This is a genomic window from Pusillimonas sp. T2 (assembly GCF_002236805.1).
In the GTDB taxonomy this organism is placed as follows: Bacteria; Pseudomonadota; Gammaproteobacteria; order Burkholderiales; family Burkholderiaceae_B; genus Neopusillimonas.
This window is the reverse complement of sequence record NZ_NIQA01000007.1, coordinates 1-113,454: the sequence shown is the minus strand read 5'-3', so window position 1 is coordinate 113,454 and position 113,454 is coordinate 1. Positions and strand designations below refer to the sequence as shown.

General features: G+C 59.0%; 107 protein-coding genes and 2 pseudogenes (1 of these 109 only partly in view). 30 read left to right on the top strand and 79 right to left on the bottom strand.

The window, feature by feature from the left end:
* The 6 genes and pseudogenes from PuT2_RS11865 to PuT2_RS11840 form a co-directional block, all read left to right on the top strand.
* Window positions 1–1,169: the 3' portion of a DUF3422 family protein gene (locus PuT2_RS11865; RefSeq protein ID WP_023435206.1), read on the top strand. 166 nt of this gene lie to the left of the window's left edge; the window shows 1,169 of its 1,335 coding nt (coding positions 167–1,335); the start codon falls outside the window, past its left edge; it ends in the stop codon at window positions 1,167–1,169.
* A gap of 58 nt (window positions 1,170–1,227) precedes the next feature.
* Complete coding sequence (fghA, locus tag PuT2_RS11860; protein WP_023103887.1) at window positions 1,228–2,058, top strand: S-formylglutathione hydrolase; 831 nt, start codon at window positions 1,228–1,230, stop codon at window positions 2,056–2,058.
* Between the two features lie 18 nt (window positions 2,059–2,076).
* Window positions 2,077–3,384, top strand: coding sequence for an NAD(P)/FAD-dependent oxidoreductase (locus PuT2_RS11855; protein WP_023103888.1), 1,308 nt, complete (start codon window positions 2,077–2,079; stop codon window positions 3,382–3,384).
* A 51-nt stretch (window positions 3,385–3,435) separates the two neighbouring features.
* Window positions 3,436–4,750 (top strand): annotated as a pseudogene (locus PuT2_RS11850) (replication-associated recombination protein A).
* 56 nt (window positions 4,751–4,806) lie between these two features.
* Window positions 4,807–6,672, top strand: coding sequence for a Na+/H+ antiporter NhaA (nhaA, locus tag PuT2_RS11845; protein WP_029885974.1), 1,866 nt, complete (start codon window positions 4,807–4,809; stop codon window positions 6,670–6,672).
* 25 nt (window positions 6,673–6,697) lie between these two features.
* A complete protein-coding gene (locus PuT2_RS11840; protein ID WP_093971214.1) occupies window positions 6,698–9,349 on the top strand; it encodes an excinuclease ABC subunit UvrA in 2,652 nt (883 codons plus the stop codon).
* Window positions 9,350–9,429: 80 nt separating this feature from the next.
* Here PuT2_RS11840 and mobH read toward each other — a convergent pair whose 3' ends face one another.
* Entirely contained in the window at window positions 9,430–11,268 is a 1,839-nt protein-coding gene (gene mobH / locus PuT2_RS11835) for a MobH family relaxase (RefSeq protein ID WP_019726349.1), read from the bottom strand.
* Window positions 11,269–11,585: 317 nt separating this feature from the next.
* Between mobH and PuT2_RS11825 the strand changes: the two genes are divergently transcribed.
* The 3 genes from PuT2_RS11825 to PuT2_RS11815 all read left to right on the top strand — a co-directional run bounded on the left by PuT2_RS11825 (window position 11,586) and on the right by PuT2_RS11815 (window position 13,301).
* The gene (locus tag PuT2_RS11825) at window positions 11,586–12,212 is read left to right on the top strand and encodes a hypothetical protein (RefSeq protein WP_009459635.1); all 627 of its coding nucleotides are present in this window, start codon (window positions 11,586–11,588) and stop codon (window positions 12,210–12,212) included.
* A 12-nt stretch (window positions 12,213–12,224) separates the two neighbouring features.
* Window positions 12,225–12,857, top strand: a complete 633-nt coding sequence (locus PuT2_RS11820) for an RES family NAD+ phosphorylase (RefSeq protein ID WP_009459636.1) — start codon at window positions 12,225–12,227, stop codon at window positions 12,855–12,857.
* An 84-nt stretch (window positions 12,858–12,941) separates the two neighbouring features.
* Window positions 12,942–13,301: a DUF3742 family protein gene (locus PuT2_RS11815; RefSeq protein ID WP_029885970.1), complete on the top strand. Its 360-nt coding sequence runs from the start codon at window positions 12,942–12,944 to the stop codon at window positions 13,299–13,301.
* A 4-nt stretch (window positions 13,302–13,305) separates the two neighbouring features.
* On the opposite strand, the gene PuT2_RS11810 is transcribed toward PuT2_RS11815, so the two are convergent.
* From PuT2_RS11810 to PuT2_RS11525, 57 genes and pseudogenes are all read right to left on the bottom strand, one after another.
* A complete protein-coding gene (locus PuT2_RS11810; protein WP_029885969.1) occupies window positions 13,306–13,659 on the bottom strand; it encodes a hypothetical protein in 354 nt (117 codons plus the stop codon).
* A 91-nt stretch (window positions 13,660–13,750) separates the two neighbouring features.
* Entirely contained in the window at window positions 13,751–15,274 is a 1,524-nt protein-coding gene (locus PuT2_RS11805; RefSeq protein WP_029885968.1) for a conjugal transfer protein TraG N-terminal domain-containing protein, read from the bottom strand.
* 15 nt (window positions 15,275–15,289) lie between these two features.
* Window positions 15,290–15,646, bottom strand: coding sequence for a hypothetical protein (locus tag PuT2_RS11800; protein WP_029885967.1), 357 nt, complete (start codon window positions 15,644–15,646; stop codon window positions 15,290–15,292).
* The gene (locus PuT2_RS11795) at window positions 15,643–17,037 is read right to left on the bottom strand and encodes an integrating conjugative element protein (protein ID WP_029885966.1); all 1,395 of its coding nucleotides are present in this window, start codon (window positions 17,035–17,037) and stop codon (window positions 15,643–15,645) included. Before PuT2_RS11795 ends, PuT2_RS11800 begins: the two co-directional genes overlap by 4 nt.
* 9 nt (window positions 17,038–17,046) lie before the next feature.
* Window positions 17,047–17,994 carry a TIGR03756 family integrating conjugative element protein gene (locus tag PuT2_RS11790; protein WP_029885965.1) on the bottom strand — a complete coding sequence of 316 codons (948 nt, stop codon included), beginning with the start codon at window positions 17,992–17,994 and terminating at the stop codon, window positions 17,047–17,049.
* Complete coding sequence (locus PuT2_RS11785; RefSeq protein ID WP_029885964.1) at window positions 17,991–18,437, bottom strand: TIGR03757 family integrating conjugative element protein; 447 nt, start codon at window positions 18,435–18,437, stop codon at window positions 17,991–17,993. The genes PuT2_RS11790 and PuT2_RS11785 overlap by 4 nt, the downstream gene beginning before the upstream one ends.
* Before the next feature lie 161 nt (window positions 18,438–18,598).
* Window positions 18,599–19,093, bottom strand: a complete 495-nt coding sequence (gene radC, locus PuT2_RS11780) for a DNA repair protein RadC (protein WP_024007868.1) — start codon at window positions 19,091–19,093, stop codon at window positions 18,599–18,601.
* 178 nt (window positions 19,094–19,271) lie between these two features.
* Window positions 19,272–20,036 (bottom strand): DsbA family protein, encoded by a 765-nt coding sequence (locus tag PuT2_RS11775; RefSeq protein WP_029885963.1) that lies wholly within the window; start codon window positions 20,034–20,036, stop codon window positions 19,272–19,274.
* 13 nt (window positions 20,037–20,049) lie between these two features.
* Window positions 20,050–22,917, bottom strand: a complete 2,868-nt coding sequence (locus tag PuT2_RS11770) for a conjugative transfer ATPase (RefSeq protein WP_029885962.1) — start codon at window positions 22,915–22,917, stop codon at window positions 20,050–20,052.
* On the bottom strand, window positions 22,917–23,357 hold the full coding sequence (locus tag PuT2_RS11765) for a TIGR03751 family conjugal transfer lipoprotein (protein WP_029885961.1): 441 nt from the start codon (window positions 23,355–23,357) through the stop codon (window positions 22,917–22,919). The genes PuT2_RS11770 and PuT2_RS11765 overlap by 1 nt, the downstream gene beginning before the upstream one ends.
* Window positions 23,338–24,768 (bottom strand): TIGR03752 family integrating conjugative element protein, encoded by a 1,431-nt coding sequence (locus tag PuT2_RS11760; protein WP_023464783.1) that lies wholly within the window; start codon window positions 24,766–24,768, stop codon window positions 23,338–23,340. The genes PuT2_RS11765 and PuT2_RS11760 overlap by 20 nt, the downstream gene beginning before the upstream one ends.
* Complete coding sequence (locus tag PuT2_RS11755; RefSeq protein ID WP_033972374.1) at window positions 24,758–25,684, bottom strand: TIGR03749 family integrating conjugative element protein; 927 nt, start codon at window positions 25,682–25,684, stop codon at window positions 24,758–24,760. Before PuT2_RS11755 ends, PuT2_RS11760 begins: the two co-directional genes overlap by 11 nt.
* On the bottom strand, window positions 25,681–26,370 hold the full coding sequence (locus PuT2_RS11750; RefSeq protein WP_009459666.1) for a PFL_4703 family integrating conjugative element protein: 690 nt from the start codon (window positions 26,368–26,370) through the stop codon (window positions 25,681–25,683). The genes PuT2_RS11755 and PuT2_RS11750 overlap by 4 nt, the downstream gene beginning before the upstream one ends.
* A complete protein-coding gene (locus tag PuT2_RS11745; RefSeq protein WP_009459668.1) occupies window positions 26,367–26,765 on the bottom strand; it encodes a TIGR03750 family conjugal transfer protein in 399 nt (132 codons plus the stop codon). Before PuT2_RS11745 ends, PuT2_RS11750 begins: the two co-directional genes overlap by 4 nt.
* An 11-nt stretch (window positions 26,766–26,776) precedes the next feature.
* Complete coding sequence (locus PuT2_RS11740; RefSeq protein WP_093971213.1) at window positions 26,777–27,136, bottom strand: TIGR03745 family integrating conjugative element membrane protein; 360 nt, start codon at window positions 27,134–27,136, stop codon at window positions 26,777–26,779.
* Between the two features lie 16 nt (window positions 27,137–27,152).
* Window positions 27,153–27,386, bottom strand: coding sequence for a TIGR03758 family integrating conjugative element protein (locus PuT2_RS11735; RefSeq protein ID WP_009459672.1), 234 nt, complete (start codon window positions 27,384–27,386; stop codon window positions 27,153–27,155).
* Complete coding sequence (locus PuT2_RS11730; protein WP_093971212.1) at window positions 27,383–27,766, bottom strand: RAQPRD family integrative conjugative element protein; 384 nt, start codon at window positions 27,764–27,766, stop codon at window positions 27,383–27,385. The genes PuT2_RS11735 and PuT2_RS11730 overlap by 4 nt, the downstream gene beginning before the upstream one ends.
* 98 nt (window positions 27,767–27,864) lie before the next feature.
* On the bottom strand, window positions 27,865–28,614 hold the full coding sequence (locus PuT2_RS11725; protein ID WP_033972371.1) for a TIGR03747 family integrating conjugative element membrane protein: 750 nt from the start codon (window positions 28,612–28,614) through the stop codon (window positions 27,865–27,867).
* A complete protein-coding gene (gene traD / locus PuT2_RS11720) occupies window positions 28,611–30,800 on the bottom strand; it encodes a type IV conjugative transfer system coupling protein TraD (RefSeq protein WP_033972370.1) in 2,190 nt (729 codons plus the stop codon). Before traD ends, PuT2_RS11725 begins: the two co-directional genes overlap by 4 nt.
* A 4-nt stretch (window positions 30,801–30,804) precedes the next feature.
* Window positions 30,805–31,344 carry an integrating conjugative element protein gene (locus PuT2_RS11715; RefSeq protein WP_029886384.1) on the bottom strand — a complete coding sequence of 180 codons (540 nt, stop codon included), beginning with the start codon at window positions 31,342–31,344 and terminating at the stop codon, window positions 30,805–30,807.
* Entirely contained in the window at window positions 31,341–31,943 is a 603-nt protein-coding gene (locus tag PuT2_RS11710; RefSeq protein WP_029886383.1) for a transglycosylase SLT domain-containing protein, read from the bottom strand. The genes PuT2_RS11715 and PuT2_RS11710 overlap by 4 nt, the downstream gene beginning before the upstream one ends.
* Window positions 31,925–32,650 carry a TIGR03759 family integrating conjugative element protein gene (locus PuT2_RS11705; protein WP_009459680.1) on the bottom strand — a complete coding sequence of 242 codons (726 nt, stop codon included), beginning with the start codon at window positions 32,648–32,650 and terminating at the stop codon, window positions 31,925–31,927. Before PuT2_RS11705 ends, PuT2_RS11710 begins: the two co-directional genes overlap by 19 nt.
* 14 nt (window positions 32,651–32,664) lie before the next feature.
* Entirely contained in the window at window positions 32,665–33,306 is a 642-nt protein-coding gene (locus tag PuT2_RS11700) for a hypothetical protein (protein ID WP_029886382.1), read from the bottom strand.
* Window positions 33,303–33,902 (bottom strand): PilL N-terminal domain-containing protein, encoded by a 600-nt coding sequence (locus PuT2_RS11695; RefSeq protein WP_029886381.1) that lies wholly within the window; start codon window positions 33,900–33,902, stop codon window positions 33,303–33,305. The genes PuT2_RS11700 and PuT2_RS11695 overlap by 4 nt, the downstream gene beginning before the upstream one ends.
* A 147-nt stretch (window positions 33,903–34,049) precedes the next feature.
* The gene (locus PuT2_RS11690; RefSeq protein WP_009459683.1) at window positions 34,050–34,256 is read right to left on the bottom strand and encodes a hypothetical protein; all 207 of its coding nucleotides are present in this window, start codon (window positions 34,254–34,256) and stop codon (window positions 34,050–34,052) included.
* Between the two features lie 115 nt (window positions 34,257–34,371).
* Window positions 34,372–36,651, bottom strand: coding sequence for a helicase-related protein (locus tag PuT2_RS11685; RefSeq protein ID WP_033972367.1), 2,280 nt, complete (start codon window positions 36,649–36,651; stop codon window positions 34,372–34,374).
* A gap of 135 nt (window positions 36,652–36,786) precedes the next feature.
* Complete coding sequence (locus tag PuT2_RS11680; RefSeq protein WP_009459685.1) at window positions 36,787–37,092, bottom strand: hypothetical protein; 306 nt, start codon at window positions 37,090–37,092, stop codon at window positions 36,787–36,789.
* An 89-nt stretch (window positions 37,093–37,181) separates the two neighbouring features.
* Window positions 37,182–37,502 (bottom strand): hypothetical protein, encoded by a 321-nt coding sequence (locus PuT2_RS11675; protein WP_033972366.1) that lies wholly within the window; start codon window positions 37,500–37,502, stop codon window positions 37,182–37,184.
* A gap of 49 nt (window positions 37,503–37,551) precedes the next feature.
* Window positions 37,552–38,730 (bottom strand): DUF6094 domain-containing protein, encoded by a 1,179-nt coding sequence (locus PuT2_RS11670; protein WP_371039864.1) that lies wholly within the window; start codon window positions 38,728–38,730, stop codon window positions 37,552–37,554.
* Window positions 38,727–39,374: a hypothetical protein gene (locus PuT2_RS11665; RefSeq protein ID WP_033972364.1), complete on the bottom strand. Its 648-nt coding sequence runs from the start codon at window positions 39,372–39,374 to the stop codon at window positions 38,727–38,729. Before PuT2_RS11665 ends, PuT2_RS11670 begins: the two co-directional genes overlap by 4 nt.
* A gap of 76 nt (window positions 39,375–39,450) precedes the next feature.
* On the bottom strand, window positions 39,451–39,711 hold the full coding sequence (locus tag PuT2_RS11660; RefSeq protein ID WP_033972363.1) for a hypothetical protein: 261 nt from the start codon (window positions 39,709–39,711) through the stop codon (window positions 39,451–39,453).
* 16 nt (window positions 39,712–39,727) lie between these two features.
* Complete coding sequence (locus tag PuT2_RS11655; RefSeq protein WP_033972362.1) at window positions 39,728–40,135, bottom strand: hypothetical protein; 408 nt, start codon at window positions 40,133–40,135, stop codon at window positions 39,728–39,730.
* 105 nt (window positions 40,136–40,240) lie between these two features.
* The gene (locus tag PuT2_RS11650; protein ID WP_033972400.1) at window positions 40,241–40,582 is read right to left on the bottom strand and encodes a hypothetical protein; all 342 of its coding nucleotides are present in this window, start codon (window positions 40,580–40,582) and stop codon (window positions 40,241–40,243) included.
* 95 nt (window positions 40,583–40,677) lie between these two features.
* On the bottom strand, window positions 40,678–41,367 hold the full coding sequence (locus PuT2_RS11645; RefSeq protein ID WP_033972360.1) for a DUF3275 family protein: 690 nt from the start codon (window positions 41,365–41,367) through the stop codon (window positions 40,678–40,680).
* Between the two features lie 57 nt (window positions 41,368–41,424).
* A complete protein-coding gene (locus PuT2_RS11640) occupies window positions 41,425–42,327 on the bottom strand; it encodes a DUF3577 domain-containing protein (protein WP_033972358.1) in 903 nt (300 codons plus the stop codon).
* Window positions 42,328–42,695: 368 nt separating this feature from the next.
* Window positions 42,696–43,049 (bottom strand): DUF3085 domain-containing protein, encoded by a 354-nt coding sequence (locus tag PuT2_RS11630; RefSeq protein WP_009459699.1) that lies wholly within the window; start codon window positions 43,047–43,049, stop codon window positions 42,696–42,698.
* Window positions 43,050–43,174: 125 nt separating this feature from the next.
* On the bottom strand, window positions 43,175–43,987 hold the full coding sequence (locus tag PuT2_RS11625; RefSeq protein ID WP_033972355.1) for a hypothetical protein: 813 nt from the start codon (window positions 43,985–43,987) through the stop codon (window positions 43,175–43,177).
* A gap of 288 nt (window positions 43,988–44,275) precedes the next feature.
* Window positions 44,276–44,554 carry a hypothetical protein gene (locus PuT2_RS11620; protein WP_033972353.1) on the bottom strand — a complete coding sequence of 93 codons (279 nt, stop codon included), beginning with the start codon at window positions 44,552–44,554 and terminating at the stop codon, window positions 44,276–44,278.
* Window positions 44,555–44,651: 97 nt separating this feature from the next.
* A complete protein-coding gene (locus tag PuT2_RS11615) occupies window positions 44,652–45,389 on the bottom strand; it encodes an ABC transporter substrate-binding protein (protein WP_093971211.1) in 738 nt (245 codons plus the stop codon).
* 80 nt (window positions 45,390–45,469) lie between these two features.
* Window positions 45,470–46,101, bottom strand: a pseudogene (locus PuT2_RS11610) (hypothetical protein).
* Window positions 46,102–46,273: 172 nt separating this feature from the next.
* The gene (locus PuT2_RS11605; RefSeq protein ID WP_023103928.1) at window positions 46,274–46,666 is read right to left on the bottom strand and encodes a hypothetical protein; all 393 of its coding nucleotides are present in this window, start codon (window positions 46,664–46,666) and stop codon (window positions 46,274–46,276) included.
* 21 nt (window positions 46,667–46,687) lie between these two features.
* Window positions 46,688–46,900, bottom strand: coding sequence for a hypothetical protein (locus PuT2_RS11600; protein WP_003290186.1), 213 nt, complete (start codon window positions 46,898–46,900; stop codon window positions 46,688–46,690).
* Window positions 46,901–47,230: 330 nt separating this feature from the next.
* Entirely contained in the window at window positions 47,231–47,788 is a 558-nt protein-coding gene (locus PuT2_RS11595; protein WP_023103929.1) for a hypothetical protein, read from the bottom strand.
* Between the two features lie 242 nt (window positions 47,789–48,030).
* Complete coding sequence (locus PuT2_RS11590) at window positions 48,031–49,638, bottom strand: DNA cytosine methyltransferase (RefSeq protein WP_033972351.1); 1,608 nt, start codon at window positions 49,636–49,638, stop codon at window positions 48,031–48,033.
* 519 nt (window positions 49,639–50,157) lie between these two features.
* Window positions 50,158–52,170, bottom strand: a complete 2,013-nt coding sequence (locus tag PuT2_RS11585; RefSeq protein WP_033972349.1) for a DNA topoisomerase III — start codon at window positions 52,168–52,170, stop codon at window positions 50,158–50,160.
* 280 nt (window positions 52,171–52,450) lie between these two features.
* Window positions 52,451–52,891, bottom strand: coding sequence for a single-stranded DNA-binding protein (locus tag PuT2_RS11580; protein ID WP_024008204.1), 441 nt, complete (start codon window positions 52,889–52,891; stop codon window positions 52,451–52,453).
* Window positions 52,892–52,963: 72 nt separating this feature from the next.
* Window positions 52,964–53,491, bottom strand: coding sequence for a DUF3158 family protein (locus PuT2_RS11575; RefSeq protein ID WP_009459718.1), 528 nt, complete (start codon window positions 53,489–53,491; stop codon window positions 52,964–52,966).
* Window positions 53,488–54,267 carry a PFL_4669 family integrating conjugative element protein gene (locus tag PuT2_RS11570; RefSeq protein WP_033972347.1) on the bottom strand — a complete coding sequence of 260 codons (780 nt, stop codon included), beginning with the start codon at window positions 54,265–54,267 and terminating at the stop codon, window positions 53,488–53,490. Before PuT2_RS11570 ends, PuT2_RS11575 begins: the two co-directional genes overlap by 4 nt.
* Before the next feature lie 318 nt (window positions 54,268–54,585).
* Window positions 54,586–55,812, bottom strand: coding sequence for an STY4528 family pathogenicity island replication protein (locus PuT2_RS11565; protein ID WP_033972345.1), 1,227 nt, complete (start codon window positions 55,810–55,812; stop codon window positions 54,586–54,588).
* 3 nt (window positions 55,813–55,815) lie between these two features.
* Window positions 55,816–56,376 carry a DUF2857 domain-containing protein gene (locus PuT2_RS11560; RefSeq protein ID WP_033972344.1) on the bottom strand — a complete coding sequence of 187 codons (561 nt, stop codon included), beginning with the start codon at window positions 56,374–56,376 and terminating at the stop codon, window positions 55,816–55,818.
* A 15-nt stretch (window positions 56,377–56,391) separates the two neighbouring features.
* Window positions 56,392–58,056, bottom strand: coding sequence for a ParB family protein (locus PuT2_RS11555; protein ID WP_033972343.1), 1,665 nt, complete (start codon window positions 58,054–58,056; stop codon window positions 56,392–56,394).
* Window positions 58,049–58,297, bottom strand: a complete 249-nt coding sequence (locus PuT2_RS11550) for a hypothetical protein (RefSeq protein ID WP_019726333.1) — start codon at window positions 58,295–58,297, stop codon at window positions 58,049–58,051. Before PuT2_RS11550 ends, PuT2_RS11555 begins: the two co-directional genes overlap by 8 nt.
* On the bottom strand, window positions 58,281–59,156 hold the full coding sequence (locus PuT2_RS11545; RefSeq protein ID WP_033972342.1) for a ParA family protein: 876 nt from the start codon (window positions 59,154–59,156) through the stop codon (window positions 58,281–58,283). The genes PuT2_RS11550 and PuT2_RS11545 overlap by 17 nt, the downstream gene beginning before the upstream one ends.
* 42 nt (window positions 59,157–59,198) lie before the next feature.
* On the bottom strand, window positions 59,199–59,411 hold the full coding sequence (locus tag PuT2_RS11540; RefSeq protein ID WP_009459729.1) for an AlpA family transcriptional regulator: 213 nt from the start codon (window positions 59,409–59,411) through the stop codon (window positions 59,199–59,201).
* 118 nt (window positions 59,412–59,529) lie between these two features.
* Window positions 59,530–60,282 carry a hypothetical protein gene (locus PuT2_RS11535; RefSeq protein WP_033972340.1) on the bottom strand — a complete coding sequence of 251 codons (753 nt, stop codon included), beginning with the start codon at window positions 60,280–60,282 and terminating at the stop codon, window positions 59,530–59,532.
* 757 nt (window positions 60,283–61,039) lie between these two features.
* Window positions 61,040–61,987 carry a 3'-5' exonuclease gene (locus PuT2_RS11530; RefSeq protein ID WP_093971210.1) on the bottom strand — a complete coding sequence of 316 codons (948 nt, stop codon included), beginning with the start codon at window positions 61,985–61,987 and terminating at the stop codon, window positions 61,040–61,042.
* Between the two features lie 18 nt (window positions 61,988–62,005).
* Entirely contained in the window at window positions 62,006–63,805 is a 1,800-nt protein-coding gene (locus tag PuT2_RS11525) for a hypothetical protein (RefSeq protein ID WP_093971209.1), read from the bottom strand.
* 121 nt (window positions 63,806–63,926) lie between these two features.
* Between PuT2_RS11525 and PuT2_RS11520 the strand changes: the two genes are divergently transcribed.
* On the top strand, window positions 63,927–66,128 hold the full coding sequence (locus PuT2_RS11520) for a DEAD/DEAH box helicase (RefSeq protein ID WP_143516159.1): 2,202 nt from the start codon (window positions 63,927–63,929) through the stop codon (window positions 66,126–66,128).
* A 17-nt stretch (window positions 66,129–66,145) separates the two neighbouring features.
* Complete coding sequence (locus tag PuT2_RS11515) at window positions 66,146–67,384, top strand: hypothetical protein (RefSeq protein ID WP_093971207.1); 1,239 nt, start codon at window positions 66,146–66,148, stop codon at window positions 67,382–67,384.
* A gap of 96 nt (window positions 67,385–67,480) precedes the next feature.
* Here the strand turns inward: PuT2_RS11515 and PuT2_RS11510 are convergent, their stop codons facing one another.
* From PuT2_RS11510 to PuT2_RS11470, 9 genes are all read right to left on the bottom strand, one after another.
* Window positions 67,481–68,167, bottom strand: a complete 687-nt coding sequence (locus tag PuT2_RS11510; protein WP_093971206.1) for an EAL domain-containing protein — start codon at window positions 68,165–68,167, stop codon at window positions 67,481–67,483.
* Window positions 68,168–68,178: 11 nt separating this feature from the next.
* Window positions 68,179–70,998, bottom strand: coding sequence for a TraM recognition domain-containing protein (locus PuT2_RS11505; RefSeq protein ID WP_093971205.1), 2,820 nt, complete (start codon window positions 70,996–70,998; stop codon window positions 68,179–68,181).
* A 15-nt stretch (window positions 70,999–71,013) separates the two neighbouring features.
* Window positions 71,014–71,526 carry a hypothetical protein gene (locus tag PuT2_RS11500; protein ID WP_093971204.1) on the bottom strand — a complete coding sequence of 171 codons (513 nt, stop codon included), beginning with the start codon at window positions 71,524–71,526 and terminating at the stop codon, window positions 71,014–71,016.
* Window positions 71,523–72,731, bottom strand: a complete 1,209-nt coding sequence (locus PuT2_RS11495) for a hypothetical protein (RefSeq protein ID WP_093971203.1) — start codon at window positions 72,729–72,731, stop codon at window positions 71,523–71,525. Before PuT2_RS11495 ends, PuT2_RS11500 begins: the two co-directional genes overlap by 4 nt.
* Window positions 72,732–72,748: 17 nt before the next feature.
* On the bottom strand, window positions 72,749–73,873 hold the full coding sequence (locus PuT2_RS11490; RefSeq protein WP_143516157.1) for a hypothetical protein: 1,125 nt from the start codon (window positions 73,871–73,873) through the stop codon (window positions 72,749–72,751).
* A gap of 308 nt (window positions 73,874–74,181) precedes the next feature.
* Window positions 74,182–74,730, bottom strand: coding sequence for a lytic transglycosylase domain-containing protein (locus tag PuT2_RS11485; protein WP_093971201.1), 549 nt, complete (start codon window positions 74,728–74,730; stop codon window positions 74,182–74,184).
* A complete protein-coding gene (locus PuT2_RS11480) occupies window positions 74,727–75,179 on the bottom strand; it encodes a hypothetical protein (RefSeq protein ID WP_143516155.1) in 453 nt (150 codons plus the stop codon). Before PuT2_RS11480 ends, PuT2_RS11485 begins: the two co-directional genes overlap by 4 nt.
* 68 nt (window positions 75,180–75,247) lie before the next feature.
* Window positions 75,248–75,664 carry a hypothetical protein gene (locus tag PuT2_RS11475; RefSeq protein ID WP_143516154.1) on the bottom strand — a complete coding sequence of 139 codons (417 nt, stop codon included), beginning with the start codon at window positions 75,662–75,664 and terminating at the stop codon, window positions 75,248–75,250.
* Between the two features lie 115 nt (window positions 75,665–75,779).
* Complete coding sequence (locus tag PuT2_RS11470; protein WP_093971198.1) at window positions 75,780–77,666, bottom strand: DNA primase; 1,887 nt, start codon at window positions 77,664–77,666, stop codon at window positions 75,780–75,782.
* A gap of 108 nt (window positions 77,667–77,774) precedes the next feature.
* Between PuT2_RS11470 and PuT2_RS11465 the strand changes: the two genes are divergently transcribed.
* The 11 genes from PuT2_RS11465 to PuT2_RS11410 all read left to right on the top strand — a co-directional run bounded on the left by PuT2_RS11465 (window position 77,775) and on the right by PuT2_RS11410 (window position 96,371).
* Window positions 77,775–79,253: a hypothetical protein gene (locus tag PuT2_RS11465; protein WP_143516152.1), complete on the top strand. Its 1,479-nt coding sequence runs from the start codon at window positions 77,775–77,777 to the stop codon at window positions 79,251–79,253.
* A 72-nt stretch (window positions 79,254–79,325) separates the two neighbouring features.
* Complete coding sequence (locus tag PuT2_RS11460) at window positions 79,326–80,279, top strand: hypothetical protein (protein WP_093971196.1); 954 nt, start codon at window positions 79,326–79,328, stop codon at window positions 80,277–80,279.
* An 87-nt stretch (window positions 80,280–80,366) separates the two neighbouring features.
* A complete protein-coding gene (locus tag PuT2_RS11455; RefSeq protein WP_093971195.1) occupies window positions 80,367–86,699 on the top strand; it encodes a strawberry notch-like NTP hydrolase domain-containing protein in 6,333 nt (2,110 codons plus the stop codon).
* Window positions 86,700–86,710: 11 nt separating this feature from the next.
* Window positions 86,711–88,660 carry a DNA topoisomerase gene (locus PuT2_RS11450; RefSeq protein ID WP_093971194.1) on the top strand — a complete coding sequence of 650 codons (1,950 nt, stop codon included), beginning with the start codon at window positions 86,711–86,713 and terminating at the stop codon, window positions 88,658–88,660.
* Window positions 88,661–88,931: 271 nt separating this feature from the next.
* On the top strand, window positions 88,932–89,690 hold the full coding sequence (locus PuT2_RS11440) for a hypothetical protein (RefSeq protein ID WP_143516150.1): 759 nt from the start codon (window positions 88,932–88,934) through the stop codon (window positions 89,688–89,690).
* Window positions 89,687–90,412 carry a hypothetical protein gene (locus PuT2_RS11435; protein WP_143516148.1) on the top strand — a complete coding sequence of 242 codons (726 nt, stop codon included), beginning with the start codon at window positions 89,687–89,689 and terminating at the stop codon, window positions 90,410–90,412. Before PuT2_RS11440 ends, PuT2_RS11435 begins: the two co-directional genes overlap by 4 nt.
* Window positions 90,409–91,668 (top strand): hypothetical protein, encoded by a 1,260-nt coding sequence (locus tag PuT2_RS11430; protein WP_093971190.1) that lies wholly within the window; start codon window positions 90,409–90,411, stop codon window positions 91,666–91,668. The genes PuT2_RS11435 and PuT2_RS11430 overlap by 4 nt, the downstream gene beginning before the upstream one ends.
* Before the next feature lie 12 nt (window positions 91,669–91,680).
* Window positions 91,681–92,175 carry a hypothetical protein gene (locus tag PuT2_RS11425; RefSeq protein WP_093971189.1) on the top strand — a complete coding sequence of 165 codons (495 nt, stop codon included), beginning with the start codon at window positions 91,681–91,683 and terminating at the stop codon, window positions 92,173–92,175.
* A 12-nt stretch (window positions 92,176–92,187) separates the two neighbouring features.
* Window positions 92,188–93,510 (top strand): hypothetical protein, encoded by a 1,323-nt coding sequence (locus tag PuT2_RS11420; RefSeq protein WP_093971188.1) that lies wholly within the window; start codon window positions 92,188–92,190, stop codon window positions 93,508–93,510.
* 18 nt (window positions 93,511–93,528) lie between these two features.
* Window positions 93,529–95,793 (top strand): DotA/TraY family protein, encoded by a 2,265-nt coding sequence (locus PuT2_RS11415; RefSeq protein WP_093971187.1) that lies wholly within the window; start codon window positions 93,529–93,531, stop codon window positions 95,791–95,793.
* Window positions 95,794–95,933: 140 nt separating this feature from the next.
* The gene (locus tag PuT2_RS11410) at window positions 95,934–96,371 is read left to right on the top strand and encodes a hypothetical protein (RefSeq protein WP_093971186.1); all 438 of its coding nucleotides are present in this window, start codon (window positions 95,934–95,936) and stop codon (window positions 96,369–96,371) included.
* 600 nt (window positions 96,372–96,971) lie between these two features.
* On the opposite strand, the gene PuT2_RS11405 is transcribed toward PuT2_RS11410, so the two are convergent.
* The 4 genes from PuT2_RS11405 to PuT2_RS11390 all read right to left on the bottom strand — a co-directional run bounded on the left by PuT2_RS11405 (window position 96,972) and on the right by PuT2_RS11390 (window position 99,271).
* Window positions 96,972–97,790, bottom strand: coding sequence for a thioredoxin fold domain-containing protein (locus tag PuT2_RS11405; RefSeq protein WP_093971185.1), 819 nt, complete (start codon window positions 97,788–97,790; stop codon window positions 96,972–96,974).
* 68 nt (window positions 97,791–97,858) lie between these two features.
* Window positions 97,859–98,344, bottom strand: coding sequence for a hypothetical protein (locus tag PuT2_RS11400; protein WP_093971184.1), 486 nt, complete (start codon window positions 98,342–98,344; stop codon window positions 97,859–97,861).
* A gap of 349 nt (window positions 98,345–98,693) precedes the next feature.
* Entirely contained in the window at window positions 98,694–98,984 is a 291-nt protein-coding gene (locus PuT2_RS11395; protein WP_216820816.1) for an addiction module antidote protein, read from the bottom strand.
* Between the two features lie 53 nt (window positions 98,985–99,037).
* A complete protein-coding gene (locus tag PuT2_RS11390) occupies window positions 99,038–99,271 on the bottom strand; it encodes a type II toxin-antitoxin system RelE/ParE family toxin (RefSeq protein ID WP_256387481.1) in 234 nt (77 codons plus the stop codon).
* 867 nt (window positions 99,272–100,138) lie between these two features.
* Between PuT2_RS11390 and PuT2_RS11385 the strand changes: the two genes are divergently transcribed.
* The 4 genes from PuT2_RS11385 (at window position 100,139) to PuT2_RS15705 (ending at window position 104,357) form a co-directional block, all read left to right on the top strand.
* A complete protein-coding gene (locus tag PuT2_RS11385; protein ID WP_093971181.1) occupies window positions 100,139–101,362 on the top strand; it encodes a hypothetical protein in 1,224 nt (407 codons plus the stop codon).
* A 102-nt stretch (window positions 101,363–101,464) separates the two neighbouring features.
* Window positions 101,465–103,231, top strand: coding sequence for a UvrD-helicase domain-containing protein (locus PuT2_RS11380; protein WP_093971180.1), 1,767 nt, complete (start codon window positions 101,465–101,467; stop codon window positions 103,229–103,231).
* Between the two features lie 11 nt (window positions 103,232–103,242).
* Complete coding sequence (locus PuT2_RS15710) at window positions 103,243–103,749, top strand: hypothetical protein (protein WP_143516147.1); 507 nt, start codon at window positions 103,243–103,245, stop codon at window positions 103,747–103,749.
* A 2-nt stretch (window positions 103,750–103,751) separates the two neighbouring features.
* On the top strand, window positions 103,752–104,357 hold the full coding sequence (locus tag PuT2_RS15705; RefSeq protein ID WP_143516145.1) for a hypothetical protein: 606 nt from the start codon (window positions 103,752–103,754) through the stop codon (window positions 104,355–104,357).
* Here PuT2_RS15705 and PuT2_RS11375 read toward each other — a convergent pair.
* The 8 genes from PuT2_RS11375 to PuT2_RS11340 all read right to left on the bottom strand — a co-directional run bounded on the left by PuT2_RS11375 (window position 104,315) and on the right by PuT2_RS11340 (window position 108,971).
* Window positions 104,315–104,911 carry a hypothetical protein gene (locus PuT2_RS11375; RefSeq protein WP_143516143.1) on the bottom strand — a complete coding sequence of 199 codons (597 nt, stop codon included), beginning with the start codon at window positions 104,909–104,911 and terminating at the stop codon, window positions 104,315–104,317. The genes PuT2_RS15705 and PuT2_RS11375 overlap by 43 nt on opposite strands.
* Before the next feature lie 154 nt (window positions 104,912–105,065).
* Window positions 105,066–105,329, bottom strand: a complete 264-nt coding sequence (locus PuT2_RS11370) for a hypothetical protein (RefSeq protein ID WP_093971178.1) — start codon at window positions 105,327–105,329, stop codon at window positions 105,066–105,068.
* A gap of 105 nt (window positions 105,330–105,434) precedes the next feature.
* A complete protein-coding gene (locus PuT2_RS11365; protein ID WP_143516141.1) occupies window positions 105,435–105,770 on the bottom strand; it encodes a hypothetical protein in 336 nt (111 codons plus the stop codon).
* Between the two features lie 23 nt (window positions 105,771–105,793).
* Window positions 105,794–106,504, bottom strand: coding sequence for a hypothetical protein (locus tag PuT2_RS11360; protein WP_093971176.1), 711 nt, complete (start codon window positions 106,502–106,504; stop codon window positions 105,794–105,796).
* 82 nt (window positions 106,505–106,586) lie between these two features.
* Window positions 106,587–107,039 carry a hypothetical protein gene (locus tag PuT2_RS11355; RefSeq protein ID WP_093971175.1) on the bottom strand — a complete coding sequence of 151 codons (453 nt, stop codon included), beginning with the start codon at window positions 107,037–107,039 and terminating at the stop codon, window positions 106,587–106,589.
* A gap of 26 nt (window positions 107,040–107,065) precedes the next feature.
* Window positions 107,066–107,695 carry a SprT-like domain-containing protein gene (locus PuT2_RS11350; protein WP_158214037.1) on the bottom strand — a complete coding sequence of 210 codons (630 nt, stop codon included), beginning with the start codon at window positions 107,693–107,695 and terminating at the stop codon, window positions 107,066–107,068.
* A 1-nt stretch (window position 107,696) separates the two neighbouring features.
* Window positions 107,697–108,074, bottom strand: coding sequence for a hypothetical protein (locus PuT2_RS11345; RefSeq protein ID WP_093971173.1), 378 nt, complete (start codon window positions 108,072–108,074; stop codon window positions 107,697–107,699).
* Window positions 108,075–108,149: 75 nt separating this feature from the next.
* Entirely contained in the window at window positions 108,150–108,971 is an 822-nt protein-coding gene (locus PuT2_RS11340; RefSeq protein ID WP_093971172.1) for a hypothetical protein, read from the bottom strand.
* A 629-nt stretch (window positions 108,972–109,600) separates the two neighbouring features.
* On the opposite strand from PuT2_RS11340, the gene PuT2_RS11330 reads away from it, so the two are divergent.
* From PuT2_RS11330 to PuT2_RS11315, 4 genes are all read left to right on the top strand, one after another.
* A complete protein-coding gene (locus tag PuT2_RS11330) occupies window positions 109,601–110,212 on the top strand; it encodes a hypothetical protein (RefSeq protein WP_143516139.1) in 612 nt (203 codons plus the stop codon).
* 86 nt (window positions 110,213–110,298) lie between these two features.
* Window positions 110,299–111,291, top strand: coding sequence for a hypothetical protein (locus PuT2_RS11325; RefSeq protein WP_093971170.1), 993 nt, complete (start codon window positions 110,299–110,301; stop codon window positions 111,289–111,291).
* A gap of 841 nt (window positions 111,292–112,132) precedes the next feature.
* Window positions 112,133–112,621: a transposase gene (locus PuT2_RS11320; RefSeq protein ID WP_093971169.1), complete on the top strand. Its 489-nt coding sequence runs from the start codon at window positions 112,133–112,135 to the stop codon at window positions 112,619–112,621.
* The coding region (locus tag PuT2_RS11315; RefSeq protein ID WP_254046998.1) for an IS3 family transposase at window positions 112,618–113,454 on the top strand (837 nt) is incomplete at its 3' end. The genes PuT2_RS11320 and PuT2_RS11315, both read left to right, overlap by 4 nt.

Here is a 113,454-nt window from a genome sequence, read left to right as displayed (position 1 = left end):
TTACCGAAGGCGATCAGGCCAGGGATCAGATGGCGATGAGTGAGTTGTCTCATCGCTTCGGCGTTGCCGAACCCGACCATGCTACGCCGCTTCACGGCGTGACATGGGATGAAGGAGACCTGCACTGCGAAAAGCACACCGAGTTCTCGACGTATCTATGGTGCGCTTCGCTGGATTCCGAGACGGGAGAGCCGTGCGGCGAAAATCCGTTCAAGCATGGATTTGTTCCTCCCGGCCCGGTCGTATCCGGCATCCGTTTGAGACTTCTTCCGTGGACGCCGGAAACGGAGAAGGAGGTCGATCGCTTCGATCCTGCCAGCCTGTGCTACTCGCTGGTGGAGAACGGCTCTGCCGCCATCCTGACCGACTTTCGACAGGATGAGGATGGCCTGACGCAGATGCTCGTCCTGGCCCGCGATTTGACCCCGGCGCGGGCGGGTGCGCTGGCTCAACGTCTGCTGGAGATCGAGACTTACCGCACCTTGGCGTTGCTGTCCTTGCCGTTGACGCGGTCGATGACGTCGGAGCTGCGGCGCATGGAGTCGCGCCTTGCGGCGATCACCGACGAGATGTGTACGAGCTTGGTGGAACGGCGCGACAGCGACGTGCTGCTGTCCGAATTGACCGCCCTGGCTGCCGAGCTGGAAGCTGGCGTTGCGGCGAATCTCTATCGCTTCGGCGCCAGCCGTGCCTACTACGAGATCGTCGAGGAAAGGCTGGCAGCGCTTTCGGAAGAAGCCGTATCCGGGTACTTCACCTGGGCGGATTTCCTGCAGCGTCGCATCGCTCCCGCCATGCGGACATGCCAATCCGTAAAGGAGCGCCAGACCAAGCTCTCCGACAAGCTGACCCGGGCCATCGCGTTGCTGCGTTCCTGGATCGACGTCGAGCTTGAACGCCAGAACCGCGATCTGCTTGCGTCGATGAACAACCGGGCCAAGATGCAATTGCGCCTTCAGCAAACCGTCGAAGGCCTGTCGGTCGCGGCAATTTCTTATTACGTCGTGAGTCTTCTCGGCTATTTACTCAAGGGCATTCCGATGGTTCACGACAGCGTGGCGCCGGTGATGGCGGTTCTGGTGCCTGCGGTGATGCTGACGATCTGGTGGATCGTGCGCAGGATCAGACACGCCCACGGTGACACGGCAGCGGAAGAGAAATCTTCCTGAAGAGCTGCCGTCCTGGTGCGCGAGAGCTGCGCCGTTCCTTTGAACATAGGAGAACACCATGGAACGCATCGAACATCACGCCAGCTTTGATGGTTGGCAGGACGTTTATCAGCATGAATCCACGACGCTCGGTTGCACGATGAAGGTCGGCGTCTATCTGCCTCCGCAGGCACAGCACAGCAAGGTGCCGGTGCTGTACTGGCTTTCAGGCCTCACCTGCACCGAGCAGAACTTCATCACCAAGTCCGCCGTCCAGCGCTACGCAGCCGAACATGGCATTGCCGTCGTCGCGCCCGATACCAGCGCACGCGGCGAAGGCGTTGCCGACGATCCCGCCTATGACCTCGGACAGGGGGCGGGTTTCTACGTCAACGCCACGCAGGAACCCTGGGCTGCGAATCATCGGATGTATGACTACGTGGTGCAGGAACTACCGGCGCTGATCGAGGCCCACTTTCCCGTGACGGCGGAGCGGAGCATCAGCGGCCATTCCATGGGCGGGCATGGCGCCCTGGTCATCGCCCTGCGCAACCCGGGCCGTTATCGAAGCGTCTCGGCCTTCTCGCCCATCGTCGCGCCCACCCAGGTTCCCTGGGGACACAAGGCCTTCGAGGCGTACCTGGGCAGCGACCGGGAGGCGTGGAAGCAGTACGACACCGTGGAGCTGATTCGCACCGTGCAGGAGCGTCTGCCGCTGCTGGTGGATCAGGGCTTGGGCGACGAGTTCCTGGAGAGTCAGCTTCAGCCCGATCTGCTGCGCAAAGCCTGCGACGAGACGGGGCACCCGCTCACGTTGAATCTGCGCCCTGGCTACGACCACAGCTACTACTTCATTGCCAGTTTCATTGGCGAGCATATGGCATACCACGCATCGGCGCTGAAACGCTGAGAGAGATGAGATCAGGTTATGACAAAGACCTCCAAAAACCGACATCACGTCGTCATTATCGGAGCGGGCTTCGGCGGGATCGAGGTTGCCAACGAGCTTGCTGGTGCCGAGGTCGATGTGACGATCATCGATCGGCGCAATCATCACCTGTTCCAACCCTTGCTTTACCAGGTTGCAGGGGCGTCACTTTCGACATCCGAGATCGCATGGCCTATTCGCTATCTCTTCCGCAATCGCCCGGAAGTGAACACCTTGATGGCGGAAGTGGAAGGCATCGACCAGGACGCGCGTCAGGTCATTCTCAACAATGGCTCACGCCAAACCTACGACACGCTCGTACTCGCGACAGGCGCTACCCATGCCTATTTCGGACACGACGAATGGGGGGCTTTTGCGCCGGGGTTGAAGACGCTGGAAGATGCCACGGCCATTCGGGGCCGAATCCTCGCGGCTTTCGAGGAGGCCGAGCTCACGAGCGATCCTCAGCAGCGTGCCGCGCTGCAGACGTTCGTCATCATCGGTGGTGGTCCCACCGGGGTTGAATTGGCCGGGACCATCGCCGAGCTTGCACGAGACACGCTGGCGCGTGACTTCCGCTCTATTGACCCGAGCACGTCCCGGGTTGTACTGATCGAGGCGGGCCCGCGTCTGTTGTCGGTCTTTCCAGAGGATCTTTCGGCCTATACGCGCCAGGCACTCGAAAAGCTCGGGGTCGAGGTCGTGCTGGGTACGCCGGTCACCGAATGCTCGGCCGACGGCGTGGTGTATGGCGGCAAGCCCCTTTCGGCCAAGACCATCGTCTGGGCCGCAGGGGTCAAGGCGTCTCCCGCGGCTCGCTGGTTGGGTGCTGCGTCTGATCGTGCGGGTCGAGTGGTCGTTGGTCCCGACCTGACGGTGGCTGGTCGCCCGGAGGTCTTCGCCATCGGCGATACCGCCTCGTGCACTATGGCCGACGGGAAGCCCGTACCGGGCATCGCCCCGGCCGCCAAACAGCAAGGGAAGTACGTCGCCAACCTCATTGGACGGCGTTTGAAAGGCAAGTCCGCTGACGGGCCTTTCATATACCGGCATCAGGGGAACCTGGCCACCATCGGCCGCAGCCTGGCCGTGATTGACATGGGGCGGGTTAAGCTGCGTGGTGCCTTTGCGTGGTGGATCTGGAAGCTCGCGCATATCTACTTTCTGATCGGTACGCGAAATCGTCTCAGCGTCGCTTTGAGCTGGGTATGGAACCACAGCATCGGCTACCGCGGCTCTCGCATCATCATGCATGCGATTGCCGACAAAGAGCCCACAGCGTTGGATAAATCCGGCTCTCTGGATTGAGGTGCCCACCTTATCGGAACGTCAACTATCAGAAATGCCAGGGAGAGCAACTTGACCGATCTATTCACGACAAAGCCCAAGCCTCCCTTGGCCGAACTCCTGCGGCCCAAGACGCTGGATGAATTCGTCGGGCAACGGCACTTGCTCGGCCCCGGCAAGCCGCTGCGTCTCGCGTTCGAGGCGGGCAAGTTGCACTCGTTCATCCTCTGGGGGCCGCCAGGCGTGGGCAAGACCACCCTGGGGCGCCTGGCCGCCAGTGCGACCGACAGCCGATTCATCGCCATCTCGGCCGTGCTGGCCGGGGTGAAGGACATCCGGCAAGCCATCGACGAGGCCCAGGCTGAACTGGACAACCATGGTCGATCGACGGTGCTTTTCGTCGATGAGATCCATCGCTTCAACAAGGCGCAGCAGGATGCCCTGCTGCCCCATGTCGAGTCGGGGCTCCTGACCCTGGTGGGGGGGGACGACCGAGCATCCGGGGTTGGCGGTCAATTCCGCACTGCTCTCGCGCGCGCAGGTCTATACCCTCGAACCGCTGTCCAGCGACGAACTGAACCAGCTCTACGAACGCGCACTGCCGCATCTCCAGGGCGTCAAGTTGGACGCGGACGCGCTGGACCTGCTAAAGGGCTTTGCCGATGGCGATGGCAGGCGCTTCCTCAATCTGCTTGAGCAGGTGACGAATGCGGCGTCGGGCGCGGGCAAGACCGTGGTCGATGGCGAGTTCGCCAATCTGTCCACGAGTCCATCGCTGCGCAGGTTCGACAAGGGCGGTGACGAGTTCTACTGGCAGCTCTCAGCCTTCCACAAGTCGCTACGGGGCTCCGACCCCGATGCGGCCCTGTATTGGCTGGCCCGCATCCTCGACGGCAGCGGCGACGTGAGCCAGGTGACCCGCCGCATGGTGGTGATGGCCAGCGAAGACATCGGCAATGCCGACCCGCAGGCGCTGCAACTGGCACTCAATGCCGCGCTGGCCTACGACAGGCTGGGCTCACCCGAAGGCGAGATACCGCTGGCCCAGGCGGTGACTTACCTCGCTCTGGCCCCCAAGTCGAATGCCGCCTATGCCGCCTGGGATCAGGCCAAGGCATTCGTCAAGCGCAGCGGCTCCCAGGCTGTGCCGCTCCATCTTCGCAATGCGCCGACGAAGCTGATGAAGCAGATGGGCTATCGCGAAGGCTACCGCTACGCGCATGATGAGCCCAACGGCTATGCCGCTGGGCAAACCTATTTTCCCGAGGGCGTGGCGCGGCCGGGCTGGTACCAGCCAACGGACAGGGGCGTCGAGCGAAGGCTGGGAGAAAGGCTCACTTGGCTGCGCTCGCTCGATGACGCGACGCCGCTAAGCCCGTACACTTGACCGATATCCCCCCCGAAATCGGCCCATCGCTACCTCACGAACTACAGAATAAGAACATGCCAGACGCTTCTCTCGGTGAATCCTCTGCGAATATCAGACGGAGTCGAGTTGCCCGCTATCTACGCACTGAGTCCGGGGCGGCGGTGCTGCTGGTGATCGTCACGGTTGTGGCGCTGGCGTGGGCGAACTCGCCGCTATCCGATGCCTATTTCGGGTTGTGGCACCTGGACGTCGGGTTCAACTTTGGGCCATTGGGCCTGCACATGGATCTGCATCACTGGGTCAACGACGGCCTGATGGTCGTCTTCTTCTTCCTGATCGGCCTGGAGGTGCGTCAGGAGTTCGCCCACGGATCGCTCCGGGATCGCAGCCGTGCCGGTCTCGCCCTGATCGCGGGTGTCGCGGGTGTCGTGCTTCCCGCTCTGGTGTACGTCCTGCTCGTGGGGCTGGCCGGAGGTCAGGGCCTGCACGGGTGGGGTGCGGTGGTCGGCACCGATACGGCGTTCATGCTGGGCACCCTGGCGATCGTCGGTCCGCGGCTGTCCGGTCAGTTGCGTGTGTTCCTGCTCACCCTGACCGTGGTCGATGACTTCCTCGCCGTGTCCATCATCGGCATCGTCTATAGCGAGGAGATCCGGGTCGTCCCGTTGTTGATCGCCCTCGCCAGTCTCGTTGCGCTGTGGTGGCTGGGGCGCACCCGCCAGTGGCGGGCAATGCCGTATGTGCTGATCGTGATCGTGCTGTGGCTCGCAACCCTGTACTCCGGCATCCATGCCTCCCTCGCCGGGATGGCCGCGGGGCTGCTGATCCCCGCCTATGCGACGCAACGTCACGGGGTCGTTGCGGCAAGACAACTGTTCCGCGACTTCTGGCAGTCGCCGAGTGCCGCATCGGCCCGCGCGGTGGACTGCGGGCTGTCCCGGGGTATCTCGGTGAACGAGCGATTGCACGAGTTCCTGCGGTTGCCGACGGCGCTGCTGATCGTGCCGATCTTCGCCTTGGCGAACGCCGGGGTGGACCTGCGTGGCGGGCTGCTCGCTGAGGCCTTCGGCTCGCCCGTGACCTGGGGCGTCATCGCGGGGCTCGTGCTCGGCAAGCTCCTGGGCATCGGGCTCACCACGCTCGTCGCCGTCCGTCTCGGCCTGGGCCGGCTGCCCGAGGGCGTCGGGGTGGGGAGCGTGTTCGGTGGGGCGGCGCTGTCCGGGATCGGCTTCACCGTGTCGCTGCTGATCATCGGGCTCGCGTTCGGCACGACCTCCGACCTGGGCCGCCAGGCGACGGTCGGCGTGCTCGTGTCGATGATGCTCGCCACGTTGCTCGGGTGGCTCATCTTCAAGGTTGCCGCTCGCAGGTGGGGTGAGGAGACCGCCGATCTGCCGATGGTGCTTGAGCCGCCGGTCGATCCCGAGGTCGATCACATTCGCGGGCCAGAGGACGCGCAGCTCACGCTGGTGGAGTACGTGGACTTCGAGTGCGAGTACTGTGCGCACGCTACCGGTTCTTGGGAGGATCTGCGCGCCCACTTCGGGGACGACCTGCGGTATGTGGTGCGCCACTTGCCGCACCACCCGCATGGGCCGATCGCCGCGCGTGCGTCCGAGGCGGCATCGAATCAGGGGATGTTCTGGCCGTGGCTGGACTTCGTGTTCACCCGTCAGCACGCGCTGGAGCGCGAGGATCTGATCGGCTACGCCGCAGAGCTTGGGCTCGACGTCGATCGGTTCATCGCGGATCTCGACAGCCCTGCGGTGATCGAGCGTGTCGAGCGCGACCTCGCCAGTGCGGTCGCCAGCGGTGCGCACGCCACGCCGACGTTCTTCGTCGAGGGTCGCCGCCTGCGCGGCAGCTACGACGCCCGCTCTGTCACCGCAGCGCTCGAAGCTAGCCGCCGCGGCACCCGAACTCAGGAAGTCCCGTCCTGAGCGGGACGAACTACCGGATAAAAACATGCCAAACAATTCTTTCGGTGAATCCTCTTGTACCGCTGCCGCCAGCGGCATGGTGGAAGTGCGCGGCGCGCGCGAGCACAACCTCAAGGACGTGGATGTCGCCATCCCGCGTAACGCGCTGGTGGTGTTCTCGGGTGTCTCCGGCTCCGGGAAGTCCTCGCTGGCCTTTGGCACCATCTATGCCGAGGCCCAGCGGCGCTACTTCGAGTCGGTGGCCCCCTATGCGCGGCGACTGATCGACCAGGCCGGCGTACCGGACGTCGATGCGATCGACGGCCTACCGCCGGCGGTGGCGCTGCAACAGCAGCGGGGCTCCAGCAACGCGCGTTCCTCTGTGGGCAGTGTGACCACCTTGTCCAGCCTGGTGCGGATGATGTATTCGCGCGCTGGCGCCTACCCAGCCAACCAGCCCATGCTGTACGCCGAGGATTTTTCGCCCAACACGCCGCAGGGAGCGTGCCCGACCTGCCACGGCCTGGGCCATGTGTACGAGGTGACCGAGGCCAACATGGTGCCCGATCCCTCCCTGAGCATCCGCGAGCGGGCGATCGCCTCCTGGCCCCCCGCCTGGCAAGGCCAGAACCTGCGCGACATCCTGGTCAGCATGGGCTACGACGTTGACCGACCGTGGAAGGACCTGCCGAAGAAGGATCGCGACTGGATTCTGTTCACCGAGGAAACACCGACAGTGCCGGTGTACGCCGGCTTCACGCCCGCCGAGACCCGCACGGCGCTCAAGCGCAAGATGGAGCCGAGCTACATGGGCACCTTCACCGGCGCCCGGCGGTATGTGCTGCACACCTTTGCCAATACCCAAAGCGCACTGATGAGAAAGCGCGTGTCCCGGTTCATGGAGGGCAAGCCGTGCCCCACCTGCCACGGCAAGCGGCTCAAGCCCGAGGCGCTGTCGGTCACCTTCGCCGGCGTGGACATCGGCGCGTTCATGCAGATGCCGCTGGACCAGTTGGCGGCCTTGCTCGAACCCATTGCCCAGGGCGATTTCCGCGCCCATGCAGCGGGGGCGGCTACGGACAAGGAAGCGACCCGACGCGACCGTGCCGAACGCGCGGCCTCCGGCCGTGCCGTCCATGCGGTATCGCCCGACGTGCGCCGCACCTCCGCGCTGTCGGAAGAAAAGCGCCTCGCCGCGCAGCGCCTGGCCGGCGGTGTGATGGCGCGCCTGCGTCAACTGCGTGGGCTGGGCCTGGGTTACCTGACGCTGGACCGGGCCACGCCGACGCTTTCGGCCGGCGAGTTGCAGCGCCTGCGGCTGGCCACGCAATTGAGTTCCCTGCTGTTCGGTGTTGTGTACGTGCTCGACGAGCCCTCGGCGGGGTTGCACCCCTCCGACAGCCAGGCGCTGTACGACGCGCTCGACCGGCTGCGTGACGCGGGCAACTCGGTGTTCGTGGTCGAGCACGACCTGGACCTGATGCGCCGCGCGCAATGGCTGGTGGATGTGGGGCCGGATGCCGGGGAGCGTGGCGGCCGCGTGCTCTACAGCGGCGAGCCGGACGGCCTGCGCAAGATTGCCGAATCGCGCACCGCCCGCTATCTGTTCGACGAAATCGCCGCGCCGGGAAGCCGGGCACGCGAAGCGACCGGCTGGCTGGAGCTGCAGGGCATCCATCGTCACAACCTGCATGGCGTGGACGCACGCATTCCGCTGGGCGTGCTGACGGCCGTCACCGGCATCTCCGGCTCGGGCAAGTCCAGCCTCGTCGCGCAGGCGCTGCCGGAGCTGGTGCTACTGCACCTGGGCCACGAGCCCGAGGACGACGCGGCCGAAAGCGCCACCAGCGAAGGGCCGGCAGTGATCGAAGCGACTGGCGGTCATCTGGCGGGCGACGTGGACGCCATACAGCGCCTGGTGCAGGTGGACCAGAAGCCGATCGGGCGCACGCCCCGGTCCAACCTGGCCACCTACACCGGCCTGTTCGACCACGTGCGCAAGCTGTTCGCCGCCACGCCCGATGCGCGACGCCGCCGCTATGACGCCGGGCGCTTCTCGTTCAACGTGGCTAAGGGGCGTTGCGAGACCTGCGAGGGCGAGGGCTTCGTCAGTGTGGAGTTGCTGTTCATGCCCAGCGTGTACGCCCCGTGTCCGACGTGCCATGGCGCACGCTACAACGAGGCCACGCTGAAGGTGCAATGGAACGGGCGCAACATCGCCGAGGTGCTGCAGATGACCGTGGACGAAGCCAGCGAATTCTTTGCGGGTGAAGACGCCGTGGCCCGGCCCCTGCAATTGCTGCGCGATATCGGATTGGGCTATCTGCGCCTGGGGCAACCGGCCACGGAACTTTCCGGTGGCGAGGCGCAGCGCATCAAGCTGGCGACCGAGCTTCAGCGCAGCCAGCGCGGCCGAAGCCTGTACGTGCTCGACGAGCCAACCACCGGGCTGCATGCGTCCGATGCCGACCGGCTGCTGGTGCAGTTGCAGCGCCTGGTCGATGCCGGCAACACCGTGGTGATGATCGAGCACGATATGCGCGCGGTGGCTCAGGCCGATTGGGTGATCGACGTGGGGCCTGGTGCAGGCGCTGCCGGCGGCAGCATCGTGGTGGCGGGCTCCCCTCAGCAGGTGGCCCGAACGTCTGGCAGCCGAACCGCTCCGTTCCTTGCGCAGGAGTTGGCGCGGGCCGAGTAGCTCAGTTCGCCAAATGTTGCCAGCTTTCGCGGGGTATTGATCGTCGCCAAACGACGGTGGCGATCAATGCCCGAATCGCGTCATCCTTCCTGAGTCAGAGCAAGATAGGGATTGTTGGGCGGTATTTCGGGGAATGCCAAGGACCCATCTTCAAGGAGGTAGCCATGCAGTCGGCGGGACTTCCTCGGGCCCGTGACTTCACAGGTCCAAATGTTCAGGCCATTGGGGTGCTTGCGATGTAGCTGCAGCTTCTCGAAGCGCTTCTGCACCCACTGCCAATCCTGTTGATTCTCCTGCTTGGCGAGCGCGGCCACTTCGGGATGCTCCTGCGCATAGCGTTGGAACACACCCGGGCTGACCAGGTAGGCCGTGTCATTCACCGTATGCACGAGCGCCTTCGCGTCGTTGATGATGAGCCGTCGTGAGGTGATTCCCTGCTTCAGCCAAACCATGAACTGTTCCGTGGATGGCTTCGTTGCCGATGACCCAGGCGTAGGCGCGGGTACAGGTGATGGAATGGACGTCGCGGCTGTTGCTGGCGCGGGAGGGTGGAGGAACTCTTCGGCATCCTGTCCAACGCCGGCCGACTCACCTAAGCCCACCATCGCGAGCAAGTCCTCCATGACGTCGGGCACGGGCTGGGCCGCGGGCGGTGAAACGATGGTGGTGCTGTCGTCCTCCCAAATTGGAGGCTCTTGACCTCCCTGCGCTGGGTTCACCGAGACGGTTGGCACGGGAGCCGACATGCTGGCGTCGTTTTCTGCGGGCGTCGCGTCGATCTCTACCGTGCCTGCGAAAGGTGCTGGTCGCTCGCCAGACTCCCAGATCAGCGCGGGAGCGAGACGCAACAGGGTGAACGAATGGGACCAGCCGGTCGTGCTGGTGACGGTCGCGCGCCAGACCGCTTTGCCGTCCGAGGTGGGCTGGAGCATGCCGTGGTCCTGCAGCACGTTGAACACGGCGGTGTTGTTCGCAGGAATGCCATCGATCCCCTGAGACAGGAGGTGTGCGCGCAGTTTGTCCGAGACCGTCTTGCTCACCAGCCACAAACCATCCTCGGTGAGCCAGCCATCGGAGGCTTCCGGCTGGTTCAGCTTCAACTGTTCCTTGAGCAGGTAGCGCAACCCGTCCAGCAGCTTGCGTTGCAGTGCGTGCTTAGGCGCGGCCATGGCGCGCGCCGGATCGCCGCCCAGCTCCTGGGCCACCGACGCCCGGTCTGCTTGCACGACGAGTTCCCCCAGTACACCGGCATGTTCGTACTGACCGGCCAGCACATAGAGCAGCGGTGCCCAGAGAGCCGGATAGTCGCTGAGCCAGTCCAGGACGTGGCGGTCGAGCAGTTGGCGATAGAGCAAGCCTGTTGCGGCGCTGTGCAGGCGGTATTCGCGGTCGTCACGGTAGCGAAATCGGTACGCCTGGTGCAGCGGGCCATGCCACGGATGCCAAGTACTGCCGTCGGCCAGTTCGACGTGTAGATCGACGGCGATCTTGCCAATATCGTGGAGCAGCGCAGCATAGGCGACGGCGGCGGTCCAGGCTTCGGACTGCGCCGCCTGGTCTTCGGGACTGGCACCGATGGGCAGCAGATGGGACTGCCGCAGTTTCAGGCTGTAGGCCACGATCTCCAGGCCGTGGTCGAGCATGCCGCCCGGATAGGCATGGTGATGCGCTTCGGAGGCCGGAAAGGCTTGGACCAGTTCGGCGTAGCGTTCCAGGGGCGTGCGGTACAGGGTGACGAATTGCCGGTGTGAGAGCGACGTGCGCTGCCAGATGTGCTCCAGCAGCTTCTGCCGGCGTGGGGTGGCCAGCAGCGATGCGGCCGACTCAGGACGCAGCAGCCCTTTCGGGAGGTCGGTGACGGGTGATGGCGTCGGTGCGGCAGCGACCGGGGGCCGTTTTCGCTGGAACAGGGAGAGCATGTGAGGTGTCCTAATGACGGGCCGACCGGGAGGCCTTTTGGCCTTTTCGAGGTAGGGCCTTTCCCCTTGCACCCCATTCCCTTGCCATTTCGACCCTTTGGCCTTTAACCGTTTCGGTATAGCGGGGCCTGGATCGCGGCTCCACCGTCAATGTGGAACCCGCTCGAATGCATTGGACGGCGACCAGGCGCTGGCCTCGGTCTATGCTGCGAAGGCGCTGCTTCCGCCGGGTAGGTTGCTTTCTAGGCGTCAAAGTTGACAAACGCGACAAAGGCGACTAGAGTGAAACCTGTCTCAAACCTACTTGGGAGATGACCATGCCCACTGCCATTGAATTCATTGCCGACCGTCTGCCGCGCGTCACGGTGGAAGATGTACGCCGCTTCGCGGATACCGTCGAAATCCGGGATGCCACGGCTTTCGCGGCCGAGTTGCAGGCGTTCGTCCACGAGCGCGTGGAAGCGGTAACACTGCCCGCCAACTTGCAGGGGGAGACCGTTGGGCAGGCCCTTGCACGCAAGGCGGCCGCGCTGCGCGCCGACACGCGCTGGGCACCGAATGAAACCGACGTCCAGCGAGGCCGTGCGGTGCTACTGGAAACCTTCAACCAGCCGCACAACCTGCCGCCCGCGGAGTTCGCCAAGCTGGCGGACAAGTCGCGCCAGCAGATCTACAAGGACATCCTCGCGCGTCGGCTGCTGGCGCTGAACGTGGGGCCGCGCGGTCAGAAGCTGCCCGACTGGCAGCTCGACCCGGTAAAGCAGCAGTTGACCCAAACCGTGCTTCAGGAGGTCGAGGGTATCGATCACTGGACGATCTACCGCGCACTGTCCGAACCGCTCGAAGGCTTGGGCGGTCGCTCGCCGGTGGATGCGGTGACGCATGGCACGATCGACGCCGTGGCCGAGGCCGTGTTTAACGTGCTGGGCGTTCAGGTGCATTGAAGCGAGACTGCCATGAACCACGAGCTGCCTTCTTTTCTGATCGATGCCGGTGAACTGCTCCAGCATGTGAGCCGCGTCGTCTATCGGGGCAGCCCGCTGTACTATGGTCGCAGCAGCACCAATCGCTACGACGACCCGGCCCGAGCCTACGGCGTGCTCTACCTGGGGCGCGACCTGCCCACGGCGTTGATGGAGTCGGTGTTTCACAAGCATCAGTGGCTTGATGACGCGAAGCGCTCGATCGCATTGAAAGAAGTCCAGGGCAGGATGGTGCGCGCTGTAGGGGTGGTGGCCGACGTGCTTCTGGCCGATCTCACGGCACCGAGCGTCATGGCGGGCTACTTTGGCCTGAACCTGGAGCAGTTGGCCAGCCGCGACTACACGCACACGCAGCAGGTGTCCGCTCAGGTGCATGCGATGGTCGGCGACGACGGCCAACCTCTGTTCGACGGAGTGCTCTATCCGTCGCGCAACAACTATCCCGCCAAGAGCATCGCCCTGTTCGAGCGTGCGGGAGCGAAGGTCAGCGTCATCGAGGACATCGATCTGGTTGACCATGTGGATTGGCCGCGTTTCGTTGCCACCTACCGCATCGGCGTGGAACCCGACCCGGGCCCGGTGGAACCGGATGACGAAGCGTCCTGAAGCAGAAAGAGAACATATTGAAGCCCCAATCTGAATGACGTGGAGCACACCGGAATAGGCATCCCTCAGTAGCAGGAGACGACCATGAATACCACAACCCGCACCAGCACTGCAGAACGTCTCGGCCGCGCCTTTGGCCGCGGATGGCGCGCCTATGCTCGCGGCGAACGGCGGGCGTCGAACTGGCTGGTATCCAAGGGACTGCCGCGAGCTGGCGCCGCCGCGATTGTGTGGATAGTCAAGCTGGCCGCGCTCGGAGTGTTGCTCTACAGCACCTTCTGGCTGGCTCTGCTGCTGGTGTTGGTCATGGTGGTTGCCTGGATGGCCCGCAATGCCGACCTGGGCGATGAATTGCCCGAGCCAGAGTGGCGAAACGGACCAGCAGGGTTTGGCCTATACACCTACGACGGTTTTCGCATTGATCCTCATGTCGAGGACGATTAATTCGTCACAGAGCTGTGTTCTGGAGGTGCCGATAAATCTGCTCGCGTACTTCGGTGTCTGCCACTCCCCAGGTTTTCACCTGCTTTCGGATAGCGCGTGGAAGGTTGAGCAGAACCTCGTGGAGATCGGTATCGGACAGGGATTTGCCGGTCGCATCCAACACTGTGTCATGAAGGTTTGCCATGCACGCTTCAAGGTCATGTGCTTGATCATCAGCCGCAGCAAAATCTGCTGAGCCGTCTAGATGAATTGGGCCAGTGATGAAATCGACCCCTTGCAGCCGAAGCACGGCTTCGAGCACCGACTTTCCCTCGCCGCTCGGCACGATGGATGGGTAGCGAAGAGTGTTGGTGGTCATCGTGTGAAATCCTGGCGTTGCAGTTGGTCAGGATCGCTGCATCTTTCCCTACGATAAGCCTACTACGCCGCGGGGGTTGTCGGCGCAAAGATCACTTTTTCCCCACTGCATTGATCGCAATACTTCCACCCTTGCCGCCAGCGGCCTTGGCATCTCCGGTGGCCCCGGCGAGGCCTTGCAGCACGTTGCCGGCACGAACGCCCGCCCAAGCCAAGGCCATGATCCAGAATGTAGGCAGCACGATGAACATCGTGCCCATGACGAACATCAGGAGCAGGTCGCCAAAGGCATTGTTCAACCCCACCAGCGGATCGAAGTTAGTGTGTGGCCGGTTCCAGCCGAAGCCCCACCCATAGAGCGCATCGAGGATGGTGCTGTCGATCCAGCGTGCGAGTTGGAACCAGAAATCGGTGAAGAACAGCGCGAACTGCACGACGCTGACGGTGACGACCGTCTTCAGGTCATAGGTTCCGACGACCAGTACGAGCGGGATGCAGATGACCAGTGCCATCTTGAGCAAGGCAAGCACCATGGGCAGCGCTTGGCGCACCACGTCCATGGCGGGAAATGCGGCAAGTGCCCCGACCGCCATTCCTACATCCCCCGTGGCCCGCGTCACGATGTTCGGCAGGGTCTTGTCGATCTGGCCGCCGTAGTCGGTATAGACCGAACCCTGGGTGAGCTTCTGCTGTCGCGGTGACGCGATGGTACGGACCACCGAATCGTCCACCTCGGTACGGCTCAGGAACCCGGCCCAGCCCGCCAAGCGATTCAACAGGCTGGGGTCCACCTGGCTCAGCAGCCGTGCCCGCAGGCCGTTGCTGCCATCGGCCCACCACTGCCTGCAGGTCGGGTAGCCGCCGCCACTGGCCACCTGCGCAAGCCCTGCGTCGCGGGTGTCGTCATAGGGCCATGACTCGCGCGCCGTGCTGGAACGGTAGCTGTCGTAGTAGCCGCCGGTATCCGTGAAAAACCTCGAACCGATCCAGGTCACGTCGTTCATTTGAGCTTCGTCCAGCTCCGGCCGCGCCATGAACAATTTAGCGCGTGCAGGTCCGTAGCAGTCGTGTGTGAAATCGGCCACTTCCTGAGCCAGAACCGGGTCATTGATGCGGGTAGCGTCGATCTCCATGCGCATCTGTCGCAGGTCTGTCCCGCACGGGATTGCCGCCACCGAGGCGCTGGTGACGGCGCGCGAGAGCGCGTGCATGAAGGCCCACCAGACCGGCACCTTGGCACTCTGGTTGTTGATGGTGCTGAAGGACTGGGACCAGCCGGTATCCGTGGGCTGCGGCACGTTGACCTGGCACTGGGCCGAGCGCGAGCTGTCGTACTGAATTGTGTTGAGGTCCACGTCGATGAAGGGGATGCCGGCGAACATCACCACCACGATGGCGACGAACACCCGGTTCTCGATGCGTGCGGCCGAGAGCACGCCCTTGTTGCCTTCGTCGGCACCTTCCGCACGGGCCTTAAGCCATTCCTGCACGATGATCGCCACGAAGGGCAGTGCGAATACCCCGCTGGATACCAGTACCGCCCAGATGCCGTTGTTGACGATCCAGGACACCAAGGTCAGGTAGTACTCCAGGTAGTCGGTTGTGAAAAGCGTCATGGCTCGGACTTCCCCTCAGCCCTGCATCAACAGGCTGGCTTCAAGCGCCACGATGGCAACGACGCCGGCGATCTCGCTGCGTACCAGGCGGCGCCGCGCTTGCGCGTCGTCCTCACGCGCAAGCAGCCGGCGACGCATCCAGACCCAGCCGTAGGCCGTCGCGCCATACAGGCACAGCCGCCAGACCAGGAAGTAGCCCGCTGCTGCCGCCAGCCAACGCTCCCAGCCCGCGACGCTTCCGACGAGGTAGATGCCAACGATGTTGGCACCCACGGCGACGGCCGCGAGTACCACCGTCCACAGCAGCGCCTTCGCTGCGCGCCGGTTGAACAGCCAGCGCGGGCGCAGCCAGGCCGCACGCATCAGGCTCATGGCCGGCCTCCCGGATTGCCCTTCTGCAACTGATCGAGGCGGTCAGGCACCGGATCGCCTTCGTAGATGCCACGCGAGCCCGCCGCGCGCGTGCCGTGGCGCTGGATGATCGCCATGGGCGAGTTGTTCGCCAGCTCCCGGCGCAGCTCCAGCTCGGTCTTGAGGTTGCGAATCTCGCGATCGAGCGTGTCGCTCTCGTGGTTCACCGCCTCCACGGCGAGCTGGTTGGCCGCCACGTTGGGTTCCTTCTTGCCGGTCAGCAGCGTGCGTTGCAGCAGTAGCGCCTTCTCCAGCACCGACGCCAGCGCAACCTCGGACGCCAGGCGCTGCGACAGCAGGTGCTGGTCCGGTTCGTCGCGCAGTGCCTCGACCACGCCGCGCGTGATGGGCAGCGACGCGCTGCCGGCCTCCCGCAGGTTTTCGGGCGTCGTGTTCTTCGCCTTGGAGACCAGGTCCTGGAGCGCCTGCAGCTTGGCGTCGTACTCCTCCTGGATCAGGGGCGTCAGCCCGACGCCGGGCACCGTCTCCGTCTTGGTGCAGGCGTCGCAGGTGCGCTGCTCCTTCTCGCCGAGCACCCGTGTTGCCCACTCGATGGCCGCCTGCGGCGTGGTCCAGGTTTGGCACGACAGGCTCGTGCAACTGGCCGGAGCGATTGCCGACGTGTCGGTCACCCCGCGGCCATTGACCAGGTTGTAGCCCGCGCGGGTGACGTCACCGACCACCTTGATCGCGGGCTGACCGGAGCCGCCGGCATTGCTTCCCCCGACCCAGGGCACGCCATCGTTGCCACGGCGCGTCTCGGCCTGCTCGATGGCCGAGACGGCATCCGTGCTCGAAACAGCGTCACGCAGTGCCAACCCCTCTGCCATCTGGCTCCAGCCGAGTTGGCCGCCAGCCGTTTCGGCCATCTTTTCGGCCATGGCGCGGCACGTCAGCTTCGAGCGGTCGAAATCCAGCCGCGCTTGCAGAACGCCGTTGGTGAGCAGGTTGTAGAGGCCTGGATCTGCACGCTGGATGATCAACGCCGGCAGGGACGCCACAGCACTCGTAGCACTCTGGATCACCGAGGACATGATCTGCTGAAAGCCATTGGTGACACCGTTGAGTTGATTCTTCAACGTGGTCTGAATGCTCATGTCGCCGCAGATCAGATTGCTGTTCCAGCCGACACCCACGCCGAGCGAGCGCATGCCGGCTGCGCGGCCCATCGAAACGGCGCTGCCGCCGCCGATGGAGTACATGACGTCATCGCCGATGACGTTGCCGCTGGTCTGGTAGCCTAGTTGGCCCCAGGCCACGCCGCTTGCCAGAACCAACGCGCCGGTAATCGCCAAACAGATCATCTTGCCACGAGCCGGTGGGGAGAACTGCATAGAGTCGGAACGCTTCATCGCGACACCTCAAAGGAAATCAACGCTGCCAAGGAACACCTGTCCACGGCGTTCGCAGCAGGCATACGGCCGCCACAGCGCCCAGGCGTAGTCGCCTTGCTGGGCCTGGGTCAGGAAGCCGGTGCGTGGGAAAACCGTGCAGGACGAGGACAGGACGGGCGTGAGTTCCTGCCACTTGCCAGTCGAGGCATCACCCTCCATCAGCGCGCCGGCGGGCCAGTAGCCATCGCGGGCGTTGGCAAGCAGCGGCTGGTACACGTGCAACTGCCCCCGGCGAGTGACGATATCTCCCGCACGCTGGGCCACCACGGCCCCCGATTTGTGGTCGTCGGTCTGGTGCAGGAAGCCGCCGCGGGGATACACGTTGCCCCAAAGGCTCATCGTGGTGCGTGCGCCGACCTCGCGCATGCCGGGAATCAATGCCTCCGGGTAGGCCATCTCGGGCACGTTGTAGCGCCAGGCAAGCGTGTCCAAGGTGCTGAGCAGATACGGCATGAATGCCGTTCCCGCGCCCTCGCAGAAGTAGCCCGAGGACGAAACAAACTGGTTGAACACCTCGACGCCGGGATGGCCGATCACCTCGGCGTTCTTGAATTTCGCGAGATTGTTTTCGTGATCCTCGTTCGTCGTTCCATCGCCGCCCGCTTGGGCGGACGGATTGGCCGTACTCATCGCCCGGACTTCAACCCACGGGTTCTCGCCCGTGTTGCTGTAGCTGGAGACGACCGCATCGGGGATGTAGTGGCGCACCTTGACAGAGGTGCGCACCGTGCATCCTCCCCAGGTGCAGTAGAGCCAGTAGCAGATACCCACCACCCGGTACTCCAAGCAATCGGGCGAGGCCACCGAGGCAACGATGGCGGTGGTGTTCAAGGCGTAGCTACCCGTGGCGCTGAGCAGCATCAAGGAAGCCACGCCGGCCCGCATGCGGCGCATCAGGTCGAATGGTCGCGTCATGGCTGGGTCCTCCGACGCTGCTCGATGCGCGCGACAGCGCGGGCCACATCCGGCTCGCCATAGACCACGTAGCGCTGATCCACCACGACAGCCGGGATGCTGGTGATGCCCAGGCTCCATGCGTCGGTGACGCCCTGGTATGCGGAAGCGATGCGGCGCTGTAGGTCGGCGCCGCCTTGGTTCAGCCGACGCTTGACGGTGGCCGCCGCCTGTTCGGGGGCGGCGGGCAGTTCCGCAGAAAGCTCCGCTTCAATCCGGCGGGCTTCGTCTAGCACGATCAGCCGCTCGCCGCCCATGGTCTTGACCGGGTGGTGGCTGTCGGTGACGACCAGTACGTCGGCTGCGAAGGTGACGGGGCTGAACACGGCCAGGGACGCCGGCAGCGCCACGACGAGACCAAGGGTTCGCCAGCCCGACGCGAACGTGGAAAAGGATGCCGGCATGTCGCGTGCCCCGAAAGTTGATCAGGGCCATAGTCAAACGCGAACCCGATGCCACCCCAACAAACAATGCGCATCGCGGGCTGCCCGCATACCTGCTTGTCCCGCGCCATAAAAAAACGGAGGCCGAAGCCTCCGCGAGGATCAATGAAGCAATGCGACCGTTACAGCAGGCCTGACTCCGCAAAGGAGAACGGGGAACCTTGGCCTACGATGATGTGATCCAGTACCCGTACATCGATGAGCGCCAGCGCGGCCTGCAGTTGCTGGGTCAGCACACGATCCGCGCTCGACGGCTCGGAGATGCCCGAGGGGTGCTGGTGCGCGAAGATCACCGCGGCGGCGTTCAACTCCAGCACACGCTGTACGACGACACGTGGATAAACAGAAGTCGAGTTGATCGTGCCCCTGAACAATGGCTCGTAGGCCAGCACCTGGTGCATGCTATCCAGGAACACAGCGGCAAATATCTCGTTGGGTTCAGCGACCAGTTTCACGCGCAGATAGTCCCGCACGGCGGCCGGCCGGCTGAGGCATGGTCCAGCTTTGAAGATCCGTTTTTCCAGCAGCACGATGGCCTGCTGGATGATCCAGTCTTCGTGTTGGGCAGCTACGGCGGAAAGCGACTCCACACAGGAGTCATTGATGGCGAAAGACATGGCGAACCTCCAGACGGTGAGATCGGAGGGCGCGCGCCCCCGAGGGCAAGCCCTCCTGGGGATGAGAATGAAAAGATGCATCCATCACCGCGATTGGGGTGACCGTTCGCGGCCAGGATGCAAGGCGAACGAGTCGCGGTCAGCGCAGAGGACTGCGCCGTAGCCTTGAAGACCGGGGCTACCTGGGCATGTCGCCGACGACGTCGGCAGGCATTTCGGATGTGGGTGTGCTGGTCGGACCGTCAGCCGCCAGCATGTCCATGGCTGACAGCAAGGCATCGCCCTCGATCGGCCCCTGCAGCAGGATGGCCTGGCCCGTTTGGCGATCGAGCAGGCGCAGCGACGGCGTGGCGGTTACGCCGCTCTTGGTGGCTTCCGCAGCCTGGGCGCGGATAGCCGCACTGGGCCTTTCGCTTGCCATGCACTGCTCGACGGCTGGCGTCGATTCGGGGTAGCGCAAGCCATCGGGCAAGCCCTGGCCGTCGCTGCGCGTGTGGGCATAGACCCATTCGATCGCCTGCCAGAACGCGACATGCCCACCTGCTTCGGCAGCGCATTCCACTAGGCGTGCCTCGGCTGACGCGGCCGGCTCGTGCTCGGCCAGCGGCTGGTGGTGCCATTGCAGCGCCACGTCGGTGTTGTTGCCGATCCACCGCTTGAGCTGCGGGAAATATTCCCGGCAGAACGGGCACTCCAGGTCGGCATAGAGCGTCAGCGTGAAACGGCCTTTGGGGTTGCCCATTAGCCAGGGCGGCCCGGCCACCGGTGCCATGCTGACCGGCGTGGGCGGCTGCGGCGGGGATTCGCCGGGCGACCTCGACACAAGCCAGATCAGCAGCAGCGCGACCAGCACAGCAGCCAATGCCCAAGGCCAGCGGGGTCGCCCGTTGCGGCGGCGGAACGCCTGGACCTGCATCGGAATGGAAGGACGTTTCTGTTCCATGGCGTTCTCCGTCTTACGACAGTTCCAAGGCCGGCGACTCGATGCCGCGCGCCTGGTCGATCTTCTCGGCCACCTTGAAGGCCGCTTCCAGTTCGGTGCAGCCGTAGTGCTGCATGAGCTGGTAGCGCTCGGCCTTCTCTTCGGGTTCGGTCTGCGCCAACGCCAAGTACAGGCTGGGCGGCACGGCGCGGAACAGCACTTCCATGCTCTTGGAAAGGATGACGCCCTCGGTGAACTTGCCCGCTTCTTTGCGCGCCGAGAGCATCAGCGCTTTCTGCGCGGGCGAGAGTTCGCGGAAGCGTGCAATCTTCTCGACCTCATCGGGCGGCATCGACAGGCAGATCCACCACTCAATCATGTTGAGCATGGGCTCCGCGGCACGCGGCAGATCGTCGATATTTTGTGTAGCCAGCCAGAACCAGGCCCCTAGCTTGCGCCACATTTTTGTAATTTTTACAACGTAGGGCGCAAGCAGCGGGTTCTTCGTGATGATGTGGCCTTCGTCGGTCACATTGATGATCGGACGGCCCAGGTACTGGTCGCGCTCGGCGATGTTGTTCACCGTGCTGATCAGGCTGATGTAGGCGATGGAGAGCTGCGCGTTGTAGCCCTCCCGGGCATAGGTCGCGAGATCCACCAGCGTGATGTCGGCCTCGGGCCACGGCGTGCCATCGCGATCGAACATCTCGCCGTCCGTGCCTTGGCAGAACATGTCCATCGCGTCCGCCATCTCCAGCAGCCGCACGCGCCGCATCTCGGGCAGCGTCGGGTCCTGGCCGCGCGTGCGCAGCGCGTTGCGCACGTCGCGCGTGAGCACCGTGCGTTTCTCGGCCACGCAGTGCTCGGCGGCATCGAGGATGCACTGGCGGATCAGCGAGCGATCGGCCCGCGTCATCCGGGCTTCTTCCTTGTCCTCGCCGCCTGTGATCATCAGCCGTGCCGTGATCTCCAGTTCACCCAGCACGTCGCGCTGCTCGTCCTCCTCCATGACCGAGGAATCGGCTGGCAATTCTTCATCCAGTGCATCGGCATCCAGCGTCTGCACGTTGCCGGGCGTTTCGATCAGCCGGCGAGCGTCGGCGAACGGCGCTAGGCTGATGCCCGAGCCAGGAGCCAGCTTGACCCGGTTCACGGTCAGACCCAGGCGCTTTGCGAAGTCGCTGAACAAGCCGAAGCTGTTGCCGGCCTCCACGATGAACAGCCGCGGCCGGTAGATGGCCGTGACCTGGTTCAAGAGGTTGTTGAGCGTTGCGCTCTTGCCCGAGCCGGTGGGGCCGAACAGGAACAGATGGGCGTTCATCTGCCTGTCCAAGCGGTTCAGTGGATCAAACGTGATCGGCCCGCCGCCGCGGTTGAAGAACGTGTTGCCCGGATGACCCGTACCCTGGCTGCGACCCCACGCCGGCGAGAGATTCGCCACATGCTGGGCGAACATCAGTTGGGTGAACCAGTTCCGTCGATCTTGCGCAGGGTTGTAGCAGCACGGTAGCCAGCGCAGGTAGCTGTTGAGCGGCGCGACTTCATCGTCCTCGCGCACAGGCTGCAACCCCGCGTTGAGCATCACGTTGGCGAGGTCCAGACCGCGCCTGTCAAGTTCGGCTTCATCGCGTCCGCGCAGATAGAAGGCCAGCGTGCCGCGGTAGAGCTTGTGCGCGCTGCCGATGAGCGAGCGTGCCTCCTGCACATCCTTGAGCGTTTGTTCCGATGCCAGTGTTTCGCCGACAGCCTTCTTCGCCAGGTGATTCAGGTGCGATTCGAGGATGTCCTGGGGCGTCGCCACCATGGTCAGACACATCGTAGTGTCTTCGGGCATCTGATCGAAAAGCGTGTTGATAGCGTCCCCCTTGCGGGTTTCGCCGGTCAGGTGCCCCGTACCGGGCGGCATGCGTAGCCGGTCGGTGACCAGTACGCGATGCGGCATACCGTCGAAGTACCAGGTGCCGTGCTCGGCATCGGAGCGAGGCTGACCGAAGAATAGCCGTTGACTGAAGTCCCGACCACTCGCCAGCTCGATTTCACCTTCCTCCACCTCGTCGGGATAGCGGGCCAGCGCATAGAAGCGCTCTCGCTCCTCTGCGCCGGGCCCGAGCATCGTGGGGCGTGGGTTGAACCAACGCAGCAGCCAGTCGTGAACATCGGCCGCGACCATGCGCCGGGCCTGGATGCCGGCGTTCGCCAAGCCGCCGCAGAGGCGATCGCAGACGATGTTCAGCATTTGCTCGGGTGTCTGGCCGCGGCGGTTCGCCTGCCCGGCGGCCCGGCGATAGACCACCATGCGCACGCGCCGCGTCTGGCCGCGCCAGCGCAACCGCGTGACCACCGTATCCTCGAACAGTCCGCCGGGCTTGGCCACCGCGCGCAGGTGGTGGCCAAAGAAGCGGAGGTAGAACTCGGTGAAGGCCGTGCTGCGGGCGCGCGGCTGCACGTAGTCGCGTAGCGTCTGCATGTACTGGTCGAAGCTGGGCTCGTCCTGTGCATAGAGCTGGAGCACCCACGGGTTCTCATCCAGCTCATCGAACGAGTCCTGGAGCGCGTTTTCGAGCGCATCGCGGGCATGAGCGAGCCAGCCCGGCTCCCGACCTTCGGTGCCTAGCGGGACCAGTTCGTAGAAGGCCGCGACCGATTGCCCGTCCTCCAGCAGCATGGACTTCGACGGCGGCAGGAACTCCACCCACGGCAGCAGCTCCGCGAATGACTGCGCAACGTCGTACATCGCCTGCTCGTCCGCCACGGTCGCCGGCCTGCGGCCCTGGACCGTCGCTCCGGGTTCGGCAATGCCGGCCTGGCGCAACGCCTCGACGTGGCGCTGCCAGCCGTCCGGCTGCTCGTCATTGCCACCATCGGATGCAGCCAGCTTCGGCCAGGGGAGTTTCCAGCGCATCAGTAGTCCTCCACGCGCTCGCCCGGCATGGCGTACTGCACTCGCTGGTACAGGGGAAAGACCGTCGTGTAGCCCGGAACCGGCACGGGATCGGTGCCCGCCAGGTGCGGGTACACATACATGACAAGATCGGGGTTCGGCAGGCGGTGGAACTGGCGATAGACCTCGTTGCGCGCCGTGCGCGTGTAGCGCATCTGCTCGGTGGGCGCGGCCTCCACGTCGGCCTCGGTCAGCGGCCGGCGCAGGCTCTGGCGTGCATCGAGCAATTGCCTGCGCGCCACCTGGCCGGCGCCACCACCCCCGTCACCGGCGTTCTGCTGCCAGATGTCCATCATCGTGCTGTCGCCGTGGGGGAGCAGCTTTTCCTTGCTGGTGGCACAGCCGCCGAGCACCGCGACGGCGAGGGCCAGCGCCAGGGCCTTATTCAAGTTCGAGAGCATGGCTTTCTCCTGCGCGGTGATCGACCTTGCGGCCTTCGGGATCGAAGTCGATGGCGAGCGGCTTTTCGAGGTGGACGGCGACCTTCGCGCCGGGCTGGACATAGACAGCGGCGAACGCCTGGCCGTACAGCTTGTTCACCCAGTCGGCCATGTCGCGCACGCCACCGGCCAGGATGCGGCCCACGGCTTCATTGCCCGAGATACCGACGCTGCCGATGGAGCCGTCGGCGCCGACGTAGGACATCTGGCCGCTGTCGCTGTCGATCAGCGAGGCGACGCCGGCACCGGCGGCGGTAATCAGGGCTTGCGAGCCAAGGTACTGCTGGGCGTTGCTGCGCCGCTCCCCGCTGACGCAGGGAATGCCGTATGGGTCGCTGATCCAGCCCAGGCCTCCACTTTGAGAGTTCTGCTGCTGGTTGTTTTGCTGGTTGCCGTCGCGGTCTTCGGGGATGGTGCGGATCGTGCCGTCGTGGAAGACGAAGGTGATGCTGCGTACCTGGCCGCGCACGCACGAGAGCGTCCAGTCGCCCGATGCGGTGCCGCTGAACACGGCACCGGCCACGTCGGGAATGTCGATGCCATTGGCGGTCAGGTTGTCCTGTCCGACCAACACCTTGAAGGGGTACGGATCGTTGACGGTTCCGTCGATCGGCACGCGGCCGATCAGCGCCGTCATCGCCACCGACCCCATCAGTGTCGAATTGGTCGGTACGGTATAGACCGCCTTGGCGCTCTTCACGCCTGCGGCGCGTGCGCCCGCGTTCGCCACGGTTTCGGCCGTGGTTTCCAACGTGCTCTGCGCGGGGCCGAAGCTCGTCGGGAAGCTCATGCCGCTACCCGTGCCACGACTGCTGTTGCGCCCCTCGGCTTTCCTCGCATCGTCGGGTTCGACCCAGCGCACGCCGCCTTCCATGCCGGCCTCGTCGCCGTCACGCAGCCCCAGACCCACCGGCAGGTCGGCATGGCCGCCGCCACGTCCGCCGATACTGTCCAGGCGCCGTTGCAGGTCGGCCAGCAGTCCTTCGGTCTGCTGGCGCGCGCTGGCTGCCTGCTCTTGGTCGCGACGCAGGTTGGTGCGCTCGGAGTCGAGGGCCGAATTGATGCGCTGGTCAATGGAGTTCTCGCGCTGGCGCAGTCGCTGGTTTTCTTCGCGCTGGGATTTGTTGTCCGAGAGCGCGGTCTGAAGCTCGGTGCGCAACTGCTTCACTTGGGCAACGAGCGTCGCCACGGTGTCGCGCGGGGTATCGCCCTCGATGCCCAGCGCCTTCATTTCCGCTGGCGTGAGCTTGGCGCCGGCATCCGCGGTCGGTGGTGCCGAAGTGCTGCCTCCCGAGAACAGCCGGATGGCGACGAACAGCACCAGCACGGCAACCGGGATCATCAGCCACTTCAGGAGTCCATTACTGCGCATGGCGGACCTCCTTGCGGTCGGTGCCATCCTGGGAACCGGCTTCCGGTTGCGGGAGATGCACGGCCGGGTCGAAGCGGTTGACCGCTGGTAGCAGCGATTGCGCAAGGCCACGCCCGCGCGTCACCAGGTACAGGACGGTCGTGTCCTCGGGCGTCCCGCGCGGGCCAAGCGCCTCGTGTTGGAAGGTGGCGGTGAGGAAATCGCCTTGCAGCACGCGCGGGTCCAGGGTGATCCAGCCGCTGCTGCTGTTGGTCAGGCGCACGGCGGTCACCCACTGGTCTTCCAGACGCCATGACGCGAGCGCGACCGCGCGCACGGGCAGCGTCGGCATCAGCGTGCCGAGGTCGAGGCCACTGCGCAGGTTCACCCGCATGACGCTCGGCAGCGGCTCCACGGTGCGTAGCGGCGCGTAGAGGTTCTGTGCGGCGAAGCGCGTCAGGACAACCGACACCGGGGTCTCGCGTCGCGCCGCTCGCGCGCCGGCCTGGTCCTGGGCGCGCGCCGGAGCTTCGTTGTCATCGCCGGGCTGATCGCCATAGCGCGCCGGGGTGCTGTTGCCCTCGACGATGCGCACTGGTTCCAGCTCGGCTTCGCCGTCCTTGGCTGGCTCCGCCGCAATGTCCAGCAGGATCAGCGCGCCCGTGTCGGCGTCCTGCAATTGCAGCCGCGTGGGCTCGATCGGCTCGCTAGCACGCAGGTACACCGCGCCGCCCGCGCTCTGCACCCGTAGGCGCTCGCCGACGCCCGCAGGTACGCCCACGCGGACGTTGCGGTCGATGAACACGATGCGCTCGTGGCCGACCTTCAGCGGCACCGCCAACGGCATACGTTCCCAGCGCAGGATCTCCACCGCCTGGACAGCAGGAGCCGCGGCCACGGCCAACAGCCCCAGCAGCGTGAGTACAGGATGCTTCATGGGGTTTCTCCTTGGGGCGCTTGCGGAGACAGGCCACCAGACGCCGGGCGCGTCGGCTCCGGCGTGCTGATGCGCTGGGGCGCGCCCTCATAGCAGTCGAGCGCCAGGCCGAACGGGTTGCGGGCAGGATCGACGTCCACCCGCGTGACCTTCACGGGATAGCGCACCAGAGCGCGCTTGACTTGCTCGGCGCCGTAGTACTCGTCGGCGGTGATGTCCAGCGTCACTACCCAGTCGCGGTCGGAAACCACGCGTACGCGGGCCGTGGGGTCGTCGCCGTAGCCGCGGCCGGGGATTTCGTAGATGCCGCGCACGCGCTGGCGCAACTCGCCCGTGCTGCGGCGGTAGTCGTAGTCCGCGCGCAGGAAGGCCTGGCAGGATGGGGTGAGGTACGGCGAGAGCGTGTGGAGGTTGCGCGCGTAGTCCTCTTCGCCATTCGTCGGCCAGCGGTTGAGCGTCTGGAACACGTAGAACGTGAACGCATAGACCGATTCGGGCGGCACTTCCCACCACTTCCTGGTACTGCCGGAGCGCAGGTCAGGCGGAACGTGGATGGTCAGATCGCGGGGAGCGCTCCACCAGCCGCCACCCATGACCAGGGCGACGATGATCAGGGCGCCAGCACCCAGGCGAAGCGTCTTGATGTGCGCCTGCAGGTGGGTGATCTCGTTCTTGAAGCGGCTCATCGTGCGCTCCTTCGGGTGGTCCAGAAGCCGGAGCGCGAGATCAGCACATGGCCGCCTACCCAGCCCGCCATCAGCGGATGGCGTGTGGCAATGCGCCATTGCAGTTGCCGATACAGCCAGGTGTCGGGACGCCCGCGCTTGAGGCGGCGAAGAATGCCGCCGCCGATGAACACGCCGAAGGCCACGCCCAGGACGACGAACGTGGGTGCTAGCGCGATCGTGCGGAACACCCACGACAGCGGTGCGCCGACCAGCAGACCGGCGGCGCCGGACAGGCCGCAGCAGATCCACAGCTCGTCGGCGGTGAGACCGCGCACCACAACGGGATGTCGATTGAGCCGGTGCGGAAGGAACGTGACCGTCCCGTCCGCACGGACGTGCTGCTGCTCGGACATACCGGCCTCGCTTACAGGATGCCGGTGGCTTCGGTGAGCAGCCAGATGCCGATCACGAGCAGGACGGCGCCGATGGCGACCGTGAGGCCGAACTGGCCCCACGTCTTGTGGCCTGTGTGGATTTCCGCGTAGGTCCCGTAGGCGTGGTAGCACACGCCGATGAACATGGACGCCACCACCAGCAGAGCCACGAGCATGATGATGTCGTAGCCGTAGTTGCGGATCGTTTCCATGATGCCGTTGCCTGTGCCGCGGGTCGGGTTCTCCAACTGCGGCAGACCCTGCGCGAACGACAGCGCGGGCAGCGCTGCGGTGCCCAGGGCCACGGTGGCGCGCTGGGCAAGACGGGAAGTGAGGATGCGGTTTTGCATGGTCATGCCTTTCAGGTCAGGAGAGGAGGAAGAAAGTCAGGACGAGGTACATCGCGACGAATCGGATGCAGACGCCGAGGAACTGGCGCTGGTTGAGGCGGCTTTCGGACCACCCCACGTAGGCCGTTCGCATGGCCCAGACGCCCCAGACGAGCAGGACCGCGAACACGACGCCGACCAGGACGGTCGCCATCGCTGAAGGCGCGATGCCGCTGTTGGCTTGAAATGCCGAGACCTGGGCGCCGTTCATGGCTTGCCCTCCGTGGTCGTCGGCGGTGATGGCGGGACGATCCGCTCCGTGCGGTAGTCGCCGATCAGTTCGGAGGCGTCGCGCGGCTGGGCGCGCGACGGTGTGAGATGGGCCTGGATGCCGGCGCGCACGCGCGCCAGGTCAGCCAGCAGCCTCGGGTAATCGAAGTGGTAGCGCTCGCCCGGCTGGATGGGGGCATGCGTAGCGCTGTCGGCGACGGTGCGCTCCAGCGCGTCGAGCTGGCGCAGCGCTGCGACCAACTCCTGACGCTGCGCCGGGGACTCGGCCAACGCCATCGAGGACTGACCCAGTACAAGGGCCGTCACGAGAAAAGTGGGCACGCCGCGAAGCGCGGCGCGCAGCCAGATCGGAGCCAACATCGCGCCATTCCTGTGTGATCAGCAATGGCTCGATCGTGGAGATCGGGGCTGTTTCAGGCCGCAAACAATAGGAACCTGCAGATGACCGGATTGATCTGCTAGAGGTACTTCTTGAAGCTGCCCGCAGTCAGGCTCACGGCCAGTCCCAGCAAGGCGGCGCTCGGCAACAGGATCAGCAATGGATGCACCGAGATCGGCAGCGCCAGGTACGTGATCCACGGCAGCACGGCCAGCGGCATGAGGCTGGCTTTCGCACGGTGGTAGATGAACCCGGATTCGCGGCCCGCGCCGAACCTGCGCACGTCGCGTCGCACCAGACCGTCAATCAGACCGACGAAAGCGGCCGTGAAGATCAGTGGCAACGTGAGCACCAGGACCAGCAGGCGCACCAGGAAGGTCAGCGTCGTGAAGGCTGCGGCGATGAGGTAGCTCTCGGCCCAGACATAGACTTGGCTGATGTAGTAGCGGAAGTTGCGCGTCTGCTCGTGGCTGGGCGCGCGGACGCGCTCGGCGGTCTGGCTCATGCGCGCCAGCAGCCCCGAGCGAACGAACACCCATTCGTAGCCTGTATCCACCAACTCGTGCGCCGTGCGCCCTGGCTCCTGCACGACCACGCTGCGCGTGAAGTGGCTGGACAGGTGCCCAAGCTCGTACTGCAACATCTGCTGGGAATGGCGCCAGCCCTGATCCTTCCAGAACAGGTGCATGCCGACGCACTCCACCACGATCGAGAACAGCAGCGAGCCAATCAATACCCCGAGCAGGCGAAATGGCAAGGTGATGGTGCCGACGATCAGACCCTGGCGCTGGTTCTGCTCCCGCTGCGCGGTCGAGGCGGCGTCCTTCATGGCGCGGCCTCGTCGGTACTGTGGTCGGTGTCGGTGGCCACCGCAGCAGGCTCGGCTGGAGCAGCATCGTCCAGCAGGTCATCGGGCAAGGCCGCATCCTGCAAGGCAGGGGAGCTAGTGAAATCCCACCACTGCGTGGCCTCGCTGTAGCTCTGGCGCATGTATCCGGCCAGTTGCTGCAGATCCGCCGGCATCACTTCATCCGGGTCTGGTGTCGGCAGCGGCATGCGAACCTTCCAAAGCTGGCCGCCTTGCAGCAGCGCGAAGCACTGGCCTTTTGGCAGGCCGACTACGTGCGATGGCTCGATCATCGGCACGCTGGACATGCTGATGCGGTCCTGGGTGTTCGACGTGAAATCCGTCGCGCCACGGATGTCCGAGCTGTCGGTCGCCCCTGAGACGATGGTGGTGGTATAGACCTCGACCTTCGGCAACTGCCGCGTCAGCAGTTCGGCGGTGGCCGTCTCGCGCACGCGCAGCATGAACAGGTTGTTGAAGTTGCCGATCACCTGGCCAGCTTTCGCGCGGTTGCCGATACGGGCCTCGATGTCCGAGAGGGTCTGCGTGTACGCGGTGACTTGCAGCCCGGCGCCGCCGCCTTTGTTGATAAGCGGCACGAATTCGTCACCCATGAGTTCATTGAATTCATCCGCATGGACGTTGATCGGCACGCGCGCGCCAGCCGAAGCGTCAGGCAGGCCATCGTCGATCCCGTGCTTGTAGATATGACCCGCGACCGAAACCAGGTCGGAGAACATGGAGTTGCCGACCGCTGCGGCAACCTCGGCGTCGGACAGCGCGTCCAGTCCCACATAGACGATGGCGCGCTTCCTGATGACTTGCATCCAATCGAAGATCGGGCGCGGGTCGGTCAGGTCGGAGTAGTTCGGGGCCAGGAGTTGGGCGATCTTGCCGCTGGTGAGCTTTTCCAGCAGCGGCAGCAACGATGCGACGATCTTGTCGAAGTAGGTCTTGTCGTACCGAACTGCCGAGCGCAGGCCGTCGAGCACCGGGTCGTAGTTGCGCGCCTGGGAGAGGTACTGCTCCAGCGCGACCACGCGCTTCTCGCGCCCGATCATGTTGCGCGGGATGTTCTTCTCGTTGAGCTTGGCCTCGATCTGGACGATCACCTCCCAGGCCTTGGGCTCGGTCTTGGCGAAGTAGTGCTGGGCGTACTCGATAAACAGTGCGTCGATGTTGATGACGTGCCGCTGGATCAGCATGTAGTCCGGGCGCTGCCCCAGTTCCACCAAAGCGCGGGCAATGATGTTGACGAAGCGCCACGCGAACTCCCGGAAGGCCGCGCTGTTGCCTTCACCGGAGAGTTGCCCTGCGATACGGGTGGCGACTTCCGAGATGCGACCGAAGCGTCCTACCGCGTTGTAGCGGGCGCTGATTTCCGGCCAACCGAGATGGAAGATGTAGAACTCGCCTTCACGGCCTGTGCGCTGGGCTTCGACGTACATCCGCTTCAGGAGATCCGCGTCGCCCTTGGGATCGATAACGATCACGACCTCGTGCTCGCCGGCAGCGTTCTTGCGACGGATGTCCTGAGTCACAAACAGCTCGGCCAGCCGCGTCTTGCCCACGCGCGTCGTGCCCAGCACCAGCGAATGTCCGACGCGCTCACCCAGCGGCAGGCTGACGTCCACCTCGTCGGGTTCGATGCCATGCAGCCGCGGCAGGCCACCTACAGGTGGCAGCGGGCGCACAGGGTTGAAAGGAACGTCCCAGCCCGTGAGAGCGGAGAGCCGGGACAGCGGGAACGGCGCGAATTCCAGCCGTTCCTCCAGCCGACGCGCCAGGCGATAGGCCGGTGTCGGCTCCGCGTAGCGGCGAAACTCCGGCCGGTATGTCTGCATGAGCCTATGGGTGTGCTTCTGCTCCCACAGGAATCCGCGCCCGATGAAAAGCCGCTGCTGGCTGACGGGCACATCCTTGCTTGTCATCACGTAGCGCGGCAGGCGGCGGATGTTGCGCCTGTAACGCAGGATGACGCGAGCGTCGCGGTAGCGGATCGCGCCGTAGGCGCCGAACGCCAGGGCGCTGCCGACGCCCATGGCAGGGCTCAGCGCGAGCGACCACGGGGCCACCAGGGACAGAAACGCGGCGCCTGCACACGCTGCGACGGTGTATAGCTCCACCGCTGGGCGTAGCAGAACCTCGATCGGCTGTTTCCCCGACATGGCTTCATTGCTCGATGCCGGTGGCCGTGATCAGCGCCGGGTAGTGCCGCAGGCCCAGGCGATCGGCCAGGTCGTCTCCGGCTACGGGCGCGAGCGGCACGCCCGGCACCAGGGCACGCAGCCGTGCCAGGCCCTGCGCGGTCTCGACATTGACCACCAAGCCGACCGCGCCGCGTTCGCGCAAAGCAATGCCGCGGCGCTGCAACCAGGCCCGGGAGGCGTCGTCGTCGCCGATGACCACGAACGGCCGCAGGCCGGGCGCTTCGATCACGCGCCGCGCGACGGTGCCAGGCGTGAGTTTGGCGCTGCGCACCGGCAGCATCGCTGCCTCGTCCGCGGGTGTGGCGGGAACCTGTGGCGTCGGAATGGGCGGCCGGGCCGGGACATCGGCGCGCGGCTGGAGGTTGAGGGCCTCGTAGTACGGCAGCGCCGACGTGCCACCGCGATCTTCGACCACGATCAGCGGATCGCCGGCACGCGATGCCAGCGGCAGACCCGCCAGCAGCACAAGCAGGCCCCGCAGGGCCAGATGGGATTTCGTCATGGGGAAGTCTCCTGGCGCGTGGCGAGCACCGCGGCGTTTGGGCGTGCGCCCTGCACACGCGCGAGATGGCGCGACACGCTGCGCCGGTAGCGGGCGGCGGGCTCGCCGCCCGCAGGACGGTGGTAGCGGCCGATCGCCAACAGCCAGTCTTCGCCGGACGTGTGCTGCTCCTTCAGGATCTCAGCGGCGATGGCGAGGTTGCGATAAGGGTCCAGCAGGTCGCACGCGCTGGTGAAGCGGTGCTTGTGGTAACCGAGGTTGATCTGGCCCAGGCCTGCATCGATGCGCGTGTGGGGCGTGGCGCGCATTGCCTGTTGCAAGCCCGAGCAGGCGTCGGCGCGCGTGGCGAAGCGGCGCGACTGGCCGGCGACATTGAGGGACCACGGCCACGGGACGATGCGCCCGTTGCGCCGAACACCGCTCTCCTGCAAGGCCACGGCGTAGAGTACGGTCGAGGGGATGCCCGCCCGCTGTGCGGCGAGCTGGTAGGCCGGTGGTGGAACCTCCTGGGCATGGACGGCGCAGGCGCACAGGCCGGTAGCAAGCAGCAGTGCGCGCAAGAGCTGCGAGACGGAGGTCGCTACGGTTGACGCTGCCATTGGCCGTTCACCTCGCGCACAGCCGCGGGCAAGTCACCGGGCAGGCCCAGCGACAGCCAGCGGCCGCCGTCGTGGTTGAGGGTAATGCTGCCGCTGCGCACGCGCGCCGGGTCGATCTGCGCGCGCTTGGCCCAGTCGCGGATGCGTGCATCGTCCTGGCGGCTGCCCACCATATACAGGTCGAACTCGGCACCCGAGGATTGCAGGCGCTGCACGAGCTGCCCACAGGCCGCGCAGCCGTCCTTGACGAACACCGCCATTCGGCCGCTGCCGCGCGCGGTGCCGGCGCCCGGCCCGTCGTCGGGCAGGTTCACGCGCTGCATGCCGGGGTTCAGGCGCTGCCAGGCTTCGTCGTAGGCGCGTTGGTAGGCGAGCAACTTCTCGACGCGGCGTGCCTCGATTTGCACCTGCAGCTCTGCATAGCGCCGCCGTTCTTCGTCGGTGCGTGCCTCGATGCCTAGGGCAGACAGCGGGTCCAGGTTGGGCGAGTAGATGCCCAGCGGCCCATCCATCAGCTCGCGGTAACGCACCCATTCCTGGGGTTGGAGGCCCCAGTTGCTTGCTACTCGGTCGTCCAGGACGCGGGCGGCCAGCGGGCGCTCCTGGCTCTGCGCATTGCGGGCGGGAGCCGTGGCTGACTGCTGCGCCCACGCGGGCCACTGGACTGAAGCCAGTAGGAGTGCGGAAAGGATGATCGACGGCTTCATGTGGTGTGCTCCGATCAGGGAATCGCCACGCGACGGGTCTGGTCGCCGGCTTGGAACACCGCGGCGCTGCCATCGATTGCCTGCAAGCGCCATGGGCCGACCGCATCACCGGGCAGCAGCACCTGAAGCTGGTCGGGCGTGAAGTCCCCACTGCTCGGCGCGACGGACACGCTGCGCTGGCCTGCGCGCAGTTCGGCGCCGACGATGCGGAACGGCAATGGCGGCGGTTCAGACTTGGCTGCGGGCTTGCTCGATGTGCGCGGCTGGACGGGGGCTGCTGCACGCGCGGCGGTCTGGCGCGTCTTGATCTGCTCGATCTCCGCGCGCAGCGCCTGAAGGTCGTCGGCGGCTGCGTAGCCGCTTAGTGTTTTCTCAACCTGGGAAGCGCGTGCTTCCAGGATTTGGCGGGTGTCTTTGAGGTCCGCCGCCGTTGCGACGGCCGGACGCTGCTGGATGGTCTCGATGGCCTCGGCCAGGGCCACCGCCTGCGCTTCGAGGCGTTGCAGACGGGAATCGAGCCGTTCCTGGTCGGCCTGGTCGCTCATCGCCTGGTAGCCGAGGGCCACGATGACGCTTAGACCGAGCAGCCAGAGCCAGAGCAGGCTTTGCACCACCACGGCGGCGGTCGGGCGACGCGAAGATTGCGGAGCGTTCATGGCTGGCCTCCTGGAGTGGAAGGCATCAGCGGGAAGGTCTGCACCGCATCGGCGGCGGTCGGTTCGGGCATGGGTTCGGCGGCCACGCTGTCGCCGGGCCGCTCGAAGCAAATCTGTCGTGCGCGGTCATCCGCGTGCAGTTCCCAGGCCGGACCAGCCAGGGTGAGCAGCGCATCGCGCAAGGTCATGGGACCGAGATGCAGGTGCGCCGCCGGGAGTGGCAGCTTATACAGCTCGATCACGGCATGCGCCGTTTGGCACAGGCTGTAGCCGCTGCGCTTGAGCACATGCCGCAGCCCATCGCCGACCGTGGCGCGGGCATCCTCGGGCATCGACACGTCGATGGTCTGCAACAGCAGGTCGCGCTGCGCCGCTGTAGGGGCCAGTTCGACCAGCGTGTAGCGGGCGTAGCGCACGACCGGGATGTACTCGGGCGCTTCGGGTTCGGGCGCGGCCGAGACTTCCTCGATGGTGTCGGGCGCGACCGGCGCAGTCGTCGTCGCGCAGCCACCGGCCAGCACCGACCAAAGCAGGCCGAGAAATCCCGCCAGCAGGCGGCGTTCGGGATGGTGAAACCAGGGTGGAGAGGGGCACATAGCTCGGCGTCCTGAAACATCGAGCCCTCACCATCGCCGCTCGGGCTACGAGCGGCAGCAAACAATGCGAACCAGACAGCGCCCGATTTGCCGGCAGCGCCTTCACCAAAGAAAGGCCCCAAGTTGGGGCCTGTGAAAATGGGTCTCTTATTTCTCGTCGTCGATGCCCATGCGCTCACGCATTTCGGCGAGGAACGCCTCGGGGGCCATCAGACCATAGCGTGCCAGGCGCACAGGGATGTCCTCCGCATCGAGGTTCCCATCTTCGATGCGCTGTCGCAGGAAATCCGCAATCTCGGCTTCCAGCTTCCGTTGGGTGTCGATGGCTTCGGACGGTTGGGTGTTGGTATTCATGGAAATCTCCTTGGGATGAAAAAAGCGCAGCCACCTCCACGGAGAACGTGGGCGTGGCTGCAAGGTGGGAACAACAGAAATGCCGGCGGCGCTAGGCCGGCTTGTGGCGTGGGAATCAGGCGGCGACCAGTTGCCGGGCCAGTGCGACCTCGACGGAATCACCATCCTGGTTCAGGACATCCAGCCCCGATTCGGGTACATCGCCCGAGGTGGACTGCGAGACCATGATCTTCTTGGCCATCAGTTCGAGGCATGTCATCTGCGAGGAACCGGCGTAGCCGAGATAGATCACGCGCACGGGGTGCTTCTGCCCGATGCGCCAGGAGCGGCGTGCCGCCTGCTGGAGCGAGTACACGTTGTAGCCCGACTGCATGAACACGATCGTCGGGAACTCCAACAGATCCAGCCCCGTCTTGACCAGCTCGGGGTTGGTGATGAGCACGTCGATGCCACGGTCCAGTTGCTCGGCGATCCAGTCTTCGCGGCGGCTGGCGTCCACGCTCGCGCGCAGCACCGCCACCTTGAAGCCCTCCTGCTCCAGCAGCACCTTCAGGCGCGACGTGGTGTCGCGCGTGCCGGTATAGACCGTGTAGGCCAGAACCTTGCGGCCTTGCGCCTTCTCCTCTTTGCAGATGTCGATCAGCTCGCGCTCTTTCGGTGTCACCTCGAACTCGTTGAACTGAGCCGGGACGAACGCCAAGGTGTTGCGCGTGCGCGGATGCACCACGGTCTCCGACCGGAAGCAGCAATCCGGCCAGGCCAGCAGCACGTTGAGGACCACACCCAGCAAGGTCGTATCGCGTCGCGCCAGAGCCTGTTTCAGCTCCGCGGTCAGCCGACCCGCCAGATCGCGGTAGGCCGCGGCTTGCGCCGTGTCCATCGCGACTTCGCGGAACTCCTCGTCATACGGCGGCAGGACGTTGCCGCCGATGTCCTTGAGCTTGAGGAAGATCGTGAACGGCAGGATGCAGCGCAAGACGCCCTTGGGGCCGAAGCCCGGAGCCTTGACCGTGCGCACCGATACCTTGGTGCCCTTGGCCGTCTTGTGCGCCGTGCCGGTGCTCTCGGAGTAGATGTCCTTCAAGACCCCGTGATCGCGCATGAACGCCATCGCAGCCGAGGTCATGCTGCCGCTCGTGGTCGGGCGGTAGCCGTCTTCGATCATCCGCCCAGGCAGGGCTCGGAACAGCAGATAGAACAGGTCGTCCCCATAGCCGCCCATCAGCGTGCCAGTCAGCAGCAAGGTCTTGCGAGCCTTCGCCGCCAGCACGCCCATGGCCTGGCCTTGGGCACTGCCGCCGTTCTTGTACTCATGGGCCTCGTCGGCGATGAGCAGGTCGAACGTGCCTTGCGGCAGGTACCTCTTGATGAACTCGGACGGTTGGTAGCCGCCCTCGCCGAAGCCGAACTCCATGTTGGCCATCGCGCGTTCCATGCGCGTGGCCTGACGGTCGGAAAAGACCAGTTCGCCGTTGCCGTCCATGAGGTTGATGAACTCATGCACGTTGTCCCCCAACATCGAGGCAAGGAAACCATCACCGAAGCGCTTCATGAGCTTCTGCGCGGTGATTTCCCCGATGGTCGGGATGCGCTTCAAGGCTTTGAGGACGGCCGAGGACTGATCGCTGCCGGACAGGCTGCGCGGGCGGATCAGCGTCCACAAGGGCGCGGCGCAATGGCTGCACTTCCTGCGGTACTCCTCGGCTTCAAGCGCGACCGGGTTGACCGGCTCGCCGTCGAGGTCGGTGATGACCGTGCCGCAGTCCGGGCATGCGGCGACGTCGCCGTGGCGGGTGCGTCGCTGGGTGAAGACAGGCTTCCAGTGGAAGCCCATCCGCATCCTCACGCGGCCCAGGACGAAGAACTCCTGACCCGTGGGCTGCACACCCAACTGCTCACGCAGCTTGATGAGCTTGACGAGCGTATCCGGCCCGTTAAGCACCCACACTTTGGCGCCCGCTACCGTCTCCTGGATCTCGCGCCGCCACTTGTAAACAAGGTGCGGCGGCGAAAGAACCAAGGTGCGGCGGTAGCCTTCGGCGTTGAGCACGGCGGCCGTGGCGATGCCGACGGTCGTCTTGCCGCAGCCCATTTCGCCATTGACGATCGCGGCATGTTCGCCACGGTCAATCAGCAGCTCGGCGGCGGCATGGACGACTTCGGCCTGGGCCTGGAACAGCTTGCGCTTGAGGCTGGCGACGATGAGCTGGCGATGTGCCTGCGGTTGGCCGGTATAGACCGGCGGATTAGCGCTGTTGAGGGCGTCGAGCAGTTCGTCGCCGAACTCGCCGACGAAATCCTGAAGGCTCAGGGTCAGAGGGGAAGATTCCGCATCGAGCAGTTCGCCCTGTACGGGCGCGGCTTCAGCGGCATTGGTTTCGAGATCGAGGGACATGGTGATGCTCCAAAGAAAATGGGGCATGCACCACCCCCAGCGGGGCAGTGGCATGCCCCGTGGTGGGAAGTAAATCGGCGCGTGGCCGAAGGTGGTTGAAGGTGCTGGCCTGGATGGCCAGCGGGTGAACCGTGCTCAGTCCTCGGACGGCAGAACGATGACGGTGGCGCGGCGCTCCGCGTCGGTAACGATGCGAATGGCCAGCCCCGGGTGGATCACGTAGTGCGATGCCAGCGAAGCACCTGATTGAAGTGCGGTGCTGTTGGCCTGCCATTGCTGGACGTTGACGTCGCCCCAGTCACCACGGGTGTGGCGCCTGAAGTACGGGATCGGGTCGAGGCGACCCGAGCGGACCAGGCGGTCAATGCCTTTGCTGAAGATAAGCGCCCCGATGGGGAACGCCAGCCTCTGGCAGTAGGTTTCGATGCGATGTGATGCCATGGGCTCCTCCTTGAAAGGTTATTGAGCCACGACACCCCTGGCGGAGTGAAGTGGCTCCGTCAGGTGGATGGGATGACGAGGTGGTGCCTTCAGATCAGGTCGCGCTCTTCGGGAAGCTGGACCACCGTGGTCTGGTGGTCTTCGCTGGTCTTCACGATCAGCACCAACTCCGGCGTGATGCGGTACTGGGAGATCATCAGGTTGTCCTGATCGAGTGCGACATCGTTGGCCTGGCGGGTGGCCTCGTCGATCTCGCCCCAGTCGCCGCGCACGTGGCGCTGTACATAGGACAAGGGATCGATGAGACCTCGGCGGGCCAGCCAGTGCACCTTTTCGCTCAACTGCAACGAGGCCGGTGCGAACAAGGGTTGCTTGTGCGGCGCGGGCCGCTGGAACAGACGTGAGAGCATGGTGTTTCTCCTTCGATGAAGTGCAGCAGGACGTCAGGCGTCCGGGGGATTAGCGGATGGTCAGCACCTCGCCCCGTGTCGGGGAGCCAGGCGTCATGTCCCACGCGCGGATGACGGGCACGAACTTGTCGGTGAGGATGCGGGTCTCGGCGATGGAGCCGTCGTCGCGTTCGGTGAATTCCCGCTGGAGCGTCTTGTCCTTGTGGGTGTCACCCTTGACGACGAGCACGCGCCCGGTCTGGGAGCGCACGACGCCGGAAATCGCACCCGCGGCCAAAGCCAGGGCGAGATGCCAGTGGGACAAGGCCCGCGCCGGTGGACGCAGCGATTGCTGCGCGGCCCCTAGGTGCGTGTCCAGAGACGGCCAGAGACCTTGCAGCCTGCCAACCTCGTCGGTGAACTGTTCGGGCTCCATCGTCACGCGGAAGAAGTGCTCCGGCTCGGCCGGACTGGCGGGGACGATGTACGGCAGGAACGGCCAGTCGCTCGGCAGTTCCTCGGGTTCGACTTCGCCAAGCCCAACCTGCAGCAGCAGATTGCGCACGGCCTTAATCGAATCCGACGCCAGCTCGCGCTGACGCACCCGACGGCCGAAGATCACCACCTGCTTGAACTGCGTCTCCACCGCTCGGTAGATGCGCAGGTCCGTGTAGTGGCGTGTCAGCCAGCCGACCAGCTCCGCGTCGAGCACGTAGCCGGGGACGATGAAGACCAGCACGCCGCCGTATTGCAGCAACGACAGACTGCGCTGATAGAACAGCTTTTCGAGACGGGCGCGGCCTTGGCCCTGATAGCCGATGTTGCCGTTGATGTCCTTGGACAGGTCGCCATACGGCGGATTCAGCCAGAGCAGCCCGAAGGACTGCTTGGAGACCATCGTGTCCATCAGGTCCGCGTGTAGGCAGTGATCGACCAGGCCGCGGGCATGGCGTGCCCGCTCCGCGTCGAACTCGACCGCGAACGCCTTGGCCTGCTCGCGCCCGAGGGCGTGGGCGGCTTCGGCGATCGCCACGCCTTCGCCGGCGCAGGGATCAAGGATGCACATCGGCCCGTCGCTGGGCATCAGTGCGTTGAGGGCTCTTTCGAGCGTGGGTTCGTCGGTTGGGTAGTAACCGTTCTTGGCGAAATTGCGGGCGAGCCGCGGGAACATGAGGGCCATGGAAGTCTCCTGGTTGGCGGGGGATGAATGGCGGAAGCACGCCAAGGCGTGCCTCCGTGGGTGGGTCAGGCCGCTACCGCTTCCGGCGTCCAGATCTTGGCCGGATACGGATAGGCCGTGAGCACGTCACTGCGGATCAGGGAACCCAGCGCCAGGGTCAGCGCCGGCACGTCGATGGCGAGCCGATGGCCTTCCAACGGCCCGAGGGCGAACGGAAGGCGGGCCAGCATCTCGCGGGTTTGCAGCAGTTCCAGCACGGTCTCGCGCCAGTGGTCGAGCAGCGGCAACGGGCAGGTGTCCCGCACCAGCATCCACAGGCGGTCAAGCCGGTGGGCGCTGCCCTGTGGCAGCAGTGCCAGTGCGCTGGCGTTGGCCTTGTCGGGCTTGACGCAGCGCCGGTCGAACAGCCACACGTTGGAGAGCGATCCGAACAGCGTTCGCCGGTAAGCGCGCGTGATGCGCTTTTCCAGGCGATCGACGTTGCCGATGAACACCGGGACGCTGCCGCCCTGGTCGGTGATGACGTGGAACTGGTCCAGTCCCTGCTCGTCGCGCCCGAGGGTCAGGCGAGCGAGGAACTGCTGGACGGCGGTGTCGCGCGCCCAGATGGACAGGAAGATCAGGTTGCCCTGGTCATCGCCGACGCAGGCGTCGGCCATCACGTCCGGGCATTCGTCGATGCGGTACAGCGTGGAAGAAGTATTGGTGGGCATGGTGGTGTCCTCGGATGAACGGGAACAGCATCGCCCGCTGGGGCAAGTACTGCCCCGGGGGGTGGAAGAAAATCGCTCAGTCCGGCTCGAACTGCCGGGTGTGCGGGTTGAAGTGAAGCGCCTCGTCCACCGCGGTGATCGGCGTGAAGCCGTCCAGGTAGATGTTGTTGAGGTACTGGTCGCGGTAGGTCAGTGCCTGCCGTGCCTGCTCCTCGGTGAGGCCGTTGTCGATGAAGTACCCCAGCATTTCTTCGTCGGAGGAAAGTTCGTCGTTGGACAAACTGCCTTCAACGAGCTTCAACAGCGAGGCGGGGAGCGCAGCCAGGATCGGGTCCATGTCGGTTCCTCCTGACTCAGGCCAACAGCGCCGCGGCGGGTGCCGTGGATGCCGTGGGGGTGCGACGCCGCGCGTGGTAGGCGCGAACGCCTGCACGCCAGTCGGCGGACTGCTCCGGCGCCATGTCGAGGTAGCTCAACGGGCACGAGTAGTAGTACGGGTGCATGGACTCGTCCAGCGGCTTGTAGCCCCACTGGTTGCCGCTGCGTTCCAGAAGATCGCAGCGGATGTAGCGCAGGGACTGGCCCGGTGCGAGATCACGATGCACGCCTTCGGCCTTGGCCGTCACTTCCGCGACGGACCAGAGGACGTTGCCGCGCAGCGTGTGGGCGATGACCTTCACGCTGGCGCGCTCGGTCTCCTGCTGTGCGATCAGTTCCGCGATCAGTTCAGACCGCGATTGAGGTGAGAAATACCAGCCCATGAGAGGCCTCCTGAAGAAGTAAAGCCGGAGGCCTCCCCGTGGGGAAGAACCCCCAGCGGGTGATGGAAATGCCGCGTGTGCGGCGAAGGAACCTATGCTTTGCCCTCAGTCCCAGTCGTCATCGTCGCGATCACAACCGGCCGGGCAGTAGCCGAACTCGATCCCATGCGAGCAGTAGCCATGCTCCGCATTCCAGTCCTGGGTTTCCTGCCGTTCGGCAGGTGTTGCGTAGTCCCATTCCCGGGTCGCGATTTCCAGCGCTTGAGTGCGCTGGTCATGCGGCAACCGACTGGCTTGCGCGTCGATCTCCGAGCTGAAAAGCGTGACCCAGTGATCCCAGGACAGGCCGCAACCACGTTGGGCATGCTCGGCGGCCGTCTTGCAAACGGCGCGCCACGCGGTTTCGTCCAGCGCGGAACGGGGTGTATCGCAAGCGATGGTGGACATGATGGAGACCTCCAGAAGAAAGCCGAGGCCTCCCCCCGCATGGGGAAGGAACCCCGGCGGGTGGATGAAGAACACCGCGGATGCGGCGTCCGCAATCACGCAGGTTGCAGTTCGGCCTGGCGGCTCCACTCCTGCGTCTTGAAGTCCAGCGCGTAGCCCAGTTCGCCCAGGCGGGCGATCTGCGCGCGCAGGGCGCGGCGGTCGATGGTCGAATCCAGCTTCACGGACTCGCCCAGCGGCCACAACAGGCCGAACAGCGCGGCGTCGCCATCCTCGGTGCTGCCGGCGGCAGCAGCCGCAGCAGGCGGCGCGTCCACGCCGAAGGGCGTGGTATCGACCAGCGGGTCCGCGGACGCCTGCACGGGTGCAGGTTTGGCGGACCTGGATGCCTTGGCGGGCTTGGCCGGCGTTGCCACAGGCTGCGTCCCTTGCTCTTCATCGAGCGGATCGACTTCCTGCGGGGCGAAGCTATGTGCTTCGGCCTTGCTCAGCTTGTCGATGCCGAAAAGTGTCATACCGTCCAGGTTGGCGCGCATCTCGAAACGCATGCTGCCGTCGCTGATCGGATAGCCTTTGAGGAAGATGTAGCGAAGAACGAACTCCCCTTGGTACTTGCCCTCGGGGTATTGCTCCAACTCCGCGTCTTTAATCGTGAATTTTCCGAGTTGGCATTCGAGCTTGCCAACATTGAACTTTCCGTTGCGGCCGTGAATGGTGCGCAGCGCGAGCTGGCCCGGGACGATGATGGGCGTGGCCGATTTCTCGGGTGCCGATGTGACTGCCATGATGCTTCTCCTTGAGGAATAGGAAAAAGGCAAGGCCCCGTGAGGGGCCATGCCGGATCAGAACGAAGCAGCCAATGCCGGCTCCTGCTCTTCGACTTCACCTGCGGGCTCGCGCTCGGCGGGCTTGACAGGCTGGTCGGCAGCGGTGTCGGCGGCGTCCTCGGCTTCGGGCGCGGGTGCGTCCTCGGCCTGCGCCTGGTTCGTCGGATAGACCTGCGTGCCGTCGATCTTGATCAGACCGATGTGGATCAGCGTCGATTCCAGGCTCGCTCCCGGCTCCCCGGCGCGCTCACCCTTGGTGCGGATGTACGGATCGATCTTCATGTCGTTCAACTTGAAGGCGATCAGCACCTTGCGGTCCCCTTCGATGGCCTGCACGCACCGGCGAACCAGGTGCTCGGCTTCAGGGGTGGCGACGATGGTGTCGAAGTACCGATAGTCCGGTTCACCGACAGGCCCGGCCAGAGCCGCGACGCAGCACGACAGGAACGGATCGCCATCCTTGGGGGTGACGTCCTTCGGACGGCTAAGGTAGCCGATGCCGCGGGTGATCAGCTCGTGCTGCTTGATGGAAGCCAGTTCGGCCCGGTCAAGCGGCTCGGCCTTGAGCAGTCGCGCCTTGAGAGACGCGGCGGCTTCACCCTTGCGCTCGCCCTTGTCGCGGATGTACGCATCGCCCCACAGGTCGCCGAGGCGGAAGCGCACCAGCGGGCGCTGCTTGGGATCGTCAACGCCGATGTAGCGCTGGACGAGGTTCTTGGCCTCGGCACCCGAGACCTTGACGTCGAAGTAGCGGTAGCTGGGGTCCCTGGCGGGGCCGACCAGCGCGGCAACGGTGCATGCCAGGAAAGGCTGCGCACGGCGGCCGCCCCGGACAGGCACTTCACGGACACGCTGGATATAGCCGATGCCCGAGGTGTGGAGGTCGAAATACGATTTCTCGTTGGACGTGGTGTTCATGGTGAATCTCCATAGGGAAGAAGCGGAGACACACCAGCCCCACGCATGCGGGGAAAGGTGCGTAACCCCGCGGTGGGTCGATAAGGCGAAAGCATCCGCCACCAGAGACTGGTGGCCGCTCGCGGATGGATGCGGTGCGAGCTGGCTCGGTCACGCAGTGGGAACTGCGACGCAACCTCGAAGACCGATGGTTGCCCGGCATGTCGCTGACAACGTCAGCAGGCATGGGGTCAGCATGGCCGGGCCTCGCGCGCGCGACAGCAATCAATCGGCATCCGGGCGCTTCCCATTTTTTCCAGGCTGCCCAGTTCCGCCCAAAAGAAAGCCCCCGAAATGGGGGCTTCAAGGGGTATGCGGACATTTTTGGACTACGCCGATTCCACCGCCGCCAGTGACAGATACGTAGCGGTGGCGGACAGCTCCAGATCATCTGAGCTTTGCAGAATGCGAGTGAAAACGCTGTCTTTCGGGTCGAAGAACTCGCCGAAGTCGTCGCCGCCAAGCTCGGCGCGTGCCAGTTCCCACCAGTCATCGAACGGGTCGGTATCCGGGTTGCAGCCGACGGCATAGGCCAGCAGCTTCACGCGGCCATCGGGGCGGCGCTCTCCGCGCTCGGCGAGGAAGTACACGCCCTGGTCCTTGGCCAGGGCGACGCGGCATTGGTTGGCGATGGCCTCGGCAAGCACGGGGCGCAGGTCGGAGCCTCTGAATCGCAGTGACATGGTTGAAATCTCCTGTATGGATGAAGAAAAAAAGCCCTCCACCGAAACGGATGGAAGGCTTGTGGGGCAGTCGCCGATAGGCTGTGGACTGATCAGTCGTGCCGCTAGGCTTCCTGTCTGGCACGTCAGGCTGGAATCGCCTGACGTTGCCGAGAGGCTTTGGCGTCGATCATGCTCACGTCGATCAGGCGCCAGCGCCCGTCGTCGATGAGCCGCTCCAGCACTTCACCGAGCATGTCGAAATACACCCCGTCGTGCCTATCGATCAACTCACCGTCGCGGTGCAGCTCCACCACGTAGGTGTCGCCGCCACGGTCGTAGAGGATCGTCACCTGACCCTCGAACTTGGTGGTTGAGACCGTGAAGCTGATCGCCGGCGGGGTCTCGATGATCTTGGAGGGCTTGGGATCGACCCAGGCGAAGTCGCGGGCACCTGCATCGACCAGCATGTGGGTGATGCACCGGAACCCGTCGGGCGCGGGCATCTCCTCCAACTGCTCGATGAGTTGGCCCAGCTCCATGCACTGCGGCTCGGGAATGGGCAGCTTGGCGGGTGCTTTGCCAAGGATATGCCTCGTGATGGTGTAAGGCGTGCCATCCGAAGTCTTCTCGGTGACGACTTCCGGGGTGTCCGCGCGCAGCCCGTCGAAACGTCGCCGGGCGTAGGGTTGGACATGGACCTTGGCGCCCTCGCTGGGAACGGTGGTCACCAGGTTGGGATCGAGCACGGCGAACTCGGAAGGCTTGAGCTTGACGACGATGGCATCGTCGGTCGCGGAGACTACCTTGCCGTTGAAGGGCTGAGGGTCGATGGCGAAGCCCAACGTCGAGGACTGCGGCTGATCATCGAATACGCGGTATTTGAACGAACGCACGTTACGAGGGACATGGCCCGCGACAAGCGAAGGCATCATGGATTTGATGAGGGAACGGTCCATGGGAATCTCCTTGAGGAAGAACAAGGGATTCCCCGCCCGCAAGGGAGAGGTCCCTTGTGGGTGGCGTGAACGGACGGGGTACGTCCATAGAAAGAAACGACCAGCACGGTTTCCCGCACTTGCAGCCTTGAAGGTCTCGGCTGCCAGGGCATGTGTCGGCAACGCCGACGAACATGGAGCAAGGATGGCTCTGGAATGGGCGGCCTGCTTGCAAGAAATCGCACAGCGTCGCACCCGCTTTCCTGCGCTGCGGACAAGAAAAAGCCCCTCGAAAGGGGCTTGGTTGGGTCAGGCTTCGTACACGAAGTAGTGCTCGCGCTGATGTGGGAAGAAGACATGCTTCCATGTATCGCCGCTGGTGTTGCCACCGTCGAAGACGACCATTTCGTAGTCGTCAATGTCGGTGTCCACCAGGTCGGCGCTGGCGATATGGCGCATGTGCAGCGTGCCGCTCATGCGCTCGAATACCAGGATCTGGCCGATGGCGTCGTCCTGGCCCATGGCATTGACGCAGGCGCCGAGCTGGTGCTCGAAGTCTGGCGTGCGCGAGATGAGGTCGGGGAACATGAGGTTGCTCCTATGAAAATGGACCAGCCCGGCTCCGGGAGGGAGACGGGCCGGTATGGGGGAGAACAAAGAGGAAGGATGTTGCGTCGAGCGGCTGCTAGGATTCGGCCAACGGCAGGCCCAACAGCACGGGTGCGTCGGCGTCGAGAATCAGGATGCGCACGTCGGCCTGGCCAGCCAGTTCAATGACGTTCGCCAGGTCATCCGGCATACCCTTGCTTCGGTGCTCCTGGCGAAGCTGCTCCGCACTGATGCCCTCGGCGTGGTCCAGGTTCTTGTCCGTCCAGGGGGTGGAGATCAGCTTGATGCCGATCGCCGGGCTGTACGGAACCCGGAACGCGATGAACAGGAATGCCTCCGGCGTAGCGAGGTCTGCCAGGTTGGCGAGGTATTGGCCGGTTTCTTGGCTGATGTGTGCGCTGCTGATTTCCCAGCACCGGCTGTAGTAGCCGGTCTCGAAACTCAGGCGCTGTACGACTTCCCGCGCTGCCTCTGCCGAATAGGCGTCGCCGACGTGGATGGGGCGACCGTCGAAGTCGTCGCCATGGATGGCATAGACCACGGCACCGATTACACCTTCGCCGCTGACACCTTCTGCGGTATCGCATTCGGCCAGCACCTCGGCACTCACGGGTTCGGGACCATTCCTGACCACGGCGAAATCGCTGGTGACGATGCACGAGGATGAAATCAGTTCCTCGTCGGAAAAGTGCTTTTGACTCGCGTGGATGATTCGCCAGACATGAGGGCTTCCGTCGTCGTGGCCGATGCACAGCGTGCGGACGATTTTTAGATTCCAGTAGCCGCGGAGAAAGGGATTGGGTTTCTGGGACATGGGAACTCTCCAGATTTGAATAATGGGGCCAATCCCCGCCACCGGGAATTGGACCCGGTGGGTTGAAAGTGGAAAATGCGTCAGTCGGCGCTGATCGTTGGCGTCTGAACCAGCCGTTCGGCGATGCGATGGCGCACATTTAGGCGAAATTGCTCATCGGTGATGCCGGCAAGCAGGTTGGCGGCCTCCAGCGCGATCAACGCTGAGGCCTCTTCGATGTCGGCGGCCAGGATGGTGTTGCGCAGTTGATCGCCGAGTTGAAGCGCCTGCGAGGACGTTCTGAAGACCTGGACCTCGCGGCTCAGGTAGCAGCCGTTGCCGCCGAACTCGAATAGCCTTGGCTTGCTGCAATACCAGCAGCCCTCAAACTGGATGGCCGTCAGGTTATGGCCGTCATCGAAGCGGGTAGCGATCAGAAGCAGGGCTTCCAGGTCGGCGCTGTCCTCGAATTGGTGGTGCTCGATCAGGTTCTCCCGCTCCCCGTCCTGGTCAGCACGGAAGTGCGCGGCCAGCCGTTCAAGCAGAGGCGGAATCGACAACTCAGCACATCTGTCCAGCGTGGATCATTGGTTTCGGCGATCTGGGCGATGTAGGCCTGCCCATTGCCGGGATGGTTTTCGTCGAGCGCGAAAGCACCGAACAGTGCCTTGATGACGGGAGTAACGCGGTTGAGCACGAGAACGCCCGTGCCTTCGTAGTAGTTGTTTGCCATGCTGGCTCCTTTCGAGAAGAGCGGAGCCAGCCCATGCGGACGATGGCATCCGCAGGGAATAGCCCAAGGCCGTTGGCGTCGGGCGATGGGGAAGAAAAATTGAGGGACATGGCCTTATGGGCGCATGTCCCTCACGGGGGGGCGAGAGGACAGTGGCGTGCCGGAGACCGGCTCACCAACCGCTGTAGTTCACCAGCAGGTCGGCGATGACCTTGCGGCGTTCCAGATCGAGACCGTCGAAGTCCGACAGCCCGTGGAAGCGGCAGCGCTTGAGCATGGCACCGCCCTCGCGCGCGTTGTAGAAGCTGACCATGGCGGACAGGAACATGCGTTCGCCGCTGCTCAGGACGCCGAGGGCATCGTTGAGCCGCAGCATGTCGGGACGCAAATCCCACTTGGTGTTGGCCTGGTTCAGGCCTTCACGGGTGCCGTCGCCGAACCACTCGGGACCAGCAATCTCGACACCGCGCTTCCAGGCCTCGAAGAAGGCTTGGGGCGCGGCAGCGAAATGCTGCTCTTCCCGCATGATCTGATCGACGACTTCCCGCGGCAGTAGCTGGTTCATGACGTGATTTCTCCAGTTGGATCAGGGAATGGCGAGCTGGGACCAGCCGCCTCTTTCGAGGGCGCGTTGAGCCGCGGCATAGCTGCGGAAGTACTCGCGGGATTCCCGCGAAACGGGACCTTCGGTATCGCGCGTGCCGATGTAGTGGCCGGCGGCGCTTTGCAAGACTTCGAGCGGCAGGAACTTGCCGCAGTAGGTCAGGGCCAACTGGCCGAAAGAGGCTTGCTGGGACATGGACGGGCTCCTTGGAAAAGCGGGGCCTTGTCCCTCACGGGATGGCAGCTCCCGCACGCGGTTGATAAAAAGCATCAGCGTCACGGGGACGCTCATCCGCAGAATTGATGCGATGCGGACTGGTGGGTGACGCGGGAGAGACCCGCGGCAGCCTGGAACCCTGGCTGCTGGCATGTGCTGACGAATCAGCGAACATGCAGGCAGCTTCGTGCGAGGGCTGCGTCGCGTCAGTTGGAAAACGGCATTCGGCCCAGCCCCGATTGATGAGCACCGGAAAAGAAAAGCCCCGCATCGAGTACGGGGCTGTCAGGAGGGTGCGGTGGCGCTGGGTCAATCGGGCTTGTCGCCCAGGACATGCTGCTTCCACAGGTCGAATGCCCGCTCGGGCGGAAGCTCGGCGAGGATGACGATGGGCTGGGCCTGCCTGGTGCGCAGCGACGCGAAGTACGCCTTGCGGTCGGCGATAGCCTTGAGCTTGATGCCTTTGATGAACAGCAGTTTGCCGTCCTTGATGAACAGCACCTTGTTGCCGATGTCGCGGTTGAAGGCGGCTCGCACCTTGCGCTCCGCGTGCATGGCATCGGCCAGTTCATCGACCAGGAAGTCGAGCGTCATGTCGATGTAATGAGGGTCTTCACCCTCCTGACCTAGATCGAGCGGCGCAGGCGGCAAGCCCTTGGCAAAGGCTTCGGCCTGAGCCAGCAGCGTCGTCTTGCCATTGAGCGCGCGGAGGAATGTCGAGCCGCCATGCCCGTCGTTGCGGGCCTCGGCGATGGGAGTGCCGTCGAACACGATGGTCGCGGTGAAGCACAGCGTTTCCTCGCTGGCGAAGTCGGCGACCTTGAGGTTCTTCAGCGTGATGCGGTCTTGCTTGGTGATGGTGTCCATGGGAAGTCCTGAAATCGACCGGGTGGCGACATGCCCCTGACGGGACGTGGCGACCATCCCGTGGGTTGGAGAAAGGAGGCATCGGTGCCCCGGTGGGCAGCGTTCGCCGGTGAGATGCCGAAGCGAACTGGTGGGTGGCGTGGGCGGAACCCACGGCAGCCTTGACACCCTGGCTGCGGGCTGCTGCCGATACATCGGCAATGCAGGGGGAGAATGGCGCGGCCGGCAGGCTGCGTCGTCGATCAATCCGAAGCGGTCGAGTCCGTCTTGTGCAGGCACTGCACCAGCCGGTTGCCCAGCCAAGCCATGCACGGGACGGCCATGGAGTTGCCAATCGCCTTGTAGCGCGGAGCGTCTGCGGCAGGCTTGCCGCGATAGGGGATCAGCGTGTAGTCGTCGGGCATGCCCTGCAGCCGCTCGCACTCCATGGGCATCAGCCGCCGCACCCGCCATTGCGACCAGTCCGCTGCACCGGATTCATTCCAGTCGTAGCGGAAATGTGCCTCGAAGTCGGGGGCCAGGACATGGGGCTTGTCTGCGCCGCCGCCGCTGGTACGCAACGCCGCCGCAACGCTTCCGCCCAGTTCGGCGGCAAGACCCTGCGTCCGTCCCCGCAGGGCAACGCAGGCCACCATCGGCACACCGTAGCCCGGCTTGCCGTTGGACAGGACGGTGCAAGACACCTGTCCATGGCCCGACTCGAAGCGCACTTCGCCGCGGTTGTTCTGCGCGAAGGCGATGGCGGGCACGACGCCTGCGTTCGCATGGCTGTTGCGATGCCCGCCGGCACGCAGCGTCGGCGTCAGTTCGATCGTGGCGTCCGCGCCGCTGCCCTGGGCGGTGAAGGCGATGATCGGCACGCCCTTTCCCGTACCGTCCTCGCTGCTGCCCTTGCCGTTGTTGGCGGTGTCGAGGGTGTGGGCGATGCTGCCGGCGATGGACTGCACCATGAACGTCTCGGTGCGGATGTCGTGCTTGGGACCCGCGGCCATCAGGCATGCCGCAACATCGACGGGGCCAATGCCGCCGCTGAATCCGAACGTCGTCGTGACCTTGCCGTAGGGCTGGTTCAGTCCAGCGAATCCTGCGTATCCGCCTGCTGCTGCAGCACCCGGTCCAGCAGCGCGGGCAGCTTCTTGCCACGGCGCACGGCCCGCAGAAGAATCCCCGCGCAGGCCTGTGCGCTCAAAAAGTACTTCGGAGGGATCGAGGTCATCACCACCACATGCCACAAGAAACACGCGCTTGCGGCGTTGGGCGACACCGAAATATTGAGCGTCGAGCACGCGCCAGGCGATGCGGCGGCGGGGTCCAGACACACAACCAGCGTGCGCCCATTTTTCCCCTGGCGGCTGGAGCGCACGGCTTTCTCCGGCCAGTGCTCCCAGGAAATGCCCGAAGGCATTGCTGCGGTCGTTGAGGACGCCGGGGACGTTTTCCCAGACGAGCGTTGCCGGCGGGCGGCGGTCTTGGTGGCGGGTTTGGTCGATGGCATTTGCAAGCTCCACATAGGCAAGGGTCAAGGCGCCGCGCGGGTCGTTCAGCCCCTGGCGCGCGCCGGCAACGCTGAACGACTGGCACGGCGTGCCGCCGACCAGGATGTCGGGCGCCGGCACGGTGCCGGCGCGCACCTGACGGGCGATCGCGGTCATGTCGCCCAGGTTGGGCACATGGGGGTAACGGTGGGCGAGCACGGCGCTCGGGAACGGCTCGATCTCGGCGAACCACGCGGCTTTGAGGCCGAGGGGTTGCCATGCGAGGCTCACGGCCTCGATGCCGCTGCACACGCTGCCGTACAGCAGTGGCGCGGCCTGGGGTGCACCGCGAAGGGTGCAAGGTTGCGGGTTCATGTCGGGTCTCCTGTTCGTGTGGCCCGGGGCGGGCCGGGACGTTGATAGGCAGGAGAAAGGCGCCGAAGGCCCTGCGGCCTTCGGCTCGGGAGGACAGAACCACCCGTGGGCTGGTGCAGGCCCGGTCGTCGCTAGAACCGTCTGCTCATCAGCAATCACACCCGGCGCATGTCGTGGTTCGCGCCGGCATCGTCTGGCGCACATCCGCGCACAAAGGGAGCCCGTTTTTGCGCCGGCGGGCACCGGCACCGAATACCGCTGACCACGAAGGGTCTCCGGGTGGCTCGCGCAGCTTGGCAAGCCACCGGGGGACCCTTCGCAGAGGCGGGAGAAATGCAGATCAGCAGAACGCGCAGGAGGCGGTTCGCGGAGAAGCTACCTTCAGGTCCCGCGGCCGGGGATGACCAAGCGGGACGCGCACACGGACAAGAAGGCGTTGCGCGCTGGGCGTCCCGCAGGGCGTGCGGAACACAGGCCGCGCCGCCGATGGCGGGCACGGCTCACGGGGAACGGGGTCGGTCAGGAGCCTTTGCGGCCGCTGCGGCGCGGGCGCGAGGCACCACGCTTGGACGTGCCGGATTCGACCGGCAGCGTGCCTTTGCAGTCGGGGTAGCGACTGCACGACCAGAATGGGCCGCTCTTGCCGGTGCGCTGGCGCGTCGGTGCGCCGCACTGTGGGCAAGGCGGTCCGTGGGGAACCTTGATGGACAGGGACGTGCTGCCGTACTGCGCGATCAACTGTGAGATCCATGCAGCCTGCTTGCCGATGAATACGTCCAGCGTGAGCTGTCCAGCTTCGATCATGTCCAGCGCCTGTTCCCAGACGGCGGTTGTCCCTGGGTCGGCAATCGCTGTGGGCACCGCGTCGATCAGGGTGAAGGCCGCATCCGAGGCGCGGATGGCGCGGCCCTTCTTCATGAGGTAGCCCCGCGTCAGCAGGCCACTGATGATGTTGGCCCGCGTCGCTTCGGTGCCGATGCCGACCGTATCCTTGAGCTTCTGTTTCAGGCGCGGGTCCGAGACCAGTTTGGCGACGCCCTTCATGGACTTGACCAACTCGCCCTGCGTATAGGGCCGAGGGGGCAGCGTCTTGAGCGCCTTCAGATCGACGTCGGCCACCTGACATGCCAGGCCCTCGCGCAGCGCGGGCAGTACCTGGCTGCGCGCCGCAGGGTCGCCATCCTCCTCGGATTGCGGTTCGGCCAGCACCAGGCGCCACCCCTTGACGACGACCTGCTTGCCGGTGGCCGCCAGCGTCTGCTGGCCGCAGGAGAGGTTCGCCACAGTGCGGTCGAACTCGTGGTGAGGAAGGAATTGCGCCAGGTAATGCGCCCGGATCAGCCGATACACTGCCAGTTCCTTCTCACTCATGGTCGAGAGGTTCGCCGGTTCGAGCGTCGGGATGATGCCGTGGTGAGCAGACACCTTCGCGTCGTTCCAGGCGCGTGAGCGTTGAGTGCGGTCGAGCTGGTCCATGATCGGTCGCAGCAAGGGATCGGTCTTGACCAGGCTGTCGAGGACCGTTGGCACCTCGGCGAACATGCTTTCGGGCAGGTAGCCCGAATCGGAGCGCGGGTACGTCGTGGCCTTGTGCGTCTCGTATAGGGCCTGAGCAATGTCTAAGGTCTCCTGCACATCGAGCCCAAGCTGCCTGGAACACACCTCCTGCAAGGTCCCCAGGTCGAACGGCAGCGGCGGGCCTTCCCGCACGCGCTCGGTTTCGACCGCCACCACCTGGGCGCTGTCCGCGGCGCGGATCTGCTGCGCGGCGTGCTGCGCGATGGGCTGCTGCAGGCAGCGGCCGGCGTCGTCGGTGCATGCTTTCGGGGGAACCCACTGCGCGGTGAAAGCCTGGCTGCCAGCGGACAGGGACACGTCGATGGCCCAGTACGGCACGGACACGAAGGCTGCGATCTCGCGATCCCGGTCCACGACCAGTTTGAGCGTCGGGGTCTGGACGCGACCGACCGACAGCACGCCGTCGTAGCCGGCCTGCCGCCCCAGCACCGTGAACAACCGGCTGAGGTTCATGCCGACGAGCCAGTCCGCCCGAGAGCGCGCCAGCGCCGAGTAGTACATCGGCAAGGTCTCGGCCGATGGCCGGAGCTTGCCGAGTGCGGCGCGAATGGATGCGTCGTTGAGCGCCGACAGCCACAGCCGCTCGATGGGGCCGCGGTAGCCGCACAGGTCGATGATCTCGCGCGCGATCAACTCGCCCTCGCGGTCGGCATCGGTAGCGATGACAAGCTGGGTCGCCTTCGCCAGAAGCGCCTTGACGACCTTGAACTGCGTGGCGGTTTTCGGTTTGACCTCGACCCGCCAATGCTGGGGAATGATGGGCAACTGCTCGATGGACCAGCGCTTCAACTGCTCGTCGTAGGCTTCGGGCGCTGCGGCTTCCACGAGATGGCCGATGCACCAGGTGACGGTGACGCCGGAACCGTTGAGGCAGCCTTCACCGCGCTGCGTGGCACCGAGAATCCGGCCAATGTCTTTGCCCTGGGAGGGCTTCTCGCACAAGAACAGCCGCATGTCCGTCCATCCCGATTCCCGTTGTTCATGGAGTTGCTGGAATCGAGGATGCCGAGCGCCACCTGGGGCAGCAGCAAACAAGCCGCATGCAGCGGCGACCGCTTTCACGGAATGGAATGGCTTGGGCGGGGTGGCGCGTGGCCGCAGGTGTGCGGACCGGAAGCCGCGATTTGCGGGAGCGCGTGGAAGTCGGTGGACGTTGGTGGAGCTATCCCCTGGGGATAGCTCGCGAGCGCATGGAGGGCGGCGAAGCATTGCGGCCGCCGCCCTCCATGCCGGTTCACTTCCTGCGCTTCGCCTCCTTCGGCGCGGTCGATTCTTGAGCGGCCTGGGGCTTCGGTTCTGCCTCCTGCGGCTTCGGACTGAGGGCCACGGACTCGATGCGGTACGGCAGGATGCCGACGCTGCGCGCATTGATTTGCCAGGTTTCGCGCGGCTGATCCTCGTTGTCCGTCCAAGGTTCGCGCTCCATGCGGCCGACGACCAGCACGCGCATGCCTTTCTGGTACAGGTCCTTCCAGTGCTCGGCGTCGCGGTGCCAGATTTCCACCGGCGCCCAGAAGCCGCCCCGGTCCTCGAACGTGCCATCCTTCTTCGGCACAGGGTTGTCGAAATAGACGTTCAGGCGTAGCAGGCGGCTGGGTTCGTCGTTGCCGTTGGGGAATTCGCGGTACTCCGGTGGCGAACCGATGTTGCCTTCGCCGGAAAAATGCGTGCTCATGGTGTGATCTCCGTGGTGGTTGAAATACCCGTGCCTCGTCGGCGCCGGGAGCGTGCTGGATGCCCGGCGCAATCACCGATCGCGCATTGCGGCGGGAATGGGCGTGAGCCGGCGCAGGTAGGCGTCGTCCGCCTCGGCCGCCTTGCTGGCGCATTCCTGCGCCTGCCTGCCCAGGGTGTGCAGCAGGCTGATCTGCATGTTCAACGTGATGCGCTGCAGCTCGATCGCGTGCAGGTCGGCCAGCAGGTTGACGGGTGTGCTGCTGCTGGCGACCAGCTCCCGCCACAGCGCCACGCCCATGGCCGATCTGTCGTGTCTGCGCCAGCGCAAGAAGACGGTTCCTGCGCCAGTGGTCTGTTGGGCCAGTTCGATGGGCAGCAGGTGGAAGGGGTGCCCGCATGCCTGCTCCAGCACCTGTCGCTGTGCCAGGGCAATCAACTCGTCGCGCATGGCGAAGCACTGGCTGGCCCAGGCCTCGAAGTCCCCTTTACCCTTAAAAGGCTTTAAAAGGCCTTTTAGATAGGCCGCGTGTTCCAGCCGCATGAAGGCACCCTGTTGCAGGCCTCGGAAGTAGCGGGTCGGTGGGTTCGGATCGCTCATGCCGGCTCGTCCTCGCCGGCTGCGGCTTCGGGCGACTCTGCGGTGGTGGTTTCATCGCCGGGCAGTGATGCTTCGGCAGGACCGTCGCCGCGCTGCTGCAGGCCACGGCGCACGATGGGCGGCGCAAACTTCGACCGGCGCGTGCCTTCCAGCACGTCCTGCGGCAGTTCGCCATACTTCTCCAGCGCTGCCCGCGCTGCGGCATTCTTCGACGCGAAGTCATCGCGTGTGCAGCCCGAATAGCGATACTGCTGGGCCAGCGAGAACAGGCTGCGCAGTGAATGTGCGCCCTCGTTGAGCCAGCGTTCCAAGGTGATGCGGTCAATGAGCGCGGTGTGATGGGCGAGGATCAGCTTGCGGGCGATGTCGTCGTAGTCGGCCAGGAGATAGACCGCGGCAAAGCCGAGCTGCGCGTTGACGAAGAGCGGGAGCTTGACCGGCTGCACGTTCAGGTTTTCGCCCAGGCTGAGCGCCGGCGGCACACTCGCCAGCGCCTGGTCCACCTGCTCGCGCAGCGATTGCAGCGTGACCTTGGTGTGGTCGAGCTTGTCCTCGATGCGCAGCATCCACCAGTCCGAGTACGGATCGTCCTGCTCCGAGCCCCGCCGCATCTTGTTCATCTGGGCGATATAGCCATTCAGGCCGACGATGCCCGGTCGCCCCTCGGCGGCGGCGCGACCATGCCAGATGCGGGAAGCGTGATGGGTGTGCAGGGTCAGCGACATCGCACTGCGCAGGGAGCCGAGATTCAGTTGCAGAGGTTCATTGGTTGCCATGGTGTCCGCTCGTTGTTGGAAAAGGAGCGGCCAGCTTCGACAGGAAGCGGAAGGCAGTCAGTCAAGAATCCGAATCCCGGCGGGCCCCGGTTTAGGGCGTGGCGGTTGCATGCGGCGCGAGCTATCCCCAGGGGATAGCTCCATGGAGCGCCAACGAACGCTGCACGCCGGGATCAGGGGGGGCAACGCCGATGCTGCGGCAGATGGTCGATCCCAGGCCTGCGACAGCTTGGCGTTGTGCCCAGCAGCGGAACTATCCCCAGGGGATAGCTCTACTGGCGGCCATGGGCATCTAGTTTCACCGCCTTGCATGCCGACTCACTTGCTGGCGAGCAGATTGCGTAGCCGCTCGATGTGCTGCTTGGCGACTTCTGGCGGCACTGGCTTACCCTGCGGCTGAGGTGGCGGTGCTGGTGGTGGTCGCTCGTTTGGCGGGACGGATGCCGATGGCGCGTCTTTCTTGGCCCAGGCATTGAACTCGCCATGGATGGCGCGCTGAATGATGCCGAACAGATACCCCGCAGGATTGCGGATGCCATGACTGCTGCATCGTGTGGCCCATTCGTCCAGCACGGCCTGTCTCAGCGCGGCATCAACCTGCTGCAATGCCACCCTGGCACCTGTCTGCTGCTCTGCCTTCAGTTCCGTGAAGCGCTTGGGCCATTGCAGATCGCCCAGCGCGCGCGCCTGCGCGGTAGTACGTACTTCATTAATACGACTACTACGTACTATACGGGCCATCTTCGGATTCCGAAGAGAGGCGTTTAGCACGGGTTTCGCCCCTGCTTCGGATTCCGAAGATGGGTCATCCGCATTCCGAAGAAGGCTCGATGCTCCTTCTTCGGAATCGTGGGCGGCGTCCTCCTGTGGATAACTTGCGGCGGCCGTGATGCCTTGGCTGGCGAGGCGTTCTGCCAGAACCTGCAGCCGCGACGGCAATGTGCGCCCGGAGAGCAGCGGATCTTCCGCGATCTCCTTAAGGGTGTTCAGGCCGACCATCTGGACGGCCTTGGCCGAATGGCCGAGGGACTGGCTGACCAGTGCCAGGTAGTCGGCGTCGAGCTGCATGGCCTCGAAGGGCGTCAGCGGTTCATCGTGCAGAACGTAGAGGTTGCCGAGGATGCGGCCGGTCTTGGGGTCACGCCGTCGCCGCACCAGGCTCAACCATCGGGTGAGGCGCAACAGCGTCAACGCTCGGGCCACGGTTTCATGCGAGGCCTGCCCGGCGCATGGCATCGATGCCAGCCAGGGTCGAAGCTGCTCATACGTCGGGAAGGCTGTCACGCCATCGTCGTTGAGCATCAGCCGGAACACCTGCCAGGCGTTGCGCTCCAGCGGCGTCAGGCGACGGTCGAGGAACAGTCGCCGCGGCACGGTCTCATGCCGGTTGCCGCTGAAGAGGAAGGCATCGCCGGACGTGGCGGGCGTCGGCGCAGGCATAGGTGCTGGCGCACTGGGCTTGGGCACGAGGTCTTTCAAGGCGGCGTCGAACAGGTCCGCGAGTGCGACGGGGCCACGGCGTGGTGCGGTGTCGTCCACGGCCATGGCTCAACCCAATCCTTGATCGACCCAGCTCTTGATCGAGGCCCAGACCACCGACAGAGGCAGCGACATGGCTTCGGCCAAGTCCATGGCGGCGTCGAGAATGGAGGTTTCGTCTTCGAGATCGACATTCCTGCTGCCGGTCACGGCCTTCCATTGCCGCCACAGATCCGTGTCCTGTTTCTCGTCCAGCACGGGGTGGCGGCCCTTGCGCTTGGGCAGGCCGAGGATTTCGCGGCGAAGCGCCACCTCCTGGTGGGTCAGGCCATAGAACCGACTGACCATCTCGGTGCTCGCACCCAGCCTGAGCATGCGATCGACCGTGGCGATTTCCTTCTCCACGTCCTGCGCCTGCTTGAGTAGTCGCCGGAGCACTTCGCGGTTCACCGTCACCGAGCACCAGGAGACGTTGGCGTTGGCGAGCACGCTGATCAGCGCGGGATGCTTGAGGGCGTCCAGTTCTTCCTCACCAAACCCCATCAGTTTGCACCGGCGCAGTTGCCCATTGCGCAGGTCATAGAGGGCCTGGGCGATGACGGCCTGGTTGAGTGGGTGTGGTGCGGACATGCTGGCCTCCCTCGCTCACGTTCCAAGGTCCGCAGCGCCGGCTTCAAGATCGAGCAGGCGCCGGGCCAGCCGCAGCAGCCGGAACAGCTTGACCAGCGCGGTGTCGCTCAATCGCTGGGCCGCATCACCCTGGCCGTGCAGCAACGCCGGCAGGTCGATGACGATTTGCCCGTCGTGCAGACCGACGTCGGCGGGCCGCTGACCGGCCAGGCACGCCAACAATGCGAGGACGGAACGGCCCAGCGGCGCCGGACTTTGGGTGCGGGCCCGGCAGGCGAAACCGATACCCTCTGCACGGTCATCAATGCACTCGTCCAGGTCTGCCTCGCTCGCGATTTCGCGGGCGAACTGTGCGATGTGGATGCGCAAGCGCTCGGCAGTATCCAAGCCGGGATCGATGTACCAGACATCGGAGATCGGATAGAGCCCGCCAGCCTGCACGGGGATGGACTGCAAGACGCTCGCCGAGAAGTCGGGAGGCAGCGCATCGCCCAACTGATCGGCGACCATGCGCTGGATGGACTGGAGCCGTTCGGTCGTCGGTGCTGGCGAGACGATGTGTTCCCGAAGCAGATCGCTCCCCGCCGCAGGGCTGGCCGGACCCGCCTGACTGGTATCCGTGTCGCTCTCGCGCGTCGAAGGCGTTGCCGCAGGTTGGCCTGCAGGCGGCGCTGCCGATGCAGCCCCTGCGGTGGGTGGCGCGGTGTTGGCAGGTGGGCGCGCGATGGTTTCCGACTCAGGCTCCGGCAACGCAGGCGGCGTCGAGGGCGGCGTTGGGTCGCTGATCAAGGCGCGCTGCCGGCTCTCGGATTCGGTCATGTCCAGGGCGAGCACGTCGTAATTGACACCCAGCAACTCGGCCATCTGGCCGATCAGCTCGTCCTGTACGCGCTGCGCGGAGAACTCGTCGGCCTGGACGTCGAATTGCGACAGCGCTTCCTGGAAAAATTCGTGGAAGTCCTGAACCAGGGAGCGGCCCTTGGCGTAGCGCTCCCACGCGAGCATGCAGGCTTTGCGCATGACCGACAGGCGTTCGACCTGATGGCGACCGAGGCCGCCATAGAGCACGGTGGGGATCGCGGGCAGGAGATACTGCACCGCGTCGTTCATGCGGCTGATGTGCGACTGTTGTACCGGGAAGCCATCGGCAGCGAGGCGGCGGGCCAGCTCGGACTGGCTCAAGGTAGTGCCACTTTCTTGCTCGTAGAACTCGCGTGCCTTCTCGACGCCGAGGGCGCGCTCGATGAACGTGAGGCCCCCGCGTAATTCGTTCTCGGCCAGGTGGCCGGTCAGCATGACGACTTCGCCGCGGCTGGGCCACGGACGGAACAGGCACGATATACGGAAAAACCGCTCGTCCTTGGTCTCTGACCATAGTTCGCGCAGGATCGCCAGCCGCGTATTTCCGCCGTTGCGGATGATGTAGTGATCCTCACCTGGTCGGCGAGTGATGGCCGGCGCCGCGTCCAGACCTCGCTCGCGGATGGACGCCTTGATTTCCTCGTAGGCCGGGTTGCGTTTTTTCCTGGGATCGTGGTCGTAGGGGCGCAACTGATCTAGGGTCACGACCATGGGTGTGTCGGCGATCGGGTCGCTCAAGGTCGAGGCTGACGGGCCGCTGCGCTCGAACCCGGCCGCGAGCAGCTTGCCAGCCATCTGCTGGGAGGTGACCTCAGCCATGGCCGCCTCCCTGCGCTTGGTATCGGGCCTCGCGCTCGGCGCGGCGGATTTGCGCACGGGCATTCAGGGTCGCCCGGTGGTCGCTGGCCGTCGAGCTGGTGTAGATCGCGGCGCAGCCAGGCTTGGTGAACTTGAGGTGGCCGCCAGGCGTGCGTTTGACGTGCCAACCTTCGCCAACCGCGAACTCGATCAGGGCGCGAAGCCGCTTGTGGCCTCGGGCAAGCTCATGTGCGTTCGCCATGGGACCTCCCGGCATCAAGAGGGTGTGGCGGACGGCCGGACACCATGGCAAATCGGTGCCGCCATTGCGGAAATAGTTCGTCTGCGAGGCCGCGCATGGTGTCGAGCGCGGCGGGGGCGACTCTGCTCGGCGGCTGGCGGTATTCGACCCGATGCACTGGCAATCCGCGCGTAGCTGCACGCGGATACGCCTCGATGGCCGGCACGTCGGTGGCCAGCACGCGGATGCCGGCATGGTCCTGGAAAAGATCGCGCAGGGCCTGCTGGATCAGCCGTGCATTGGCTGACACAGGGTGGACGCGATTGATGAGCAGATGCAGAGGTGGAGGCTCGATGCCCAGGTGCCGGTAGGGCGCAATGTCTTCGAGCAACTGCATGGTGCCGCGCCGCAGCTCGCGCGCCGCGAGGATTTCCGGGGTCACGGGCGACAGCGCGAGGTTGGAGGCGAGTACCGCCATCTCCAGCAGCACCGATCGCGCGCCTTGGGTGTCGATCAGTACCAGGTCATAGAGAGGCGCCAGGACCGGCAAGAGATGGCGCAACCGCAGGCGCCCATCCGGCGCGTGCAGCAGCAAGGTGTTCAGCTCGCCTCGGTGGTCGTTGGAGAGCACCAAGTCCAGGCCCGCGACGATCGTGCGGGACACAAGCAACCCGAGGTCGCGCTCGTTGAAGGCCAGCAACTCGTAGATGCCACCAGGTGCGCGGTGGCCTAGCTCGTAGTACGAGGACAAGGTGGGCTGCACGTCGAGGTCGAGCAGTAGCACACGCAGCCCCGCGTCGGCGGCAAGCCCGCCGAGGTTCGCGGCCGTGGTGGTCTTGCCGACGCCACCTTTTGTTGAAATGATGGATACGACCTGCATGGCGTTCTCCGTGTGAGGATGGGAAGTCCGCTGGAGAACGGGTCAGGCCCGGTTGTTGACGCGCTCGGCGATCCACTGATCGATCTCGATGGAGTCCCAGCCGACCGCGCGCACGCCCAGGCGCAGCGCCTTCGGGAACAGGCCTTTGCGCATCAGGTTGTAGATGTGGGCGCGTTTGAAACCCGACTTGGTTTCGACTTCATCAAGCCGCAGGATGCGGCGCTCGCTTGCGGGCAGTGCAGGTGTTTGCGACATGGCGGTCACTCCTGAACGCTCAGTGGCGTTTGTTGGCGTGACCTCCATTCAATAGACATGGATGGGAAAAGACATTGCAAATGCAATCTCCGCGATTGCACATACAAGATGGAAAACCTCAGACTGTCGCGCTACGCAGCCGGCGTCTGGCCGTGGCGAACTTGCCGTTTAGCGTCCGCTCCGCGATCCCCATTGCGCCGCTGTGATGGGCGACCAATGCACTAACCACCGCCTCCTGAGTCTTGAAGCTGGAGTACGGCACGCCCGAAGGCGACTGGCCGAGCATCAGGTCCAGCATGCTGCCGATAATGTTCAGGTAGGTGGCTTCGGCGCGATCACTGATCAGGCACTGTGCGCCAGCAGAGGGCGCCATCTGCTTGAGAAGCGCCCCGTGCTTTTCCTGCAACTCATGCAGTTGGCGTTTGTACTGGTCCAAGGTGGACTTCAGGGCCAGGCGCTCGACTAGCATCGCCTGCCCAGTTTCCAGCGAGATGAAGGGATGGGCGATGCGCTCGCTTCGGGAGAAGAGGAAGCCCGGTCGTTGCTCGGGATAGTGTTGTCGCATCCAGCGCTTCAGATCGACGTGACGCACCGTCAGATCAGGGGAGTCGATCAGCGTGGAATCGCGCGTCGTGATGCCGTTCTGCCCGAAGGGCAGTTCTCCATTGAGGATGCCGTCGAAGATACGTTCGGTGCAAAGCCTCAGCTCGGCACAACGTGGGCAGTCCAACGACTGCGGCAGGCGCCTTGGCGACGAAATCGAAGCCAGGATCACCTGCTCGTATCGCAGCAGCCCGGCCCAGCGGATGGACGCTTCGATCGGGCGATAGAACACCTTTGATGTTGGTGCATCATTCTTGTTCTCGTGCATGCTCCGTCTCCTTCCAGGAGAAGAACTACATGACCGACTCCTTTGTCACCGACCTCATGGTCGGCCTGTCGTCTGTGCAGGAAGTGGGCACCTAAGGCCGCTTCGTCATGTGGTTTGAATACTTCTCACCAGTTCGCGCAACTGGTAGTCGTCGTGTGCTCGATGTGCAAAAATTCATCGATTAGAAGGTCGAGCATCGGGACGTAGGCTCGACAGTGACGCTCACGCTATCAGGGTCGTGAGAAGTTACGGTTTCTGCAAAACCGTCTAGGTATGACCTGATATGCCAGCGGTCTCAGGAGGCGTGAGGGGGCCGCAATCGTCGTCGAATGTCCAGCCGGACGCAGCAAACCCGCATCTGTCATGCTTGCCCCGTCATCCTGATATATCGACAAAGAATCGTGTGCGGAAACGCGGTGGCCAGCGTGCGCGTTCTTTCAAAGGAGCTTGAGCAGAAGGTCGCCTGTGAGTTGTGGTGCAGGCGTTCCCAGGTGGAATCCGACCTGTGCCATCACCAGAACCATCTGCCTGATCGTCTTCGCGATGATGGATGCGGGGCAGACAACCGGGCGTGGATGATGAGTTCGAGGCAGTCGCCTACGACGATGTACCGATCGTGGGTCTGGTGTACTGAGTGCAGCTCTTTGGACGTCTGTGGAACTCTTTGGACGAATTTGTTGCCGAGGACGAAAAACAAGGCTACAATTGAGGTCTTCGCTGGCCAGCCCAACGAAGAAAGTGTTTGGGAAACAACGACTTACTGTCCTAGTACACGTCTCGTTTCCCCCTTCTTATTGATTCGTGCTTTGAGCGAAGCGGCTCGCGATCCGTACACTTTCTCGTGCAGAAAAATGAAATCGCGACAGCCTTCTTCCGACTGCCTGTCAATCACCTTGGCCCAGGCTTTAATGTTGGGAAATTGTGTGCCGTCACTCCAACGAAAACCGTGTGCAGAAAGCAGATCCTTAGCTTCATAGGGCGCTCCAACAGCAAAAACCTGAACGAGGCGCTCAGTCGTTCCGGCAAGCAACTGGGGCAGAATGGCTTGCTGTGTTGCTGACGTAACTTGATGCACAACCCGAGCAAGGGCGTCGCAGTCGGTAAGAGCCCGGTGCGCGTCGTAAAAGAATGGATTTTCAGGGCAGAATGCAGCCAGTACGGCAAGCGCTCGGGACGGTGTCGTGAAAAGCGTGCTCCAATCGATATCCTGTAACGAACACGCCCAGGGTTTGTTCGCTAGTTCTCCCAAAAAATCACACGTCTTTTCAACAAACGGCCGATCAAAAGTTGCGTTATGACTAATGACCATGTCGCACGCCTTGAACGCAGCGATAATGGGGTCAGGACTTAGTGCGTGACCACGAATATCCTCCCTTGTAATGCCTGTGACCTGTGTAATGATCGGAGAAAGCTCAACGCCTTCGGGAAGATCCAGCAGCTGATTGAACTGTAAACTTGGGCTAAACAGTTCGCCCGTTTGTTCACAGAACGGATACACCGATCCAGCGATCTCAATGAGCTGATCGCTTTTATGGTCCATTCCCGATGTTTCAGTATCCAAAATGAGTACATGTTTGAGTGGGCGCCCGGGGTTTTGGGTCAGCGGCTTGAGCAGATCCAAATGGGTAAGCACCTTGAAGCCTGAAGACTGGTTGTTCAAGATTTTCAGGGCATGCTCGATTTCAGGGGAATGAGGTTGGTTCATGGCGTAAGGTTCTCTGGGTTAAGCCCGCATTGCGACGGTGCGTGTGGTATCGGCATGCAGAGAATGCTCGTGCTCCCGCGCGTCATTGCCCTGCAGCTCCTGTTCCAGGCGGCGAGTGGCTGCTTTTAGTGTTGCCTGATCAAGGGCGTGGCCAAATTTCTGAAATGCGGAGTTAACAACATTCTGTTCGATCTCATTCTTGGTTTCCTTGACAATGAGTCTGCGCATCCAATGTGCCAGAGAATGGAACGCCTTTTCGACCCGTACAAAAACACGACCTACGGTGCGATCAATGCCTGTCTGGCCAACGGGTTCGTTTTGCTTGGGGTCGACGGCGAGTTTGCCCTGACGCCAAAGCGCAAAACCAAACGCTGCCGCTTCGGCTGGGTCATCGCATTGTGCAACCGCGTTGGGATTAGCATTATCGGCAACCATGGCCTGGCGCACGGCTGTGTTCAAACGACGGCCGGGGCTAAATGCCTCGTGAATGGTAGCTACATCCATCGGATCTACAAGGGCGGATTCAGCAAGATGCCAAAGCTCATGATCCAGCGAGGACAGCATATCGCGGCCCTGCAAGGATATATTTAAGACGTTGCCCATAAACGAGCCACTAGCCGGAACTTGCTCTGTATCGTTAAGAATATGCGAGACTAGTCGTAGCTCAAAAACGCCGGAGAACATTTCCTTGGCACCAAGAAATGCGTCTTGAAAGGCTTTGGTGGTGTGCTTTAACAGGTGGCGCTGATCCATCAAGCGAGCCGTGGCCGTAGTGGGCGTGTAATCGACTTGTGTATCGACATCCAGGCTGTAGAGCGCCGCCGGCTGAATCATTTTCTCCCGAACGGATTGGGTGATCTCGATACCAGGCACAGCGTACTTACGGTCATTTCCTTTGACCAATGGCAGCTCCAGCATTTTCACCTTCTGATCAGTGCCTTTGAGGAATTTGTTCATGACTTTAGGCAAAATCACAGTGTAAAAGTCATTCAAGCCGTCATTGCCGCCAATTCGAGTGCCGTTGCGAAGCTCGGCAGTGATCCAGGCAAAGTGTTGCGTATGGGGATCCATCGCTGCGCGCTGCAGTTGGCGTTTCAGGATCAAACCAGCCCAGGCTTCGGTATTGGAAATGAACGGCGCATGCGGATAATTCTCATTATTCTCAAAGCGCCGATAACGTTGAGCCCAGTCTGACTGGAGTTCGTCCACAAAGAACACCCCCTGGCGATAACTTGTTCGAGTATGTGCCAGCAGGTTGCGTATCTTTTGTGTTGGGTCTTCGGGATCCGCGACATCGGAGTAATGGTGCGACTGAAAGTCAGTGGCAAAGCTAAGCCGACTCATTAACATCTTGCGTTGAGCGTCAAGCTCGTACACCCGCTCCGGATTTGTCGCCAACGCATCCAGGTCAAAGTTCAGTTCCTCGAGCTCGAAGCGAATTTGACTCAGTTGGTAGTTGATATAGTCCCGCTCTGACTCTAGAACGTAAATGGTTTCCAGGTACCTGTCGTAACCAGGCAGGGCGTAGAGGGACCACTGATTTTTAGGAAGTACGGTCTCGCGAATTGAGACTCTGTGCGAGTCAAAGGCATTGAGCACGTCATCCTTGGTTAGACTGAGCGAGCCAGGATGGGTAGCCAGAGCCTCTAGTATCTTGGAGTCGTTAATCTCAAGCTCTTTTACCCCTTTCTGTTTTAGCGCCTGAATAAAGTTAATCCATTGGGCGGCTTGTGCCTTATTCTGTGCCTTTTCCAGGTGGGTTCTCAAGGGGCTGAAGAACCATTCATGAAGGTAAGTGGAGGCCGGGCGAGTGCTCATTGGCATTCCTTGAAAATAATTGATGCTGTTTCATTGCTTCATATAGTCACGATTGAGATAATAATAGCCAATTAATAGAGCGTCCAGAAAACCAGCTCGAGTATCTTAAAAGGCCGACCCATTGTCACGCTTGCACGACGAAGCTCTTCGTGATGTTCCCGCCACGTTTGGCCGCACGGTTCAGCGACTGAAACTTGCCTCAGCGCTGCACGGTCTGCTGTGCGTGCCTTCGTCGTACATGGATTGTTCGGTTGTGTACGACGATTTGTTGGCCGCCTGTGATCAACAGGGTTTCGTGTGCCTAAAGATCCGCTTGGCTGGGGACCCAAACAATCCGGAGCAGGTGGATTTGCGCGGATACGGATCCAGCTGGAAGGAGCCGCTTAAGCATCCCTGGCAAAGAAGATGTCTGCGCCAGAAGTTACGAGTCATAGACAGGAACGGGAACAGCGGACAACTGGCCCTGTTTGGAACGCCGTGGGCCTGGAAAGATGCGGTCCCAGACACAACGATGTATGTATATGCGCAAGTAACACAATGGAACCAGGAGATCAGCATTGGCAAGGCCGTGTTCCTGGATAAAGCACAGGCCGGGCGCGTGGCCCCCGTCTATACCGGCATCCCTGGGCAAGTCTCAGGGGCCTCCGTTCGCCAGTTAGTCGATTTCCTTTTTGAGCCGGAACATTTGGAGCTCGCTTTGCAGGCTTCCAGCGAGCTGATTGAGCAAGAGTGCGCCATGGATGACGGACAAATCATGGCGTTGGTCGATTGTGCAAACCCTGATCGGCTGCCTCTAAAAGATCTGTGCCAACGTGGGCAACTACGTCTTGACGATGTGCTGTACCAACTGCATCGGCCAGATACGGTAGCCCATGGGTTAGCCGCGCGGTACTGTGCAAATCGAATCTGTGCCTTGGCACTGCAAGTGCAGGCAATGATTCAAAACGAGAGGCCTGAGCACCCATTGAGTGCGATAGCCGAGCCGGCACAAATGCGTGAGTTAACGTTGCGTGCCCTCGCACGTATTGAGCAATCCTCTGGTTTTGCGTGTACCGCTAATCAGCGTGATGTCGCCCTTAATGTGGCGAACGACTTATGCGGACCCACGCCGCTTTGCGGCCTGCTGTCAGGAGAAGTTGGCGCAGGCAAGACCGTGGCGTACCTGGCGCCGGCGGTTGCCGCCCACTGGGCTGGAGCAAAGGTTGTTGTCACCGCACCCACCTTACTACTGGCTGATCAAATCGCAGGGGAGTTGATCACGATGTTCGGTCAATCCGTTCAGATTCAGCGTGTGGAGGAGGGGGGCAAGATTCATAACGACCAAGCCATTTTAGTAGGCACTGAGTCGTTAGGATCCATCTGTGCTCGACAGAACTACCAGGCCAACGTGGTGATCTTTGATGAGCAACATAAGATGCACACGGGGTTGAAGAATCAGTTGATAGGACCGTTTACGCATCGCCTGGAAGTCTCCGCAACACCCATTGGGCGCTCATTGGCACTATCAATGTATGCGGGTATGCGCACCTATACCTTGAATCAGCAGCCTGTGGCCAAATCGATAAGTACCATGCTGGTAGACACAAGTGACCGGCGTGCCACAGTGGCCGCCATTGCGCGGGCAATCGCAAACGGGAAACGCGCAGCGGTCATTCTGCCCCGTGTGCAGTTGCAACAGAACAGCGGGCTGTCCGAGGCGTCCGGGAGAAGCGCTGGCGCTGAAGAACCAACCCAGACAGTAGCGAATGCTATGCGAACGTTCGAACTGTTTGACGCAGCTTTTCCCGGCAAGGTGGGGTTATTGCATGGTTCTTTAGATAACCCGACCAAGCGTAAGGTGTTGGATCTTTTCAGGAAGAACGTCACGCCCATTCTCATTTCAACCACAGTTATGGAAACAGGAATTAGCGTTCCGGACATTTCAGTGATCGTAATCCGCAACCCCGAGCGCTTTGGCGCGTTTCAACTACATCAGTTGCGGGGCAGGTTGGCGCGTCAGGGAGGGCAAGCCGATTGTTTCCTGTTTGCCGATGATCTCAAGTCGCTGTCCGAGGACACTCTTACCCGTTTGCGTAGCGTAGAGAGCACCAACGATGGTTATGAGCTCGCTGTTTTGGACATGATCAACCGCGGCGCCGGCGAGCTCTCGGGCAGGGATCAAAGTGGCGCAACAACCACAGTATTCAAACTCATTAACTGGTCAATGACGGACTGGCTTCTCGATGAGAACGCCCGATTTGATCTGAGCCTTACCCACAGCGACGAAGTACACCCACAACCCGAAGCACGCACACGTAACGCAGGACAGGTCGCGTTGTTTTAGACATAAGGACATTTACTATGAGCACTCAGGAAGCCACAACCCATCAATCAGAACCCAAATTCGAACGCACTCAGTTAAGTCAAGCTATTGGTAGCCAAGGCAAGGAGCCCGAAACTGTGACTCAAGTGCAGCAGGCACTCAAGGAACAGACTCAATTGCTTCAGGAACAGCAGGCCGCCGGGGTGAACTCTCAACAAACACGCAGTCGGATCGAGGGACTGATCGAAGGTATCCGCGCTTTGGTCTTTCGCCTGGTCAATGCTGTCCGGCGCCTGTTCTCACTTCCGCCGCTGGGCCAAACCGATGTTGCACCGAATCAGGAGCAGCCTCAGTTCTCTTTTGACGCAAATCAGGGCGGGGCAGCAGCAACAGAGGGCAATGTTCAGTCGCAAGCTGATGGTGACCTCGATTCGGATAAAGACGTTGGGGGCTACCATCCTGACGGAGCAGGGCAATTTAGCTTTGCTGGCTCAGGCGATCTTAAACATACTGATTCTGACTCACCGGACCTCGCTCAACAGGAATATTCCCTGTTTACTGGTAATTCACCCATAGCGAGCACACTGTTCAAGAAAGGCGATGGTAGCTTTGGGATGAAGAGCGCGTACGTTGGAGAGCTCAACGCAGATGCTAAACAGGTGATGAAACAATCCTTGGAGCGTTTGGATGCCACACTGAACAAAGTGTTGGCAGATCCAAAGGTCGCCATGTCGTCTGAGCCGGCCGCCAAAATGATCAATGATCTGGATATGGCGGCCATTCATTGCTCTATGCAACAATGCGAAAAAGCCTTGGTGACGGATCTGGTCAACCGCCTACAGCCGCCCAATCAAGAGAAAGAAATAGACCCAGGCCCTATCGGCAAGCGCATATTGAAAACGGCCGTAGAGGCAATTGTCACCGGCTTGCCCTTGGCTGCGGAGGAGACCATTAAATGCACCTTGAATGATCAGAACATGCAGGAGCGTGTGCGTGAGTATTTACGCGAGAATCGCCCGTTGATCGAAGAATACCTGGTGAGTCGTTCAACCGTCAGCGCACTACATCAATTTGCGCCGCAACTGCAAAAGGTACCCGAAACCGACACACAACTTGAACAGAAAGCACAGCAAGCGCTTGTGCGACAAGAGCAGATCCGCACCGATATTCTCCCCGATGGCAAGGTTAGCGCCGAGGATTTAATAGCCTTAGAAGAAAGTGCTGATCTTGACTTGGATGAGAATGGCTTGATTCGTGCCTCACGACCAGCCATTTGAGTCATCATCGCGCTCCGAAAGACGCTCAAGAACGTTGATCATTAACTCTCTGGCCTCCCGCGAGGTTGGGTTGCTAGTCGGTTCTAGCTTGCAATTCTAACCCCGGCTAAAGGCTCCGGAATGGATCCTGTTGAGCCAGAGGAACAAAGGGGATGGTTCGGAGAATAAGAACCCCTGTTGGCGATTCAGACCCATGGCGCGACATCGATCCGATAGTAACTCAGACTCCACCCGCTCGACGATCGTGAAGGTAGCGTTGCTCTGACAGATAAACATTGCAACCAGGTGCGATATTTTGGTGATGTACCGGGCGTCAAACTTACAAAAGTTCCATGGGTAGTCCAGCAATCGATCCAAGCTCGAGTTTTCATCGCCAAAATCATCGATTGCAAGTTCAATTCCAGGAAGATCGCGTAGCTGTTTCCAGCGCAGTCGCAAAAGAAGAGGGTCAATGGTTTCCGATATCTCCAGTACCAAGGGGATTTTGAGTTGGTCCAGCAGTACATGAACGGCTTCATTCCAGCGAGAGAATGATTCGGCGTTGGCCAGGCTGGCGGCAGAAACGTTCAAGAAAAGACGAGGTACGGTCTCGTTCAAGTGCTCGGCGTAAGGCACGAGCAACTTAAGCATCTGGTGATCTATTTCAGCCCATTGGTGCTGGCGTACTAGACCGTAAGGACTTAGTAGCCCTGATGGATTCTGAAAGCGACACAGCACTTCGATACCGCAAAGCGTGGTTCGCTCCAGACAAAGTATGGACTGAACCACCGGCACGATCACCATGTCAGACTCCTTTAGATGTCCAGCTCGTTGTGAAAGAATCGTTCGATCGCTGCGTCACTAATATCGCCCTTGCCGATGGTGTCTGGCGTGGTTTGGGCTGCAACAACCTTTTGCATGGCATGAGCCGATTGCGTCGGATTAGGGCTGCCGAGCGCTTCTTCGAGTTCACGCAGACTGTGCATTGCCTCGCCCGTAATACCCACCACGGAGTCATCGGCAGAACGGGGCTGATCGGCCAGGCGATGCGCGTTACTTAATGACTCATTGATCCAGGCTGCAGAAGGCAGGGTGGTTTGGTTTGCGAAAATTCGATCCAACGTCGATGCCTCATCGGGTTTATCGAAAGCGGGGCCCGCATCAATTTCACTGGGCAGGTCGGCCAGATCCGGCTCGTTCGAGCCATAACCAAAGAGCAATGCCGAGCGCTCATCCTGTGTAGAGTCAGGCAACGTGGGAGGCAGATCAGGTTGCTCAGCGGCGGTACCGTGGGAGGGGGACACTGGCGTCAGTCCGCTTATGTTGTTTTGATCCACTTGCGCTGGCCCTAGGACATGTGCGCTTGGCTTGCGAATCAGGGCAATGGGATCAGGCAGGCCGTGTTCGTCAAGCGCATCAATCAGGTTGTGCTCGAGTTGCGCGCTCAGAAGGGCGCCGGCATGCGTCGCTTGAGTAATGCCGTTGCCCTCGGAGGGCAGGACTGCTTCGCTGGGAGCGTCTTTCTGTTCACGCAGGAGTTCTCGTTTGAGGGCCTCGTAGATCAAGATGCCCTTGGCGAGGTTGGATTCGTTCGGATAGAGCTCGTCAATGACGTAACTGATTTGTCCTATCTTTTGCAGAATAGGCGTGTTGCCAGTCGTTCCAATGGTTCGTCGATACGTAAGCAGGTCAAGCAAACGCGCTTGACGCGAGGTTTTTTGTTGTTGTTCGGACGGTTTCAATTGCGTGCAATAAAGATTGTCTTGAAAGACCTCCTCGGCAGGGGGGTGAACTTGTAAGAAGCGATTGACGTGGAATTGCTGATTTTTGAGTGACGCTATCCAATCGCCGACGTACAGCGTGTCGATGCGCGTGGAATGACCCATGGTGTTGATTACACCTTGGCCCGCCTTGAGTGCGTTCATCTCTTTGTAGGTGACCATATCCACCTCTTGAACACGTAACTCATCGCGTCGTTTGTAGCTTGAGCCCACTCCTCGGTCATAGGTGTCGTAGGTTGCAACATGCTGCTTACCAATAGTTTTATTGGCCAGTTCCCAAGTCTTATTGGAATCGTCGATTTTTAAGAACAGTTTATTGACGGCGTTGCCGAGCATCGCTCCGGTCTCGGCTGCCCGATCCCCCTTGGTGAGCATTTCCAAGTCCTGTGAGCAGGCCAGCATACTCATCCCCAAGCTGCGAGCCTGTGCAAAAATTACGGCCAGGCCTTCGGTGAAGTAGTATGCGAGCTCATCCAGCGCCACTAAATACGGGTAGTTGGCATTGGTGGCTTTTGATTCAATCAGATCGGCGTAGGAACCTTCGAGTTCAGAACCCAGATTTTTACCCATCATTACGCGCAAGCACGAGATGGTGAGCTTGCCGAGGTTCTCGGCTTCTTGGGAGGATTTTTCCAGGCTCGGAATCAGCAAGAACAAGATGCGATCATGCAGCGCGACGTCCACCATGTCGATCTCGCTGAACATGTTGCCAAAGATGTGTCCGTAAGTGCCGCCCAGAAGGTTCAGCACAGGCATAAGTTGACCGACGCGATAGCCGTGCTGCTCGCTGGGCGCATCAGTTTGTTCGTTGCTTTGCTGACTTTGGCCCGGACGCCCGCGAGTCTGTCCAAACGCACTAGCTGGGGCATCAATCCGCGAGTGTTTACGCAGAAGTTTCTCTACCGAATAGCCGGGCAGACCTACTTCCAGGTAATTTTTGACCCCCATAAAGCCCGGTGGCCAAGCACCGCCACTTTCTTTGGCGCTATCCCAGCCTTCAAGATAAAGCTCTTCAATTTTTGGCAATGCTAGGTAATCAATCAAGACTCCAACGGAGATCACCATGCCTTGGGTGTCGCGTTTGTAGCAAACGGCATCGATCACTGCACGAAACACGGCAAGGGCTTTCTCTTGCCACTGTTTACCCTCGCCTTCAGCTTTGGGCAACAGGTTCGCACCCATCTGTTTGATGGTGTCGGCTTCAGCGTCGTAGAAAGGGTTCAAGCCATTGGTGCGCCGGCGCCGTGATTTGGAAACTTCCTGGGGTGTTTTGCCACTCAAAAGGAAGTTCAGGTAGAGGATGCTATTGTCGCGGCCGAACGCACGGATCATGGCATAGCCGTCTGTTGGCAGTTTGTTATCGGCCTTACCGTCGGCCATAAAGAACCCGGCGCCCCAACACAGCGCGTTAAAGAAGATTCCCTTGAGCGTTTCGGATTTTCCAGATCCGGTTGCACCAATAATAAGCCAGTGCTTGCGCAAGTCGTCATTGGACAGGAAACATTGCTTAAAACGCTCAGCGGGGGATTTTGAGCGTGTTTGCCCAAGAAGCAAGATGCCATCGGCAGGTTTGCCCTCCGCATCCTTGCCGTCGTAGACAGGGTAGCGGTAAGGCAAAACATTTTTGAGGGCCATGACAAAAAAATGAACGCCAATCAGAGCAAGTAGACTCAATGGCAGTAGGGCCGGAAACGTAATGGTTAGTGCCAGAGCCGGAACGCTGACGAACAGGAAATTGAATGGTTCAGCCAACCATTCTTGCATCTTGGTCGACAACGGGCGCACATCGCCAATACGACGCCTGTTCGATACGTTATGGTGTTCTTCGATGGGTGTGTCGCGATTCTGGGCCATGGCGCTAAGCAATCATCAATGGTGAGTGGCGGATGTGATGGATGAGCGAAGAAAATGGCGTAACGTGCGCACAATGGATAAAGACACGGCTGTTGCGGGACAACCAATGCGCTCTTGCTCGGTGGTTAAGACGTCCTGGCCGATAATGCTCAGATCGCACGTCGGGTGTGCGCTGATGACGCCGTACTTGACCCAATTGAGCAGTTCTTTCTCATGGTGGTCCAGAACATGCTCCAGGGGCTTGCCGGGAGCATCCACATCACGGTTCAACACAAAGAGATTCGCTTGAGCATGAATAAATGCATTGACAGCATCTCCAGCATAAGCAAGAGTGCCGGCCGCCAAAGAGATCGTCGGCCCGCTCAAATCATTGAACAAAGAAAAAATGGTGTCGCCATTTTCGTTAGCCAAGGTCTGGCGTGAGCTGGTAATGATTTCAGGTTTAATATGGCGGCGCATGACTTTGAAGCCCTTGTCCATATCAGCCAACATGCGGTCAATTGAAATGGTTGTGTCCACGTTGCTCATCGATTCACCTTTAACCATTGAATAATTTCGTCGGCACTCGCATTAGCGAATGCGGTGATTGCGCCCGAGCTGGACACAATGATGGGGGTTTCCTGCAACCCAAAATACTCAAACAGTGCTGTGGCCAATTTCAGGCGATTTATTCCGCCCTCACAGATATCGATCTGCTTCGGGCCAAACAGCCCGGAGTACCACGCACCTGGTATGGTGCGTATTTGCTCAGTTTTCCCGTTCTCACACATTGACGCCACGACCTTCTTGGCGCTCTCTGTCGACTGGCCAGCAACCGGCAAGGCCACAGGAGACAGCCCGTTCTCTAAAAGACGCTCTTCGATTTGATCCATTCGTTGCAGCAGAGTCTGGCTATGAATGGAGTCAGGATCAACGAATAACCAAAAAGGAGATGAGACCGCCCGTTCAGGAAACATATGAAATCCAGCGATGGAGCCCGCGGCCAGCAGGTTCTTAAGCGCTTGTTCGTTCAGACGCAATTCTTGAACAGGAGTGTGGCGAAGGAGTTGGGCCGATGCTGAGGCGACCGGCTCCATCTGCCGATAGTTCTCATTAGTTTCGGATTGTGTGCGCGGTAAAGGCTCTGTTTCCTTGCGCGCCTCTGATTTGGACAGTTCAGCAGATGAAATCAGGGCCAGATCCTCCCGATTCATTTGTTGTTTGCTCAAATCAAGGTGCGCAGCGCTTATGGTTTGTTCATAATGAACCTCGTCATTGAGCTTCAATATGGAGTTCGCGCCCATGGTACCGATAGAGCCGAGTAGGGCGCCAGCGCAGATGGCCCAAGCCAAGTGGGTACGATTGAAACGATCGCTACCCGGGCCTGGCGCAGCCTTAACCGGTGCGCTGGCGTGTGCGGGAGGCTGGGGTAGACAGTGGGCCGACCAAAGACCCTCGTACAACGCGGTCGCTGCTTCGTTGGCACTCTCTAAACTTTCGAATGAAAGGGAGAGCCACGGCGCATCATTCAGGGAGTCGAGGTCGAGATTTTTGACTGTAACAGTATGCTTGAGTTGCTCTGCGTCACCGTGGGTTGTTTCGGGCTCGATGGTGATAACAGGGTTGTATCGCTTATACGTGTATTTGTGCAACGTACTGGAGCAGCGAAAGCCTTCGAGAATAAAGGTCACGCTTCCGGGCTGAAGGAATGTTCTAAGTTTGGCGTTCTTTGGCAAATAGCTGATGTTGCTCATGTAGGGTGCCCTGATGATTATTGTGCGCCGGCCGGCGGAAGATTCGAGGTGTTGGCAATATCATTCCATGCCTCCTGCCACACAGGGTTGTTGGCAAGGTTGGTCCAAAGTTCTTTGTCATGCAGCCAATCATCGGTGTCATCGATGCCATCGCGCCAGTGTTGCCACTCTTGGTCAAAGGCGCGAACGACTTGATCAACGTAAATGGTGTGAACGAGGTGGCCGTTCGTATCTCGATGTAAGGGCAAAATGCCGCGCTCGATGCAATCACGCTCAAACTGGTATTGACTGAAGGTCAGCGCACCTTCGGCGGACGGCGTCTTGCGCCCAGCGTCATCCAGGGCCCAGAACAGCACCCGAGCCATTGGCCGCAACCAAATGAACTTGCCGGTAGTAAGCTTTCCGTTGCCGCGTGCTTTGGCAAGCAAGGCCACTAAAAAGGTGTGTTCCCAGTGATGAATCTTGGCCAGATTCAGTACGTGCTCATGCGTGCGCCATTGATCAAACGTGCTTTGAACAATGGGCAGCGCAAGATTGGCAAAGCCTTTTTCGGTCCCATATGCGCTTCGATTAAGAGCATCAAGCACCTCTTTGCTTTGTTTTTTTCCTTTGTTAGAGCCAAAGGCGTAGGGGGCCAGAATAGCCAGCATTGCTTTGCCCGCGTCGGATAACCGATCGGTAGGCAGCTGAGCCGGTTTGCCTCCCTTTTGTGGTGTGGCCAAGTCCAAGGCGAGGTTGGTGATCTGAAAGCCTAGATACTTATTGAATGTGCAAGTTTGGCCGTTACGTTTGACCTGTTTTGTGTGCTGCAGATAGTCGGCCAAGCGCAGACGGTCAACCTTGAGTGAGCGCTCAGCGTCAGTTTTGCGAGTAAATACTCCGTCCTGCTGCTGTCGATCTGTATCAACAACCAAAATAGGTCGTTTCGTTGGCGTCTTGGCCGCACGCAAGAGTTCATCAGGGAAGGTTTGACGCCGCCATTCCTTAAATTTATTGGCCACAATATCTTTCTGGATGCAAACAACGGGAGCTATCTCGGGAAACGCCACAACCATTTTCTGAGCAAATGTCTCAGGTGTGAGTTTCCTGGTGCGAAGGATCTTCGTTTTTCGAAGTTGGCGTTGAAACAGCACAACGTACAAGGGTAGGCTGGCATACACCCAGGGCTTGAGAGCCACATTCAGGTAGGCGCACCAGTCCATGAAACCAATCCGGTTAGGGTGTGTTCGGTAAAGCTGGTACGTGAGATTCAGGTCGTTTACCGTTGTGCTGCTAAGTGAATCGGGCAACAGTCGCCACGGGAACGCCAGTGCATTTACTACGGGCGTTCCGTAAAAAACGATGTAATGCGACGCTACAAACCACAGAAAGGCCCCCAGGCCCACCAGAGATACGAGCCCGATAATGACCCAATTAAGGACGCTTTCCTGGGGCTTGCTTTGATTCGACATCAGAACTTGCCCTTGCGAATGATTTCGTTGTAATGCTTCCAGACCTTCTCAACATAGATGCGCTGAAATTTAGGTGTCGGTGAGTGGTAGTAGGCGATCGCGCACCAAATGTCGGTCTTCTTTCGTTTGGTAATGCAGGTGTTCCACTCCCAACGTAAGGCATAGGCCTGAGCCATCAGCGCCTGGCACATGTTGTCCCGCAGCGATGAAATGGGTATGTTGTGTTTTTCCACCATGTACTTGGCCCACGAATTCGTGTTCAACTGGGCCGGACCAATATCCTTCGAGCCGTTCTTGTTAGTGGCAACAATACCGGTTCTGCCTCCGGATTCCGTTTTTAGAATCGCTAGTAAGGCCATTGCTGGCACCTTGTAACGATTGGCCGCGTTATCCAGACAATTTGCCGGGATGCGTTTAGGTAGTTCGATATTCTTCAGCGAGTTAACCGGAGCCGATGGGGCACCAGATTCTGGCGTAGCCAGCACGCTTGCAGGCAGTGAAATTGCGCCCAGAAGGCTAAGCGCCCCTAATGTGTTGCGCAGATTCATAGGAAAAGCCTCCTGAAGAAGTCATCGCGGCTTGTCAGCGCTTTGAGGCTTATCAGTTCGCGCTCTTGAAGCTGAACCTGGAACAACGTCATCTTGAGCACCTGGATAGAAAAACAGATGCACGCAACCCAGCAGGTGCCAAAAAGCGAGAAGAACATCAGGCCAAAAGGGATATACAGGGCAATGGCTGCCAGAGCGCATAGAAACGCCCACGCCAGGGTCAGGCTTACCCATTTGATGATCCGCACGTTGCGAAGCTGCACGGCAAGCTCAGGCTCGGTCCATTCGTTGCCTTTGACCAGCTTGGCAAATGCAGTTTTTGGGTCCGGCGCATCAAGGTACTGAACGTTTTGCAATCGGGTTCGCTCTTTGATGCTTTGAGCGCCCATGCTTTGCATTTCATCCTTGACGTTGACCACGCGATCAATAACATCTTTCGGTGTTCTCAAAAAGCGTGGCAGGAACACGCATCGTGCGGTCCATCTCGCAGCCTGGGCGGCTTTTCCTCGTATTGTCATTACCCTATTGCCTTTTCTTTAAGAATCGCTTGCGTGAGCAGGCCAAGCGCATCGGGGCGCAACAGAGCAGACCAATTCTTGCCGCGCTTTAGCTCCTCATTGCGATATCGCAAGCCGGGCATGTGCTCAAGCCACTGGTCTCGTACCTGCACAGAAAAATCAATAAACTTGGCCAACTCCAGCACGCACTCACCCGACAAGCGCGAGCCAACGATGTTTGGGAATAACCACCGATCAAGCTTTACCAGCTGGCTCGAGATGTTGGAACGAATGATGTGCCCGGTTTGAGGGTCCTCTTGAGAAAGAATCCAGTCTTTTCGATAGCGGGTAAGGACTTCTCTTGTCCGAATCAGGACAGCTTGCTCGTGCAGACCGCGCTCACTTGGCGCGGCGCTGTTGAAAAGCACCTCGCTCACAGGGTCTGCCCACAGGCGGCGAGCCAGGCTGGCAGGCTGGTCAAAAGTTGGTGGCGGTGGCAACATGGCTGCAGTATAAAATAATTATAGATATACGGATAGTGAGTATATAAAGCTAATTTTCACGCATTCGAGCGTGTTTATCAAGCCGCTCCAAATGCTCTTGCGTTGAGATCTCGCCGGCGGCGTACTGGACCTTGGCGTAATCGGTAGCACTTTGAATCGCAAACTCGTGCACGAGTCGATCGGTACTTGTTAGCACTTGTTTGGCCACTTCATCCAAATGTGACGCAGACTCATCCGATTTGCTTCGATTCATCCCCATGCCAATGGCCAGGTGGAATTGTTTGTACAGCACGTTGTGGGCCGGAATGGTGCGATCGAGCAGGGTGTCAAGAGCGACTGATTGGTTCAACGCCAATATGGGTAGTCGATTCGCGGCAATAAGTAGCTGTTTGATATAGCGTGGAAGCTGCACAATCAGCTGCTGATCTTCAGATCGCTGCATTTGGCCTTGGGCGATGCGCTCAGTGAGCGCCTGTAGTTGAGTGTTCGCCAGTTGATGCAGGGCAAGCACGCCTGGGTCATGCTGGAAATGAGGTGGTATGAGTCCGAGCAATCGATTGATTTCATGCTCGAGCGATCGAGTTTGTGAGTAAGCACTGTCCAAACCCGTTTGAGCCCAATGCTCCAGGTACAGAGCAAAGAATTGCTGAAGATCCAAACTATCGCTCAGCGCCTGGTCAAATGCCGGTACCGAGTGCGCACGAATATACTCATCAGGATCGAGCGAGTCTGGTAGCTCGACAAAGCCGATACGAACATCAGGGTGGTAATTCTGAAGTAAAGGCTCGAGTGCGCGGTGCATCGCTTTTTGTCCCGCCATATCGCCGTCCATGACGAAGTAGATATGCTTGGCGCCTACGCGAATCAGTAGTTGAATTTGTTCGCCCGTAATAGCGGTGCCCATCGAGGCCACGGCGTTGTCGATGCCGTGATTGGCCAGGCCAATAACATCCATATAGCCCTCGACCACGATGGCCTGAGCAGTGGTGCTAATACGTGGTTGAGCTTCGTACAGCCCAAAGAGTAGCTCCCGTTTGTTAAACAGTGGCGAGTCTGGCGAGTTTAGGTACTTGGGCCCTTGAAAAGATTGTTCTTGCTCGCCGCCTTGATCATTGCTCTGTGTCGATTCGGAGTCTTGGAGTCGTCTGCCCCCGTAGGCGACGACGTCCCCGCGTCCGTCGCGGATGCCAAATAGCACTCTGTTTCTGAAGAAGTCGTAGTACCTGGAGGTTTTTTCAGAGCGCTTGACCAGGCCTGCTTCCAACAAACGCGGTTCGGCCGCGTAATTCGGGTAAATCGGTTTTAGCGCGTCGAATCCGTTGGGGGCAAAACCAATGGCAAAGCGCGCAAGCGTTTGCGCGCTGATACCGCGCACGTTCTCCAGGTAGTTTTTGGCCTCGTGGCTTGAGTCGTAAAGAGACGCGTACAGCGCGTGCGCCTTGCGCATCGGCTCAAGAAGCCGCTCTTTGCGTTGTTCGGGAGAAAGGCCGTCGTCTTCTTTTGTCTCGAACTGAAATGCCGTTGGCCGAGCCTTCAGGCCCAAAGTGCCTGCAGGGACATCTTTCACGCCCGTTGATTGGGCACCTCGTTCGTCAGCAAGCCATGTCGGCGGAGCTTGTATGCCGTAGCGTTTACCAAGATAGTCCACAGCTTCGCGAAACTTCATGTCGTACTGGCGGCGCACGAATGTGATGACATCACCGCCTTGTTTGCCGTTCAGACCTGCGTCGCAACCAAAGCAATGGTAAAGCTGCTTCTCACCTGATACTGAAAAGCTGGGCGAGCGATCGGCGTGAAATGGGCACTTGCCCATGTAGGAGTTTGATCTTGCGCCTGAGCGAGCCTTGAGCGCCACGACCTCGGAGATGACATCAACGATGTCGGCAGCTTCCATGACCTGCTTGACGAAGCGCTGGTGTTCGTAGTTAACGCTCATGGTGTCCTACTAAAAATAATCTGTTCCGTTTCCTTGACCTTCAAGGGGCGGTTACCTAAAGTTGTGCTCAGGATTATTGCATCAACTCGAACTATAAATCGAGAAAACATGAGCACATTTATTTTCGAACCCATTACTAGCCAGGCGCCAGTTCCTGCATCTAAGCCCGTGCCGGCTGCAGCTCCCATAGTGATGACTGTTGAGCAACGCAGGGCTCATCTGCAGGAGCAGATGCGTGCGCGTATCGATCTATTGCCCCAGCGCGATCAACTGCAGGAATCGGATTTGGCGCAATGGATTGGTTTTGTCTCGAGCACAATGCCAGAGCAAGCGCTTTGGCATATTACGCGTGCAGGAGGTGTCGGCGGCAGTGAAATTGGTGGCCTGGTGCGTAATTTTATGGGTCACCGCGCAGACTTTATGTTCAGTGCCCATGACTGGGCGCTAGATAAGCTCTTTCGTCGCTTTCCCACGCCTCAAACGGCGGATATGCGCCGAGGCATTGAGAACGAGGCAGCGCACCGTAATCGGTTTTATGCCGATTATGTGTGTGACAGAGAGGGTAAGGCCTTCGAGCGACTGGCTAAGGCCAAAGGGTCGTTGTCCTGGATGCGTTACTCACCTGATGATGTAGTGGTGTTTCGCGAGCGCGTCACTATCCCGATGCAGGGCGGTGCTATTGAGATCGAGCCTGGGCAGATCTTCTTGATTGACTATAAGGCGCCTTCGTCGGTAGTAGCCGAGGACGCTGTGTCATTTCAGTACATGTGCCAGCTCAATATGGGGGCCATTCTGGCGCAAGAGCAGGGCATCGCCCTGTCCGGCACGATGCTCAGTCAGTTCGACTGGGCCAATTGGCGCCTCAAGAACGATTTCATACGAGTTGATCCCGTACTTGCCGACCTTATCAAAGAGGCAGGCAATCACTACTGGCAGTGCGTCCTTAACGGTGAGGTTCCCCCTTATGTTCTCTCCCAGGTTAAGGAACTGGACGACGAGCAAATTGCGCAAACGCAGCCTATCGCGCGCAAGATTGCACAACTTAATGCATTGGCGACCGCTGCAAAGAATGAAAGTGACACGCTTCGTGCTGTTCTGGTAGACAAGCTTGGGTTAGCAGATCAGCGACTGGCCGGGCAAAAGGTGGCTTTCCCCAACACATTGAGCATTTCAGCAACTGTCGGGATCGATGCTGATCAAGTGCGTGCTGACCTAGCCGACAAGCCCGAATTGCTAGATAAATGCGTGGTTACCCAGGCCAACGGAAAGCAAAAGGTTAGTTATGACGTTGATTCGATGCTTAAAACATTGGAGCAGCTGCAGATCGATACCGCCAAGTTTGTGATTCCGCAGCTCGATACCCAAAAAACCTACCAAACGTTGGTTGAATGCGGCAAGGATCCAGAGGCGTATGTGACCGAAAGCTTGCGATTTACTGTAAATCGCAAAGTCAGTGAAGCTGCCAAAAGCTGGGTTGCAAAGCATTTTGCGCAACCAGAGCCGGTAGTCGAAGGTAACTCTGATCAGCACAGCCAATCGGAGGCGCCTGAGCAAGCGCCAGGAGGGAGAGTAATGACACCATCCTGACGCATTTTCCCACCTGTGACCCCATAGATCGTGGTACGCAAAACCCTTTCATTATTTCTTCAGGAGGCCATCATGGCATTTCACAAGCGCCAAAGCAGCAACGTTCAATTCGCCCAACTTAACCTGAAAGAGGGCAACATTTCTGTGCCTATCGGCGTTGAGAATGGCGTCAAGCTCTTCGATACCTTTGAATCGATCTCCGGCTACATCACTCGTCTTGATATTCGCAAGAATGAGTCCGCTGAGTACGGTCTGTCCGAGTCGTTAACCATGTATTTTCACGACTCAACCAGTTTGTCGTTTAACTTCGCTAACAATGGAAACGTGAACTACACGGCAGCTCATTTGATTGCACGCTTGTTGTCGGTTGCCGGTAGCGAGCCCGGATTCTCCAACGAAGTCGTCATCCGTGCTGGCGTTTTGCCAGCTGGCCATAAGTTCCCAGACGGCAAGGTTCTCGAAAAGGATCGTGTTTGGACCTCAGTGCGCGTGCCTGCCCTGTCGAACGACCCGATTCCTCCCTACTATGGCAAAGACACCAACGGCCAGCCGTTGGATAAGCTGCCCGAGACGCCTCCTCTTGTCGGTCAGAATGGTCACCCGCTTATGCATCAGAACCGTCCGGTGCGTGATCACACCATGCTCAAGGCCTGGGTCGATGGTGCCGTCGGCTTTCTCAAGCAACGTGCCGAGCAAACTGCTGAAATCAACCGTCAGAAGGCTCCAAAGCCTAACGAATCGACTGATGATGCAGGCATTGACCCAGCGGCAATTGTTGCAGCAGAGGTCGCCGCCCAGGCAGCGCGTCAGCAAACCACTCACTACCAAGCAGCGCCCGACCAAGTACAACAGGCACAGCACAATCAGCAGCCTAATACCTATCAAGGGCAACATCAACAACAAGGTCAGCACCAGCAAGCGCAGGCTCCTCAGTTTCAGCAACAAGCTGCTCACGCTCAGCCCGCCGCAGGTTATCAACCAGTTCCTGAGCAAGTGCAACAGCGCGGCCCAGCGGTTCGCTTCTAAGTTAGAGCGGTGCCATTCATTCGGTGGCCAGCGCAATCGCTGCGCCACCGTTTCCTTATTCGATAGCAACATGACGGTTAGGTAGCCATGAGCGAGCGCAAACAACGATGGATTCAACTGAACGACCCTGACGGGGCACGGCTCAAGATCATGCCGTACAACAAGGGGGCGAGTCATTATTTAGTTATCTCTGGTGTTGCGCCACGATCCGAGTTGTTTCAACGTTTGATACAGGAAGCTGGCTATGTGGCTTCCAATAACGGGGGCTTATTAATTCGCAAGATCCGCCAGGGTGAGTTGGTCAATCCGGATCAATTCAAACCATTTTGGCCCGAAGTAACGTCTGAGCTGATGGGTACGAAAGAGTTCATCCTGCCCGATCCAACCGTTGTTAAGGCCGCAGCCCCGGTAGCTCAATCCAGCCAAAACGCCGAGCAAGAGCCTAATAGCTCTGCCGCAGAGACACAAGATGTTCAAAGCGCAATCACGGCCGCAACGTATTTGGGTTGGAACGCATCAGGCGAGAAAGTCTACGAGCGAGCATCGGGGCGTTTTGTGGTCTCAGCCGACGAAGTCCTTATTGAAGAGAACGAGTCTTTGCCGCGTCCGATGTTTCTTCGCTGCAGGACATCAATCGATCTGCGTCAAAACGTCGCAGGCCTTCTGGTTGCTGTTGAGAAGGGAGAGCCGATTCGCGAGACCGACCTAGCCAGATTCGTCAAAGCGATCTGGGCAAAAGACCTGGACCAGCTGACCGATGAGCAATGGGTGAATATGGCTTCGGCGCTCGATACGCTCATGGCCAGCACCCTGTTGAACAACTCCACGAGCGCGCCAGGTGCTTGGAGCGACGCTACGTATTTCGAGCAAATGATCCCGGTGCTGGACATTATCAGGAAGAAGGCAGCACAAACCAGTGCAAGCCTACCGCTCGCCGTGTTGACCCATCGCCTGGTGGGGGCGCCTCAGACTGGTCAGGTGGTGCGCGCCCTTGGGCCAGTGAGCCCAATAAATTTCGGATTGTTCGCCGAGCCCGTTGCCGTGCAGCAGGCGGCACCAGAAGCTATGCAGGTGTACTGGTCCAAGGCGACGTTCCGCCTGGATGAGAATACGCCAAATGACGATATCAAGCCAGCCCACATAGTTGTGAAGGCCCGCGATGCTGAGCAGGCGAACAGCTTGTTATCCACAAGTATCGGCCAGTTGGAAGAAGACGGTACAGTTGTTGTGCAAGTTGAGCTGAATGCAAGCCCAGGTGGGCTCGATAGCGCGACCAAACAATGGTTACTGGAACTGGAGAACAAGGGGGTGGTCGAACAGGTGTTCGACATCCCTCAATGGCTTCTACGTGACGGCACAGAAAGTGCTGGGGTGCGTCTCGTATTGTTTCGTAAGACCGACGTGCATCGGCGGCGCGATTTTTCGCAGAAAACGGCCTTACCCGTTGTTGATTCCTGGGACATGGCCAAGACTCTGGTGGATGAAACGTTGGTGCGGCTGCAGCGTCCGGACGAAGGTACGGATGACTCAATTTCCCTGGATTATCTAACCCGAGCCGAGAACAAGCTGCAACGCCCCTACCTGGCGATGTCGCGTATTGGGCCAGCTAGTACGATGGTTCCAAAGAACATTCAATCATCGCTTAGTTACGCTCTTGACGCGCTGGAGCAGGAGTACGGTCAGATCGATGAGTTTGTCAGTGCTGAACTTGGCTTCGGCAAGGAGACTTTGGCCGACAGTTTCTCTCCCGAGCAGATTGATGCCGTTGGACTGGGTGTTCGGCGTCTGCTGGCCAACAAGGGTTTCATCATTGGCGATGAAACCGGGATCGGCAAGGGGCGTGTTATCAGCGCGTTTGCTACCTGGGCACTTAAGAACAGGCACCCGGTGATCTTCATTACAGACCGCTCCACGTTGTTCTCGGATCTTGCCCGTGACCTGAATGACATTGGTGAATGGCACCGTTTTCGACCCCTCATCACTAATGCTGATGGTGACATTCTGGATATGGGCGATGGGGGCCGCGTGCTTGCGTCGGCGACGCCAGCAGGCGAACTAAAGAAGATGATGGCCTCGGGTGCGTCACCCTGGGAGACCGGGGCCAATATAGTCTTTACCACGTACTCGCAACTGAGTCAGGAGAATTCCGCCAAATGGGCGTGGCTCAAAAAGCATTGCGCCGATGCTTTGATTATTGCTGACGAGTCGCATATTGCTGCGGGAGCCGATTCAAACACTGCCAATCAGATCAGTGATCTGACTACGAGCGCCTGGTCTGTGGTTTATTCCTCGGCGACCTGGGCCAGAAACGCGCAGAACCTGCGTCTTTACGCCAGGGCTTTCCCAGAGAACATGAGCGTTTCGGTATTGTCCGACCTGATGGCCAGGGGTGGGCACGATTTTGCGGAGATTTTCAGCAGCATGCTGGCCATGGACGGTGCGTTCATCCGGCGCGAGCACGATCTTTCTAAGATCGAGTTCAACGTTCTTGTTGACGAGGCACATTTCTCTCGTAATGAACAGGTAGTCGCGAAGGTGTCCGAAGTGTTGGGCATGATGGCGATGCTCTCGGGTGAAGTTAACCATGCGTTGCAGCGTATGAATCAACAGACCCAGCAGGCCATTACGCAGGCCAATAAGGCGTATGAGCGTATTCGAGCCTTGGTCGGTGGCGTATCCGAAAGCGAGGCGATGAGCCGAATTGATCAGCGCAAGCAGGTGATCCAAGCTGGCCTGGAGGAACTCGAACTTGCACGAGTGCGCGCACATCAGCAGAACTTAGATCGCATGGCCGTAACGGTGCTGTACCGCGACCCTCAGAGTGCGGACGCTGTTCAGAATATTGAGGAATTCGGCCTTATGCCGAGCCAAGGCCCTCAAATTCAAACAATTGAGACGATCAACGAGTGGGTGACTCAATCACAGGCGGATTTGCGTCTTATTGAAGAATTCGAGCGCAGTCAGTCAGCGTTTGCCCAGACGATGCGCTCCAATGCCGGCCATTTGTTCAAAAGCTCGTTCGGTACCGGCAGCGCAATCTATCAAGCAATGCGTCGAACTATGGCCGCCGTTTTGGTCGATCAGGCTGTAGAGCGAGCAATTCAAGCTGTTCGCGAGGACCGCAAGCCCGTCATTGTCTTTGAGGAGACAGGTGAAACGTTTGTGCGTCAGTTTATCGAGCAGGAATTGCAGGCAATTACTGAGCAGGTAAAGCAGGCGCGGCAACGGGGCGATGATCGACTGACACGCGCCTTGGCCGACCAACTTGCCACTGGCACACGGGTCGATGAGTTGGTCAAAGACATACGCATGCCGGTGATCGCAGATCTTATGCGTTCGCTTTTGGCTCGCATTGGGGGGGTAAGTGTCAGCGAGCCAGACACCATGCAGAGCAACAAGGGCGCAGAGGCAGCACGGATCAAAGCGATCAGTTCACTTAAAGAAGTTCCGGGCCTGGCTGCTGATCTGATCGATAAATTCGAGCAAGGTGTTCAAAAGATCGCTGAGCAGATCAACCAGCTGCCAGCCTTGCCTATCGTTCCAGTTGACGCGATTCGAGCAAAGCTTGCGGCCGCCGGCATCACCATAAAGGAGGTATCGGGTCGCAACTATCAGCTCGATCCAGTTGATGCACAGGATTTATCAGGCAGGGTACGAATTACCCGACGCGATCGGTCAAAGACACAAATTATGAAGTCGGTGTCTGACTTTAACAATGACCCGAACACCCATGCATTGATTATCAACGTAGCCGCTGCTACGGGGCTGTCGATGCATGCGTCACCTCGTTTTGCCAATACAAATCAGCGTGAATTGATTGAGTTCCAGATTCCGGAGAGCGCGATCACGCGAGTACAGCTGCTGGGTCGGGTGAATCGATTCGATCAGGTAATTCCCCCAAAGATCAGCATCTTGACCGCCGGGCTGTTTGCCGAATACCGCTCGTTGATGATGCAGAACAGAAAATTGCAGGACTTGTCGGCAAATATCCGCTCATCGCGTGACAACGCCGCTGTGATTGACTCGGTACCCGACATTCTGAATCCAATAGGCGACCGAGTTTGCACAGAGTTTCTCATGGAGAACCCCAGCATTGCGTCCCGGCTGGACATTGATATCCGTCGCTTGCAGAACTATCACGGTATGGCCTCGCTTCTCACCCAACGGTTGGTGTTGTTAGCACCAGCCGCGCAGAAGACGGTTTACGACGAGATTGTCGAAGCGTATGAAGATGCTCTGCTTGAGCAGAGTTTGGAAGAGGGGGGCATAGATAACGCTGATTGGCGTGCGAGCACCGTATCGACACGCAAAGCGTGGGGCCCCCCAGAGGAGCTTGCGTTGACATCCGCCTTTGATAGCCCTGTGTACTTCAAACTTCTTGAGTATACGGAGGACTATCAGCCAATGACGTGGGATGATATCGAACAGCGCGTCCAGAGTTCAACCCAGGCACTTTCGTCTGATGAAAGGGTCACCTCGCAGTTCCCGCCAGGCGTTGTCCAGGCCAGGATTGTCACTGATCAAGTGCGTGGCACACCGCAGGAGCATGAAAATGTCTTCGTAGCATCGTTGATCGAGTCCCTTGCAAAAGCGCAAGCAGAAGCGAGGGTGGTCGGAGAGCCTGCCTTAGAAGATCGAGCCGATCAAGATGGAGTGCAAGATCCAGTGGTTGGTTTGCAGACGCTTGGTGGCAAATGGGTGGCGGTCAGTGCTTATCACCCGGGACGTCGTCAGCACGAGGCATACGCTGGGCTGGTTTCACGCTCAGGTCATTCCATGAAGCTTTACAACCTGCACGAAGGGCGGGCTCGGGTCTATTACCTGAATCTGGGCCGAGCCATTCATTCATCAACAAATGGCGATATCGGACAATCGCTTCGCTTAGAGCGCACATTGTCCTATGACAAGAGTCATTGGCTGTACGGTCGATTCGCCCAGTGCTGGCGGGCGCCTTACCCAGCAGTGACGCTACCCGATTTAAGTGCTGTGGTTTCCAAAGCCGACCGGGTCTTTGATGCCAAGAAAGTTATGGCGCTTGCTGACGCCGGGGCCCAGGACATCGAACAGGCGTTGGCACAACCGGAAGAGAACTCGGTGAAGCTTGTGCACAAGCGTCAATTATTCGTCAAACACATTCTGCCTAAGCTCGTTCCCGGGCAGATCATGACGGTCGAGCCTGATGACGGACGCTTTAATTTCTTTCAGGATCGGTGGCTTGTCGTTGGCGTGGATTTACCACCTGTGAATCGAGAAACAAGTTTGTCCAAGTGGAAGCTTCATCTGGTTCGACCAGGTGATACGCGCGTGCAAACCGTATCTGCGGCTTCGTTAATGAAAATCAGTGAGTTCAAGCTCGAGACCGAGCCCGGTGGCGAGCTCGAGGGGAGGTTGGGTTGGCGTAGTTTGATCGATGTGCGCTCCAATGTTTTTGATGCGTTTCGAGGAGTCCAAGCTCGCCAGACGTTCATCGAACGACTGGCAATGCATACCCCGGGCCCGCGTACGCGACGCCAATCGGTGTTGGCCGGCAATATGTTTGAAGCTGAGCAGTGGGCACGTGCTACCCGGCTTGGCCGTGCGATTATGTACAGCGATGAGCTTGGAATTAAGCATCGCGCGGTGTTGATCAAAAAGAACGCCTGGGGGGCGCGCCAAGACCTCAACGGAGTTGACTTCCCCATCCGCCTGTCGAATACCGAGATGGTTCGGGATTTCGTTCGTCTATGCCATCATCATTATTTCGACAGCGTAACGGGGGAAGGGGCTCAGCCGCGAAATGTTCCTGCTCAGTACGTGGCCGCGACAAGTTTTCGTGCGGCTGTGGATCTGGGAAGAGACGGCGAGCTTAAGTCCGATGCGCTTGTCTACAACCCCTCTAAGAGCGTGTTGATGATAGAGATGAACAAAAGCGAGAAGGATAAGAACGTTCGCGCGATGCGCGCTGCGTTTGCCCAGGATCGGTTGCAATGGTGCCAGGAACGAGGGGAAGACTCTGATTCGCCTAACTGCACGTATCCCTTCAATTTCCGTACCCGTAGTCAACGCACGCCTGCTTCGCAATCGACTACCTATGTAGGTATGCAGGTCCCCGTGGATCGTGACGAGCTTGCGCAATTCATGACGATTGTGGGCAAGGCCCTTGGCTTGCAGTTGTATGTGCCAAGAAATCAGTGGCGAACACGGCACCTGGCTGAACAAGTTGAACAGACGTACTACGTACGACTGGGACAGCGCCTTGAGCAGGAGCGTCGGGAGAAGCTTGAGGCAGCAGAGCGCAGGCGCCACATGTTGCAAACACTTGACCTGGCATTTGATGAGCCGGAGCCCCAAGTAGCGCCTGATGTCGATGAGCTGATGGTTGGTGATTTGCTGGAAGGGCTGGATGCTCCCGACGCACAAGCTATTCGTCAAGTAGGTTAAAGGGGGACGTAATGGCAGCGATCAAACGTTTATGGGTGGCCGAGAAACCCTTGGTGGCTAACGCGCTGGTCAAGGTGTTGTGCAAGCAGGAGCGCTGCACGAGCAAACGGGAAAACGGGTATTCCTTGTTGAGTAACGGCGATGCGGTCGTTCCCCTTTGGGGTCACATGATCGAAATGGCGCGTCCCGGAGCTTATCTGGAGGGCATAGATCCTGAGAAGCAAAAAAATTATTTCAATATTCTGCCTCTGATTCCCAAGAAGTTTGTCTTTGTTGCCAAGAAAGAACGAACGAAGGAAGGCAAAGAGGTTGAGGGTCGGCAAATAAAGATAGTGCAACGACTGACTAAACAGGCAAAGAGTATTGTCAACGCGTGTGACATTGACCGCGAGGGGCAGCTTATCTTTGATGAACTTATGGAGTTCTTTGGACTTGACCCAGCTGCCGGCCAATTTGATCGCGTGGTCATTAACTCCCTCGCCGAAGAGGACTTGAGTCGTTCTGTTCGAGCTCTTGAGAAGAACGGTTCGCCCAAATGGGTCCGAGTGCGTCAAGCCGCTCAAACACGTCAGGCGATGGATTGGCTATTAGGCATGAACGCCTCGATGGCCATGCAACAACTTACTGGAATTCGGACGATGTCGGTAGGCCGCGTTCAGACTCCTGTACTCGCGATGGTGGTTATGCGGGATCTGGCGATTGACAATTTTAGGCCTCAACCCTTTTATGTTCCTATCGCACAACTCGAGAATGGGGCGCAAGTGCGATGGGTCAAGAATGAGCAAGCTGCGCCCGGTGGGTCTGGATTTGACGACAAAGGACGAATGCTTGATCTGGCCACCGCCCAAGGTGTACTTAAGCGCCTGCAACAAGGCGAGCAGGGTGTGGTTAAGGTGTGCACAACCAAAACGGTTGAGAAGGCCGTACCGCTGCCGTTCTCGATGGCAACCCTGCAAAGTTTCGTGGCTCGCCAGTATGACCTGAACGTTACGGAGATCAGTGCCGCAGCCAAAACGCTGTATGAACAGCATCAGGCTATTACCTACATCGGAACTGATTGCGAATACTACCCAGAAAGCCTGCATGGTCAGGCCTCAGAATTGGTGAGTTTGCTTCGCGCCCTGATGTCTCATGCATGTGAAGGCGTAGATACCGCCCGCAAGTCAGCCGCGTTTAACGACGAAAAGCTTGACGAACACTACGCGTTAGCTCCTACCACGAAGATACCCGATGTCAGCGCGCTCACACGCGCTGAAGCGGCCGTTTACGAGGCAATTTGCACCCGTTTTATTGCGCAATTTCACCCCCCGCATGTGCAAACGAAGTGTGCATTTGAGGTCCACTTTGGCTCAGAGGTGTTCAAGGCTAGCGCCAGTGAAGATGTCCATCTCGGTTGGAAATCCCTTTACAAGTCGGAGGTATCAGAGGCTGATGAAGAGGGTTTGCCGGACACCACTGAAACCAAGGTTAGCAATACGGTCGCGGTTCTGTCCGCGAGTGATGTTGGCGAGTGTGTACGGGCGGTGGGCGGCAAAGTGCATCAGGGCACAACCACTGCGCCAGAGCGTTATACCGAGGGTACGCTGATTGAGGATATGAAGAATGCCAGCAAATTCGCCCGCTCGGACCAAGAGCGACAAATGTTGCGTGAGTCTACCGGTATCGGCACGTCTCGTACACGAGACGTGGTAATTGCGAACCTGATCCAACGCCAGTTACTGGAGCGAAAGAAGAAAAAGGGTAGCCGGCGCGATGAGATTTTCTCTACCGCGTTGGCGCGCCAGACGGTTGGACGATTGCCTGCCTGGTTGACCGATGTCGCCACAACCGCCCGCTGGGAAATGATCCTTAGTTCTATTGCCAAGGGTGAGGCGCCGCCGGATGCCGCGCTCAAAATGCAAGAGGTATACGTGACCCAAGTGGTCGAACGAATCAAGGCCCAGCAAAAAATCGCTGCTTAACATTGCGTATTTTATAGTTACGATTAAAATATCAACAACGATTATAAAGAGTGTCCTTAATGACGATCTCCAACATACTTGCAACGGTGCTTAAAGGCAGTCATCAATGGCCAGAGGAGGAGCGATCGCTTTTCATGGATTTGTTCGTGCACCGACGGTCGGAAAAGGAAGTGCAAGCCGCTCGGGGAATGACGCAGCAAGAATTGCAAGAGCATCGCTCCAGATTATTGCGTCGTTTTCGGGCGCCACGTACTCAGGTCTCAGGAGAGTCATGATGAGCGTAGTTAATGACGTCTTTCATATGAGCGAGGGCAATCCTAACTCCTCGAATGTGCTTGACTTAGGTAACGGGACTTATACGCCCAGTCTGTTCGATGAGATTGAGGCAGTTGCCCGGGACCTCAAACCAACGGCGCGGATCAGTCGTGCACGTATCTCTACTATCGAGCCATGGATCGAGCATCAGCTTAGTCTTGATTTTGCACAGGATGCGCTTGAGTATCTTCTCGATGCACAGGCAAGTGACGAGGTAGATCAAGCTGGCCTTGATGCTGCTGATTCGGTTGATCTGGGCGATCTTGTTATTGACGACGCATTTGTCGAGCGCTGGGTTGCCAACATGGGGCCCTTTGATCTTGCCAGGGCAATGCTTCTTGAGGCGGTGCGTGATCTTGTAATTGGTTCGCCAGAAAACCGTAGATCTGCAATCTCGTGGATTCTTAACGATGAGCCCGATAGTGGCCTGAGCTTTGATGTTAGTGTCGTCTGGCTAACTGAGATGTGCACGTTACCTGGTCGGGAAATCAATGTGGTGATGCCCGACGATTTGGAAGATCGTGTAGAGCACATGCGCAATGCTTGCTTGCAACGGCCTTTTGAAATGTATCACTTGCTCAAGAATTTTGAGGATTTCAGCGACTATACGAAGGAAAAACTGCAGACGCTTCGAGAACAGAATTTACCCACCGCTAGAGACCTGCTATTGGCGGATGAGCAAGGTTCAAACAAACAGCAGCGGTTAACGCCATGAGTCAGGCACAATCAGAGGCAGTTCTCCCCAGGCTAACGAAATTGTGTCCTGCGTGTAAGCAACCTCAAAAACACAATCCGAAAGTTGCGCTATTTGCGTGTCAGAACGTCGATTGTAATCACGAATGCCTAAGCACCGAGCTTCTGTCGCCGCCGGATTCGTTTGAGAGCCACAGGGTACTTGCTCGCTATGCCGAGCAATGTAATGTGACCTTCACCGTCGCAGGTCAGCCAATGCCCCATAGCGCAGTGTTTATGCCTGAGTTGTTCCTGCCGGTCATCATTGCCCATGGTTATCGCATTTGGCAAAGAATGTCTTTTAATGATGATGAGCACGGCGACACCAAATCTTTTGGCGCCGTTGTTTATGACTGCTCGGATGCGCTTTTCGGTGTCAGTGCCACGTGTGCACCAATTCGCCACGGCGATATCTTGTCGACGTTGCGTATTTTGGCGTTAACGAAAGCCGCTGAGGAGGTTTTGCTTATCGAACGGGATAAGCAGATCCATCTTGATGATTTTATCGACCAGTTTCAAAAACTGGACTGGGACGATGGATTGCCGCAAATCACATTGACGCGATCGCTCATGGGCGAGCAATTTCGTGGTTTGCCATGGTACTCGCAAGGCGAGAGGCATAACGAGTCCTTAGTTTCAGATTTGAATTCCTCAGATAGTTTCCCTAATGCGGCGACGATTCCTAATCGACAGGTGAGCAAATGACGGACCCTCGCACAAAGTTCGCATTCTTTGACATGGCAGCCCGCAAAGGCGTGGTTCCGACTCGCGCTGAGATTGGACCTAGTGCGGCCAATCACCTGGCCGAGGCAACGGTGTCCGAGATATCTGCTTTGGACGGCGCACAAACGTCTTCTCTAGCAGCAAGTCGGATGAACATCGGGGGCGACTTCTTCCCTCAAACAACTGCGCGAAGTGATTTGTTGCTCACGTTAAGCTCGAGCAAACTGCTAACCGAGCTAATCTGCGCGGTTATAAATGGCCCTACTGGACCAGCTGATGTTGATGTTTTAGACCGACTCGTCGCCGAGTCTCATCGATTGGCAGATGGGTGGGCGCGACAGATCGTGGGAGATGGCAAAGATGTACCAGCTTACTTAAGAGCAAACTTGCTCAAGCAAGCCTGCAGATTTTTCGCATCGAATTGGCAACGCCATGGCCAGATCGATGCACAACGAGTGCTCGACCTTGCAGGCGAAACTTTCTCGGCCCAGGTCGCTAGTATCGACCAAGCTTTAGTCGAGCAGCTTGATACCGTGCCGGATGTGGCTCCTGATAATGTAGAGCACGCTCGTCAGCAGATTCAAGCAACGTGCAGTATGGCTTATTGGAAGCTAATTACTACAGTCTCCGGTATCTCGGCTGTTGAATTCGGGCTGGCTGGGCTAGTAGAAGACGATCAAGATCGATTCGTATATGGGATGAAGGTCGAACGTGTTGCAAGTGACCTTTTAGAGCACGTGCTGCAGATCGCTGATGACAACCGTATCGAAACACCAGATCGCGTGCTAGCGGTCAGCTGGTACCGTAATGCAATCAATCGGCTCACTTCACTCGTTGGCGCAAACTATAGAACTATCACCAGAATGGTTCTGGCCGATATCGACTCGAGTTCGTCAACGGCTCCTGCCCAGGTGTATGAGCATTTCCAGATGTACGAGCAGGTATTACAGCGAACTCATGAAATTTCCCGAAAACAGTTCATTAACGCAGAGGCGGTTGCCGCCGAGAAGATGTCCGCTTCAGCTTTTGTTAAGTATCTTCATACAACCGAGAGCACAAGCAATTTAGGGTCAGATTCAATGGGGGCTGCTAGTGCTGGATGCGAGCATGCGATCCGCTTTGGCCCGAACGAAACGACGGCCAACGTATCAAGAGATACGTTGGCCGTCAATACAACGTCGCAACAATCTTATGCGGGCGATCGCCGGGACACTCCCGGATTTAAGTATTCATTTTAAAAGAGACAGGCTATGCAAAGAAAATTAATAGTCACGCTTTTGTTATGGAGTCTGAGTGCAATGGCGGCCGCGCAAACTCAACAGGAGCTTTGCGGACCAGATGGTGCGATGGCGCAAGAGCGAGAACGGTCCATCAACCAAGCGCAGAAAGAAATCGATGAAGATCCCTTTTTTGAGCAAATTAGTCAGCAACGCAATCAGGATCGCAATTGCATGCTGGACCTTTCGAAGCAATTAGGTGGCGCTGTCGGCGCTGACTCTGCTGGACTCGGGGGCGTGATCGATCAAATCTTTCAGCAACTCGGTGACGCGATGTGCGACCCGCAAGGATCCCCAAGTGGCGGCGGCGGTGCAACCCCCAATTACACCCCTTCGCAACCCTCCTACGCTCCCGCGTCCCCTCAACCTGCTGCGGTTCCTTCTTTGTTAGGGCCAAGTAGCGAAGCCTCTGGAAGCAGTGTATGGGATCGTTTGAGTGACGCCATGGCCGGTCGACCAGCAAACTAGGAGATGCTAATTATGAAGACACGACTTATTTCAAGTGCGATGGCGGTCACACCATTCATTATGGCCGCCCTGTACTCCTCCCCGGCTATAGCTATTAAGTGCACACTTACTCAAGAGTGCATTATCGCCATCGATAAAACGAAGGCATCGATCAATTCAAACATCGATCAGATGGATTCCAACATTGCTCGCGAGGTAAACCGGGCAAGAACGGACATTATCGAGGCGTTAGGTAAGCAGACATCGTCGATATCTGGCCAGCAGGCCCAGGCTGTAGAAACCCAAACCCGTCATGCAGAAGAGGTTGCTAAGGCGAATAAGAAAATGGAAGTTGTGCGCACCACTCCTAAGCTTGGGTGCGGGGTCACATCCTCCGCAACGGGCCCAACAGGCGGCGGCGTTGCAAAGACATCAGTAGGTCAGGGCCGAAAGGCAGCGAACTCTTCGGTGCCGGAACGGTTGAAAAAAGCGTGGGATCAGTCCGACCCGAATGCTCCAGTCTTGCCGCCTTCAAATCCAAATATTTCGCGTGTCGATTTAGGGGTCGGGAGTTGCCAGGGCTTTGCGGGTGACCCGAACTCCGCTCGAGGCTTGATGTGCCGGCAGGTTAATGGACTGAAAATTGACAGTAACCCGTACGCCGACGCTGACATAAAGGCTGAAACCTTGTTCGACGGCCCCCAGCAAAAGGGGAACGAACAACTCCGGCTAACAGTTACCGCCAAAGAGCGTACGCCTGAACGAGATGCGCGAAAGGCAATTATTAATCAGTACAGTGATCCGATCAGCCCTCCAGGAATTTCGGCTTCGGCAGCATCATCCTCAGAGGGCGTTGCTTATATCGGTGCACTTACGGCTTACAACGCGTATTCATCCCTGGCTAGCAAGCCAGTACGCGACTGGGACGCGCTGACAACGGCAGATCCTGAGACTATTCCTGCGGTAAAAGCACTAGTCGACGATCCCGTAACAGGGCAGTTTGTGGCTAACCATCTTAAATCATCTTATCCAAACTGGGCTTCAGAGGGTGTTTCGCCTGTTGAGTTGATGTATTTAGAAGCGGAAAAGCGCACGGGCAATCCGGATTGGATGGTTCATATGAGTGGTGCAGATGCTCCAGAGAAGGAAGCGGAAATGCTGTTCCTTATGGCGTATCAACAGCGATTTATGTTTCAACAGTTGCAGGAGACTCGACGACAGAATGTGTTACTGGGTCAGCTCCTGTCGCTTCAGCTAAAGGAGACAGCATTCCCTGATCTGGAACGTCTAGCCGCTCAAGCCAACAAAGTTCCAGCGCGATTTGACAATCAACGTCCTGCGTCTAGGCAGCAGTAAGAACTACAGGTGATCGTCATGCGAGTAATTAATTGCACATTGATGCGCAACGTGGCATATGCAGCGTCTTGGTTGGCGTTTTGCGCCGCGGCACTGGTGTCGAATGCTGCATTCGCGCAGCTAACTGGTGATATTGGAACATCGTATGACGAATTAATTCTGGCTGCTCAACAGCCTGGTGATCACTCAAGGAACATTCTGCAAGATCTGCTCTCGGATTTTGGACAGAATCCGTTTACAGCGGTGGGGCGGCCAGACACATTGCTTGGAAATCTGTTTTTTCTGTTTAACAGTGGCATATTCATTGTTGGCACCGCGCTGTTGAGCTACTTTATTTTGTCCTCAGTAGCGCAGACCGCCCATGAGGGTGAGGTATTAGGTAAGCGCATCAATGGCCTGTGGGTCCCGATCAGGGTGTCGCTAGGTGTGTTCGGCATGCTTCCAGTGTTTGGAGGGTTCAGTCTGGCCCAAGCTATTGTCATGTGGTTCGTGATTTTAGGCATCGGGTTGGCGAACATTATGACCAAAGCAGCCATTAGCGATACGGAAATGTTCAATGCACTGATTCCTCCCCCTGGCGCTACTCAACAGTCGGATGGTGCTCATTTCAGTTCCGACACAGCGCGTCAGCTTTTTTTAATGAACGTATGCGTGGACACTGCCAATGCCTACTATCAGGAAACCAAAGGAGGTGATTGGTATTCTTGGTTACGAAGTGAGCCGGAGCTTAGTTTTAATAACGTTGGCGGTAACACAGCAATTCGTAGTGTGGGTATCAGTGGAGACTACTCTTGCGGCGAAGTTGTCTTACGCCGAAATGAGCCACGCCAAGGTTCCTTCACTGGTGGCTGGCGATCGCCAGCGGTCAATTATGATGATATTGCCCAGATTTCTAACGTTGCTTATGAACAAAAGGCTGCAGAACTGTTATCGATGAACACCAAAATGGCTGCTTTGGCTAGCCAGTTTGTCGATGCTTACTACGCAAATGACGGTGCTACAAGCGTCAGTCTGCCCGCTAGTGAGTTTGAGGCGGCAGCTCAAGAGGCAAACCAGGCAGTTTCTTCTGCTGTAAATCAAGCGATTCAGGGAGCTGAAGGGTCTCAACAAGCCCAGCGCAGCGCATTGACCGAAACAGCGTCCAATGAGATTAAGAAAGGTGGTTGGATGTCATTAGGCAGCTGGCACAGCACCTATGCCGAAGTCCAGGCCGCTCTACAAACGGCCGCCTATAACGGTCAGCTAACGACGGTTCCTGTTTCAGATTTCTCGGACGCATCAGAAGATATGTACGCGACCATTAAGCGTATGATGGCCTCCGCAAACTATGTCGTACAAAAGCCGGCCGAGGAAGTTGATTACAACTTTGGGCAAGACGTCATTCATTTCTTCGTCAATTCCGCTACCGGCAACACGGCTGGCACTGGTATGGTCAACCCAGTCACGGCCGCCAAGAACGCAGGCGACTGGATGATCAATATTGGTCTAGGTATGTATGCAATTGATGTTCTGCTCGATAGTATTGGCGGTAAGGTTGCTATGAAAGTAGGGGAGATCGCATCCAGCGCAATAGCCCTAACGGGTCCGCTCGGGGGAGCCGTGAAAATCTTTGCGGAATTAGCGAAAGACTTTGCGTCAATCCTACCCATTCTCGGCGGGTTGTTAATTATTGTTGGTGGCATGTTGAGCATCTACGTTCCCATGATCCCCTTCCTCACCTGGGTTGCCGCACTTGTTAGTTATTTTGTCAGCGTGATCGAAGGTCTTGTTGCCGCACAGGTTTGGGCGTTCGGCCATTTAAGTCTCGATGGTGAAGGCATGGGGCAAAAGACAGAGAAGGGCTATCAGTATTTGCTTAGTGCACTATTGCGGCCCCCATTGATGGTTCTAGGGTTCTTTTTCGCGTCGGCTATGCTCATTTTGATCGGGTCGTTTGTTATTAAAGAAATGGCAACGGTCATCATGAACGTTCAAGGTAACTCGATCACTGGCCTTATTTCGATACTTGGCTACTTTATCTTGTTTGCGATTTTGTTGATTACAATTGTCTCGACGGTGTTTGACATCATCTTTCAGATCCCAGATCGCGTCATTGCCTGGTTCAGCAGTGGGCTGGAGGCGCAAATGGCTAAGAATATGGATGCGAAGATTGAAAATCAAGCAAAAGCAGCTATGGGTTGGGCTGGTGGTGCCGGTGCGGTGATCCAGGGCGCCAGAGGCAACCGCAAGAACACGGATCGCATGGTTCAAAGCAATCAGCAATCCAAGGGGCCTAGTCAGTAATTTTCATTGTGCGAATGTTGGAGCGAACCCCGGCAGATGTCGGGGTTTCGTTTTTTTTAGTTTGGTTGATAAGATAAATTCATAGCAGTGGAGCAAATAAGGTTTCACACACGGATAGTTTTTGTTCGGTAGGGGGCACTATGAAAAGCAAGTTCAAGCTAGATCGTTGGCAAATAGATTTAATAAAGAACCTTTCTTCAAAGGCAGAGTGGAAGCCAATTAACAAGGCATTGAAAACACATGTTCTTGCTGCTTTTGCACCCATACTGTTTGTGCTGTCAATTCCTTTCTGGTTTGTTGGGCTTTTGCTTGTTAAGCTCGACCCCTTTTTTTGGACTTGGGAGTCATTAACCCGCCACATGGATAATCTTGTCTGGGGCTCTGTAGCCGTTTGGTTTTTGATAGCGCCGCTCTTGTTTGCGTATTTAGCAATTAAGCATCGTCGGTTGCGTCCGCAAGCAGAAGCTTTTTTGCAGACAAACGTTGTCGACAAGGCTAACCGGCTCCATTTGGAGCGACAAGTCAGTCATGATCTGGCGTATGAGAAAGAAAGACAAAGACAGCTTCGTGGGCTTTGATAAATTGTTAGATAAGCGTGATGAATAGGTTTTGCGGCCGCATAAGCGGCCGTTACTATTGATGCGTATGGTTATACTGCTGTCCGGTTGTTTGGCAGGCAAATTGGTCCTAGGTAGACCAACTAGATATTCATTTCGGTCAGCTGCACATGAAATTTTCTTTGGCCTATGTCGGCGAGGCATGTCCGATGAACGCCAACGAGCGATGATGATTAAGACGGAATACCACTTTCAGCAAGAGCAGGACCGTTCCACACTACCTTCACTTTCCTAGGCCCAGGATGGCTAACCTCATCGGCTCTGCTTAACTTAAAAGGCTGCCGACCAGAGCTACTTTAAAGCCCTCTCCATGACCATTATGGACTCAATGAGTTCCTTAACCGGTTCAGGGAAATTTTCAGTGTGCTGCTCGATTTGCACGGTTTGATTCAGCAGGCAGATAGTCCGCACTTCGATCGGGTATGACGATAGTCAAAGTCGCTCAGGACGGCAATGCAAGAGTTCGTTGGAAATAATTGGTTCGGATAGCGCTTAACTAAGAAGGTTGTTCTAAAAAAAAAACGGCCGCATAAAGCGGCCGATTGTGAGCTAGTAGATCGGTTACTTGAACTCGAGATCTATCATCTCAAGCAAATATTTTCTCTCAATCGATCCACCCACAGCTAGATTATTAGAAAAGACTAAAGTGGGAGAGACTTGGTTGTAATATTGCCCATCGTCGGACATGAGTCCCTGCATTGAGCGAATGATGCTCGATGAAGGGGTTGTACAGTTCGGGACTTTGGGCGGCTCCACACGATTCAAAATCCAGTTGTCCCAAGCTTGTGCGCGAGCTTGATTGGTAGGTTGGCAGACAATTTGTTGGACTATTGGCTCTGACTTTTGACCAAGAAAAGGTGCAACGAAAGTATAGATCGTTACATCGTCCAATTTGTTTAGGTCCTCCTCCTGTCTTTTTGAGTAAGGGCAGAGAGGATCTGAAAAAATTGCCATCTTACGCTTCCCATTCCCATGCACACGCACAATTGCATGTTGGAACGGAATGCTATTGAAAGCTAAACCACTTTCCCAACCTGGAACCGATGCCTTACGCATCCGTCCCGTGTTAGTCGGTTGCGGGGCTGTTTGATCATACGCATACCACCGATACTGCGATGGCCAGCTCGCAGGCTTGCTTGTGTTTACCGACGAAGCGCCAGTGACTGAACTGATCAGGTTCCCGATGGGATTGGATTGCGAATCAGTTGCGCCAGAAGCCGGTGAGCCTGAACCAGTGATGGCTTTACCTACTTCTTCCGTAGCGGTCTTAACCGCAGCATCGACCAGGGCATCAAAGTTAAACGCACTAGCGCTGGTGGAAAGGCTGCTGGCCAGTAGCAGGGCGCTGACCATAGTGGTGGTTCGGAAGGATAACGGCATAATCGGGACTCCAGCTGTAATAGGTACAGCTTCAAGATAGCAAACGACAAAGAAAAAACGAAATGAGCCTACAAGCCTCGAGTGCCTGGCTCAAACTTTGGGCGCTCTGATGGCGTTGCACGGTGCGCCGCGCGATCCTTATCTGCCGCAGTCGCTCGCATTTGATGAGCAAAGGAGGCTAGACCGTCGGAAAGTTCCAGACACGCCGTTTTGACCGGCGCCAAGTTCTTGGCGACGAGCGTTACTTGGGTTGCCGGCGAGCCAATAACTGCGGAGTCTTTCACAACAGAGCAAGCATCCATCAATTCTGAGAGCTTTGCGTTGGCTTGTTGCGTTTGGTTGGGAACCGCTCCGGCCAGCTCAAGTGACTCAACACCATCTCGGGCTTGGCCTTTAAGACGGTCAGTTACCCAGCAGACGTTATCGCCCCATTTCTCGTGATACGCCACGCTAGCAACGCTTTCTAGGGCGCTGACGCCGCGACGAATTTCAGATGATGAGCGATCAATGGTTGCCAAGGCGGCTCGCTGCAGTTGTTTTGCTATGAGATCCACGGATAGTCTCCTGGTGGTTGACGCGCTTGCAAAATAAGCTGGCTGCAATGAGCGCTAAATAATTGAGTCTATTGTATTTTGTTAATGTATCAATCGCTACTTTATTGGGTGGCTTTTTTTAAGTAAAGCGGACTTCTGGCGATGTCGGTCGAAAGGCTTTTGGGGTCCGTGTTTGAATACTTCAACGTAGCGGCAGGTGTCTGCCTTAATAGATCTAGGCACAACCAGATGGTCAGGAAATGCTTGAGGCCTGGACGTCAACTAATCAAGATTGCGCAAGATCAAGCAGAGAAAAATATTCGACTGCATGTGACTTTGGATCTCAATGATGCGCCACTTTAGCGTGCATTCAATGGGCAGCTTTAAATGAAAGCCGCAAACCCAGCGCGTGGGCAACTTTCACAACCGTTGAAAGGCTCGGGTTGCCGTGGCCAGAAAGCGCCTTATCTAGCCCCTGACGGCTCATACCCACATCGCGGGCAAGCTGGCTAAAGTTTCGAGTGCGGGCCACATCTCCCAGCGCAGCCGCAATCAGTGCAGGTTCGCCTTCCTCGAGTACAGCATCAAGGTAGGCCACAATATCTTCTTCGGTCTTAAGATAGTCCACCGTGTCATAGCGACTGAATCTTACATCCATCATCTTTACTCTTTTCATTGAGCTGCAACGGCCTTTGCTAAGGCTATGTCCCTGCCCTAGCTTCCCTTATCGCTACCGTACAAGAGGCCCACTGCTGCTGGTCCGCATCGGGTGAAATGCCCGCGATAGCCCGGGCCATAATCGATCCTCATTTCAGGGATCACTTCTCCTACGGGCTTCACATCGCCTGGGTTTCCAAGACGTAACCTACGAATGCGTGTTTCGATCTTTGCACGGGCCTTGCGGCCGCGTAGGTCGGTCAACCAATGATGAAAAAGGTTGGTCTTAATGAGTTCGATCCTGTGTCAATTGTAGTTGCTGCCTATGGTGTGCGCAAACTATAGTTGCTATTTCATAAAGGGCAAGGAGACATAAGTCGCTTCCAGCCGACTACCAAGTTTGTACCCCTGCCTGAGGGGCTGATTATGAATGCTCGAACGAAGCAACGAGCGGATGCCCGGATAGAAAATGTCCCATTAAGTCGATGTAAATGTCCCAATGCGCATTTAGTCAAGATCGCTCAGACGTGGATTCACACAAGTTGATCATGAAAGGAAATTATCTTTAGAAACAAAGTAAAAGAAAGATCTGTCTGTCACAAAGGCGTGTTTGTTTATGTCCCGATGCACATTTGGGGAAAAGGGTTTGAAATTGCAATTGCACATAATGTGTATTAAGAACCAAACAGACCACAGAAAGTGCGAAATATTGAACTCAAGTACCGCTTTCAGCGTGAGCGAAGCGTGAGTGTGGCTGTCTGCAGGCCGCCGACCCGGCCTAGTCGGGACAAGAAGAATGTGAATATTTGCCTGGAGCTGTTGCCGAAGCGATTCATGGCGCCTGTGAGACCAAGGGGAGATCATCAATGATCGGTGTGTTGGCTTGCCGAAATGGCAAAGCGTTTGATCCCTTGAGTGCAATCGCGAAAATAATGCTCTCCAAAAACTAGATTTACGGTCTCCGTGTAGGCACCATTACCTTGAATTTAGATTTGTCCCATATCGATGTTTATAAATCGGATGGATTGGAGTCCCGTTTTAGGAATGTCCTGTCCCAGTAGTGGTGATTCAAGACGAGGCGGCTAAAAATTTGAATGGGGTGCGCAGTGCCTGCCGGTTAAACCGTGCTTTGCGTCCCGTTTTAGGTAGGAGAACACTGTGGTTTCAAGCGATCAGATCAATCCCCAGAACCAATTCATCTTCGACCCGATAGAGTCGGGTACTGCTGAACCCAACCACGGGCACCAACACGAGAGTATCAAAGCAGACGTGGCTACCGTATTACCGGAAACCGAGTTTGCAACCCGCGACTCAGGTGATACACCATGGGATGAGCCAAGAAGCCTTGGTCAAACGCCCGCGCATACGCCAACGCACCCGCGCAAGATATCGGAGCAAACACGGATAACTTACGAGGGGCATCTGCGTTCACTGCGCTCGAAGTTCTTGTTGGCTAACCCGCATGTGGAGGAGCCAAGCCCTGTGGAACTGGTTGAGTTTCTGATCAATCGGTATGACCGGCTACGCCCTAAGACGGTGCTTATCTATCGCTCGGCGCTTCTGTTCTGTTTTCGAGCCTTGCGCGCAAACGATCCTGAAGTGGAGCAGGCATGCTTGATGCTGCAGCATGGGCTGCCAAAACATGGCTATCGAGGCAACAAGCCCGGACAAAGTATTTCTCTTTACAGCAACAAATCCTTGCACAAGCGCACGTTCCCGCGTCGAGACTTTGAGAGACTGCTTCGCTTCCTTGGGGCCAGAGGCACGGATGCTGCAGACGAGATGATTGACTGGCTGCTGTCAGGGTTGGCCACTGGGTTGAGGCCGGCTGAGTGGGAATTCGCGCGCTGGGCTGATACGCAACGCACCCACCTTCGGGTCAAAACACTCAAGCGCCACTTGGACAAGCCGACCATTCCTGGGCTCAGTGAAGAGACGCTGGAACAGTTCCCCAAGGTGGAATACCGCCTGGTGCCGGTCCATGACTCAGCCCGGGAAACGGTCGATGCCCACCTTCGTAACATTGCGGCCCATCTGCACGCCGGGGATCCGTTTTCGCGAATTTATGAGGCAAGGCGTCGTTTTCTGCGACGCGCGTGTGTCGATTGCTTTGGGCCGAATGGGCCTGTGTTCACGTTGTACATGATGCGCGGTCAGTTTTCGGCTAATGCCAAGAAGGTGGCCAGTGCCGCTGAAGTTGCGCAGCTGATGGGGTGTATGCCTAAACGCGTGATGGGAAACTATGGGAGCAAGAAAGCGGCTCACCGTTCATCGGCCGAATTTAAGCCTGGGCAGCAAGAGTCGCTTACGCAAACACAGGGCGTGGCAAGTGAGTCACTGGGCGCGAACACTTCGGGTGCAGTGAGTCCTGCCGTGCCATGATCAAAACGCAGGGGTGCAAATATCCTGGTCTAAAACCTGTATTTTGGGTAAGCGATTGAGGATACTAAGTGCTTGATACAGAACTCGCCAAGGCACTTTGTTATGCACTTTATCTTTGACCCCAGTGAGCTGCCTACCAAGCCGACACAACAAGCCGTTCGACCTGGGCAACCAGAGCCCCCGCAAGCGCAGGGTTTCAAATTTGGGCAGTCGGACACCGAGTCGCTGATTTCGACGGGTTCTGTCAGTCAGCAGATCGCCCCCCAGGTAATTGGCCGAGCGCAGCTGGATCCGCATTACGCAACGCGTCGGGGTATCAACTACGTTGATCAGCAACGGACAATCATTGAGTCGGATCACGAGATTACCGTGGGCATGGCGTTGGCCGGCACCGGTAAGACCTCAACGGCCGTTGGTTTTACAGACGCCAGGCCGAATGTCCGCACCTTGTATCTGGCATTTAACACGGAGAATGCCGCTGAAGGGCGTCGGCGCTTCGGTTCGCACGTGCAAAGTAGAACACCGCACAGTATCGCGTTCGCCTCACTGAACAGTGAGCAGCGAGCACGGGTGACCTATCGCTGGAATGCGACCACGGTGCGCAATGCGCTGAATATGACTAATTACCGCGCTGCGGCTACGGTGTGCGCGATCATCAATGATTTTTGCGTTTCGGATGATGAGGATTTTGATCCTCTGAAGCATGGCTACTCGGCTGTGGAGCGACTCGGCGTTGACCACGATATGGTGGTGCGGTGCACAGGCTTTGCCAGACGGTTGTGGCAAATGATGTGGACGCCGGGGTCGGGTACGCCTATTCCACACGACGCCTACTTCAAGCGGTTTGTGATGAGTCGTCCGAACCTGGGCGCACAACTGGTGATTTTTGACGAGGCGCAGGATGCGAACGCTGTGACTGCGCAACTGGTTCGCTACCAGCACGAATGCCATGGATCGCGGTTGTTATATCTGGGCGATGAGCACCAATCCATTTATGCGTTTCGCGGCGCGATTAATGCCATGCGCAATCTGCCTGACTCAGCGTATCGTTATCCACTTACCCAATCCTGGCGATTTGGCCCCAAGACAGCGGCGTTGGCCAATCTCGTGCTGTCAGAGTTCAAAGATTCTTCCTTGGCGTTGGAGGGCATGGGGGCAGATCAACTTTGGGATCACCGCCAACAGTATGCTTACTTGGCGCGCACTAACGCTGGACTGATTGCTCAGGCGGTAGCGGTGAACGGCCAGGGTGTGCATTGGGTCGGTGGCATTGAGCGTTACCGCGTTGACCTGTTGCTCGATGTGTGGCGCTTGTCCGTGCATAAACACCATGAAATACAGGATCGTTTCATCAGTCAGAACTTTGATAGTTGGTTCGATTACGAACAAGCTGCGCATGCAAGTGGTGATCCTGAAATGCTGATCATGGTCAAGCTCATTGATGATTATGGTGAAACCATCCCGCAGATTGTGCAGGAGCTCAAAGCCAATGAGCAGCGTCAGGCGTCCAACGCCAATTTGATTCTGACGACCGCACACAGGGCTAAGGGCCTGGAGTTCAACCAGGTGCGCATCGGCGAAGACTTTGCTGTTTGCGATCAGGCGGAACAATGGTTGGCTGGCCTGGTTGACGGTGATTTCCCTGAGCAGGAAGCAAATTTGCTGTATGTGGCATTGACCCGAGCCAAAGGCATTGTGAACCCGGGTTCGGATATGCAGCAGTGGCTCAAAGAGTTGCAAGCACATCGGAGCCAGCGCAAACGCGCAATCGGGCAGCGCGATCAAGATCATGCAGGTATACCGAGTTCGCAACCCAACACTAAAACCGATCGTTTTGGATTCGGTGCCTTGTCCGCCCCCAAATTCTAGGAGCTTATGTCATGGACCCACAACGCCCTTGGAGCCGAGTCCAACCGGTATCAGTCGAGGATGACAATCCATTTGCGGGAATTACGGTAAAGGTACCATCCCGTCTTGAGCGGCTTCTTTATGGCGAGCAAGATATTGATGACTTTCCGATCATGGGTGAGGACTCTAGGGACGATTTCGTGCAAGGCAAGCCCGAACCATTGCGCTTGCCTGTAACCCATCGTGCGCCCCCAAGTTTTGAGGCACCAGCGCTGTTTCAGACCCAACGCCCGATTCCAAATCGTGAGGTGGTCAAGCAAAATCCAGTTGCCCAAAGAGAAGAGTCGACGCAGGTAACAGGACAGGCCACAGTAACGGCCTCAAATCCGGTGGCTACCCAATTTATCTTTGATCCGACGGTAGCAGCCCAAGCCGCTAAAAGGGCGCAGAGCGCAAATCCATCGGCAAATGACTTCACGTCATCAGACCAAGACCACGATTCGGCTCCAGCTTACTCGTTCTCCAGGCCACGGGGGTGAGCATGGAGCAAGGATTTACCTTTGATCCAGTCCAATCGGTCAGCTCGGCGCCTTCAACACAAGGCAGGCTGTCGCGGTTTGATCGCCAGACCTGGAAGCGCCTGCGCGAACAGGCCAATGAACGTCGGGGCCAGGGACAGGGAGCTACGATACTTGAAATACATTCGGTGACTGGCGGCCAGTCGATTGGCGTGGTGACTCACCAACGAGTGCCTGGCTCGATGGCCGGTTGTATATGGTCGGCATGGCCAGAAGCGTTATTGATCGAGCGTCGATTGAAAGAAAGCGTCTTGCCTTCAGGCAGGCAGCGGACACCCTCGAGTCAAAATTTGCAGGGATACGTGATGATTGCCAATTATGCGCGTACTAGCCAAAGTCCTGTGCCCATGGGGCACAACGGCCAGAACATTGAATTGGCGCTTTACGAAAGGGAGTATTGGCTAATTTCCCCATACAAACCTCGGGGTGTGGATATGACCGGTGATAGGTACCTAGGGTTTTGGCAACCCGTGCTGCTTGATGATCAAGACGTGCTTAAACAAGCCGATGAAGACATTGAGCCGGATCAGTGCGCCGTTTGTTCACCAACGGCTTTAGCCTTCAAGTAAGTTTGATTCAGGTAGTCTCGGTTGCGAAGGACTTGTTCAGGATGCAGTCCTTCGACCACCAGCCTGCAATGAATGAGGTCAATCAGGTCGTTGCGATCTTGAGCCGATATTTTGTGCAATATGGCTGACCAGCGTTGCTCGAAGGCGCGCTCTATGCTGCGATAGAAATGTATTCGCAACTCATGGGCAAATCGCAAGGGTTCGCCCCAGGACAATATTCGCCCCTTTTTGCGTGCTAATGCGCCGCGATCATGCTCGCTGACTTGCTTCTCGTAAGGCAAGTCGATTTTAGGGCCCCAGCTTATCGGCTCAACAGCAAAGTGAACGCGTTCAAAGCCGGCCGCATGGTAGCTAATCGTGTTGTAGTCGGCGCCGGCACGCTGGGCCTTGGCCATGACTGCGACCAGATTCTGAGCGTAGAGTGTCTGCACCAGGCATATGAACTCGGGCCATATTCGTTTGACCGAAGGATTGTCCATCACCCATTGCATGCGCTGACGTGCGCCTGAAAATCGAGAGGACGCTATCCATTGGCTCAGCAGGGCTTCTGGCAAAGGTTCGCATAGTCCAATCTTTGCTGTCCAAGGTTGGTATTCAAAGCTCAGCCGTGGCCAATGCAATGTGGATCGCTTGGCATACACAGCGGGCTTAATCGTGAATAGACTTGGCAGCTGAACAGCGTGGTGCATGATAGTGGCCCCAGCAGGTTTACAGATCCAACGGTTCGGCAGCAGCCATGGCCGCCAAAGTAATGTCAGTGGCCAGCATGAGGTTAGCCTGGTCATTGCGGTCTGAGTGCACGATCACTTTATCCACATTGGGTGCAATAGCTTGATCGTTGAACTCGTAGGTATATCCAAAGAAGCTGTTGTCCGGGTCATTCTGTGCACGCTCTATGACGCCGTGTATCGCCACGCGTTGGTTCTCTGAATAGTGCTTGGGTATGTGAACAATTATGTGGGACGTATCCATGCTGATCCTCGTATATGGGTTACAGGTCGGGTTGGGGTAATGGCGCTACAGGTATCCATGAGACCAAGGTAGCAAACAAATGGAAAAAACCGAAATCATGGCCAATCAGTCTGCTTTGGTGTCAGGTAGTTGCAGCTGCTGTTGACACAAGAGGCGCAGGCGAGTCAATTCGGTCTCTCGAGCTTGAAGCTCAACTGCTTGAGTTTGCAACTGCTCTTGCAGCGCCCCCAGGTCACGATATAACGCATGCACCAGCTTCAGAACTCGAAAGCGAGCATGGTTACGCTCAGCTTGGTCGCGACGGTCGTAGTGCGACGCACCGAATCGATCTAACGCTTCTTCAATTTCTTGCAATCGCGGGTGTTCGGTTAAGAGGCGTTGAAGCTGCGCCTCTTGCTCCAGGAACATATCGCGGTTGGCCATATCGCTTGGTATTGTCATGAGTGTGGCTCAGCGTGGATGACTTATAGCTTAGCCTTGCCCGATTTTGCCTGCTCACGCTCTTTGGCTGCCTTGTCTTCTTGGGCCTGAGCTTCGCCGCGAATCTCGTCACTTTGTTTGCCATCGTCCGAGATGTGCACGGTGAACTGTTCAACCAACCCTTGCCCGTCATCAATGGCGGTAACTAACACCTTCAGGCCACACTCACGGAAGAACTGTTCGGTGAAAATGAGCCGGGCATTGCCAGCCTGCACTTTACCCAAGCCATTTTGACACTTAATAGCCTGGTCTGCGGACGCGCCATGACGCATTTGCTGCCATTGAAATGTGTGGATGTTTGCCACCTTGGTAGCAGTCATTTGCGTGCCGTACTTTCCAAGCAATTGCTCTTTGAGCCCATTGAGCATAAATCCCTCACCTTGTTCCGGTCGCTGAAATCGCGTCATTTGTGCGATTTTTCCGTCTTGCGAGGCCAGTACGAACATGGCATCGACGGTATGACGCCTCTCATTTAAAACCTGTCCGACCAAGCCCACTAGCTTGCCATTGTCTTGAAGCTCACGGATTTGATAGTCGGGGTTGATCCCAGTCAGCTTCGCCTGTGCTTGTTCGACATCCAGTCCAAGCTTGAATCCAGCAATGTCGGGGTCAATCGTTTGCGCGGTTACGGGGGCGATGGTTGTCCCGGCCAGAACAAGAGCGCAGAGAGTCGAACGCAGGGTGGTGAATTTCATTAGAGGGTCTCCAAAACGATGTGTGTACAAATTCATCTTACCCGGCGGTTATGAAATTCAAAAACCAGAAAAAAGCGCTTTCTTAGCGAGCGATATGATCAAACAGCGCAGCCCGTTTACCTGGACCATAAACAAACCCCATGCGATGCGAGCCGTATTGGCTTTGAAGTTGACCAAAGCCCGAAATAGCCGGTCCACCCCGAGTAAGTGAGCATGGAGGAGTGACCATGTACTCAATGAGGTGAACCGGCCCGATGCGATCAGAAAGCACGGTACTGGGGGCGCTTGCACGTACCGAGCACCTGGCAGACTGAGCAAGCGAGAGCAGGCTGCGAGGCTCAACCCTGTCCAGGTAGTCCAGCATCAGCCCATCTTTGTTCACCGGTTCGATACCTGCCCCCCTGGGCAGGCTCAGGTACTGTGCAAAGCTGGCTCCTGGCACAAATGCGGCGAATGCCAATACCAACACGAACGGCGCACATCCTTTGATTGAATCCGCGCGCAAAGAGTAATGGGCAGAGGTGCGTTCGGTCATGGGGGCGTTTCCTTATTTGGTGGGCGCTATTTGATCTGCACATCAAAGCGCAGTTGCCCCAGGCACTGGCGGCAAAAGTATTTGGCTCGCTTGGCATTGGCATGCTTGCGCGGGCCAAACTTGAACACCCTATCTGGACAGCTGCAGCGGTAGGCGAACAAGCGCGTGCTGATGGTTGCGTTATCGATAACAAAATTGTGGGTCGCTCGCGGCTGCAGGCCAAAGTCACGCATGACCTCTTGCCATTGCGGGCCATGGGGAGCCAAAGAAAAGGGGCGACGTTTGCGGCCGGGGGCGTGCAAAAAGAGGGTAACCAGATGCGCTACCTCGTGGCCAGGTGTTTGGGCGAGGAACGCCTCTGTATTCTCGTTCAACAGCACAGGATTAAAGCGAATGTGATGCTCACGGTAATGGGCCATGCCCGACGCGCGCCCGCGCAGGTCAAAGCTGCAGGTGGGTACAGGAACGTTAATCCGATATAGGGCGTTGGCCAAGGCGGTGTAATACGCGACCTTGAGCAGAACCTGTTCGCGCACTGCGCCAGGCACGGCCACCAACTTGCCACGCGATGCCTTAAACGGTTGTTCCTTGGCCGGCTGCACGGGTAGAGCGCCCGATTGGAGGACTGCCGAGAATGCTGTTGAGGTGCTTCCCATATCAGTGCACCCAGCCCAGGGGGCGGACAGGCGTGTCAACATGACCTGTCGCCATAGGTTTTTGCTGTTGCGCGACAAGCGGTTGCTGTTGCCGCCCGCAGACGAACTCTGCAGCTTGCCAGAACAAATCTGAGCAGATGAGCAGACAGAGCATCGCCATATCAACGCCTTTGTCGTGCGAGACTTGGTGAGAGCGAAACAGGCTCAAGAAACGCTCTTGCGCCCGGTCGTTACGATCCAGCTCGGGCAGCATCGACTCATGCGCCTGCAGCAAGATAAGCAGACCGCGCTCGATGGGTAAATTGGCATTAGGTGCAGGGGAGTTAACCAGCCGCGTATACAGTGCGACGGTTTGTCCGATTAGGCTAGTTTGGTTCATGATGGTTGGTCCTGTGTTCGAGGGTGTTGATTTACTCTATCGAACAGACTCAAAAAACCTAAATCGTTGTGCCCGTTACCCGCGCATGCGTGGCGCTGGCTGGGCCTCGGGCTGTTCGTCGTCCCAATCCATGGCTATTTGCTCACCAAACGCCATGAGCGGCTCCTGAGGCAGAGAGTTTGGACTGTGCTCGTTGAACACGCCGGCACCAATGGTTGCGCACCGCTTAAACTGGGTGGCCCCGTGCTCCTGCAACACTTGATTCACAAGAAAGGCTTGCAAGGAATGCGGCATGCGATCAAACGTCCAGGGCTGACCATGAAAATCACCCCAAAGTCGGTTCTGTCGCAAAAAACGCTGTGGATTGTCTTGGCATTGCTGCTCATAGAGCGATTTGGCGCGAACCCTATATGTGTCGAGAACGGCGTGAGCTAGCGCATATTGACTGGCGCTATAGGTGTTGCCGCTTGAAAGCTCAGTGACGTTCCAGGAGTTGGTGGCAATCTTCCCGTTTAGGCGATAGGCGTAGCCATTAAAGGAAAGGTGCGCCCCCGGCGTGAGTGTTTTGCCTGCCAAAGCGATATTTTCAAGCTCAAGATAAGCATGTTCTCGCCACTCACAAGGAAACTCAGTCGATTGGTCCAACAGTCGTCTTGGGCAGTTAATGCTGGACGGGCTCTGAGATTCCGAGATTAGTTTGTGGCCCCACTGGGCGCCGACTCTATTCATCATGACCAGGGTAATCCAACGTTTGGACGAATCTGCTGGGTCGGCGACAAGAAGCCATTCGTTGTGGCCCATCCGGGCCTGATCAACAATGCGCACATCTGCACGCACTTTTACTAGAACGTCATCTAAAACACTCTGGCGTGAGCCATCTTGATAGATCCAGCCCATAGGAACACCTCTGGTTTGTTTAAATAAGCAAGAATGCTATCGAAGCAATTGGCGCAGTTAAAGGTTTTGAGCGGCTTTATTAGCAGCAGCTTGCTCGTGGCGGACGTCAGATTGCAAGGTAGGTAACCGTGTATGAAGATAGAAATAGCTAGAATCGGCTGTACTTTATAGTTATGATTGATTATTGGAAAAGTACTATTAATGGTGAGTTAGTATGCGAATGACATCGCAACAGTATCGGCAGCTTATCGGGGGGCAAGAATCTGCTAAGCGTATGCCTAGGCGCGCAAACTCTTCTTTATCGGCGGGTCCTAGCGTGCTAGAGGCGCGCTTTGCACAACACATCAAAGCAATGCAATTGCCCCCGCCAATCCCGGAATTTCGCTTTCATCCCAAGCGCAAGTGGCGCTTTGATTTTGCATGGCCCCAACTGTTTATCGCAGTCGAGATCGAAGGCGGCGTATTAAGCCAAGGCCGTCATGTCCGGCCTCGAGGATTCACAAATGATTGCGAAAAATACAACCATGCCTCTCAGTTAGGTTGGCGCGTTTTGCGATTCACCGGGGCTGATGTCCGCTCAGGAGCCGCTATTCAATTAGTGCAACAAATGTTGACGAGTGGGGGGGGAAATGAAAGCGAAAGAGCAAGAGATTAACGTCAAAGACACGGTGCAAGACGTAGTCGAAGATCTAGGAATGATTTCACCTGTCCTCTGTCCTAATTATCTATCGCGCAGACAAGGGTGTCTAATCGGCTCGCTGGTGTTTGGCGGATTGGTAGGTATCGGATTTGCAGCTGCTGTCATAGAGGACACGGGGCACTGGATATTTTTACTTGTTGGATTGCTTCCACTAATTTTGGTACTCGTAGCAACGGCATTAGCGATCGGAAGCGTAAAAATGATCCATCTTCCTTTCTACCTGTTAATTTCGATGCTTGTTATTGCTGCTATCGCTGGCATGGGGGCGTACCTATCAAACACTCCGGGGATTCTCTGGATGGCGGGACTGGGCTACTTCATGCTTCTGATAATTACGTTTTTATTTGCAATCGCCTTCGCTAGAAATCTGTTCGAAGCACTACTTTGGCCTAAGTTTCGCCCCCAAGCCGTTGAGCGCGTACAGCAATCAGCTGCGCTGGATGAGGCAACAAAGGCCAAAGTTTTAAGTTTGCTAGGCGATAGAGTGCCTAACTCAATTGCCCTGAATCGTGTTCTGCAAGGGAAAATTTCTACAATCTAACCGTCCAACCAATGTGTCCTTGTGAGAACCAAAAATCTTCTTTAGTTTAGGATAGCAACAACGATAAAATTAAAACGCTGACTGAGATGACTAAATCCGATCATGTTGAAAAAAATCCCCTGAGTTCAAGTCAGGCCGCGATTCAAATCGGACGGAAGATGCAACAAATCGCTGAGCAAGCTCACCATTGGAAGGCCATGGCAGAGCAGGTAGCGAATCCCTCTATTATGGCCATTGGGAAATGGGCCCGACAACCCTCGATAGCCCAGGCCCGGAATATCGCGGCTAACGCTCAAGCATCTATGCCAGCGATTGCGCCAATCATGACTGCGTACAAAGAATCCCTGGCGCGAATCAACATCGGTCGACTGCAATCACTTGGTGTGTTGCATCCCGAGCTTGGTGATTGCATCGCTCAACTGGGAAAACTCGCGAGCGCACATAAGACATTGCTTGAGTCGCAGACGAAGGCAGGGCGGCCACTTCCAGATTTTGTGCTTCCGGGTGCAACCCGTGAACTGTATTTAAGTGCCGCTATTCTAGAGTCCATCAGCGAGCAAAATGGCCCCCCAGACCAGATTCAGCAGGTACATGATCGAGTCGACGGGAGCGATGAGACGGAAGCGCTCAAGCTCCTGCGGACCGTCGCCCCCGATCTCTGCAAGGCGTATCTTGGTGCCAAACACGCCCTGGGCTCATCCAGCCCCGATAAAGCGCGTCATATGCTTACTTCACTCAGAGAGGTTTGGAACCACCTCCTGCGCAGGCTTGCTCCGAGCGATGACGTTCTGGCGTGGATTCAACGCACGACACACAAGAAACAAGGGCTGATACATAATGACAAGCCGACACGCCGAGCTCAAGGCCTATACATCTGTCGAGGCTTTGAATGCTCGCCGTTAAGAGAGTTCGTGTTGTTAGATATCAGCAGCTTGACAAAAATGATTGATCTCCTTAACCGGCTCCATGAACCAGATCCAAGCATTAATGACACTGAGCTACATGCTGTAATGGCAAAAAGCGATTCTGCGCTTGGCTTTATCCTCAAGCTTGTAGATTACCAAGAGCGCCCTGTCTAATCACATTTTTGGGCTAGGCCGGCATTGCTGCTGTTCTTCGAAATCCCCTTCAAAACTGTGCTCCTGAGCAGCTTCAACGCCCCCCGCGGCGCGGAAATAGTCATGCCAGTATTGATTGCCTGATTAGCTGCCGCGGCTTGAAGGGGCGGCAAAGTCCTGGCTGCATGGAGGATTTGAGCTACCTCTACTTCTAATCTGGCGACCAGGCGTTGGGCTTAGTGTCCCGAAGCGCAAGATTCCAAGCGTTGATGTGCTCCGAGTCGCTAGCGCCCTCGCAGATTTTCATACTCAAATCGAAAACGCTTAGGTCAAAAGCCCTTCATTTGATCGCTACGAACAATCCGTTGCTTTGCATGTAGCAAAGCTAATTCATCGGCGCTCTCTCGCGAACGGCACGGGTTTGGTAGGCTAACAGGTGACGTCAAACTACTGCGGCAATCTTTAATGGTCGCATTAGGCCACCAAATGCCAACAGGCTCTTCAAATGAGTGTGTGACGATCTCAAAACTCTTGAATCGGAATGGCTTCATTCAGAACTCACTAATATGATGATACTGGAGACCTAATTATTACGTCACGACTCATTTTCAATGCATAGTTGATACTGAAGCTGCCACCAGGCGCTTTGTGTCAATGGCCAGAGAGCAGCGCAGTCTGGTCTGTGATTTTCACGGCATCATGCAGTATTAAAACTGCGCCACGATTAAGCAATCGCATTTTGAAGCCGTCAACAAGTTCTGTTATGTACAGATCATACCCAAGCGGCCCCCTCTGTCACACTAGTTGTCCGGTCGTTTGATTTCACTTTTTTAAAACTGAATGGGGCGGATGGAGTGCTTAAATGCCATCCTACAGTGCCGAGCTGAAGGCTCAAATCGTCAAGAAAATGATGCCACCGAATAACCAGAGTGTGACGCAGATCAGCCATGAAAGCGGGATTTGTGCAGCCACGTTGTATGCTTGGAAGCGACAGTTTCAAGCCAAAGGATTTGTGGTGCCTGCAAAGAAATCTCTTCCTGATCAATGGGATGCCAAAGCCAAGTTGGCGGCGATTATTCAAACTGCTGCCATGAACGAAGCCGAGCGTTCCGAGTACTGCCGTCAACATGGGCTATACCCTGAACAACTGGACGCCTGGAAAGAAGCGTTCGAGTCTTCTGATGTGCAGGCCGGTCCGGTCACCAAGGCGGTACTGGCCAGCGAGCGCAAAAAATACAAACAGCTGGAAAAAGAACTACGACGCAAGGAGAAAGCGCTGGCTGAAGCGGCCGCGCTACTGACGCTCTCAAAAAAAGCCCAGGCCATCTGGGGCGCCAACGAGGACGATTGATCCCGGTTGAGATGAAACAGATGGCCATCACCCTGATTGACGAAGCAGTGACTGCCGGCGCGCGGTGCTACAAGGCTTGCGAAGTCGTCGGTATCACCTGCCGGACCTTGCGCCGTTGGCGCAACGTCGACACGTTGGTCGATCGGCGACAGCAGCCCACCGCGCGTGACTACCCCCATGCGCTGACCCCAGTGGAAAAGACGCGGATACTGGCCGTGTGCAACAGTGCTGATTATGAGAGCTTGCCACCCTCGCAGATTGTGCCTCGCCTGGCTGATCAAGGGATTTATATTGCGTCGGAGTCCAGTTTTTACCGTGTGCTCAAAGCCCACGGCCAGTTGAACCGACGTGGTCGAGCACAACCCCCGCGCCCTATAGCCGCGCCCAAAGCCTGGCTTGCTATTGCGCCCAATCAAGTCTGGACTTGGGATATCACCTTCTTGCCTAGCGCCGTGCGCGGACAGTTCTATCGTCTCTATCTGATTCTTGACGTCTATAGTCGTTTGATCGTCGGCTGGGAAATTCATACCGAAGAGTTGGCTATGCATGCAGCCACCTTGATCGATAAAGCCTGCTTGCGTCATGGTGTTCGCCGCGATCAACTGGTGCTGCATTCCGACAATGGCAGTCCGATGAAAGGGGCAACGATGCTGGCAACGCTTCAAAAACTCGGTGTCGTGCCTTCGTTCAGCCGCCCGTCGGTCAGCAATGACAACCCTTATTCTGAAGCGTTGTTCAAAACCTTGAAATACACCCCGGCGTATCCGCGTCGACGCTTTGCTGATATTGACCAAGCGCGTGCCTGGGTTCATCGGTTCGTCACCTGGTACAAC

What these genes read in the sequence shown, in the direction of transcription:
- fghA (WP_023103887.1), top strand. Translation starts at nt 1,228, where the DNA reads ATGGAACGCATCGAACATCACGCCAGCTTTGATGGTTGGCAGGACGTT.
- PuT2_RS11855 (WP_023103888.1), top strand. Translation starts at nt 2,077, where the DNA reads ATGACAAAGACCTCCAAAAACCGACATCACGTCGTCATTATCGGAGCG.
- nhaA (WP_029885974.1), top strand. Translation starts at nt 4,807, where the DNA reads ATGCCAGACGCTTCTCTCGGTGAATCCTCTGCGAATATCAGACGGAGT.
- PuT2_RS11840 (WP_093971214.1), top strand. Translation starts at nt 6,698, where the DNA reads ATGCCAAACAATTCTTTCGGTGAATCCTCTTGTACCGCTGCCGCCAGC.
- mobH (WP_019726349.1), bottom strand. Translation starts at nt 11,268, where the DNA reads ATGCTCTCCCTGTTCCAGCGAAAACGGCCCCCGGTCGCTGCCGCACCG.
- PuT2_RS11825 (WP_009459635.1), top strand. Translation starts at nt 11,586, where the DNA reads ATGCCCACTGCCATTGAATTCATTGCCGACCGTCTGCCGCGCGTCACG.
- PuT2_RS11820 (WP_009459636.1), top strand. Translation starts at nt 12,225, where the DNA reads ATGAACCACGAGCTGCCTTCTTTTCTGATCGATGCCGGTGAACTGCTC.
- PuT2_RS11815 (WP_029885970.1), top strand. Translation starts at nt 12,942, where the DNA reads ATGAATACCACAACCCGCACCAGCACTGCAGAACGTCTCGGCCGCGCC.
- PuT2_RS11810 (WP_029885969.1), bottom strand. Translation starts at nt 13,659, where the DNA reads ATGACCACCAACACTCTTCGCTACCCATCCATCGTGCCGAGCGGCGAG.
- PuT2_RS11805 (WP_029885968.1), bottom strand. Translation starts at nt 15,274, where the DNA reads ATGACGCTTTTCACAACCGACTACCTGGAGTACTACCTGACCTTGGTG.
- PuT2_RS11800 (WP_029885967.1), bottom strand. Translation starts at nt 15,646, where the DNA reads ATGAGCCTGATGCGTGCGGCCTGGCTGCGCCCGCGCTGGCTGTTCAAC.
- PuT2_RS11795 (WP_029885966.1), bottom strand. Translation starts at nt 17,037, where the DNA reads ATGAAGCGTTCCGACTCTATGCAGTTCTCCCCACCGGCTCGTGGCAAG.
- PuT2_RS11790 (WP_029885965.1), bottom strand. Translation starts at nt 17,994, where the DNA reads ATGACGCGACCATTCGACCTGATGCGCCGCATGCGGGCCGGCGTGGCT.
- PuT2_RS11785 (WP_029885964.1), bottom strand. Translation starts at nt 18,437, where the DNA reads ATGCCGGCATCCTTTTCCACGTTCGCGTCGGGCTGGCGAACCCTTGGT.
- radC (WP_024007868.1), bottom strand. Translation starts at nt 19,093, where the DNA reads ATGTCTTTCGCCATCAATGACTCCTGTGTGGAGTCGCTTTCCGCCGTA.
- PuT2_RS11775 (WP_029885963.1), bottom strand. Translation starts at nt 20,036, where the DNA reads ATGGAACAGAAACGTCCTTCCATTCCGATGCAGGTCCAGGCGTTCCGC.
- PuT2_RS11770 (WP_029885962.1), bottom strand. Translation starts at nt 22,917, where the DNA reads ATGCGCTGGAAACTCCCCTGGCCGAAGCTGGCTGCATCCGATGGTGGC.
- PuT2_RS11765 (WP_029885961.1), bottom strand. Translation starts at nt 23,357, where the DNA reads ATGCTCTCGAACTTGAATAAGGCCCTGGCGCTGGCCCTCGCCGTCGCG.
- PuT2_RS11760 (WP_023464783.1), bottom strand. Translation starts at nt 24,768, where the DNA reads ATGCGCAGTAATGGACTCCTGAAGTGGCTGATGATCCCGGTTGCCGTG.
- PuT2_RS11755 (WP_033972374.1), bottom strand. Translation starts at nt 25,684, where the DNA reads ATGAAGCATCCTGTACTCACGCTGCTGGGGCTGTTGGCCGTGGCCGCG.
- PuT2_RS11750 (WP_009459666.1), bottom strand. Translation starts at nt 26,370, where the DNA reads ATGAGCCGCTTCAAGAACGAGATCACCCACCTGCAGGCGCACATCAAG.
- PuT2_RS11745 (WP_009459668.1), bottom strand. Translation starts at nt 26,765, where the DNA reads ATGTCCGAGCAGCAGCACGTCCGTGCGGACGGGACGGTCACGTTCCTT.
- PuT2_RS11740 (WP_093971213.1), bottom strand. Translation starts at nt 27,136, where the DNA reads ATGCAAAACCGCATCCTCACTTCCCGTCTTGCCCAGCGCGCCACCGTG.
- PuT2_RS11735 (WP_009459672.1), bottom strand. Translation starts at nt 27,386, where the DNA reads ATGAACGGCGCCCAGGTCTCGGCATTTCAAGCCAACAGCGGCATCGCG.
- PuT2_RS11730 (WP_093971212.1), bottom strand. Translation starts at nt 27,766, where the DNA reads ATGTTGGCTCCGATCTGGCTGCGCGCCGCGCTTCGCGGCGTGCCCACT.
- PuT2_RS11725 (WP_033972371.1), bottom strand. Translation starts at nt 28,614, where the DNA reads ATGAAGGACGCCGCCTCGACCGCGCAGCGGGAGCAGAACCAGCGCCAG.
- traD (WP_033972370.1), bottom strand. Translation starts at nt 30,800, where the DNA reads ATGTCGGGGAAACAGCCGATCGAGGTTCTGCTACGCCCAGCGGTGGAG.
- PuT2_RS11715 (WP_029886384.1), bottom strand. Translation starts at nt 31,344, where the DNA reads ATGACGAAATCCCATCTGGCCCTGCGGGGCCTGCTTGTGCTGCTGGCG.
- PuT2_RS11710 (WP_029886383.1), bottom strand. Translation starts at nt 31,943, where the DNA reads ATGGCAGCGTCAACCGTAGCGACCTCCGTCTCGCAGCTCTTGCGCGCA.
- PuT2_RS11705 (WP_009459680.1), bottom strand. Translation starts at nt 32,650, where the DNA reads ATGAAGCCGTCGATCATCCTTTCCGCACTCCTACTGGCTTCAGTCCAG.
- PuT2_RS11700 (WP_029886382.1), bottom strand. Translation starts at nt 33,306, where the DNA reads ATGAACGCTCCGCAATCTTCGCGTCGCCCGACCGCCGCCGTGGTGGTG.
- PuT2_RS11695 (WP_029886381.1), bottom strand. Translation starts at nt 33,902, where the DNA reads ATGTGCCCCTCTCCACCCTGGTTTCACCATCCCGAACGCCGCCTGCTG.
- PuT2_RS11690 (WP_009459683.1), bottom strand. Translation starts at nt 34,256, where the DNA reads ATGAATACCAACACCCAACCGTCCGAAGCCATCGACACCCAACGGAAG.
- PuT2_RS11685 (WP_033972367.1), bottom strand. Translation starts at nt 36,651, where the DNA reads ATGTCCCTCGATCTCGAAACCAATGCCGCTGAAGCCGCGCCCGTACAG.
- PuT2_RS11680 (WP_009459685.1), bottom strand. Translation starts at nt 37,092, where the DNA reads ATGGCATCACATCGCATCGAAACCTACTGCCAGAGGCTGGCGTTCCCC.
- PuT2_RS11675 (WP_033972366.1), bottom strand. Translation starts at nt 37,502, where the DNA reads ATGCTCTCACGTCTGTTCCAGCGGCCCGCGCCGCACAAGCAACCCTTG.
- PuT2_RS11665 (WP_033972364.1), bottom strand. Translation starts at nt 39,374, where the DNA reads ATGCCCACCAATACTTCTTCCACGCTGTACCGCATCGACGAATGCCCG.
- PuT2_RS11660 (WP_033972363.1), bottom strand. Translation starts at nt 39,711, where the DNA reads ATGGACCCGATCCTGGCTGCGCTCCCCGCCTCGCTGTTGAAGCTCGTT.
- PuT2_RS11655 (WP_033972362.1), bottom strand. Translation starts at nt 40,135, where the DNA reads ATGGGCTGGTATTTCTCACCTCAATCGCGGTCTGAACTGATCGCGGAA.
- PuT2_RS11650 (WP_033972400.1), bottom strand. Translation starts at nt 40,582, where the DNA reads ATGTCCACCATCGCTTGCGATACACCCCGTTCCGCGCTGGACGAAACC.
- PuT2_RS11645 (WP_033972360.1), bottom strand. Translation starts at nt 41,367, where the DNA reads ATGGCAGTCACATCGGCACCCGAGAAATCGGCCACGCCCATCATCGTC.
- PuT2_RS11640 (WP_033972358.1), bottom strand. Translation starts at nt 42,327, where the DNA reads ATGAACACCACGTCCAACGAGAAATCGTATTTCGACCTCCACACCTCG.
- PuT2_RS11630 (WP_009459699.1), bottom strand. Translation starts at nt 43,049, where the DNA reads ATGTCACTGCGATTCAGAGGCTCCGACCTGCGCCCCGTGCTTGCCGAG.
- PuT2_RS11625 (WP_033972355.1), bottom strand. Translation starts at nt 43,987, where the DNA reads ATGGACCGTTCCCTCATCAAATCCATGATGCCTTCGCTTGTCGCGGGC.
- PuT2_RS11620 (WP_033972353.1), bottom strand. Translation starts at nt 44,554, where the DNA reads ATGTTCCCCGACCTCATCTCGCGCACGCCAGACTTCGAGCACCAGCTC.
- PuT2_RS11615 (WP_093971211.1), bottom strand. Translation starts at nt 45,389, where the DNA reads ATGTCCCAGAAACCCAATCCCTTTCTCCGCGGCTACTGGAATCTAAAA.
- PuT2_RS11605 (WP_023103928.1), bottom strand. Translation starts at nt 46,666, where the DNA reads ATGAACCAGCTACTGCCGCGGGAAGTCGTCGATCAGATCATGCGGGAA.
- PuT2_RS11600 (WP_003290186.1), bottom strand. Translation starts at nt 46,900, where the DNA reads ATGTCCCAGCAAGCCTCTTTCGGCCAGTTGGCCCTGACCTACTGCGGC.
- PuT2_RS11595 (WP_023103929.1), bottom strand. Translation starts at nt 47,788, where the DNA reads ATGGACACCATCACCAAGCAAGACCGCATCACGCTGAAGAACCTCAAG.
- PuT2_RS11590 (WP_033972351.1), bottom strand. Translation starts at nt 49,638, where the DNA reads ATGAACCCGCAACCTTGCACCCTTCGCGGTGCACCCCAGGCCGCGCCA.
- PuT2_RS11585 (WP_033972349.1), bottom strand. Translation starts at nt 52,170, where the DNA reads ATGCGGCTGTTCTTGTGCGAGAAGCCCTCCCAGGGCAAAGACATTGGC.
- PuT2_RS11580 (WP_024008204.1), bottom strand. Translation starts at nt 52,891, where the DNA reads ATGAGCACGCATTTTTCCGGCGAAGGCAACATCGGTTCGCCACCGGAG.
- PuT2_RS11575 (WP_009459718.1), bottom strand. Translation starts at nt 53,491, where the DNA reads ATGAGCGATCCGAACCCACCGACCCGCTACTTCCGAGGCCTGCAACAG.
- PuT2_RS11570 (WP_033972347.1), bottom strand. Translation starts at nt 54,267, where the DNA reads ATGGCAACCAATGAACCTCTGCAACTGAATCTCGGCTCCCTGCGCAGT.
- PuT2_RS11565 (WP_033972345.1), bottom strand. Translation starts at nt 55,812, where the DNA reads ATGGCCGTGGACGACACCGCACCACGCCGTGGCCCCGTCGCACTCGCG.
- PuT2_RS11560 (WP_033972344.1), bottom strand. Translation starts at nt 56,376, where the DNA reads ATGTCCGCACCACACCCACTCAACCAGGCCGTCATCGCCCAGGCCCTC.
- PuT2_RS11555 (WP_033972343.1), bottom strand. Translation starts at nt 58,056, where the DNA reads ATGGCTGAGGTCACCTCCCAGCAGATGGCTGGCAAGCTGCTCGCGGCC.
- PuT2_RS11550 (WP_019726333.1), bottom strand. Translation starts at nt 58,297, where the DNA reads ATGGCGAACGCACATGAGCTTGCCCGAGGCCACAAGCGGCTTCGCGCC.
- PuT2_RS11545 (WP_033972342.1), bottom strand. Translation starts at nt 59,156, where the DNA reads ATGCAGGTCGTATCCATCATTTCAACAAAAGGTGGCGTCGGCAAGACC.
- PuT2_RS11540 (WP_009459729.1), bottom strand. Translation starts at nt 59,411, where the DNA reads ATGTCGCAAACACCTGCACTGCCCGCAAGCGAGCGCCGCATCCTGCGG.
- PuT2_RS11535 (WP_033972340.1), bottom strand. Translation starts at nt 60,282, where the DNA reads ATGCACGAGAACAAGAATGATGCACCAACATCAAAGGTGTTCTATCGC.
- PuT2_RS11530 (WP_093971210.1), bottom strand. Translation starts at nt 61,987, where the DNA reads ATGAACCAACCTCATTCCCCTGAAATCGAGCATGCCCTGAAAATCTTG.
- PuT2_RS11525 (WP_093971209.1), bottom strand. Translation starts at nt 63,805, where the DNA reads ATGAGCACTCGCCCGGCCTCCACTTACCTTCATGAATGGTTCTTCAGC.
- PuT2_RS11515 (WP_093971207.1), top strand. Translation starts at nt 66,146, where the DNA reads ATGAGCACTCAGGAAGCCACAACCCATCAATCAGAACCCAAATTCGAA.
- PuT2_RS11510 (WP_093971206.1), bottom strand. Translation starts at nt 68,167, where the DNA reads ATGGTGATCGTGCCGGTGGTTCAGTCCATACTTTGTCTGGAGCGAACC.
- PuT2_RS11505 (WP_093971205.1), bottom strand. Translation starts at nt 70,998, where the DNA reads ATGGCCCAGAATCGCGACACACCCATCGAAGAACACCATAACGTATCG.
- PuT2_RS11500 (WP_093971204.1), bottom strand. Translation starts at nt 71,526, where the DNA reads ATGAGCAACGTGGACACAACCATTTCAATTGACCGCATGTTGGCTGAT.
- PuT2_RS11495 (WP_093971203.1), bottom strand. Translation starts at nt 72,731, where the DNA reads ATGAGCAACATCAGCTATTTGCCAAAGAACGCCAAACTTAGAACATTC.
- PuT2_RS11485 (WP_093971201.1), bottom strand. Translation starts at nt 74,730, where the DNA reads ATGAATCTGCGCAACACATTAGGGGCGCTTAGCCTTCTGGGCGCAATT.
- PuT2_RS11470 (WP_093971198.1), bottom strand. Translation starts at nt 77,666, where the DNA reads ATGAGCGTTAACTACGAACACCAGCGCTTCGTCAAGCAGGTCATGGAA.
- PuT2_RS11465 (WP_143516152.1), top strand. Translation starts at nt 77,775, where the DNA reads ATGAGCACATTTATTTTCGAACCCATTACTAGCCAGGCGCCAGTTCCT.
- PuT2_RS11460 (WP_093971196.1), top strand. Translation starts at nt 79,326, where the DNA reads ATGGCATTTCACAAGCGCCAAAGCAGCAACGTTCAATTCGCCCAACTT.
- PuT2_RS11455 (WP_093971195.1), top strand. Translation starts at nt 80,367, where the DNA reads ATGAGCGAGCGCAAACAACGATGGATTCAACTGAACGACCCTGACGGG.
- PuT2_RS11450 (WP_093971194.1), top strand. Translation starts at nt 86,711, where the DNA reads ATGGCAGCGATCAAACGTTTATGGGTGGCCGAGAAACCCTTGGTGGCT.
- PuT2_RS11440 (WP_143516150.1), top strand. Translation starts at nt 88,932, where the DNA reads ATGATGAGCGTAGTTAATGACGTCTTTCATATGAGCGAGGGCAATCCT.
- PuT2_RS11435 (WP_143516148.1), top strand. Translation starts at nt 89,687, where the DNA reads ATGAGTCAGGCACAATCAGAGGCAGTTCTCCCCAGGCTAACGAAATTG.
- PuT2_RS11430 (WP_093971190.1), top strand. Translation starts at nt 90,409, where the DNA reads ATGACGGACCCTCGCACAAAGTTCGCATTCTTTGACATGGCAGCCCGC.
- PuT2_RS11425 (WP_093971189.1), top strand. Translation starts at nt 91,681, where the DNA reads ATGCAAAGAAAATTAATAGTCACGCTTTTGTTATGGAGTCTGAGTGCA.
- PuT2_RS11420 (WP_093971188.1), top strand. Translation starts at nt 92,188, where the DNA reads ATGAAGACACGACTTATTTCAAGTGCGATGGCGGTCACACCATTCATT.
- PuT2_RS11415 (WP_093971187.1), top strand. Translation starts at nt 93,529, where the DNA reads ATGCGAGTAATTAATTGCACATTGATGCGCAACGTGGCATATGCAGCG.
- PuT2_RS11410 (WP_093971186.1), top strand. Translation starts at nt 95,934, where the DNA reads ATGAAAAGCAAGTTCAAGCTAGATCGTTGGCAAATAGATTTAATAAAG.
- PuT2_RS11405 (WP_093971185.1), bottom strand. Translation starts at nt 97,790, where the DNA reads ATGCCGTTATCCTTCCGAACCACCACTATGGTCAGCGCCCTGCTACTG.
- PuT2_RS11395 (WP_216820816.1), bottom strand. Translation starts at nt 98,984, where the DNA reads ATGATGGATGTAAGATTCAGTCGCTATGACACGGTGGACTATCTTAAG.
- PuT2_RS11380 (WP_093971180.1), top strand. Translation starts at nt 101,465, where the DNA reads ATGCACTTTATCTTTGACCCCAGTGAGCTGCCTACCAAGCCGACACAA.
- PuT2_RS15710 (WP_143516147.1), top strand. Translation starts at nt 103,243, where the DNA reads ATGGACCCACAACGCCCTTGGAGCCGAGTCCAACCGGTATCAGTCGAG.
- PuT2_RS15705 (WP_143516145.1), top strand. Translation starts at nt 103,752, where the DNA reads ATGGAGCAAGGATTTACCTTTGATCCAGTCCAATCGGTCAGCTCGGCG.
- PuT2_RS11370 (WP_093971178.1), bottom strand. Translation starts at nt 105,329, where the DNA reads ATGGATACGTCCCACATAATTGTTCACATACCCAAGCACTATTCAGAG.
- PuT2_RS11365 (WP_143516141.1), bottom strand. Translation starts at nt 105,770, where the DNA reads ATGACAATACCAAGCGATATGGCCAACCGCGATATGTTCCTGGAGCAA.
- PuT2_RS11360 (WP_093971176.1), bottom strand. Translation starts at nt 106,504, where the DNA reads ATGAAATTCACCACCCTGCGTTCGACTCTCTGCGCTCTTGTTCTGGCC.
- PuT2_RS11355 (WP_093971175.1), bottom strand. Translation starts at nt 107,039, where the DNA reads ATGACCGAACGCACCTCTGCCCATTACTCTTTGCGCGCGGATTCAATC.
- PuT2_RS11350 (WP_158214037.1), bottom strand. Translation starts at nt 107,695, where the DNA reads ATGGGAAGCACCTCAACAGCATTCTCGGCAGTCCTCCAATCGGGCGCT.
- PuT2_RS11345 (WP_093971173.1), bottom strand. Translation starts at nt 108,074, where the DNA reads ATGAACCAAACTAGCCTAATCGGACAAACCGTCGCACTGTATACGCGG.
- PuT2_RS11340 (WP_093971172.1), bottom strand. Translation starts at nt 108,971, where the DNA reads ATGGGCTGGATCTATCAAGATGGCTCACGCCAGAGTGTTTTAGATGAC.
- PuT2_RS11330 (WP_143516139.1), top strand. Translation starts at nt 109,601, where the DNA reads ATGAAAGCGAAAGAGCAAGAGATTAACGTCAAAGACACGGTGCAAGAC.
- PuT2_RS11325 (WP_093971170.1), top strand. Translation starts at nt 110,299, where the DNA reads ATGACTAAATCCGATCATGTTGAAAAAAATCCCCTGAGTTCAAGTCAG.
- PuT2_RS11320 (WP_093971169.1), top strand. Translation starts at nt 112,133, where the DNA reads ATGCCATCCTACAGTGCCGAGCTGAAGGCTCAAATCGTCAAGAAAATG.